Source organism: Cellvibrio sp. pealriver (assembly GCF_001183545.1).
Lineage (GTDB): Bacteria > Pseudomonadota > Gammaproteobacteria > Pseudomonadales > Cellvibrionaceae > Cellvibrio.
Window position 1 is genome coordinate 747,177 of record NZ_KQ236688.1, and the last position, 115,343, is coordinate 862,519.

Consider the following 115,343-nt stretch of genomic DNA (forward strand, 5'->3'; position numbering starts at 1 on the left):
CGTTGAAGCGGTGGCCTTTCCAGAAACAGCTTACCGCTGCCGACTGGATGGTGATGCCGCGCTCGGCTTCTTGCACCATGAAGTCAGTGGTCGATTCGCCTTCGTGCACTTCGCCGAGTTTGTGGATTTTACCGGTGAGTTTGAGGATACGCTCAGTGGTAGTGGTTTTACCGGCGTCCACGTGGGCGAAGATACCGATGTTTCTGTAAAGGGATAAGTCAGCCATAGGACTCTCTTTATGTGTTAATACTAAGGTTAGAAAAAAGCTGGGTTAGAAAATAGCGGCGTAATATACAGGAAGTTATCCGAAATTGCGCACAGAAAAAGAAAGCTAACTTGATTGTTTTACATTTTTTAGATCGATAAAGGTGATTGGGCGGTAGAAAGTCGGGGGTTTTACCTACTTGGCTTCCTTTTTATGACAACGCATTTTATTCGTGCCGATACTTCCACAAGCGCATTTGGATGCTTTTATATGAGTGAGGCCAAGCTTGCCAATGCTCGCTCAATCCGGTTGTTCCACACGCAAGCACAAGAAAGCCGGATAAATTGCCGGTATTTTTGGCTGGCTGAAAAAATGGGCCCGGGCGCGATGCTGATCCCCTGTTCCAGAGCTTTGTATGCCAATGCAAAGGTATCCACATCGCCCGGTAATTCCAGCCAGATAACAAAACCGCCTTCAGGGCGGGTGATTTTGGTGCCTTCCGGGAAGTAATGGACAATCGCTTCAGTCATGCGTGCCACGGCTTGTGCATAGTCACTGCGTACCCGCCGCAAGTGGCGTTCATATTGGCCCGTTTCTAACAATTCTGTAACCGCCAGTTGTGGGGCAGTCGTGGTGGCCAGATTCAAGACATATTTCATGTACTCTACTTTTTCCTGATAACGCCCCGGTGCGATCCAGCCCACCCGCAACCCGGGAGATAGGGTTTTTGAGACTGAACTGCACAGGATGACGTTTTCATCCAGCCCCTTCAGTAACGAAGGTCGGGCGTGGCTAAAGCCCAAATCGCCGTAGATATCATCTTCAATCAATGTGATCTCTTTTGCTTTGAGCATCGCTACCAGTTTTTGTTTGTGTTCGTCAGGCATTAGGCAGCCCAATGGATTACTGAAATTCGGAGTGACAACGCAGGCTTTAATCGGCCAGCGGCCGAGTGCCAAGTCGAGCGCTTCCAATGACATCCCTGAGTGCGGGGTAGTGGGGATTTCCAGCGCCTCTAGTCCAAGAGATTCGATTACCTGCAGCAATCCGTAAAAGGTTGGTGATTCTATGGCCACCACATCACCTGGCGATGTGACGGCGCGTAGCGCTAATGTCAGGGCTTCCTGGCAGCCATTGGTAATCACCAGATTATCCGGATGTACAGCGCAGCCCGCATCGGCCAATCGACGCGATAACTGGCGGCGCAGCTCGGGTGCGCCGGGTGAGAACTCATAGTTCGCGGTGCGCACCCGATAATGGCGCGCTGCTTTGGTGAGCGCTTGTTCAATCTGTCGTGTCGGCAGGAATTCCGCTGCGGGAACAGCCGCGCCTAACTGCACAACGGTCGGATCATTTGCAGCCTTAATCAGTTTCAGCACCATATCCTGACCGGTTACCAACGCCGGGCGCATGGTGGTGACAACAATGCGCGGCGGTGATACCGCCAGAGTCGGTTTGGTTTTGACATAAAACCCCGAACGGTTACGTACTTCCAGTAAACCCCAATCCTCCAGCTGGCGATAGGCCGATAAAACGGTGGCAATACTCAGCTGACGCGCCTGTGCTTGCTGGCGCACGCCGGGCAGGCGATCACCATCCTGAAATCCTCCTGCATTAATCAAGCTGGCCAGCTCATCGGCCAATTTCCGGTAGAGAATATCCATTGCAGCTCCGCTCAGTGAATTTGATTTACGTTGAATAGGTACAGTTGGTGCCAAAACATTAGGTACAGATAGCAATTATTTACATCTGTATCGTATCAATTGTTGTTTTTTGAAACTGTAATGGTTGTTGTTCGCGAAATACACTGCTTTTTCAAAAATGCCCCAACCAATCGATTTCAGGAGGTGTGTTATGAGTGTTTCTCTGTATCTGATGGATGCTTTTGTTTCCGGATCCTCAAGGGAGTGTCCGTTTAGCGGTAATCCCGCCGGTGTCTGTGTTCTTGATCAGGAACAATCTGCGGGCTGGATGCAAAATGTCGCGCTGGAGATGAATCAATCAGAAACTGCTTTCGTGCACAAACGCGCCGATGGCAGCTGGAATCTGCGCTGGTTTACGCCTCAAGTGGAGGTCAGTCTTTGCGGGCACGCGACTCTCGCTGCGGCTCACGCACTCTGGCAACACCTGGGTGAAACAGCGCCGTTGCTGGAATTCCACACGCTCAGTGGCCGGCTTACGGCCGTGCGTAATGGCGATGAAATCCAGCTCGACTTTCCAGCTGACTTTCCGCAGTCCATTGCACAGGTTCCATCGTCCTTGATTGAGTTGCTTGGCAAACAGCCACATTGGTTTGGAGCGGGGAAAGACGATCTTATTGCGGTATTGGATTCGGCCGATGCTGTGCGCAACTTTGTCCCCGACGCAGAAAAAATCGCGTCATTTACAACACGAGGCTTAATCATTACCGCGCCCGGCGATAGTGGTTCGGGGTTAGATATGGTCTCGCGCTTTTTTGCTCCCAAGGTTGGTATCAGTGAAGATCCTGTGACCGGTTCTGCACACTGCCTGCTCGCGTGTTATTGGGGTAATCGCCTCGACAAAACGCACTTGTATGCGCATCAGGCATCGGCGCGCGGTGGTTGGTTAACACTGGATTGGAAAGAGGATCGCGTTTTATTAAGTGGTAAAGCCCGCACTATGTTGACAGGAGAATTTTATGGCTGATTTAACAAATGCGGATCAGAAACCTACAGCAGCCACTCCAGTGTGTTGGCGCAACGGTCACATTATTCCACTCGAACAGGCAACAGTTTCTGTTTTTGATCACGGACTTTTATATGGCGATGGTGTGTTCGAAGGCATACGTTTTTACAACGGCCGCGCCTTTCGTTTGCAGGCCCATCTGGAGCGATTATTTTTATCGGCACGCGCAATTGCGCTCGCCATTCCTTACAGCATCGAACAATTAACTCACGCCGTTATTGAAACCATTTCTGCAGCGCCGGAAACAAACGGCTATTTACGTTTAGTCGTCACACGCGGCCCCGGCCCATTAGGGATTGATCCTTCGCGTTGCCACTCGCCCGTTGTTTTTATTGTTGCAGATCGTTTGCAATTGGTGAATGAAAGAGTGCGCAGCGAAGGTGCAAAAGTCATCATCGCCGCCACTCGCCGTTTGGGTTCCGATGGACTTGATCCGCGCATCAAAAGTTTGAATTACCTCAATCACATACTCGCGCGTATGGAAGCCACACATGCCGGTGCCGATGAAGCCATTTTGTTAAACAGCGCAGGCAGAATTGCTGAGGGCAGTGCGGATAATATTTTTATCGTACAGCGCGGCGAATTATTAACACCGCCGGTAATTGAAGGCGCACTCGATGGCATCACCCGCCAAGTGGTACTGGAACTTGCTGAAAAGCTCGGCATAAAGTCCCGCGAAATTCCACTCGCCCCTTATGATTTATTCACGGCCGATGAATGCTTTCTCACCGGAACCGGCGCGGAGTTAATTCCGGTTGGTTATGCCGATGGTAGAAAGATTCCGCAGTGCCCCGGCCCGATTTATTCGCGGTTGGCGGCGGCGTTTAAGGAGTTGGTCGCTTCAGGTTGATTGTCGCATCCCAACTCGGTCCAGTCTTTTACCTGTGGGTTGAAAAAACCGGTTTTTTCATAGATGTAACGCAGGGTTCCGTTGGTGCGAAGTTCTTTCAATCCTTTTTGTAAGGCTTCGTATACCACGAGCCCCCTGGGGTGTTTTTTGCTGACAATAAAATGAAGTGATTCATTGAATGCAACTTTCATCCCTTGTAGCGGAACCAAATTGATATCGTTGAGGGAACCGTTTAGATCGGACGAATTGAAAAAAGGAAATAACATAAAATCCGCACGTTTGGCAACGATCATTCGCGCCATTAAATGAGGATTGGATGCTGCTGTGATTATTTTCGGGGTTATGCAGGTAATTTCAGCATTATCGTGAATCCAATTTTGGTTGGTCGTTATTGCATAGTGTTTCAACTCGTCGGCATGTTTGATGGACAATAGTTTTTTATTATCTGGAACCGTGTAGATACCTTTCACAAATTCTTTTTCTTTTAATACCGGATCGGAGATGTAAAACAAGTTTGGATTAATATCCGTTTTCCAAATGACAAAACCCGGCATCAGTGTCACTGAATTGGCAGAGTCATGGATGATGCGCAAATAATCAGATGTATTGTTGAATTCAAATGCTGGCTTGAGTCCACCCAGCTCCAACGCTCTGCACAGTATTAATAACTCGGCCACGATTTGATTATGGCCTATGTGAGTGTGGCGGATGTCCGGGCAGCTTCCGTTATTGAATGTCAGGGGGCGCGGGACAAAACTGGCACTGTACATACCAATCGGCAAGGTGATTATTTCTGTTGTCTCTGCACCCCGGGCATTGCCGGGTTGCGCGAGGAGTATTCCCAGTATCAAGCACAGCATGTGTAGTTGTTTCATAACGGGCTTTTATTATCCAAATCGCGGGTAGTACCCGTATCAGGTAATACTGTAGCAAGTACACCTGTAGCAATTGGAAGTATAGACACATGGATGAAGGTTATTTACTGGTTATTTAAACATTGAAATGCCCGAATGCTTGAATTACCCCCGTGCATTCCTTAGTCTGGGTGCCTTTTCGAATTAAGGGCTCCCAGCCTCTGTTACGGGATTACACTTCATGTCTGCTGTCAAAGAAATCGTTTTAACCTTTAGCTGTCAGGATTCAAAAGGCTTGGTGGCCGCCGTTGCCACTTTATTCGCCACCCTCGGGTTTAACATCAAAGAGTCTTCGCAATTTGAAGATGTACACAGTAACCGCTTTTTTATGCGTACCGTGTTTGAGTGCCCGGCTGGTTACAATTTGGGGCAGATTCGCTCGCTGTTTAAACCTCTGGGTGAGCAGTTCCAGATGGATTGGAATATTTTTGATAGTGCCAGCAAACCGCGTGTACTGATTGCGGTTTCGCAATGGGGGCATTGTTTGAATGCGTTGCTGAACAGTTGGAAAAATGGTTCGCTGCCGATTGATATTGTGGGTGTGGTTTCCAACCACAATGTCATGCGCGATTTAACCGAATGGTATCAATTGCCATTTCATTATTTGCCCATCACGGCAGATACCAAGCCGCAACAGGAAGGCCAGTTGTGGCAATTAATGCAGGATTTGCAGGCCGATTTTTTGGTGCTCGCGCGTTATATGCAAATCCTGTCCGACGATTTGTGCCATAAACTCAATGGCCGTGCGATTAATATCCATCACTCATTTTTGCCGGGTTTCAAAGGCGCAAAACCCTATCATCAGGCGTTTGATCGCGGTGTGAAACTCATTGGTGCCACCGCACATTTTGTGACGGCTGATTTGGACGAAGGTCCGATTATTGAGCAATCCGTTGAGCGCGTTTCCCACGTGAATTCACCGGATGAAATGGCGGAAATCGGGCGCGATATTGAAGCGGTGGTGCTGAATAGGGCAGTACGCTGGCACGCGGAGCACCGCGTGTTGTTGAACGGTACCAAGACGGTAGTGTTTTCAAGGTAACAAATAGACAGCTATGCTTGAGCTGTTGGCCAACGGGCACAGCGCGTACAACGTAGATAATCGGGGGATGTATGCTGCTAGAAGATTTACATCAGCAAAAAGCGACAATTAATGCGTTGGCTCAGCAGTTTGGTGCGCGCAGAATCCGCGTTTTTGGGTCTGTAGCGCGTGGGGAGGAAGGGCCGCGAAGCGATGTAGATTTTTTAGTCGATTTTCCCAAGGGGTACGATCTTTTCAAGCAGCGGTTACCTTTAGCAGATCGTTTATCCAACCTTTTGGGGCGTAAGGTTGATTTAATTCCAGAGCACGAATTGAATTGCCACATCCGTGCGTCGGTATTAAGCGAAGCGGTAGATTTATGAGTAAACCTTGGCAACCTTATGCGCTTCATATTTTGGATTCTATCGCCAAAATACGTCGCATTCAGGCGCGCGGCGATATTCGGCAAGATGATATTTTATATGATGCTGCGGTGCGAAATTTACAGACCTTATCTGAAGCGACACAGCAATTACCCATCGAGCTAAAGCAACAATTTCCTGAGATTCCTTGGCGGGAAATTAGTGGATTCCGCAATATTCTTGTGCATAACTACTTGGGGGATATTGACCCCCAAACTGTGGCAGCAGTGATAGAGCAATATTTGGAAGTGTTGAAAAATGCTATCCAGAACATGCTCGCGCAATAAAGAGTTTTATTCATTCGCTTGTCGCTTTTTTGGCTGCTCCTGCGAGCGCCAATAAACCCAGAGCAACTAATCCGAATGACACACTCAAACTGCTCAGTTCTGCGATAAACCCGATCACTGCCGGCCCTGCCAATAACCCCGCATAGCCCATACTTACCACAGCTGCGATGGCCAAACCCATGGGCATGGAGGTTTGGTTGCCTGCGGCAGTAAATAGCACTGGTACAATGTTGGATGCGCCCACGCCAATCAGGGTAAAGCCGATGAACGCGGCGGCGTTGAAAGGGACGAATATGACGAGTAAAAATCCGCTCGCGGCACAGATCCCACCCCAAAAAACGACGCGTGTGCCGCCAAGGTGGTTGACGATTTTGTCGCCGGTGAAACGGCCGATAGTCATGGCGATGGAAAAACACGCGAAGCCCAAACCCGCATAAACCGGATCTACACCGCGCAGGGTGTTGAGGAATACTGCACTCCAATCCAGAACAGCACCTTCGGCGAGAAAGGCGACGAAACATAGCGCGCCGATGAGTAACACCTTGCCGCGTGGCAATACAAAGAACGGGTCGCGTTCGCTGTTGTTTGATTGGTTCACCTTCGGAAGTAAATCCTTGCTGCAATAAGCCAGCATCAGCAAAAGCACGAATGTCAGGCAGAGCAGCGCGTGAAAGGGCGATAAGCCCAACCACATGAGCGCGCTCATCACCACCGCGCCAAATATCCCGCCCAAGCTATAAAAACCATGGAAGCCCGACATCATCGCGCGGCCGCTGGCTTTTTCTACCACTACCGCCTGCATATTCATGGCGACGTCGGTAGCACCGAGCATCATGCCGAAAATCAGCAGGTTGACGGCCATTCCCGACACGCCAGGAGAAATAGACAGGCACACCAAGCTGACGCACATCAGTAGCAAGCTGCTGGTGATCACACGGCGGCAGCCATAGCGATTAACCAGCATGCCAGTTACCGGCATTGCCAGAAGCGAGCCGACACCAAAACACAAAATCAACAAGCCGAGTGTTGATTCACCAATCGCCAGACGCGCTTTGACAAAAGGAATCAGCGGTGCCCAAGCGGACATGGCGAGGCCGGTGATCAAAAAAGCGAAGCGGGTGGAAAGTTGCTGGGCAGCTTGGGTATGTGGCGTGGCTAGAGGTACATCGTTGGCAAGCATAGGAGTCTCAAACAATAGCAATTGCAAAAATGATGGTTTTCAAAAAGATGTGATAAAGATTGGTTTTACGGTGGAGACCTAAGAGTGGCAGGCACTATAACACTCGGATATTTAGCTTGGAGTGAGGATTTGTAAAGTCTGGTTTTGTGCTATGATAGCGCTGTCATTTTTGTGAGGCTGTCGATATAAAGGCAGTGCACCTAGGCGTAGAATTCAACATTCCACACATTCTCCAGGATTGAGTAATCTTATGTTCCATACCAATAAGTCTGTGACATTACCTGCTGTTACAACGGCAGTAACAAGGGAAAAAATGCTGCTACCGGTAGTGCGCCGGATGGTGGCCCGGCTCGATCAGTTGTTTACCGAATTCGTTGGCCCGGTGGCTCCCGAGTTGGTAGGCGAGGTGTTTGATCACTGGCTGGTGTCAGGTAAAACCGGACCCAGCGGCCTGTTGCGTTACATTGAAGGTCTTGCCCAGCTGCTGGATAACCCTGCCGATAAAGCGCGGTTTACCTCGCAAGCGCGAGTCATTCTCGCGCGCTTGTAGTTTCCGTTCTTTCTTATTGATAGAGCTTTATTGCTCATGCTTTCTTCTTATCCTTACCTTTAACTTTTGCATCATTCAGGACGTTTTATGCTAAGAACGGCTTCGATCTCCACCAAATTTTTCCTTCTTGTATTGTTAATGCTGATATTGAATGGCGTTGCTTATCTGTTGGTATTGCAGAATATTTATCATGCCGAGCTGCGCTCCCAAGCGACGACCGTTGTGGCAAATGTGGAGGCATTTGGTAGCTGGGTTGCCAAGCATGGGCGAGTGTGGGTGAAGGGCGATTCAGAGGCGAGTTTTCTGAGCAAGGTAGAATTACTGGATCCGTCGCAGGCCAATGCGGCGAGTACTTTCTACTCCAAAAACCCGGCCTTGGCACAGCGCGAATTTTCGGAAGTGGTAGCGCTGTCAAGTTCGCCTGCCAAGTTTCGCATGACATCGCACAATGTCATGAATCCGGTTAATAAACCCGATGCATTTGAAAAGGATGCGTTGGCGCAGATCGGCGCTACCAATCAGACCGAGTTTGCCCGTCTGCAGGATGGTGAGTATCGCTATGCCAAGGCTGTTTTCCATACGGAAGGTTGCATTGCATGTCACGGTGACCCTGCCAAAGCACCTGCCGATGTGATTAGCCGCTATGGCGACCAGAATGGTTTTTGGTTTAAAGAGGGGGATGTGGCCGGCATTATTAGCGTGACTATTCCCGCCGAATCATTGCTGACCAAGTTCAGCAATTTTGTGGGGCCTGTGGAGTTGTTACTGGTGATGTGTTCGCTGTTACTGGCGCTGTGGTTTATCCGTTCCGCACTGATTAGTCCTATTAAAAAATTGACCGGTATGGCGCATGAAGTGTCTATGGGGGGAACTGCGAGTATCCCGGTGCAGGAGATTGCGCAAGACACACGCAATGAAATGGATCGCCTGACGGTTGCGGTAGCGCGCATGCGGAACAGTACGTATCTTGCGATTAAAAAAATGCGTGAAGCTCAGGATAAACAAGGCTAAATCGTTCTTTAGGTTTAAATCAAAACGCATATTAGCTCTTGATTGATGTAGCCATGAATCAAGAGCTGATATGCTGCGGGTCTTTATCCATTGGGTTATGTCCACTGGACTATCCAAATCACCAAGGCTATCCAAACCAACAAGACCGTCCAATTATCATGGCCAGATTATTATTCAGACTTGCACAAGTTCCCGATGACGAAGCGGCGGATATCCGTGCGCTGCTGGATGAACACCAGATCCGCTATTACGAAACCGATGCTGGTTTTTTTCGTGTGGGGCTGGATGCGATCTGGTTGGCGGATGGAGCGCAAGAAGAGCGTGCGCGGGAATTAATTCGGGAATATCAAGCTGAGCGCGCGGTGCGTCAGCAACAAAATTATGCGCAACTGGTGGAGGCGGGGCAGGTGCCTAGTATGTGGCAGCATTTTTGTGCCCAGCCGATCCGTTTTATTGCATCGGCTGTTGCCATTATTTTTGTGGCAGGTTTGACGTTGGTTCCGTTTGTGATGTTGCTAAAAATCGAATAAGGCGCGATTAAGCCTCAACAATCGCGCCTTTATTGATACCTTCATAGGCTTTGACTCGAATGTTGGAATCCGGATGTTGTTGGCGGGTTTTGTGTGCAATGTGATGCGCAATAAATTCCACAGTGGTGTCGGTATCCATCAAATAACAGCAGCGCTGTGGCAAGGTGATCTCAAACTGCCCTTGCTGCGCCTCATAAGCAAAATGATAATAACTGACACCGTCGTGAACCGGTGAGCTCACCAAATCTTCACGTGTTCCCAAATAAATATCCTTCCATGCGTCAGCCCATTGCTGTTCCAGTGCGGGCGATTTTTGGCCGTTGGCCCAAATATCAATGCGCGATCTGTGCCCATGGGCGATACGCTGGCAGTTACCTAAATGTTTTTTCAATCCGTGGCTGTAGTGGTAGTAAGCGCCTTCAATGGCCTCCAGCGTAAAGTCCAATTCCATGCGCACTACAGTGGTAGGGAATTGCTGTTTGAGTTGGGTGATACACCAGGCAGCGACCGATTCTTGCGTGAGCACTTCAGCATCCACCAGGGCGATGGCATCGCGCGGTGAGCGTGTTTCCAAAAACTCGCCCGCCTCCCCAAATTGCCAGCGAATGTTGAGGAACTCACCTTCATCGTCAATGCGTATGTGAGGGGAGCGCACAGGCACGGCAAGGCGGTGATCCAATTCGGTATCCAGCCAGTGGCGCATGACTTTTTTAACGGTGCCAAAGTCGCACACCATGCCTTGTTCATCCAGCTCACCCAGAAGGCGCACATTCGCCAGCCAGGTTTCACCCAGTAAGCCGCGCTGCGGGTCGAGGAAACTGAAATCGACATTGGTGAGGTTATCGACAAACAACAACATAAAAACGCCATCTTGATGAAATTGGAGGGTGCGCATCATACCACTTAGCGCAAACGCTTTGTTTGCAGGGAATTTTAACCGGAGTTTTTCGCGAATATTGATTCTCTGGACTATTCTCAGGACTGTTCCCTGAACTAACCTCAATTCACTGATTTCCTTCAAAGTTTGCTCCTTTTGACGATGGGCAACCAGCCGGGTTGTGGGTAAATATCATTTTGTGTCTGCGCGTGCTGTTGGAGGTTCTTTTGGGTGTGGGGCAAGTGAAGGCGATAGGCCAAAGCCTGCTGCGCTGGGGGTTGCTATTAATCCTCGGCGGCGATTGCTTGGCTGCTTCTGCCCAGGCATCGGAAGCCGGGTTGCGAGTCGCATTCGTTTATAACTTCATCAAGTTCATTGAATGGCCGGCTTTGCCGGATAGTGAGCTGTCCCTGTGTGTTCTGGGAGCCGAGGACGAAACCCGCAGCGCACTGGCACCTATCGATAACAAAGTCCAACAAAAACGCAGTATCCAAGTGATCTATATCGATCACGTCAATGAAACCAACGAGCCGAACCTGACGCAGACTTTCAGTCACTGCGAGTTGCTGTATGTAACGGAAGCGGGCGCTGCCATGCCGCTCCCCCAATCGTTGCAACCTGGCATGTTATTGGTGATGGATGAGGCTAGCCCAACCGATGAGCGTGTCGGTATCGCCTTGATGCGCACCAGCGACAACCGTATTGAATTCCAAATCAACGAGCCTGCGATCAATCACGCCGGAGTCAAAATCAGTAGCCAATTGCTCAGACTGGCCAAAAAACGTCAGGGGGGGCGTGGTTAGATGTTTACTCATTGGAATATGGTGCGAAAGATCAGCTTGCTGGTGATGGCACTGACCAGTCTCACGGTGCTGGGAACGGTATTTGCCAGCGCGTGGCAGCAATACAACTACATGCGTATGCAGGCCAATAGCCAATTGCAGACACTGGCCGATGTCACCGCCCTCAACCTCGCCGCACCCAGTATGTTTATCGATGCCGAATCTGCGCGCCAGACGCTCGCTGCACTGCGCGTAGAGTCCAAGGTGCTGGGTGCCCGTTTGCGCCTGAAAGACGGCACGCTGCTGGCGGAATATGCTGCGCCCGGTAAATCCCTGGTACTGGACGACCATCTGCCAGCCAAGGTGTACTGGGAAGGAGAATATTTGGGTGAGCTGGAGCTGGATATCAGCCTGCAGCCCATACGCGTGCAATTTTATGACGTGCTCGCTTGGGTTGGTGTGATTGCGCTGGCCGCACTGGTGATTTGCGTATCCCTCACCTTGATTCTGGTGTCGTCGCTGTTGCGCCCTCTGGGCAAACTCAGCGAGGTCGCGGAGAAGGTAGGGCTTGAAGGGCGTTATCAGGAGCGCGCGCCCGAATTAAAAGTGCGCGATGAAGTGGGTCTGCTGACACGTCGCTTCAACGCCATGCTCGACCGTATTGAAGCGCAGGATTCAGAGTTGCGCCTCAATCAGGAACTGCTTGAACAACGGGTATTGACCCGCACGGTGGAGCTACAAACGGCGCGCGAACAAGCCGAAGCCGCCAGCAAAGCCAAGAGTGAATTCCTAGCGGTAATGAGCCATGAAATCCGCACCCCGCTTAACGGCATCATGGGAATGACCGGGCTGCTGATGGACACCGAGCTGGATGCCAAGCAAAAACGCTTTGCCCGCGTTGCCCGCCGTTCCAGCGAAGACCTGCTGTTGATCATTAACGATATTCTGGACTTTTCCAAAATCGAAGCTGGCCGTCTGGAGTTGGAGTATCGCCCCTTCCAGCTCAACTTGCTGGTGGAGGATATTGCCGAGCGCTACGCCCCGATTGCACAGGGCAAATCCCTCGAACTGCTCTGCAAAACACCACTGCCGCCTTTGTCTGCAGTGGGCGATTCTGCCCGTTTGGGGCAGGTCATTACCAACCTCCTGAGCAACGCGATTAAATTCACCGAGCAGGGTGAAGTCATCATCGAGGTGGATTTATTAGAGAGCAGGGACAAACAAGTGCTGTTGGAGTTTTCAGTGCGCGATACCGGTATCGGTATAACGCCCGAGCAGCAGGCGCGCTTGTTCCAATCCTTCACCCAGGCCGATTCTTCCATGGCGCGCAAATATGGCGGCACCGGATTGGGGTTGGCGATTTCGCAGCGCTTGATCGAAATGATGGGTGGAAAGATCCAGGTAGACAGCCAACCGGGCACCGGCAGCCGTTTTCATTTCCGTCTGCGTTTGCAGCAGGTGAATGACCCGCGCGATTACCAATTGGTTGAAGGTTTTGGCCAGTTGCATACCTTGGTGGTGGACGATAACCCGACCAACCTTGAAATTCTGGATTACTGGTTAAGGTCATGGGGCATGTCGCCAGTGTTGGCATCCTCGGCGCAACAGGCGCTGGCGCTGCTGCAGCAGGGGGTAGAAGAGGGCAAACCCTTCGGGTTGATGCTGACCGATTGGTGCATGCCGGAAATGGATGGCGGCCAGTTGCTGAAAGCGATCGCTGCCGATACCCGCCTTGCAGCCCTGCAAGTGATTATCTTGAGTTCGGCCGGCATGGCGGCGCGGCCGGAGATAGCCGCACGTATGCCGCTGTTGCTTAAACCGGTTCGCCAGTCTGAGTTACATAACCTGATTGCCCAAGTGATTGCGGGCGAGGTGAACAATCATTTTGTGATTGATCATCCCATCGCCAGCGATGCAACCCAATCCCGCCTGTCCGGACGGGTACTTCTGGCCGAAGACAATCCCGTCAATCAGGAAGTGGCGAGTGCCATGCTCCAGCGTATCGGGGTGACCATGAGCATCGCCAATAACGGGCAGGAAGCGGTGGAGTTACTGCAGCAGGAGCATTTTGATCTGGTACTGATGGACTGCCAAATGCCAGTGATGGATGGTTTTGAAGCCACTGCCCAGATCCGTCGGCGCGAGGTTGATCTGGGAATAAACCCTCTGCCGATTATCGCGCTGACCGCCAACGCAATCAGTGGCGACCGCGAAAACTGCCTCGCACGGGGCATGAGCGATTATCTGAGCAAACCTTTTGCCCAATCGCAGTTACATGATGTTCTGGCGCGCTGGCTGCCGGATCGCGCCGAGGCCATAGCGGCATCTACCGTACCGCTTGTTGCACCTGTTTCCACCGCAGTGAACGCATTCGCCAGTGCGGTCGCCGAAAGTGCAGTCGCCGAGAGCACGGCCGCCAAAAGTACAACCAAAAGCACAGCCGCTGAAGGCGTTGAAATTGACCAGCAGGTCATTCGCCAATTACGCGAATTACGCGAAGGGCTCCTGATCCGCATTATCGGTCTGTTCCGCAGCAGTAGCCCCGCATTACTGGAACAACTCTCGGTAGCCGTTGCTACGCAGGATGCAGACCTGCTGTACAAAACGGCGCACAACTTTAAAAACAGCGCCGCCAATCTTGGCTTGGTGGATTTAGCTGGAGCCTGCCGCGACTGCGAAGCGGCTGCGCGTCAGGGCAATCTGGAAAACGCGGTACAACAACTGGAAAGTATCCGGCACCTTTACGGTTTATCGCTGCAAAGCCTGGCCGAGTTGGAGCGGGAGGAGCAAGGCAAGTGAAAGAACAAACGACAGCGCCAGCATTGGTGTTAATCGTCGATGACGATGAAGCCGCGCGCCTGACCACCAGCATCACGCTTGAGCGGGCAGGGTATCGGGTGATGGAAGCCGCTGACTGCGCCAGCGCCCGTGCCCGTTTTGCAGAAATCCGCCCCGATATTATTTTGCTGGATGTGCTCTTGCCCGACGGCGATGGCTTTTCATTGTGCCGCGAACTCTTATCCCAACCTCGCGGCCGCGATTTGCCTATTGCGATGGTGACCGGGCTGGACGATATCAGTTCTATCCACCATGCCTTTGAATCGGGCGCGATGGATTTCATCACCAAGCCGGTTAGCTGGGGCACTTTGCCGTTCCGTATCCAATTTATCCTGCGCGCCAATAAGGCGATCAAAGAAGCCAGTATTGGCGAAGGGAAAACCCGCGCATTACTTGCCGGTATCCCCGACATTATTTTGCGTATCGACCGCGATGGCCATGTGATCGACATGCAGGTCGGTACCTATGTGAATGAAATGGAAGAGTGGGTGGTGTATGACCCGGTGACTGGCGAAGGCCATTTGCCCGGGCAGGTGTACGGTATTTTGGCACCGCAGATCCGCCGCGTGTTTGCCGGTAAGGGCGAGCAGCTGGTTGAGTTCGATTGGTCGCAAGCGGCGCGTAAACCCAGAACCTGGGAGGCGCGGGTCATTCTGCGTGAGCAGGACGAAGCGGTGATGGTGATCCGCGATATTACCCAGCGCAAACAGCAAGAATCTGAACTGCGGTTATGGGCAAAAGTATTTGAAGGCAGTAATGAGGCGATCCTGATTACCGATACCAACCTGAATATCGTCCTTGTGAACAAAACCTATGAGCGGATTATGGGTTACACCGAGGAAGAAGTATTGGGGGTGGACACAGCGAAAGTGGGTGCCCAGCTGCATTCACACAGTTTTTTCCGCAATCTGGTGCATATCCTGAAAGAAAAGGGTCACTGGCAAGGCGAGCTGATAAACCAACGCAAAAATGGCGAAAAATTCCCGACCTGGTACTCCATTAGCCAGGTGCTGAACAGCGACGGCAAACCAGAAAATTACATCGCTATTTTCAGCGATATTTCTGAACGGAAAAAATCCCGCGAGCGCATTGATTTTCTTGCCCATCACGACAGCCTGACGGAGCTGCCCAATCGCGCGCTGTTGAATGACCGTTTGGAAATGGCGATCAATACCGCCAAGCGGCGCGGCGAAAGGGTCGGGATTTTGTTTATCGATCTCGACCGGTTTAAAAATATCAATGATTCACTGGGCCATACCGCAGGCGACAATATTTTGTGCCAGACAGCCGCGCGTTTAAGCGAAGCGGTGCGCACCGACGATACTGTCGCGCGCTTGGGCGGTGATGAATTTGTCGTGCTTTTGCCGCGTGTGCGCGATGAACGCAGCTTGGTGGAAGTGGCGATAAAAGTTCGCGAGGAACTGTTAAAGCCCTACAACTTGGAAGACATGCCTTTGCACCTGAGCCCGAGTATCGGGATTGCGGTTTATCCGGAAGATGGTGAAGACCCTAATACGCTGATTAAAAATGCCGATGCGGCCATGTATCTCGCCAAAGAAAAAGGCCGCAACAATTACCAGTTTTACACCCCGGTGCTCAATGCACGCACGCTTGACCGCTTGAAGCTGGAGCATGACCTGCGACAGGCATTGGCGCTGGGGCAGTTTGAGCTGCACTATCAACCTCAGATACAACTATCAGGCGATCAACCTCAGATACAGCTCTCGGGCGATCAGCCGCAAATACCCTTGTCGAGCGATCAATTCGCTAACCTGCATTTATACGGCGCAGAAGCCTTGATCCGTTGGCGGCATCCGGAGCGCGGTTTGGTGCCGCCCAATCACTTTATTCCGCTGGCAGAAGAAATCGGCCTGATCATTCCGCTCGGTGCCTGGGTGATTGCAGAGGCAGCGCGGCAGGTCACTCATTGGAAAAATTCGGGTGTTGCTGATTTGGTGGTGAGCGTGAATATCTCGGCGCTGCAATTCCATCAAGCCGGTTTTCTATCGGAAGTACAAAGCTTGTTAGCGGCGGCTGGGGCAGCGCCCAGCTCATTGGAGTTGGAACTGACTGAATCCATGTTGATGAGCGATATGGAAGTGTCCATCCAGGTGCTCCAGGCATTTCGCGATCTGGGGTATCGCATTGCGATCGATGACTTCGGCACTGGCTTCTCCTGTTTGAATTACTTGCGCCGTTTGCCGGCGAATATCCTCAAGATCGACCAGTCTTTTGTGCGCGATATGCGCAGCGACAGCGCCTCGCTTGCGATTGTCAGTTCCATCATCCGCCTTGCCGATTCACTGGGCATGAAGACAATCGCCGAGGGCGTGGAGACAGCTGAGGAATTGGCATTGCTGGAGCAACAAGGCTGCCGCTTGATGCAGGGCTATCACTTCTCCAAACCCTTGCCTGCCGCCCAGTTTGAAGACTGGGTCGCCAAATGGAATGGTGTTTGACATGACCCGGCGGGTTCGGTCGCGCGCATTGAGCCTGTGCCTGCTATCCGGCATCGCGGGCGTTGCTGTGGCCGATGACTATTTGTCGATGGAGTTGGAGCAGTTGCTACAAGTCAATATCACCGGCGCGACCTTGCGCGATGAATCGCTCAAAACCGTGCCTTCCGTTGTAACGGTATTTACCCGCGAGCAGCTCGATACCCTGGGGCTGGATTATTTGTTTGAGTTGATGCGCTTGGTGCCGGGCTTTCAGGTCAGCCGTGTTGCGGACAATCCAATAAATTACACCTTCAGTGCAGCGGGGCGGCGCACTGGTAGTCGCGCACGCGAAGTGGCATTGGTAGTAGATGGCCGGTTGTTTGTTGACCCTCGCTCCAGCGGTGCCGACAGTGCTTTCGCATTATTTCCGCTGGCCAATATCGAACGAGTAGAAATCATTCAGGGGCCAGGTTCAGCCATTTACGGTTCAGGTGCATTTACCGGCGTGATCAACATTGTGAGCCGCCGCAGCGGTAACGCAGTCAGTGTGATGGCGGGCAGCGACCAACGGCGTAAAGCGGATCTGCATGTGAACCATGCGCAGGGCGATTGGCAGTTCAATCTGTTTGCCCATGCTTACGAAGATAAGGGGCAGGAATATCGCTTGGCCAGTGGCCTCGATACCCGTGACCTCTATACCCGTGACCCACGGCAGGAATTGGGGGTGGATGTAGGGCTTGCCTATCGCCAAACCCGCGCCCAAATTACCTGGTTCCGCCTGAGAGCCGACGATTTTTATGTGCTCGAAAAAGTGTTTAACGATTTCAATTATTTCCAGCCCCAGTATCGCCATTTCATGCTGGAACAGGGCTTTAACCCGCGCGCCAACTGGCAGACCAAGTTAAGTTATCACTACCAAAGTGATGATCAGGATTTGCATGCGCTGCTGTCACCTGCGGGTGCTTTCTGGCCGGTTTTTACAATCGCTATGAGGCACCGATCATCTCGGGGTTGGACGAGATAGGCGCGCGCTCTTACATCAACAGTAATGATCAGCAGAGTAGGGGGGCCTCTTTGGATATCAAGCAACAGCTGGGCGAAAACTGGTTAATGCGCTTGAGCCTCACCCGTTTTTCCGACCTGCCCGATTCCGCCTTTGCAGAGGCAGATCGGCTAGCAGCATATATACTTAACTACCATAAGGGCGCATGGAATTTGAACGTATCGTTTAATTATCAAGGGGAGCGGGAGTACCTTCGAACAGCCAATGAGCGCGAACAGATGGGTTCCTATTGGTTGGCCAATAGCCAGTTGAGTTATGAAATGACCAAAGACACACGGATCAAACTCACAATCAAAAACCTTATGGATGAGGCATACGCAAGTCCACCGCAGGGTGCGGGAATTATTGGGGGGATTCCCAATCGCGGCCGGGAGTGGGGAATGGGCATTGACTGGCGTTGGTGAGCAACATGCGCGACCCCGTTCAGGTACAGGAAGGAGGCATTATGCCGACTAAAAAGTCACGTTATCGATCATCTATAAACTACGTTGCTGCTACCAGTGCGTGGATTTTTACGTGCATTCTGGCCAACAGCAGCCGCGCCAGTGAAGATCTGACTTACCTCGACCTGAGCCTTGAACAGCTTCTTGAGGTGCCAGTTACTGGCTCAACCCTGACCGAAGAATCACTCAAAACTGTACCTGCCTCGGTGTCGGTATTTACCCATGAGCAAATTAGCCGTTTGGGGGTGGATTACCTTTACGAATTGCTCAACCTGGTGCCGGGTTTCCAATTTGATCGCAACTCCAGCTCTGGTGTGGCTTATACCTATAGCGCCCGTGGGCGGCGCAGCAGCCAGCAATCGCTGGAAGTGTTGTTGTTGATTGACGGTCATGTGGTTAATGATCCGCGCGCAGGCAGTCCGGATATCACACTGCCGCTCTATCCACTCGCACAGGTGGAGCGACTGGAAGTTATCCGCGGCCCCGGTTCAGCCATCTACGGCAGCTCTGCCTTCAATGGTGTCATCAACATCGTCACCCGCAAACAGCAAAAATCCATCGCACTGGCTTATGGCTCGCAGCAGCGCAGGCAGTTGGAAAGCCTCTGGTCGGGAGTGTTGGATAGCTGGGCGGTGGATGGTTTTATCCATGCCTTCAAAGACAATGGCGATGATTTTGTCTTGCAGGATAGTTTTAATCGCCAGCCCATCGCCACGCGTGATCCGCGCCAACAGTTCGCAGCAAACCTGGCGCTCGCGCGGGAGAAAACCCGCATTGCTTTGTCTTATTCGCGCACCGAAACTGGCGATTTTTATCAGTCGGATAACACCGGCAACGACTACAACGCCAATGACCGGACGCTCTGGCATCTGGCGTTGGATCAAGACTTTGAATGGCTGGCCAACACCCGTTCAACGCTTGCCCTGAGCTACCAACAGTTCACTTACGATTTCAATCTATTTCTGGCTGGACCCGGCCAGCTTGCTGCGGTGAGCCGCCCCAGTAGTGCCGAACCCTTCAAGGGCGATGCCCGCCTTGCCGGTGAGAGTTGGCATATCACCTTCAGCAATGATTGGGCGATCAACACCGATGCCAGTGCTCAATGGGGTTTGCAATTGGCGCGCAACGAGGAAACGGATGCAAGTGCGGTAGGTAATTTTGATTTGGAGCAGCTTATCCAGCGCCGCTTTCCAATTGCCTACTATGGCGACCAGGGTAAAACCTTCCCACTGGGCAACGAAGGTTCGCAAGACAATATCGGGATTTATGCCCAGTATCTTCGCAACCTGCGCGCCACCACGCGCCTTACTCTGGGCGGGCGCTACGATGAGTATCCCGACATCACCGGTCGTTTCAGCCCGCGCTTGGGTTTGGTTGAGCAACTCAACGATACCTACAGTCTCAAGCTGCTATATGGTGAGGCATTCCGGGCACCCACGCTGACCGAAACCGGCTTGATGAATAACCCCGTATTGCTCGGCAATCCAGACTTAACCCATGAAATTGTCAAAACCTGGGATCTGATTGTGATGGGTAATTGGAACACAACCAGCCTCAGTGCCGGCCTTTTCCAAAATCGTTATGAAAAGCCCATCGAAACTGTTTTTACCAGCACTGGCCGTACCTATGGCAATGGCAATAGAGAACAGAGCCAGGGTATTGAGCTGGAATGGCTTCAGGAAATTTCCTCGCACTGGTCAGTGCGCACGACTTACACGCGGATGGATTTGCCGGATTCCGCAGCGCGCGAAGCAGAGCAATTAGCGTCGTTGGAAGTCAATTATGCGACCGGGCGCTGGAACTGGAATCTGATGGGTTTCTATCAAGACCAGCGCAACAACCCTGTCACCGACAGCACCTGGACCAAGCTCGATGACTTTTGGGTACTGAATACCCGGTTGCGATACGAAATAAATCCGGGGTGCGACTTGGCACTTACCGTCAAAAACCTCACCAACAGCGACTATTCAACACCCTCTCAAAGCTTGGGCAAACCGCAAGGCATTCCTAATCGTGGGCGGGAATTGAATGCGGCGATTGAATGGAAGTTTTAATCTGCTGCGAACATGGTCACTCCCGCAAGAGCCCTTCACGAATCACTGGCCACCTGAATCCTGTGAGGGTGCGAGGCGGGATTGCAGAAAACATGAATAAAACTGGTGATTTTCAGTTTTGGCGTGAATAATACTCATAATAAAGGCGAATCCCTCACCATCTTTCTCTTTATTTTTCTCTCTTTCAAATGGAGCAAGTCTTAACCCCGTTTGCAAAAGGGGCGTGGTGCAGCAGGGGATTTGTTGTCGGCGATTCATTACCCCGGAAACAACCATGATCGAAATCCGTCACCTTAGAACCCTCATCGCCCTGCGCGAAACAGGTAGTTTGGTGGAGGCGGCCGAGCGTTTATTCCTGACGCAATCGGCACTCTCGCACCAGCTCAAAGAATTGGAATCACGCTTGGAGTGCGAGTTGTTTATTCGCAAAAGCCGCCCGTTGCGGTTTAGTGAAGCGGGTAAGCGAATCCTGCAGTTGGCGGACGAGGTAGTCGCCAGTGTCAGCGAAGCCGAGCGCGATGTAAAAAAACTCGTGCACGGCGAAGCGGGGCGTTTGTACATGGCAATTGAATGCCATAGCTGCTTCAACTGGTTAATGCCCACCATCGATATTTATCGCAACCAATGGCCGGGAATTGAGTTGGATTTTTCTGGTGGTTTTACCTTTGAGCCATTACCCGCATTGGCGCAGGGTGATATCGATTTGGTCATTACATCTGATCCGCAACCGATCAAAGGCGTGGAGTATGTCCCGTTGTTTGGGTACGAGATGCAAATTGCGCTCGCTAATAATCATGCATTAGTCGAGCGGACTTTTTTACAGCCACAAGATTTGGTTGACCAAACACTCATTACTTATCCGGTTGCGCGCAATCGCCTGGATATTTTCAAACAATTTTTAGAGCCTGCACAATGTGAACCCAAGGCGGTGCGTACATCAGAGCTGACATTAATGATGGTGCAATTGGTTGCCAGTGGGCGCGGTGTTTGCGCGTTACCCAACTGGGTATTGGCGGAATATGTGCAACAGGGAATTATCAGTGTGCGCTCTGCAGGCGCTAAAGGAATCTGGCCGACCCTTTACGCGGCAGTGCGTGAAGAACAATTATTATCGCCATTTGTGCAAGATTTTTTGCAGTTGGCCAAAGCGCATTGTTTAAAGCATTTACAGGGTGTTATCCAGATTACTTAGAGTGGAAACGTAATGGTATTGCGGTAGTTGTCGAGCAGCGAAGCCAATTTTGAAAACTGTGGCCCTACCGCGGACTTAACCATATAACCCGCAATATTCTCGTGATAAGCACGGGATTTATCAGAGTCGGCATCTGACGTCGTCAGCACAAAAATAATAGAGTCTTGCAATACGTTGTCCTGTCGCACTTCTTGTAAAAATTCAAAACCGTCCATGCGCGGCATATTAAGATCCAGCAAAACAATGTAGGGTTTTTCTATGGTGAGTTCACTATGATTCGCGCGCAATATCTCTAGCGCTTCAATACCATCGCGCGCCAAGGTGACAGGAAAATCCATCGCGTGCTTACGTAAACTGCGTACGACAGATTCTGCTGCGACATCATCGTCATCGACAATCAGAATATTAACTTTCACAGGGTTATTCATCGATATCTTTCCTCGCAAAACGTGGCCACCACACATGGAAGCTGCAGCCTTTACTATCGGTGTTGCTGATAAGTTCAATTTGTCCGCCGTGGCTTTCGGTTAACCGCTTGGCCAATGCAAGGCCGATTCCGCTGCCGTTGGAAGAGTGGTTACCCAGTGTTTGGAACAAACGAAATACACGCTCTTGGGCTGCAACAGGAATGCCGGGGCCGTTATCGCTCACTTTAAATAAACAATAACTGCCACTGGCTTCTGCGCTAATAGTAATACAGGGATCAACGCCGGTGTGGTGCTTAAGTGCGTTAGAAAATAAATTGCGCAGTACGGTTTCCAGGGGAATTTTGGCAGCATAAATTTCGTTGATGCGAATATCCTGTTGAATATTGAAGTGTGCGGGAACAGGGTGTAGTTCAATAATGCCTGCAATCAATGCATTAACATCGATGGCGGTGGATTCTTTCGCGCGTTTTCCGGCTCGTGCATAGAGCAGTAAGTCTTCAATTAGCCGCTCCATGCGGCCGATCCGAATACGGATACGCTCAATATTATTTTTAACTGCTTCAGGGATATTTTCACCAAGGTCTTCACTAATCCATTCAACCAGGTCACTGATCCCGCGCAGTGGCGATTTCAAATCATGAGAGGCAACGTAGGTAAACTCTTCCAGATGGGCATTTGCTTGTTTCAGATTGAGCTCCAGCCGTTTGCGCTCGGTGATATCAGTGACAACGGCAAGTGTCAGGTTGCCTGCATCACTTTCTACCGGGCTTAAACCAATCTCGATGGGAATTTCGGTTCCGCTTTTGTGGCGGCCAGTGAGGTCTCGCCCAAGCCCCATTGCGCGCAAGCTGGGTTTTTGCACGTAGCCTGCGCGCAGTTTTTCATGGCCAGCGCGGTAGCGTTCGGGCAGTAAAATATCCATGGATTTACCCAGCAGTTCCTCTTTGTTGTAACCAAAGAGCGCGAGCAAACTTGGGTTAATCAATTGGATAATCCCTTGTTCATCGACGAGTAATTGGCCATAAGGCGATGCTTCAATCACCTTGGCTAATCGCTCCTCCAATTGTTTGCGGCGAGTGATATTGACGATGGTGGCTACAATAAATTGTTCATTATCGGCAACCAGAGAGCGCAAGCCAATTTCCAATGGAAATTCACTGTTGTCTTTGCGTTTTCCGTACAGATCGCGCCCTGCGCCCATGTAGCGAGTCGATGGTTGGTCAATGTAACTCTGGCGTAATGTGGCGTGGTTGCCGCTGAATCGATTGGGTAGTAGCACGTCAACCGATTGGCCTAATAGTTCGTTGCGTGAATACCCGAATAAACGTTCCGCTTCCGCATTCAGGTAGCTGATGCGTCCATCCTGATGGGTGACAATAATGCCTGCAGGTACTGCATCCAGCAGCTCCAGAACATAGCTGGGCTGGTTATCTTGATGGTTATTTTGATGACTGCTCTGCTGATTATTCTGTGGTGGCATCCGTTACTCTCCCTCTGACAAACATCCTCACAAGGCCACAATAGCGTGGGATCGGTACTGACAAAACCTGATCCATTTGATTTTTAGTATAGGCAGCGCTTTTTTATGTGTTGGTAGCTGGAAGAAAAAAGAGGATTTTTTTCAGAGTGTTTGGCAATAAAAAAATATGACTAATAGCGCTTTTGTTTTGGCTGGTGATCAGTTGGCGGGAAGGGGCAAATAAAAACGCCAGCGAGAAGCTGGCGTTTTGGCGTAAAGCGGAACACCCGGTTTTATGCCAGTGCTTTTAAAGCTGCATCGTAATTGGGTTCGTGGGCAACTTCACTCACCAACTCTGTGTGCAGTACTTTACCTTCTGCATCCAATACAACAACGGCGCGCGCTGTTAATCCGGTTAGTGGACCATCAACCAGTTTTACGCCGTAATCGCTTGCAAAGTTGGCGCGGAATGCAGATGCAGGAATAACTTTGTCCAGACCTTCTGCACCACAGAAACGTGCAAGGGCGAACGGCAAGTCTTGTGATGCACATACAACAACGGTGTTGTCCAGAGCACTAGCTTGTGCGTTAAAGGTGCGGACAGATTGTGCACAGGTTGGAGTATCAACACTGGGGAAGATGTTGAGTACAACGCGTTTGCCAACTAAATCTGCAGAAGAGACTTCCGACAAATCTGTTTTAACCAGTTTGAATGCGGGAGCCTTGCTGCCAACCGCAGGCAAATTACCGTTAGTGTTGAATGGGTTTCCTTTGAGAGTCACCGTTGCCATAAAAATACTCCTGACCTTGTGTGTGATTTGTTGGTAAAAATACTCAGAGAAGCCTAGTTGATGGTGGCGAAAAAGGGAATTGCAATGAGCGCCATCAGGAAAAAATCTTTCTGTAATAGTGATTTGTTCAATTTTTATCGGATTTGTTTACATTTAGGCACAAGGTATTACGGACTTTTCCAGAGATATGCCTATGGCTAAATTCCGCCTTGCATTGGTAAGGTAAAGTGATGATAATGCGCGCCTCTTGCATGTCGCCGCGGAAAAACAGGTGACACCAGCAAGCTGCAATGGTGATCTAGCCGGTCCCCTCGCAATGATGATCTGTGAACCCCGCCAGGCCCGGAAGGGAGCAACGGTAGCAGTAAGTTATGTGCCGGGGTGTGGCTGGTTAGGTCGCCACCCAACCTCCTCGAAATTCCTCTGTTTTGTCCGTCACTCACTATTTTGTTTCTTCTGTCGATCTGGCTCCTTTGGTGTCTATTTCTGGCGCTGGTCGCTATAATCGCCGCCTGATTTTTTGCTTGTATTGATCGCCCTTTATCAAATACAGCTCAAATAAAGCCACTTTTGGAATCGAGAGCAGCAATCGGCATGAGTTATCAAGTCCTGGCGCGTAAATGGCGTCCTCGTATTTTCCGCGAAATGGTAGGGCAGGAGCATGTCCTGCAGGCGTTGATCAATGCGCTTGATCACAATCGTTTGCATCATGCTTATTTGTTTACCGGCACCCGTGGTGTGGGTAAAACGACTATTGCGCGGATCCTCGCCAAGTGCCTGAACTGTGAGACCGGTGTCAGTTCCGAGCCTTGTGGCCAATGCAGCAGTTGCCGTGAAATTGCCGAAGGCCGTTTTGTTGATCTGATTGAAGTGGACGCGGCTTCACGTACCAAAGTGGAAGACACCCGCGAGCTGTTGGAAAATGTCCAATACGCACCGACCCGCGGCCGTTATAAGGTTTATCTGATCGACGAAGTGCATATGCTCTCCAATAGCAGCTTCAATGCGCTGCTGAAAACTCTGGAAGAGCCACCGCCACACGTCAAGTTCTTGCTCGCGACAACCGATCCGCAAAAATTGCCGATGACCATTTTGTCGCGCTGTTTGCAATTCAATCTCAAAAACATGAACCCCGAACGTATTGTTCAGCACCTGAAATTCGTGTTGGGTGAAGAATTGGTTCCGTTTGAAGAGGCGGCTTTGTGGCATTTAGGGCGCGCCGCAGATGGCAGTATGCGTGATGCGATGAGTCTGACCGATCAGGCAATCGCATATGGTTCGGGCAAAATCACGGAAGTGGAAGTCAGTACCATGCTGGGTACTATCGACCAAACAGCGGTGTACGACATTGTTAATGCATTGGCATCGCTCGATGGCCGCGCGGTATTGGCGGCGGTCGAGCGAATGTCCGAGCAAGCGCCGGATTACGCGAATGCTCTCGCAGAAATGCTCGCTGTGTTACATCGCATCGCGATTGCACAAGCGTTGCCCGAGGCTGTAGATAACAGCCACGGCGATCGCGAGCGAATTATGCAGCTTGCCCAACAATTGCCATCGGAAGATGTACAGTTGTTTTATCAAACCGCCTTGTTAGGTCGTCGCGATTTACCCTTGGCACCCGATGCGCGCGCCGGTTTTGAAATGGTGCTATTGCGGATGTTGGCATTCAAGCCGCAGGGTGTCATTGATGTACCTACACAGGCTTTGCCGCAGGGGCAACAGCCTAAAGTTGTCCAAGCTGCTCCCGTTGTTAATCAGGTTCAAAGTGTTAGCCAGGTTCAAGAAGTTAATCAGGCACCTGTCATCAATCAGACTCCTGTCGTGAATACTCCAGCAGCGGCTCCGGTTGTTGCTCCTGTACCGGTTGCGGAAACTCCGGTTCAAGTCGCCGCCACTTCTGCATCCCATACGCCCCCCGCAGAGGAGCCACCGGTAATGGATGCGGCTAGTGTTCCCGATGATGAATACGCTGAATATGCACAGGCACCTGCGTACTATGATGTGCCTGCCACTGAACCCGCTGCTGCAACACAAGAGGTAAGCCAGCCAAAAAAGCCTGAGGCGGCGCTGCCGCCGGTTGTTGCTGCGCCTGAGCTACCGCCTGCTGCCAAAACCATACGCAAGGTGCCCTATGAACAAGCGACGCCTGCGGATTGGACCGATATTTATCTGGGCTTGGGCGTGACCGGCATTTTGCAAAGTACAGTCGCGAACTGCCAGATGACAGGTCGGCAGGGCAATGAGTTTTTCTTTGTACTGGATGAAACCAACAGCACGCTTTTCGATGTAAGTCATGAAAAACGTCTGCAAGATTTATTGGTCGATTATTTTGTCGAACAAGTCAAAGTACGTATTCAGGTTGGCAAAGTGACGGCGGAAACTCCCGCGCAAATGGCTATACGTTTGCGCGCAGAGCGCTTGGATGATGCCATCAAGTCAATTAAAAATGATCCTGTAGTACAGCAATTAATCGCACAATTTGGTGCGACGTTAAACGAAGAAAGTATCCAGCCAATTTAACGATGCACGTCAGTTATTGTGAAGTAGGAGAAACGCTATGAATGGTCTCGGCGATTTAATGAAGCAAGCGCAACAGATGCAAGCCAATATGCAAAAAATGCAGGAAGATTTGGCAAAAGCAGAAGTGAAGGGTGAGGCGGGCGCTGGTTTGGTCAGTGTGGTGATGAATGGCCGTCACGATGTGAAACGTGTTCATATCGACGCAAGTTTGATGAGCGAAGATAAAGAAATGTTGGAAGATTTATTGGCTGCAGCGGTGAATGATGCGGTGCGCAAAGTAGAAAACCAAAGCCGCGAACAAATGGCGAAAATGACTGCCGGCATGGGAATCCCGCCGGGTTTTAAAATGCCATTTTAAGGCGATGAACATTCGTGTTGAAAACAATTAGTCAATTCATATTCAGTAAAGTGCACATACATGTTTAGCCCGCTTATCGATGAACTCATGGCATCCCTGCGTTGTCTGCCCGGTGTTGGACCAAAATCAGCGCAGCGTATGGCACTGCATTTGTTGGAGCGTGACCGTACCGGAGCTGAGCGGCTTGCGCAGAGCTTGCATCGGGCTGTTGAAGGTGTCGGGCGCTGCCAACGCTGCCGCACATTAACAGAGCAAGTGTTGTGTGGTATCTGCGCTAACACTCGCCGCGACAACAGTTTGCTGTGCGTCGTGGAAACGCCGGGTGATGTATTGGCAATTGAACAAGCGGGTACGTATCAAGGTAAATATTTTGTGCTGCTTGGCCATTTGTCGCCCATCGATGGAATAGGTCCTGAAGATATTGGTGTGGATCAATTAATCGCACTCTTGCAACAAGAGTCCATCACAGAAGTGATTTTGGCTACCAACCCTACCGTGGAAGGTGAAGCCACTGCTTATTACATCAGCGAGCGTGCTAAAAATCTGAATGTCACTGTGTCACGTATTGCTCACGGTGTTCCACTCGGTGGTGAGTTGGAGTTCATTGATGGTGGCACGCTTGCTCACGCATTTTCCTCTCGCAGAAGTTTATAACCCTGATGTTAATTCCTAGTGAACCGATTTGGATTGATCAGGATGATCAATTACAAGAGCTTTGTAGTCGCTGGCGTGCGCAAGCAGCGATCGCTGTTGATACAGAATTTATGCGCAGTGAAACGTTTTACCCGATTGCCGGGTTGTTGCAAATTGGCGATGGAAAAGGCTGCTATCTGATCGACCCTTTGGCCATCCGGAATCTAGAGCCACTGCGTGAATTAATGTTGGATGAGTCTGTTACGAAGGTATTGCATTCTTGCTCGGAAGATATCGAAGTATTTCAGCGCTGGTTGGGTGTAGTTCCTGCACCACTATTTGATACCCAAATTGCAGCTGCATTTGCTGGCTTGGGTTTTAGTTTGGGTTATTCATCACTCGTCAAACAGTTGCTTGAAATTGAAATCCCAAAAGATGAAACACGTTCAGACTGGCTGCAGCGGCCGCTCAGTGTTTCACAATTAAAATATGCGGCGCTGGATGTTGCGCATATGTTGATTGTTTACGGAAAGTTGTTGCAATTATTAAAAGCCGGTGGGCGCTTGGAGTGGGTCAAAAGTGATTGTGCCGATGTAGTCGGGAATGCACGCAAGCTGGATGACTTCAGCGATGCTTATCAGAAAGTTGGTTTTGCGTGGAAGCTGCGGCCGCAAGAACTCGCGATATTGCGGCGCTTGTGTATCTGGCGGGAAACTGAGGCGCGCGCTCGCGATATTCCGCGCAATCGTTTGGTCAAGGAATCGGCGCTGTGGGAAATTGCACGCAAAAAAATTCAAGATGTTTCGCTGCTTTCCAAAGTGCCTGATATTCCCTCGCGCACATTGAAAAATGATGCGGAAACGATACTACAGATTGTGCATGACGCACTCTTGTTAGATGAGTCAGCTTGGCCTGCACGGCTCGATCCTCCGCTTGCACAGAGCGAAGGCCCTTTGATGAAATCGCTAAAAAACTGGGTGCGGGAGTTTGCTGAACAGGCAAATTTACCGGCTGAGATTTTGATCCGCAAAAAAGATTATGAATTTATTGTGCGATCGGGAATGAAAACGGGTGAATATCAATTACCTGCACGTTTATTGGGGTGGCGTTTTGCATTAATCGGTGAGCATTTGTTGCATATCGCGCAAACGCAACCCGATAAAAGTGAAGTTATTTAGCCATCCGGATTGGGTTGTTTGCTGTAGCCGTTTACATAGAAAGATATTCAATATGAAAATTATTTGTGAAATTTATCGCAGCCCAAAAGAAGAGGGTATGTACCTCTACGTTAAGAAAGAAGAGGGTTTGAGCAGAGTGCCTGACGAACTGTTAAAGATGTTCGGCAAACCCCAGCAAGCGATGGTGTTGTTGCTAACACCGGGCAAAAAACTCGCCCATGCCAGTGTCGAAAAAGTGGCTGAAAATTTGGAAGAAAAAGGGTTTTATTTACAAATGCCTCCGCGCGGGGATCGCGATCCGGATGCGGAGCGTGTGCGCGCGCTCAACTCAAAATTATCTGGCCGTTAATGACGGCAGCCCCATTATTCAACAGGTAAAGCAACGGCACTTTTTATGGCAGTACGGGTTTTTTGGTTAGAAAAAACGCTCGAACAGATGTCGGCAGAAGAGTTTGAATCTCTTTGCGATGGCTGCGGAAAGTGTTGCTTGCACAAATTGGAAGATGAAGATTCAGGCGATGTCTACTACACCAAAGTGGCTTGCCGGTATCTGGATCATGACACTTGCCGCTGCCAGGAATACACTGATCGCCAGCGCTTGGTAGAAGCCTGCGCCGTGTTGACGCCGCAAACTGTTGGCGACACTTATTGGCTGCCGGAAACCTGCGCCTATCGATTAGTGGCTGAGGGGATTCCCTTGTTTGACTGGCATCCATTGGTATCGGGTGATCCTGAATCTGTGCACACTGCAGGCATCTCAGTGCGCGGGCGTGTTGTGCATGAAAACACCGTCAATCAAGATGACTTGGAAGATTACGTCATTCGTTGGGTTAATTAAGGGCAGTGCTTAAGGGTATTACCCGTTTTAAGAGTATCCGCTGGAGGAGACTGATTAATGGAAAATATGACCGACTATCAATACGCGTGGATGATGTACCTCATTGGCGCGGTAGGTTGTAGCCTGGCAGCCTGGTTGTTGTTCCGTCGCGCTGGTCGTGCTTGGACGCATTTCTTTGTTATTACTGTAATGGTGCTTCTGTTTACGCCCTACGCGATTGATCCGGAAACCATGACGATGGCACCAGCAATCTATACGCTGGTCTTTGGCTATTTTGATGGTGGTTTTGTTGCGATCAAGCCTGTTATCAAGTTAATGCTGGGGTTATGGGTGGGGGCATTGGTCTTGTCCCTGCTATATCAATTGCTGACGCGCGGAAATACGCGCCCTGCGGTACGGCATGAATCTTCTGCCAGTCATCGTCAATCTGTTAAGGATGATGAATATGCTGAAAGCGCTTATTACGCCAATCGCAAATTAACGCGCGAAGAGCGAATTGCACGTGATGAGCTATTACATGAAGAGCCAATCAGAGCTATCCGCTGATTAAAATTCATTGGTATATCCTTTTCGCAAAAGCCAGCATCTCGCTGGCTTTTGCGTTTTCAGGTGCGCTGTTTGATTGGTTCGCTTGCACCATTTTGGAGTCCATTTTGGATTCAACAGTGCCCAAAATGGCGAATTGACTGTTTCCTGCTATAACTAAGAGCAATATTGGCCACTATAAATTGCTGATGCTTTTGTCCGGCAATGTTTTTATGGGAACCTCCATGCGACTGTTAATCCGTCTGGTTATTCAATTTTTTATTGTTGGTTGTCTGTCGCCCATCGCTCTGGTGAGCATGGCGGACGAACCGGCAAAACCGCTACCGGCAGATGTTCGGGTCATTATTGATATCTCCGGCAGTATGAAAAAAACCGATCCGGAAAATTTGCGCAAACCTGCTGTGGATTTGATTGCACGCTTGATGCCTGACAACAGCAAATCGGGATTATGGACATTCGGTCAGTCGGTCAATATGTTGGTTCCGCATCAGGTGGTTGACCAATCCTGGCGTAATCTGGGCGCGCAAAAATCAGCAAGTATCAACTCTGTCGCTATGTTTACCAATATTGGTGCTGCTTTGGAAAAGGCGACAGAAGACTATGAAACCCCTTCTGCAGATTATCGCCGCAATATTATTTTGCTGACTGATGGTGTAGTGGATATTAGTCAGGAAGCCGTGGTGAATCTCAATGAGCGCAAACGCATCCTCACTGAGCTGTTGCCGCGCTTGAAAAACGCTGATTACCGCATCCACACCATTGCGTTATCCAGTGATGCCGATCAGGAATTGATGAAAAAATTGTCGATTGCCACAGACGGTATTTTTGAAGTGGCCGATACTGCCGATGAGCTGATGAGTACTTTCCTGCGCATTTTTGATCAAGCAGTGCCCGCTGAGCGTGTGCCTCTTGATGAAAATGGTTTTCTGGTGGATGCCAGTATCAAAGAATTTACGGCATTGATTTTTCGACGCGCAGAAGTGCCAGCGACGGTCATTGTTGCGCCAGATGGCAAGGAGTACAGCACTACCGACCCTAAAAATAACGTCAATTGGTATCGCACCGACAAGTACGACTTGATTACAGTGCAGCAACCATTGACTGGCCAGTGGAAAGTCAAAACCGAGATGGCTCCCGGAAGCCGTATTACCGTGGTCAGTAACCTGCAATTGGTTATGCAGCCGCCCAAAAGCAATATCCGCTCAGGGCAAACATTGGGATTGGTTTACTCATTTCAGGAAAATGGCAGCACCATCACCAATAAAGATTTTCTTGGATTGTTAACAGCAAAAGCTTTGGTGAGTAGTCGTGGTTCGGTTGAGACCCGCGAGGTGGATTTAACCCTTCCTGCCCCCGACGATGGCGTTTTCAAGCACGAACTGGCTGGCTTTGAGGAGCAGGGCGAGTACGATGTTTCGGTTCTCATCGACGGCAAAACTTTCAAGCGCGAATACATCCACCATCTCAATATCACAGATTCAGCATTTGTTCTGGAAAAAAACCAGGAAGAAAAAGACGGTAAAAAAACCTGGGTTTACCGTTTGGGGGCAGATCTGGAAATTGTGGATGTAGCAAATACCAAAGTAACGGCGATCATCACCGATTCCAAAGGCAATAATCTGGAGCGGCAGCTTAATACTATTGGTAACTCTCGTTGGGAGTTTTCATTTGCCCCACTGCAACCCGCACGCTACGACATCACACTCAAGGTAGAAGGGCTGCAAATAGATGGCAGCCCTCTCACTGAAACCATTAAAGCTGACCAGTTTTATTATCCTGACGAAGCAACTGCTATGGGTATCCAAGCGCAAAGTTCGGCTGCTGCATCGTCCGCAGCCAGTGAGCCAGCTATTGAGGAAGAAGCTGCGCCAGAAGAAGATACATCAAGCAATCTTTGGATATACGCGGCACTCGGAGTTGGTAATTTATTGGTGTTGGTACTGGGATATTTCGCTTACCGCTTGATTGCGGGTAAAGGCAGTAAAGATGAGCTGGCAGAAATTGAACAAACCCTTGCTGCCAACCCAGCTAGCAAGGCTGCTGCTGGCGCTGCGGCTACGGCAATGCCGATAGATGTTGCCGATGACAGCCAGATGATTCCGATGGAATCATCGGAAATGAGTATGCCCGACGATCTTATGGCTGATAACCTGTTCCCGTTGGATAATATGGAAGAACCCAAAGACAAAACCTGATCCAGCGCAAGGTAATTTCCTCGTGTCACCCGTTAGTATTTCCCCGTGTATTGTTGAAATCCAACCACCGGAGCGCTTTGCTCTGGTGGATCGGTTTTATCGTTCCCAAGGTTACAAAGTGAAATGCGCCGCTGGTGAGCGTGTTTACACCCAATCCCACGAAAATGAGGGTTTTATTGCAGCGGCGCGTCTTGTTCCACAGCAGTCCGGGCATTATTGGCTGCGCAATTTGTTAGTAAGGGATGACTGGCGAGGCAAGGGGCTGGCAAAAGGGTTGATGCGCTCATTGTTGCAGAATATAGCGCCTCAGGGATGCTACTGTTTTGCGTTGCCGCACCTGAAAGTATTTTACGAGGACTTGGGGTTTACCCATGAGCCTGCTGATTGCCCCGATGATATTGCCCGTAAATTCCAGACATATCGCTCGCGAGGCCGCGATTGGTTGCTCATGGGCTATCTGTGAATGTCTTTATCTAATCGATAGGCAAAAGCTAATGGCACGCAGGTGAATGCCTGACTATAGTCTTTTTAAGTGATACATTTTGAACTAATACATTAAAAATCAATCTGTTAGTTCATAGGCTTCATTTTATTTATATCGTTTACCAAGGAGACACTATGAATATTGATATTGGAATTTCCCAAGCGCACCGCGAAGAAATAGCCCAAGGCTTATCCCGTCTGCTGGCGGATACTTACACTCTCTATCTGAAAACCCATAACTTTCACTGGAATGTCACCGGGCCTATGTTCCAGACCTTGCACTTAATGTTCGAAACCCAATACAACGAACTGGCACTGGCGGTGGATTTAATTGCCGAGCGTATCCGTTCTCTGGGATTTCCTGCGCCAGGTACCTACAAGCAATACGCCGCCTTGAGCAGTATTAAAGAGGAAGAGGGCATTCCTGCTGCAAAAGATATGATCCGTTTGTTAGTGGAAGGGCAGGAAGCGGTAGTGCGCACCGCGCGTTCGCTCTACCCATCAGTTGAAGCCGCCAGTGATGAAGCGACAGCAGACCTGCTGACCCAACGTATTCAATTGCACGAGAAAACTGCCTGGATGTTACGCAGCCTGCTGGAATAAGCATGGGCTGATCTTGCCGTGATAGTAAAAAGGGAGCACCTAAGTGCTCCCTTTTTTATTGGGATTTTTATGGGCAAAAATTGCGCGTACAAGTTGAAAATTTTTCCTAGAACGCGAATAAAAAAGATGAGACGAGTGCATCAGGTGGGGTTTTTAAGGTGAAAATAATCTAGGGTTTTAAATATAAGCCACTGAAATTAATGATCTTTTTTGATGATACGGATAAAAAGTGCTTATCTGAACTTCCCATGTTTGAAGGGGTTTGGTTATTCGGACGCGGATGGTCTTGCAAACTTGTAATTATGCGCCGGGATCTAGAGAAATAGCTGTTTGATCCCATTCAAAAACAGAGCAAGACCAGTGTAGTAACTGGCTAGGACGCTCCAGTCGGCGGCGACCACAATACAGCGAGTTACGATAACAATAAACGGTTCGAGGATTAAGTTCATGCAAACCCCAATCAACTTTAAAAAGAAGGTAATCGCTAGCGCTATTGCAACTTCTATGTTGGCAGGCTTTAGCGGTGCAGTACTGGCACAAGACGGTACTGTTGAAGAAGTAGTGGTTACAGGTATTAAAGGCTCCTTGCAGCGTGCGATGGACGTTAAGCGTGAAGCTGTGGGTGTGGTAGATGCAATCTCTGCAGAAGACATCGGTAAGATGCCTGACTCCAACCTCGCAGAATCTCTGCAACGTATTCCCGGTGTATCGATTGACCGTGTAAACGGTGAAGGTAGCAAGGTAACTGTGCGTGGCTTGGGTAGTGGCTACAATCTGGTGACTTTAAACGGTCGCCAAATGCCTGCATCCTCTTTTGGTACCAGCCGTTCATTCGAATTTTCCAACCTGGCCTCTGAAGGTATTTCAGGCGTTGAGGTTTTCAAAAGCGGTCGTGCCGATGTGCAGTCCGGTGGTATGGGTGCATTAATCAACATTTTGACTCCTCGCCCACTCAGCAGCCCAGGTTTAAAAGCTGTTGTATCAGGAAAGGCGGTTAGAGATGAGTCCTCTGTTATCGAAGGTGGTGTAACGCCGGAGATTTCTGGTTTGTTTAGCAATACCTTTGCTGATGACAAAATTGGTGTTTCCTTGACCGGTAGCTATCAAGAGCGTGACAGTGGCAACCGTCAGTCTCAAGTGAGTGGTTGGTTTGTTCATGATAAAGATAAGGGTACAGGTGGCTGGGACGACTTGCCCGGTAGTTATACCGATGTGCCGGAAGGTAGAAGCCGTGCGCTTCCATCCGAGATCATGTACCGCGTTAATGAAGTAAATCGCAAGCGCACAAATGCTCAGTTAACTATTCAGTACCAACCGGTCGAAAAACTGACAGTAACCGCTGATTACCTTTATGTTACGCAAGAGCGTGAAGAGAACAACTTCGGTACTGGCCTGTGGTTTACCCGCCCAGGTGATGGCTCTCTCGACATCGTGTGGAGTGATACCAATCCTGCCTATCCGCTTTCGTACACAGAAGTCGCAAGAACTAAAGAACTTAACTACGTTATCAACCATAACCAAGCTAAGTCTGATCTTAAGTCAGCCGGTTTGAATGTTAAGTGGGATGTGACCGATAACCTGGTAGTGGAGTTAGATGCACACAGCTCAGACTCTTACTCTGGTCCGAACGGTAAGTGGGGTGCTAATAACCAGTTCCACTTCGGTATTATCGATGACTACAAAGTGAGTGTTGATTTCACCAAGAAATACCCGCTGATGCAGTTCGAGTATGCGGACGGCCGTGATCAGGTGATCCCTGATACTTCCCGTATGCAGTTGACCAACAACATTTTCCGCGTACAAGATCAAGACTCTGCGGTTGATGAGTATCAATTAAAAGGTACCTATACCTTTAACGACAGCTTTATCGACAACATTAAAGCCGGTGCCGGTACTAACGAAATCACCAACAAATATTATTTCCTCGGCCTTCAACAGCAAAACCAGGGTACTTGGGGTGGTGTACAAGGGGCTGATGGTGTAGGTGATATTCCACAGTACTACTGGATTATTGACAGACTGACCAACTACTTTGATAACAGCGAGTTCAGTAGCCCTTACTTCCAAAACACGATTGTTCGCGCTAATTGGGATGAATTGTTGGATGTAAGTGCAAGGCTTTATGGAACCGATTCCGGTTTCTGTCCAAAAGCCTATTGCACTACCCGCGACAATACCAAGGCTAATGACGGCTTGAATGATGATCTGACAATCGAAACCACTGACTTTGCTTACGTACAGTTTGGTTTCAAGCCAGAGATCGCCGGTCTGGAGTCTAACTTGGCAGTCGGTGTGCGTTATGAAACTACCGATGTTGAATCATCCCAATATGTGTCTGCTTATCAGCCTTTGGTGAATTGGGAAGGTGGTAACGAATATAACCTGACATCTGCTGGTAGCGAGTACGGTTTCTCTACTGGTAGCTACTCCAAAACCCTGCCGAACCTCGATTTTGATATCTCGTTGACAGATGATATTAAAGCGCGTGCGTCATTCAGCAAAACTATCGCGCGTGCTGACTTTGCCGATTTAAGAGGTGGTTTCAACTGGAATGCTGCACCGCGTAGCAATGTGGTTACTGGTTCATCGGGTAACCCAAATCTGAAACCAATGGAGTCAACCAACTTTGATTTATCAGCAGAGTGGTATTACTCAGATGCCAGCTATGTGTCGCTAGGTTACTTCAAAAAAGATGTTGCTGACTTCATCGGTGGTTCTGCTCCTCAAAAAGGTTCTACAGCAGATTTACCGGGCGGTATATCCGAGCCTTTCCGTACACCTTTCCAAGGTGCGCGCTGGAATGAGGCTGTTGCGGCTCTTGGCGGTAATCCCACACCCCCGCAAATTTCCGCGTGGATTCGTGAAAACCGCCCTGAGTGGGTAAACGATAAAGGTCATATTCCCGCAGTGGCAGGTGATCCAATTCTGGACTACGAAATTAGCCAGCCCATTAACAACAAAGATGCATCTATCGATGGTATTGAACTGGCGTGGCAGCATACTTTTGGTGAGTCAGGTTATGGCTTCCAGGCGAACGCTACTGTAGTAGATTCCGATACCGAGTTTGACAATGCATCAACGGGCGAGCAGTTCGCCGTATATGGTTTGAGTGACTCTGCAAACTTTATCGGCTTCTACGATAAAGATGGTCTGCAAGCCCGTCTTGCGTATAACTGGCGTGATGACTTCTTGAATAGTTACGCAGGTTATACCGAAGCCTATGGTCAGTTGGATGCCAGTGTAAGCTATGACCTCACTGATAACTTGACTGTGTCTATGGAAGCGTTGAACTTGACTGACGAGAACACTCGTACTTATGTGCGTGATACTGGTATGACATCAAGTTACGTCGAAACTGGTGCTCGTTACAACGTAGGTGTTCGTTACAGCTTCTAATTTATTAGATGATGTGACGTAACTAAAAAAGCCGCTGGAAACAGCGGCTTTTTTAACGGTTTACGCTAGCCCTGTTTCTGTTCATACTGTTTGTCAATAACATGATTGCTCGCCAATAAAAATTATCAAAAGCTCAGTAGGTCGTTTATGGCTGATCAAATAACCCGTGTTGTAATAGTGGGGGGCGGTTCCGCAGGTTGGTTGGCGGCGGGCATAATTGCGGCAACAAGTCCGGCACATGTTCAAGTCACACTGATTGAATCTCCCGATGTAGCGCCTATTGGCGTAGGTGAAGGTACCTGGCCTACCATGCGCGCGACATTACAAACGATTGGCGTATCGGAAACCGATTTTTTTCGTGAGTGCGATGCCAGTTTTAAACAAGGCTCCAAATTTTCTCGCTGGACAAGTCTGTCAAAAGACGATGATTACTATCATCCGTTCACTCCACCAGCCAAGTACCATGAAATTAATCTGGCTCCTTTCTGGGTGCCATTTAAAGATAAAATCGATTTTGCGAATGCAGTTTGCCCTCAAGCGGCAATATGCGATTTAGGCTATGCGCCCAAACAAATCACCACTGCAGAGTTTGGTGCTGTATTAAATTACGGTTATCACCTGGATGCAGGAAAGTTTGCGCCGTTTTTGCATAAGCATTGTGTTGAAAAGTTAGGTGTTAACTACATTAGTGCAAATGTCACTGCCATTAATTCCCATGAAAATGGCGATATAAAATCTGTGACTACCAATACACAAGGTGAAATTGTTGGTGATCTATTTGTAGATTGCACTGGGTTGTCATCTATGTTGCTTGGAAAACATTATGATGTCCCATTTATATCACAACAAAATATTCTGTTTAATGATTCTGCCCTTGCAGTCCAAATTCCTTATGCTGAAGGCGCTGATGCAATTGCATCGCACACCTTGTCCACTGCGCAAACTAGTGGATGGATCTGGGATATAGGTTTGCAATCACGCCGTGGCATAGGCCATGTTTTTTCCAGTCGCTATACCACAGATGAACTCGCCGAGCGTGAGTTGCGCCATTACATTGCACCATCGGTCGGCGAAAAAATAGCGCAAGAGTTACCTGTTAGAAAAATTACATTTAACCCTGGTCATAGAGAAACCTTTTGGCACAAAAACTGTGTAGCCATTGGTTTGGCCGCCGGTTTTATTGAGCCATTAGAAGCGACTGCGCTAGTGTTGATCGAGCTCTCGGCCAAAATGATCGCAGAACAATTTCCGGCTAATCGCAGTGTTATGGATATAGTGGCCAAACGATTCAATGCCACATTGCGTCATCATTGGGAACAGATAATTGATTTTCTAAAACTGCATTATGTGCTGACAAAACGAACCGATACAGAGTACTGGCGCGATAACTGCCTCGCCAGCACTATTCCCGATAGCTTGCATGAGTTACTCGCGTTGTGGAAAGTGCAGTCTCCCTGGTTGTATGACGAAATGTTACGCGAAGAAATGTTCCCGTCAGCCAGTTACCAATATATCTATTACGGTATGAAAGCGATAACCGATGTAACTGGCGTAAGTAGAAGCATTGGCAGTGGGAAGCATCTGCACGATAAAAAATTAAGAAAAGCGGAAGCGCTGTTTATGGAAAACGCACAGCATATCCAGCAATTGAAAAAAGTATTACAGCCTAACCGCGAACTGATTGAGAAAATAAAACAATATGGTTTGCAAACCATTTAAATTCGATAATAACAAGAGTGGAGATAAGCTCTTCTGGAGACACTATGCCTAATTTTGCTCTATTAAATAATGTTGATCATAAAAACTTGCGCATTATTCGTGATTATTCACCGCAATACGGTGATGGTGAAATGTCCGTTGTGACTTTTCCCCAAGAATTCCGTGCGATCCAAAATGAATATCCCATCTTTTTTAAGAAAAATACTGAAACAGGAAAGTTTATACCTGTTGCACTGACAGGGTTGCGCCAAAATGAAAATTTATTTTTGTCTGAAAATGGGTGGGATGCGCAGTATATTCCCGCATCTGTTAAAAGACGTCCATTTTTAATTGGTGTTCAACCACCCAAGCAAGGTGAGGGAAGTCAACCGAGCAGTTTGGTTTACGTTGATATGGATAGCCCTCGTGTCAATGATGCTGTGGGTGAGCCAGTGTTTTTACCGCATGGCGGCTATTCACCCTATTTGGAATCAATGGTGGATTTACTGGAATACATCCAATATGGCACGGAGCTGAACGATCATTTTGTTGATGTTTTGTTGGCAAATGAATTGTTGGAGGTGGTTACCTTAGAGATCACATTGAAAAATGGGGAGCGCAACAATCTTGCAGGGCTCTATACCATCAATGAAGAGAAATTAAATGGTTTGGCGGGTAGTGTAGCTGCAGAACTGCATACAAAAGGCTTTTTGGAATGCATTTATATGGTGTTGGCTTCTCACTCTAATGTCCTCAAATTAATTGCCCGTGTTGAGGCAAAATTATCCACTCAGTAATTTGAGTGGTCGCGCGGTTTTATGATTAGTATCGATAAAAAAGTAAAGGTTATTGAAGGCTGTTCCCCGGATAACATTCCCGATGAAGTGTTGTCTTCATCGGAGCCTTTAATTTTAAAGGGTTTGGCATCTTCATGGCCAATTGTTAAAGCTGGCCTTTCTTCTCGCGCTGATGTTGAAAAATACTTGCTGCAATTTTACCAAGGGCAGCAGGTGGCTGCTTTTTTGGGAAAGCAAGAAAATGCTGGGCGTATTTTTTACAATGAAGATTTGACGGGATTTAATTACGATACTGTTAGTACAAAACTGGATTTTGCATTGCAACAGATGTCTCTTCATGCGGACAATCCCGCATCGCCAACAATTTATATTGGTTCTACCTCAGTTGATCAATATCTACCAGGTTTTCGTGCAGAGAATGATATAGCTCTGGGCGAGCATAATCCGTTGGTGAGTATTTGGGTGTCCAATAAATGCCGTATTGCGGCGCATTGGGACAGCCCATTAAATATAGCTTGCTCGGTTGTTGGGCATCGTCGTTTTACGTTGTTTCCATTTGATCAAATGGAAAATTTGTATGTAGGGCCTTTGGATAAAACACCAGCTGGGCAGGCCATCAGTTTGGTGGATTTTTATAATCCCGATTTCGAAAAATTCCCCAAATTTAAACATGCATTGCCCCATGCACAGGTTGCGGATTTGGAGCCTGGTGATGGGCTATTCATTCCTAGTATGTGGTGGCACCATGTTGAAAGCTTGGATTCATTGAATGTGTTAGTTAACTATTGGTTTAAGGGGACTCCCGCTTTTTTCGGAAAGCCCATAAACGCGCTTTTTAATGCAGTGCTATCAATTCGCGATCTGCCACCAGAGCTGCGCGCTGCATGGAAAATGATATTTGATTACTACATATTTGATTACCAAAAAGAAAACTTTGCTCATATACCTGAGTATGCCCAAGGTGCGATTGGTGATTTGACCGATGACAATGCACGGAAAATTCGTGCGCGTCTTTTGAACCAATTAAATAAATGAATCTATTGAACCGATAAGTCAATCAAACTGCTACAACAATTACATCAATAATATTAAAAATGTTTGGTAATTCTATGGTCGGCGATCGCGCTGTAAGAAACGTGGTAATCGTTGGTGGTGGTACTGCCGGTTGGATGGCGGCGGCTTCTTTCTCCAAAATATTAGGTAAAAGCATTTCAGTTACCCTAATAGAATCAGATGAAATTGTCACTGTGGGCGTGGGTGAGGCCACGGTTCCCCCATTGATACAATTACACTGCTACCTTGAAATTAATGAACAGGAGTTTCTTGCCTTTGTTAAAGGCAGCATCAAACTTGGAATTTCGTTTGAAAATTGGAAAAATATCAACGAAAACTATGGGCATATGTTTGGCAAGCCAGGAAAAAGCACATGGGCAGCCGATTTCCAGCATTTTTGGTTACGGGGCAAGGAGCTGGGTGTTCATAATCCTTTGAGCGACTACTCTCTTGAAAGCAAAGCCGCACAGCATAATAAATTCATGCATATGCCAAATGCATCGCTCAACTACGCCTATCATCTTGATGCAGGGTTATATGCAAAATTTTTGCGCAACATAGCAGAGAAAGCCGGAGCGAGTCGTATTGAGGGAACCGTTGTCAACGTTGCTCTGGATGAAGATGACTATATTAAATCCGTTGAATTGGCTTCAGGCAAAATTATAGAAGGCGATTTATTTATCGATTGCTCTGGTTTTCGCGGGTTGCTCATCGAACAGGCGCTGCATACAGGTTATGAAGATTGGTCGCACTGGTTGCCATGCGACAGTGCTGTAGCAGTGCAAACGGAATCAGTCCGTGATCCTGTTCCCTACACTCGTGCAATTGCGCACCCAGCTGGTTGGCAATGGCAAATTCCTTTGCAACACAGAGTGGGGAATGGCCTAGTCTATTGCAGCCGTTATATTTCTGATGATGATGCTAAAAAATTATTGTTGGAAAATATAGAAGGGCGTTTGATCACTGAGCCTAAAGTTATCAAATATCGCACTGGGCAACGGCTTAAGCATTGGAATAAAAATTGTGTCGCCTTGGGATTGGCAAGTGGATTTATCGAGCCTTTGGAATCTACCAGTATTCACTTAATTTTTCGGGGTATTATTCGGCTAATACAAATGTTTCCATCGGCAGGTATTCGCGCTTGCGATGTAGATGAGTATAACGAGCAGATGAAAGTAGAGATCCTGAATGTACGGGATTTTATTATTCTGCATTATCATTTAACCGATCGAGCGGATAGCCCGTTCTGGCAATACTGCAAAAACATGGAAATCCCTGAATCGCTTGAACAGCGTATGAGAATGTTCCGTGAAACAGGCAAAGTGTTTATAAAATCGTATGAATTGTTTTTCGAATCGTCCTGGATGCAGGTGATGCTGGGGCAGGGGTTGATCCCTGAGAATTACCACCCTGTTGTGAATGAAATGCCAGCAGATGACTTGGTAAAACTCCTCGCCGATATTCGCGCGCAGGTGAATCAAACCCTCCAGAAAATGCCTACACACAAAGATTATTTGGATTTTTACTGTAAAGCGAGTGATTGGAGCTAGCCACGTCGATCATTTTAGAAAAATAAAACTATTTAATGTCAGTCGTCCGACAATTGGGTTGGGTCGGAACTGGAAGTTCTCTGGAATGGAAGCTGAGTGCAGTATGTCACTGGGGTACATAATTAAACGGTTGAAGTTGGCTTCATAGCGGGCGATTTCTTCGTAATATTGGTTGGAACCATTAATATATTTTTTATGCCAGCTCGTATCCTTGGCTTCTATTGCAAGGTGCTCACCATAAACATCCATTCGCTCTTGTGAAAGCTGCTCAAAACCTGTTGCCCTATGCCGGTACATAGACGTGCCTCCCTTATCCGGTGTGCAAAGATAATGTACACAGGCCAACTTTTCCTTATGGATTGTGTCAACGTGCGGACGTGATTGTGGAAGCGCCAAGCGAGACGGTGGTGTCAGAATTAGAGAATAAGTAGATAGCGAATAATTGATATTTTCACGTGTTAAATTGAATGCTTCACAAATAATATCCGGTAAATGAGTTTGAAGCGCATGACTATAGAATTCCGGCGCATTGGACTGTATTCCAGGGTAAAACTCTATTCCGTCGTGAAAATCCCCATATTTCACTGCAAAACCCAGCAACGCCTCCGCTTCATATAAAAAATTGTCGATCACCAATATCGGCGTTTTTTCATTGCCGACAGTGTCGATGCGGTAACTGAATTGTGGATGAAGCGGAGGAATGAAGTTGTTGCCAAGCATAATTTTTTGCTCGTTAATTTTACAGTATTTATTATTGCTGATTCCGTGATTAACTTCCACATTTAAAGTGGGAATTCATCTTTATTTCCTGAGTGGATATTTACTTAACAATAATGATAAAACTTAAACATAAAAATAATCCCATGTTTGTATAAATTGTTTAGTGGGAATGTTTTTTAGTTAGAATAAAGATAAATTATTGATGAAGTTAATATTTAACGGAGGGAGTCAGAGTGTCTTTGACTAAATGGTTTTTGTGCTGCTTTTTATGCGGATGTGGGGGTTATTTTTTAAATAGTGCAACCTCATCTTCTTATGATATCTCCAAAATAAATTCCCCTGTATTAAATGCTCCTGTACAGACTGGCGCTGACCTAAAAAGTGTCTCGACCCCAAATGGCTCTCCTATAGATTGTGAAAAACACTCAATTGTCAGGCAGCAAGTCGCGTTAGATCCCAATAGTAGTATTGATGCTGAAATTAAGCGGCTAAATCGCGATCTTCAAGAAACCAAAAGCCAATTGCAAGCGGCCAAACGTGAATTGGCTCTTGCTGAAATTAAGCAAAAATTTACTGCCGAGAAAGACTCATCATCACTCTTCAGACAAATAGAGGATAAGTTCGAAGTGGAGCCTGTTGACCTCGAATGGGCTCCAAGGCGTGAAAATGAATTGTCTAATTTGTTTATTGAAAATGACAAATTGGCGGAAATTGCTGTGAAAAATATGGAGTGCAGGTCTGATCAATGCAAAATTGTACTGGCAGCAACACATCTAGAAGATGCTAACAAGCATTTCGAGTCGTTATTCCAAGCGTTGGGAGATAGTGGTGGGTATGTTTCGTTGGTCGCATCACCCGATGTCCAACAGAACATGACTACGCTCTATGTTTCCAGAGAAGGTCGAGATTTTGAATTTAAGTAATCTAAATTCAAAACGTCAATTGTAAATTGATGATTAAAACTGAGAGTTCAATTATTTTAAAATAAGGAGTTTATATGCAGTTCTTTAAGATGTTGTCTTTGGCGGGAGCAGCAATGCTGGCCGTTGGTTCAATGAGTGTTAATGCAACTCCAGTATCCTGCTCATGGGTTACCACGAGTGGTGGTGGTTCAGGTGGTTACGGACAATTCAATCAAAGCTGTAAAGATGCAAGCAACTCAACGATTGCTTCTCGCCAAATTAATTCAACACCGACGGGATCAACCTGTACGATGACCTTTGTTGCTGCAGGGTACGATTATTCAGGCTCAGCCTGTAGTCCTTCATTTTTCACTGTAGGTTCCTCTTCAGTATCCAGTGTAAGCACCAGCTCCGCTCCTGCAACCAAAGTGGTGAATGGCGTTACAGTACCCTTCACTGCAACTGTTTGGACCCAAGGAACTTGCTACTCTTACGGTTGCTCTACGCCATCACAAACCTGCTATAACACTTATAGAGGTACATTTGCTATGGCACCATACCCTTCACAAAACTACGTTTGCTATACCAACTAACCTTATTGGTACATTCGTTTTTATTTTGTGAATCTGATTAATAAAAGCCGGACTACCTTCCAGTGGTTCGGCTTTTTTTACGCGCATACGCTTTCATTGCCCACATCTTGATCCCCACGTATCATCCCGATCCTATTTCCAGCGCCATTTTCCTGATGGTGTTTACAGGGTTATTAAGCAGTTATTGGGTCGCTATGTTGAATATTTGGTCAAGTTATAAACAGTCTATCGTCAATGTCATGGGACGTGACCGATATAAGCTTGGGCGGCGCTTGGGTGAGTTGGAAAAGCTGGCGCGGGCGGGTAAGCCTTATGAGGAGGCGCTGGAGAAGTGGCAGGGGCAATTGGCGAAGTCACAGGCAGAAGTTGAGCGTCGCCAGTTGTTGGTACCTGAGCAGATTGAATTCCCTAATTTACCCGTATGTGAAAAGCGCGATGAAATTGCGCAGATTATTGCGGCGAATCAGGTAGTGGTGTTGGCGGGCGAGACGGGTTCCGGTAAGACCACGCAAATTCCCAAAATATGCTTGAGTATTGGCCGTGGTGTAAATGGTCTTATTGGCCATACCCAGCCGCGCCGGATTGCGGCGAATACGGTGGCTAACCGTATCGCAGAAGAATTGAAAACCACGCTTGGTGAAAAGGTGGGTTATCAGGTTCGGTTTAGTGATCAATCCAATGACAATACTCTAATCAAAGTAATGACCGACGGGATTTTACTCGCGGAAATCCAGAATGATCCTTTCCTGAATAAATACGACACGCTAATTATTGATGAGGCGCATGAGCGCAGTTTGAATATCGATTTTTTGCTTGGCTATTTAAAACAGCTTTTACCAAAACGCCCCGATTTAAAATTAATTATTACCTCCGCGACCATCGACCTTGAGCGATTCTCGCAGCATTTTAATAACGCCCCGATCATTGAAGTCTCTGGCCGTACTTATCCTGTTGAGGTCTGGTATCGCCCGCTCTATGAATTTGAAGCGAGTGATGATAGCGATGCAGAGCCAGATCAATATGCCGCGATTGTCGATGCAGTACATGAAATTGAACTTAACGAAAAAACCGGTTCCGGTGTTCGCGGTGGCGATATTCTGGTGTTCTTGAGTGGTGAGCGCGAAATTCGTGAGACTGCCGAAGCGTTGCGCAAAGCACAATTTGCACATATGGAAGTGGTGCCATTTTATGCACGCCTGAGCTTGGCCGAACAGCAAAAAGTATTTGCACCGCACACCGGTCGCCGCATTGTGCTCGCGACAAACGTGGCAGAAACCTCGATTACTGTACCGGGTATTCGCTATGTAATTGATCCGGGTTTTGCGCGTATTAGTCGTTACTCTTATCGCACCAAAGTGCAGCGTTTGCCGATTGAGCCAGTATCCCAAGCCAGTGCCAACCAGCGCAAAGGTCGCTGTGGTCGCGTTGCTGAAGGCATTTGTATTCGCTTATACAGCGAAGAGGATTTTAATTCGCGCCCCGCGTTTACCGATGCGGAAATCCTGCGCACTAATCTTGCCGCGGTTATTTTGCAAATGCTGCAATTGCGCATGGGGGATATCCATAAATTCCCCTTTATCGATGCGCCTGATCATCGCTTGATTAGCGATGGTTTTAAACTGCTGGAAGAATTGCATGCGGTTAATTCCAAAAATCAATTGACCCCAATTGGCCAGCAGCTGAGTAAATTGCCGCTTGATCCGCGTCTTGCGCGCATGCTGATCTCTGCACAAGAGCAATCCTGCGTGCGTGAATTGCTGATTATTGCCAGTGCGCTGTCAGTGCAAGATCCGCGCGAGCGGCCGGTTGAAAAACAGCAAGCTGCCGACCAAATGCATCGCCGTTTTTGGGCTGAGCATACCGACTTTGCCGGTTTTATTAATCTGTGGGATTACTTTGAAACCCAGCGGCAGGCACTCACGCAAAATCAATTGCGCAAACTATGCAAAAAAGAATTTCTGTCGTATTTGCGGTTGCGTGAATGGCGCGATGTGCATCACCAGTTGTGTGTTGCAGTCAAAGACTTGGGCATTCGCGTTAATACTGAGCCAGCAAATTATGAGTCTGTGCATAAAGCGCTGTTGACCGGTTTGTTGGGAAATTTAGGCTTTAATCACGAAGAGCGCGAGTACTTAGGTGCGCGTAATCGAAAATTTTCTATCTTCCCAGGATCATCACTTGCGAAAAAAACGCCCAAGTGGATCATGGCGGCAGAGTTGATTGAAACCTCAAAATTGTTTGCGCACACGGTTGCCAAAATTGAACCTGAGTGGGTCATTGCGGCTGCGGAGCATTTGATCAAGCGCCAGCATTTTGAACCCCATTATGATTCGCGCGCAGGGCAGGTGATGGCTTATGAAAAAATCACCTTGTATGGATTGACGATTGTCGAGAAAAAATCGGTTAACTACAGTCATATCGATCAGGCTCAATCGCGTGAGGTTTTTATCCGTGCAGCGTTGGTAGAAGGGCAATACGTGCAACATTCCAAACGCAAACACTTACAACAACAAGCAGGATTTAAAGATTTTTATACGCATCAGCAAAACTTGTTGCAAGAGTTGGAAGATTTAGAAGCGAAATCTCGCCGGCGCGATATTGTGGTAGATGAACAAGTTATTTTTGATTTTTATAACGAGCGTATTCCATCGCATATTACCAACCTTGCAGGGTTTGAATCTTGGCGTAAAAAAGCGGAGCAAAGTAATCCGCAACTGCTGTATATCACCCGCGAAACGTTGATGCGCCACGGTGCCGGTGATGTAACGGCTGCACAGTTTCCGAATGAGTTGGAATGGCGTGGTATGGTGTTCCCACTCAGTTACCATTTTGAACCCAATCACCCATTCGATGGTGTGAGTATTCATGTGCCGATGAGTGTGTTGCATCAGGTGCCTGAACATCGTTTGGAGTGGTTGGTGCCGGGAATGTTGCGCGATAAATGCATTGGGTTGATCAAATCCCTACCCAAAAATCTGCGCAAACATTTTGTGCCTGTGCCAGACGTTGTGGATAAAGTATTGGCTGTTGTTACGCCCGATAACAAACCATTAACTGAAATGATTGGCTTGCAATTAAAACGTTTAACCGGCGTAGACATTCCCAAAGACGCTTGGTTAGAAACCCAAGTAGATGACTATTACCGCTTTAATATCCATGTGGTGGACGATAAAGGAAAAATTATCGCCAGCAGCCGCGATTTGGATTCACTGCGAAATAAATACCGTGAGCGGGTGCAACAAAATATTCAATCGGCAGCAACCGATATTGAGCGCGATGCGATTACCAGTTGGGATTTTGATGAGTTGCATAAGTCGATTCAATTACCACGGGGTGGTATTAGTATTCGTGCGTATCCGGCACTGGTAGATAAAAATACCAGTGTCGCGTTGCAAGTACTCGATAGCCCGTTGCAGGCGTTGGATTTAACCCAGCGCGGTCTTGCTCGCTTGGTATATTTGTCGCTTGCACAAACGGTTAAATATTTGCAAAAAGAATTACTAAAAGGGCAAGAGGTTGCATTGACACTGGCTGGAATTGGAAACCGCGAGCAAGTAGCTGATGATTTGATTATGGCCGCGATCAAACAACTTGCGGTTCCGGATCAACAGCAGTTGCCACGCTCAAAGCCGGAATTTGATGCTTGTGTGGCAAATATAAAAGATAAGCTAACTGCATATGCGCAAGAATTGGCTAATCATCTTGTCAGTAGTTTGAAATTATTGGTCGATGTTAAAAAACAACTTAAACAGCAAAAAAATATGCTGATATTGGCGTATACGATCAGCGATATTAATCAGCAATTAAGCCAGCTTTTTTATCCGGGGTTGGTCTATAAAACGCCGGCGCAATGGTTGTCGCAATATCCAAAATATATGCGCGGTATACAGCAACGTTTGGAAAAGGCGGCGCTCAATCCACAGAAAGATAAGCTGCAATTGGCAGAGGTTGCGCCACACTGGCAGCGTTTGGTGGATTATCTTGCGAAAGAGGGCGAGTATCGCCTCACGCAAAACGCAGCACTGCAAGATTACCGCTGGTGGATTGAGGAGCTGCGTATTTCTCTATTTGCCCAAACCCTGAAAACCCAAGTGCCGGTATCGGATAAGCGTTTGGATAAACAGTGGGAGCAAGCCATGTTGGATGCGCAGGGATGACGGGTAGGGTTAGGTTGAGTTAACGGGTAGCGTTAAAAAGTGTTTAGCTGCTGTAACAAAGCCGGTGAATGTAAGTCTATCGGCTAAGCATTTGGTATTGGGCAGATTATTGATGCCATTATCTAACCGGACGCTGGATACACCGCTAGCCCTGTCGCCTTGGCTGTGCTAGTTTTTCTGTCGGCCTTACCGCCGTCAATAACACATAACCTGCTGGAGTGTATTATGAATAACAAAATTTCTTCCATGTCTGCTTTGTTCGGCGCTGCCGTTGTTGCATCGGCTGCCTTGGCTCCTATCGCATCTGCTGCTGATGCAAATTTTACCGCGACTTCGCTGAATGCCGGTTACACCCTGGCAGATAATAGTTCTGCCAAATCTGAAGGTGAGCACAAATGTGGCGAAGGTAAATGCGCCGCAGAACACAAAAAGTCTGATAAAGAAGGCAAATGTGGTGAGGGCAAGTGCGGCGAAGGAAAATGCGGAGCCGATAAAAAAGCCGAAGGTGAAGGCAAATGTGGCGAAGGAAAATGCGGTGAAGGCAAGTGCGGTGGCGATAAAAAAGAAGAGAAAAAAGCCGAGTAATGCGAGTTGATCCTGCCGCAGTGGATTACACCGCTGCTATTAGCGGCGCAGGCCTTGGCTTGCGCCGCAGCCTCTTGAATACGCTGGAGCAATCAGCGCCGGACGATATTCATTTTATGGAAGTCGCGCCGGAAAATTGGATTAATGTTGGTGGACGTTTAGGTAAAAAATTCCGTTCATACACCGAACGTTTTCCCTTTGTTTGTCACGGCCTTTCGTTGTCCATTGGTTCACCTGCACCGCTTAATACAGAATTATTATTGGCGATAAAAAAATTCATGCATGAACACAGTATTCGCTACTACAGCGAACATTTGAGTTATTGCAGTGATCACGGCCAGCTTTATGATTTACTCCCTATTCCGTTTACGGAAGAAGCAATCGATTACGTCGCTGAACGTATCCAGCGTGCACAAGATATTCTCGGGCAGCGTATCGCCATTGAAAACTCATCGTATTATTGTGCGCCCCAGCAAGAAATGAGCGAGAGCGATTTTATTAATGCCGTGATAAAAAAAGCGGACTGTGCGCTCTTGTTGGATGTTAATAATATTTACGTGAACAGCATTAATCACCGGTACGATCCTTACGAATTTTTGGCTAGCTTACCGGGTGAACGCACAGCCTATATTCATATTGCTGGCCATTTTGAAGAAGCAGAGGATTTGCGCGTGGATACGCACGGCACGCCCGTGATTAACCCCGTGTGGAAACTACTGGAAAAAACCTATGAATTATTTGGCGTAAAACCCACTTTGTTGGAGCGGGATTTTAATATTCCACCGCTGCCGGAATTGATGAGTGAATTGGAAGAAATAAAAAAACGCCAGAAGCTATTTGCAACGGGAGCGCCGTTGCGATGAAAACATTCCAGCAAACTCAATTGGCATTTGCACAGCATATGCGCGCACCACATGAATATCCTGCACCGGCAGGAATAGAAGATCGTCGTGTGGGTATTTACCGCGAGTTGGTGTACAACAATATCGAAAGTTTGATTGCGACGGTTTTTCCTGTGCTGCGTTCGTTGTTGTCAGATTCCCATTGGCACAGCATGGTGCAGGATTTTATCCAGCACCATGAATGCAAAACGCCCTATTTTTTGGAAATCAGTGAAGAGTTTTTGCATTATCTTGTGCAGGAGCGTGGTGTGCGTGAGGGTGATCCGCCATTTTTGTTGGAGCTGGCACACTATGAATGGATTGAGTTGGCACTGGATGTGAGTGAAGATTCTATTCCCCCGGCAGGGGATTTGCCTGCCGATCTTATGGCTGCAAAACCGCGAGTCTCTCCTTTGGTCGCTGTTCTCGCGTATCAATATCCCGTCCATAAAATTTCCCCACAGTATCAACCGCAGCTTCCTGAGCCAGCGTATTTGGTTGTGTACCGCAACCGTGCGGATAAGGTATGTTTTATGGAAACCAACCCACTAACCCAGCGATTGTTGTCGTTATTGCAATCCCGGTCAGATACTTTGGCTGATGTTGTGGCGACTATCGCTAAAGAGCTTGGGCATCAAGATAACAGTGATTTGGCTGCTAGTGCGCTGGAGCGGATAACCCATTTATGCAATGCAGGTGTGATTAGTCACTTTGAGTGATATTTGTACGGTGCTGCACTCTTTTTAGTCAGTGGTTGACATTTTGATTATCAAAATCGAAAAAAATACGCAAAAAAATAGATTTTTGATCTAAAACCACGCCCAATCACAAGACTTCGTCATTTTTCTTTCTATACTTGATGCGCGTATTCGGTGCGTTTGTCATATTTCTGTAACTTTATGGTCACACAATGGCAATGCGACTGAAACACAAGTGTCATTATTTCAATAAGCCTGATCCCCGATGGCCAGGAATTGGACATCAAAAAACACACATCAAAGGAGTCAACTCCATGAAAAAATCATTATTAGCGTTGCTGATCGCTTCCGTTATTCCCGCAGCTGCATTTGCCGATGTTGTTGTCTACGGTAAAGCAAACCTATCTGTGCAAAATGCAGATGAAGCTGAAGAATCAAAATTGGAACTCGTGAGCAACGCCTCACGCATTGGCGTTAAAGGCAGTGAAGAAATCAATTCGGGCCTCAAGGCAATCTATCAGTTTGAATATCAAACCGAGGTTGATGATGGTGCTGGTGGCTCCTCTAACCAAACGTTTACCCAGCGCAATATTTATGTAGGCCTGCAGGGCAGTGGCGGCACCATTATTGGTGGTCATTTTGATACCCCGGTGAAAACGGCTCAGGAAAAAGTGGATCTTTTCAATGACCTCGAAGGTGATATTAATTATCTGGTCGATGGCGAAACCCGTTCCAAGAATATTGTTCAATACACCACTCCTGCCTCATGGGGCGCTTTTGCAATCAATATTGCGGGTGTTGCTGCTGAAAATAATGCTGCAGATGATGGCGTGTCTGCTTCTGTTACTTACACCACACCGGCGTTTTATGTAGCGCTTGCTGCAGAGCAGGACGTCAGTGCGCAAACCATGGATATTTTGCGTTTGGTTGGCCGTTATACCGTGGGCCCAGTTCAATTGGGCGCTTTGTTTGAACAATCATCCGTCAGTGCGTCTGTTGCGGGTACTGCCGTGGATTTGGATTCTGATGCGTGGTTAGTGTCGGCAAAATATAATGCAACCGATAAGTTTGCCTTGAAAGCACAGTACGGTGATGCGGGTATGGATGTCACCGCCGGTGGCTTGGTGGTTGATGCAGGTGGCGACTCTTTGAGTTTGGGTGCCGATTATTTGTTATCTAAAAATACCACTTTGTTTGGTTATTACACTCAAGAGACAGCTGAAGTTGATTCTGATGAAGTAGTGGACGATAACTGGATTGGTGTAGGTATTGATCTTAAGTTTTAATGGTAAGGTTGATCCAACAAAGGGTGCTTAGGCACCCTTTGTTTTTTCTTACACTTGTTTTTTTATATTTGTTTTTTGCTTAATACAGCGCTGGGGATACTAATGAAACCTATCATTTTTACAATGCAGTTATTGTTTATATCATCGCTGCTTACCTCTGCGGCATTTGCGGATGATGAGTGTGGCGCTGCAGTTGATGCCGCTGACTCCATGAATGTTAATCAAAAGGAATGTGACTATAGCGATAAAGGATTAAACGGATTTCTTCATAAGGCATTTAAAAAAGGGAATGATGGTGCTGTGTTGGAGACTACTGATAGCAATCCATCATCATTAGCCAGTGCACAGGAAGAAAACATCCAGCGTAATTTCTCCGCATCTGTTAAGTCATACGCATTAACCGAAAGTAAACAACCAGTAAAAAAAGCGCAGGGCTTTTCACTGGAAGTGGAAGTTGATCAGTGGGCGAACTTGCCCGTAGCGAGAGCGCAGTTGTTGCCCAAGGCATTGGAGAAATGTGGAAAAGGCTTTTCTATCACAGGTGAGCATTATCGCAGTTTGGCCATGGGGCGAATTGAACTGCAGTTGCAGTTTGAATGTGATAAATAATGTAAGGTTTGAAAATAAAAAAGGTCACAGCAATGTGACCTTTTTTACAGCTATCGGCTTTTACTATTTCGCGTAATTCACTACCGCGATGTAATGCATAGCGGTGGGTTTGTTTTCCACAAAGCCTGGAATAAATTTGGATTTTTTCAGTGAGCTTTCGATGCTATCGGCATCGGCTTGTTTGCGCAGCGCCGCTTCAATAGTGCTGACGGTTTCTACTTTTCCGTCGGCTTCAATATTGGCCATCACACGGGTCATTTTGCCTTCGGCAAAAAATAATTTACCATCGCCGCGCTCTTTGGTGGTGTAGTGCGCATACCAGTCACTGGTGTCCAAACGTTCTTGCGGTGCGAAATAGTGAGTGCCGTATTGTGCTTGCAATGTGCCCAGGTTCGGCAGCAATACAATCGGAGCCTGGGTTCCGCCCAATGAATAGACAACGCGCATTTGCATTCTTACCGGTACGGTTTTTCCGTCGATAGTTGCGGGTTCAAAGGTGGCGGATTTCAATGCAGACTCAGTGACTTTTTGCATGGAAACCAACGGGCTGTTTTCGTAGCAATTAACAGCGTTGATATTACCGGTGCTCATCACATCGGCCTGGCAATAAACCGCAACGGTTTTTACACCTTCGCCAAAAGAAGCGGGCAGGGTAATCTGTTTAGTTAATGTTTCAGCAGCATTGCCGAAGTTAGCAGGGGTATAAGCAGTGGCGTAGCTCGCAAATGGGGCTGCAGCCGCTACAATTGCCAGTGAGCGGATCAATTTTTTAAGAATATTGTTAGTCATTTTAGTGCTCCTCGTGAATCAATAAACGGCAACCTGCACCCTTTCGGGTCAACGATCTCCGAACTCATTGTCAGATTAGCACCGGCCTTAGCACACTATTGTGAATAGTTTGTGACAATTTCAGGCTTAAACAGAAAAAAGTTAAAAATTTTTTGTTATTTACACCATTTTTATAAAAATCCTTACGGGAAAATAATGGCAAGCAAAAAAAGCCACCCGAAGGTGGCTTGTGTAATCCTTTTAAATAAATCTCCGTTAAATCCATTTCCTTATAGGCGGGACATCCTGTCTCTCCCTGTCCTTTTTTAAAAGTTGTAGCTGATGTCAAGGCTGATGCTGGTGCCCACTTCTTGACGAAGGATGGTGACATCTTGCCCTTGCACATTGGTTTGGGTGATTTCACGATCTTCATCCAGCAAGTTGCGCAGTTTTGCTTTGAGGATGAGCTGCTCAATTGGATAGTAGGAATAGGTAAAATCCAGCGAACTAAACGGTTGCTCAAAGGCGTCGTCGTGACCAGTATCAACAGCAGCGAGTGTCAGTTTTTCACCGGCGATATTGTAGGAAAGCGCTGCGCCGTGTTTACCATCATCCGAGTCATAACCCAATTGCGCATTGAGCACGTAAGGCGATTGACCGCTCATAGTGCGAACGCTATTGGTGTAACCGCCGTTGGTGGGTGAAACCACTTCTGAATCACTTAAGGTCAGGTTGCCTGAGACGAAGAAGCCGCGCTCAAGATTCCATAAGCCTTCAAATTCCACACCGTAGAGCTCGCCAGACAATGCGTTTTCAAAACTCATGATGATGTCGCTGTCTGAACCGGGTTCCAGTTTTTGTTCGATAGGATCAGTGATGTCTTTGTAGAACAAAGAAACGGTCAGGTTGTTGCCGCCATCGAAATACCATTCACCACGTAAATCGATATTATCCAACATGGAATCGCGCAGGTTTGGATTGCCGCGCACGCGGATATTCAATTCAGGATCGATATAAACCACATCGGCCATTTCACGCAGGTCAGGGCGCACCACCGTTTGCGCATAACTCAAACGCAACTGGAAGGTTTCTGAATTCATGAAGCCATCGTTGATGTAGGTTAATGCCGCCGATGGATACACATCATCACTGCGACGAGTGTAAGTCTGGTTTTCGTTTTGCAATTCCTTGATCAGGTTTTCCAGCGTAATGCCGGTGTAATCGAGCAGATCGAGTGGCAACAGCGCGGTGCGGAAATCTTCGTAGCGCGCACCAGCGGTGATGCGCCAGGTATCGCTCAGGGTTGCATCGATCATCCCGTAAAACGCATCGGTCATTTGCCCGGCAATATAACTTTCAGTACCGAAACCGCGGCTCATGGTCAATTCAAAATCGTTGTTGAGATTACTGATGTTGCTATCGGTAAACACATCGCCCGGCATGCCTTCCAGGAAGTTGCCGCCACCCACATCAATCAGCGCGGTGTAACCAAAATATTGGCGCGATTTGTCGTTGTAGCTATAACCACCGCTGAGCGTAACTTCGGCGTTGTCAAACAACAGGGGTAATTTTGCATTCCAGCCGTGGCTTATTACATCGTCTTGCAAATTCAAAAATGCAAATTGTGCCGATGAATTGGAGGTAATGCGTGTGCTGAGAATTTCACCGGTTTGTGGATCTACCGTGTTATCACCGCCAATGGTGGTTGCGCCGGGAATATTGGTTTCCACTGTGGAATCCGAATAAAACCAATCGACACTGATATCACCCAAGGTATTGCCGGAAAGTTGGTCGAATTTGTGCGTACCCAAGGCTTGGGTAATTTCAACTTCGCGATCCTGATAGCGAGTTTCGTAGGTAACTTTTTGGTTGCCGTCCGCCAAATTGTTGTTGCTGTTTTGCGCAAAGGTAATGGCTGCTTCATCGGTTTCGTTACCGATCAACATGTAACTGGCTTCGATGTTGTGCATGTCTTGATAGTTGATACCGACACCAATCGAACCCAGTTCTTTTGTGTCTTCCTGGGTGCGTTTAGTGGAAGAGTAGGTGACATCGGGTGAGCCTACGCCTTGGCGGATTTGGTTTTTGTTGCGCCATTCGGTTTTTTCTGACCAGTTGAGAATGCTGCCGACAGTCCAATCGTCACCAATATCCCAGGAGTTGCCGAGTGCAACCGAGCCGTTTTGATCCAAGGGTGAATCATCTTCGCGGATAGCGACATCGCGGTTTAATGACAGCATCAAACTGCGGTTGATCGCAATCGATTCTTGCGCTTGTTCGGGCGTCACACTGTTATCGACTTCGGTGCTCAGAATACGGCGGATGCCGTTGATATCCAGATAGCCTTGGTAAGTGTCCAATGCTTGGTCAATCGCTTTTGGTAAGCCACTGGTTTTACCGCCACCTGAATAGGTGATATCGCCATCGCCGCTATTGGTATTGGTGCCGGTGCCGAGGGTGATGTTAAAAATAAATTCGTCCGGAACACTCTTGGTGCGGATGTTCACGTTGCCGCCGCCAAAGTGCGCGGGCAGGTCAGGTGAATAGGATTTTTGGATTTTTAAACTATCCACGATGGATGCGGGAATAATATCCAGCGGTAATACATTGCGCGTTAATTCTGGCGATGGCACTTGAGCACCGTTCAATTGCACGCTGGAGTAACGTTCACCAAGGCCGCGCACATAAACGTATTTGCCCTGATTTAAGGTCACGCCGGTCACACGGGTGAGCGCGACGGCAACATTGGAGTCACCGGTACGGGAAATTTGGTCTGAACCCATCAGGTCAGCAGCGAACGCATCTTCCATACGCTCCTGCACAATCGTTTGTGCACCGCTTTGTTGGCGGCCGGTGACTAACATTTCTTCCAGCACGGGCGCTTCTATCGCAGGCATTGGAATGGCTTGTTGTTCATCTGCTTCCTGGGCGAAGCCGGGTTGTGCCAACACGGAAAGAGAGGCCGCAGAAATGGCGAGAAATAATTTGTGACGGTTGAGTAAACAGTTTTGCATGGTCATAACCTTTTCTGATTCGTTGGTCTGCAGGGCTTGGCATCCGGTGTTATCAAAAAGAGAGGCGCCCTAGGGCGCCTCTTTTCCGTTGCCAGCAACAAGGCGTATGTATGCCCTGAATTAGTTGGCGGTCATGCCTACAGTCCAGCCTGAAACCCAGTCGTTGCTTTCGCTAACCGCACCGATGAAGTTCACGCTGTCAAAGAAGTCGTTGCTTCCTGCAACCGGTGCAGTGGTAGTAGAAGGTTTTTCAGACAGTTTGGTCACGTCGGTTACCGGTACAGTGATCGCCGCCGCGTTGCCATCGGTCATGCTTGCCAGAGTCAGGTAAGCGCGTGGGTTGGTGGCCAAATCTTTGAGGATGTTGGCTGGCAAACCACCGGTGAAAGCAGAGTCGATTACCACGTTGTTGTTACCTGCGGCGGTGAACCAGGTTTTCAGGTTGAAACCAGCATTGCTTGGGTCAACCTTGCCGGTTTTGATCGCTTCGGTACAGGCAACTAGGGTGCTCTTAACAACAGAGATACCTGCTTCCATCGCATCACCAGTTTGTGGGCCTTCGGTATCGTCGTGTTCAAAACATTCGTTAGATGACATGCCGGTGGCGTTAGAGGTAATGATTGAGTTGTAGATTTCGAACTGGGTGCCTTCACGCAGCAATGGGCCTTCTGAGTCGCCTTTAGAGGTTGGGAAGGTGCCTTGGTTGGTATCAACCGCGCTGGTTACACAGGTGTGGTTGGAGATACGTGGGTGAGTCATTGGCAGAATGCCATCGCCACGGCCTTCGCCAGTGTTGTCGCCTTCGATACAACGGTTTGCACCAGAGGTGTGGATGGCCAGTGCGAATTGGATGTTACCTACGTAACCGTCAGCGAAGTCGAAAGAGTCATCGGCAACGTTCACAGCAACTACGTGCTTGAGGTTTACTGCACCGCCGAACATTTCAAAGCCATCGTCACGGGTAGAGTAGGTTTGTACGTAATCGACAACAGTGCCTGAGCCAACAGCATAGAAAGTAATACCGTTCAATTCATTGCCATCAACTACTTCATAACCGGCGTGCTTAACAACAACGTAACGCAATACGCCTGATGATTCGCTGTTGTTGTTACCACCGTAAGTGCCTGGGCGGCCTTCAGAGGTCACGTGACAGTTGCTTGGGTCGGTACACTTGTTGGTCAAGCCTTGGCCGAGGATTTGGATACCACCCCACAGGCCGCGATCACCTTCGGTCGCTGATTTTTCAATCAAATCTTTGGTCGCACTGAATACGATTGGTGCTTCTTTAGTGCCTTCTGCAAAAATTTGTGAGCCGCGCGCTACACGTACGTAATCAACCGGGTTGCTGAATGCTAATTTCGCACCTGCTTTAATGGTCAGGATGGGGCCAGCACCTGCTGCTGGTACTTTAACGCCAGCGGCAACATCGTTGGCATCTACATCTTCACCAATAAACAAGCTGTCCTGGAAGATATGTACGCCGTTGTTTGCAAGGGCAGGGATTTCAAGGTCAGTAGTCAGTGGGCGGGTATCGCTTACAAAGGTTACGCCGTAAGTACAGTTATTACCGCTGAAGGTCCCCTGGAATTTTTGACCGCCCAACTCATAAGAGGCGCAAGGGTTAGTGGCAACTGAAGAGCTGCTGGCACCGTTGTTGTTAGTGGTGTTGTTGTTTGAATCAGTCACAGTGTTGCTTGGGTTCAAATTGATATCGCCACCACCACAGGCAGCCAGGGTTGCAGCGAGTACATTCAATGCAAAAAGATTTTTCAGTTTCATGGGCCACTCTCTTCTAGTAAGGGAACTCTGATAAGGGAAATGTGAACGCTGCGGCTTTTGTGATAGCTGTCCGCTTCTGCGTTTGTGGCGCTATCTTTGATGACAAATATGAAATCTGGACGACAGTTTGATGAAAGTTTTATTTCGGTTAGATGTCAGAAATATGTCAAAAAGGCTTTGTTGCAATTTGTAACTGGCGCAATTTTTCGCGGTAAAGGCGGTTGTTGGCGGGGGGATGATTGGTTAAAGTGACCGGCATAGCGCCCATCCTATCGGGCAGATGTACTTTCTCTTTTTCCGCAATTCAGGTTCGTCATTCAGCCAAGAATCGCTTGCCTTATCTTCCAGGGAACTTATGAAACTTAATCTCTCGCCTTCATCGTCTTTCTCCTTACGTCCATTGGTTGCCGGGTTAGCGGTTGCATTGGGCTTGGTCATTCCACTTGGCGTGTTTGCGCAGGATGACCAAGAGGCCGCAGACCAGGATCCCTGGCAGGGATATAACCGTGCCATGTTTAAATTCAATGATGCGGTTGATCGCTGGACACTCAAACCTTTGGCGAAAAGTTACAAATTTGTCATGCCCGATCCATTAGAAACCGGTGTTGGGAATATTTTTGACAACATCCAGGAAGTACCCAATGTGATCAACGGCGTATTGCAGTGGGATCTCAAAGGTGCCGCGCATGACACCGGGCGTTTGCTGGTAAATAGCACCTTGGGGATTGGCGGTTTGCTGGACGTTGCCAAATACATGCATTTGCCAGCCGACGAAGATGAAGACTTTGGCCAGACGCTGGCGGTGTGGGGCGTAGGGCAGGGGCCTTATCTGGTGCTGCCATTTTTAGGGCCAAGCACTGTGCGCGACGGTTTTGGTAAACCCATCGATTGGTATACCGACCCAACTACTTATATCGATCACGTGCGTACCGAAAACACGGTGCGCGCATTTGAGTTGATGGATACCCGCGCAAGTTTGCTGGATCTTGAAAAGAATATTACCGGCGACCGCTATACCTTTGTGCGCGATGTGTATTTGCAGCGCCGCGACTATCTGATCAATAACGGTGAGGTTGAGGACGATTTTGGTTCAGAAGACTTCGACGAAGAGGATTTTGACGGGGAGTTTTAATTGCAAACGGCCACTTTTCAGTGGCCGTTTTGTTATGCGCGTTTGTTAAGCGCTGCAGCGCATTTATCGAGGCGGTTCTAGTTGGGCAGTATCTGGATAATTTCCAGCCCTAAAATGTAATCGCCATTATCATTGGTTGATACACGCGCAACCTTCGCTTTGGCTTTCAATGTTGGGCTGTGGCCGTGATCGGAAGACACTTCCACCTCAACTTCAGTGCCCGCCGGAAGGCTTTGCTTGGCTTCCACTTGCAGGCCGCCTCCGCTTAAATCCAGGCATAAACCCTCAATGACATCGGCCGAAGAGGCCAGTTTTGCACTCAAGGGTGCACCGATTTTCATCCGGATAAAATCGCGCTTTTCGCTGTAAGGCTTATCGTTAATCCCCATAGCTTGTTCCTCGTTATTAGTGTGATTGACGAGAGTTTATGGTCTTGGCAAGACTTCAAAGAGTGTAGCACAGGGCTTTTTGATTACAGGCGAAAAAAAACCGCGCAGTGCGCGGTTTTTGTTAGCAGGCTGATTGCTTGTGGCAATTAGCGCTCCAGATATTGCAGTTTGCCAGGAACGCCATCCCACTCGGCGTGGTCGGCGGGGGCATCTTTCATCTCGGTGATGTTTGGCCACACCTGCGCCAGTTCGGCGTTCAATTCCAGAAATACCGCTTGGTCTTCCGGCAACTCATCTTCCGAGAAGATGGCACCTACCGGGCATTCTGGTTCGCACAGTGCGCAATCGATACATTCATCCGGGTGAATCACCAGAAAATTGGGGCCTTCGTAGAAACAATCTACCGGACAAACTTCCACACAGTCAGTGTGTTTACATTTGATGCAATTTTCCCCAACTACAAACGTCATAGGAGACTCCCACAAGTAACAGAATTCAGTAATGAGTGTGCGCTGCACAAAGGCGATACGCAAGAAGCGCGCATTCTAAACAGCCAAACCCGGTTTGGGTAGGCTTTTTCCGCTGAAATACCCCCGAAAAGTGTTGATTTCAGTGGGAAAAAGCGCAGTTGAGAATGGTTCTTTTTGAATACCGATTTTGGTGATAACCCATATCAAATTTACTAATGCTCTTTTGTCATTTTCCGCGCGCTATTTACCTCTAGAGTAAAGTTCTTTTAGTTTGTATAACTGCTCAAGCGCTTCACGCGGCGATAAATTGTCCGGATTGATTTTATGCAATGCCGCCAACGCCGGGTTCGGCAAACTATCAAACAAACCTGATTGCGCTGGTGATTCAATAGCGGGCGCATGTGCCGGTGATTCGGCGATAGGAGGATTCGCCGCATTGCTTAGCGAAGCAGTTACCGCTTCTACTGCGCTAGCGGGGCTTGCGTTTGATTTGATCGAGTGCGGATGCTCGCCGTTTTCCAGCAAATGCAATTGCTGCTGTGCCTCCGCCAAGACTTGCGCCGGAATTCCCGCGAGTTTTGCTACCTGCAAACCATAACTTTTGCTCGCTGGCCCTTCCTGCACTTTATGCAAAAACACAATATTGTCTTTGTGTTCGGTTGCATTCAAATGCACGTTAGCGATTCCGGAAACCGTTTCAGGCAGCGATGTAATTTCAAAATAGTGTGTGGCGAATAAAGTAAACGCGCGCACTTTTTCCGCGAGATGTTTAGCGCAAGCCCACGCAAGCGAGAGGCCATCAAAGGTGCTGGTGCCGCGCCCGATTTCATCCATCAACACCAAGCTGCGTTCGGTAGCGTTGTGCAAAATGTTCGCGGTTTCTGTCATCTCCACCATAAAGGTAGAGCGGCCACCGGCTAAATCATCGGCTGAACCAATGCGGGTAAAAATACGGTCAACAATGCCAATTGTTGCGCGTTGCGCTGGAACAAAGCTGCCAATATGCGCAAGCAGTGTGATTAATGCTGCTTGCCGCATATACGTGGATTTACCACCCATATTCGGGCCGGTGATGATGAGCATGTGGCGCTGCGGATTAAATTCCAGATCATTCGGCACAAAGGGCGCGCTGGTAACCTGTTCCACCACCGGGTGACGGCCACCAACAATATGAATGCCTGCACGCAACGATAATTCCGGTTTGCAAAAACCCAGTGCATCCGCACGTTCTGCCAATGTGGCAAGCACATCCAATTCTGCAACGGCTGCAGCGGAATCTTGCAGTGGAACTAATTGCACATTCAAAATATCAATCAGTTCTTCGTAAAGTGCTTTTTCACGCGCAAGCGCGCGGCTTTGTGCAGAGAGCGCTTTATCTTCAAATTCTTTTAATTCCGGTGTGATGTAACGCTCGGCATTTTTTAACGTCTGGCGACGAATATAGTCTGCAGGCGCTTTTTCTGATTGCGCCGAGGTCAATTCAATAAAATAACCGTGCACGCGGTTGTAACCGACTTTTAAGGTTGGAATGCCGGTGCGTTCGCGTTCGCGCGTTTCCAAATCCAACAAATATTGCCCGGCGTTAGTGCTGATGTTGCGCAGTTCATCCAATTCAGCATCGTAACCTTCTGCAATCACACCGCCATCACGGATTACTACCGGCGGGTTTTCAATAATCGCGCGCGACAACAATTCCACTAAATCGGGAAAAGTAGAAATTTGCTGTGCAAGATTTTTTAATTGCGGCGATTTTTTTTGCGCAAGTTCGTTTTGCAATTCCGGATAAGTACCAATCGACATCAACAAGCGCGATAAATCGCGCGGGCGCGCGGAGCGCAATGCCAGGCGGCCGAGAATGCGCTCCATATCGCCCACGCGTTTTAAAATGCCGTTGAAAATTTCAAACGCATAATTGTGTTGCAGCTCCGCAATTGCCTCTTGCCTGCCAGTTAATAAATCCAAATCGCGCAGCGGGCGGTTCAACCAGCGGCGCAACAAGCGGCTGCCCATGCTAGTGGCGGCGCGATTCAACACTGAAAATAACGTGTGTTCATCGCCACCGGTCAGGTTGATATCCAATTCCAAATTGCGCCGTGTCGCTGCATCCATAATCACCGCTTCATCACGGTTTTCATGCGCAAGGCTGCGCACATGGGGCAGGGCAGTGCGCTGGGTTTCGCGCGCGTAACTTAATAAACAACCGGCGGCACATATGGCTGCTTTTAAATGGTCGCAACCAAAACCAGCGAGATCTTTCGTCGCGAATTGTTGGATCAACAAACGCTCGGCGGTTTCCAAATCAAATTCCCAAGGGCCGCGGCGGCGCAACCCTTTGCGATTCTCGACTAATGCCGGTGTGGTGATGTGATCGCTAATTAATAATTCCGCCGGGTTCAGCCGCTGCAATTCACCCAGCGCCGATTCCAACCCTTCCACTTCCAACACCAGAAAACGGCCACTGGCCATATCCAGCGATGCAATACCAAACGTCTCACCCGCCTGATGCAATGCCACCAACAAATTATCGCGGCGCGAATCCAGCAGCGCCTCATCGCTCACCGTACCCGGCGTGACAATACGCACCACCTTGCGCTCAACCGGCCCTTTGCTCGTCGCAGGGTCACCAATCTGCTCACACACCGCGACCGAAACACCCTCTTTCACCAGCTTGGCGAGGTAACCATCGGCCGAGTGAAACGGAATCCCCGCCATCGGAATCGGCTCACCGTTAGATTTTCCGCGCGCGGTAAGGGTAATGTCCAAAATCTCCGCCGCACGTTTCGCATCATCAAAAAACAGCTCGTAAAAATCCCCCATGCGATAAAACACCAGCTCGTCTTTATGCTGGGCTTTAATGCGTAAGTATTGCTGCATCATAGGTGTATGCTGATCTGTTGGTTCTATTGCATTCATTGCGTAAATATCTTTTAAGTTATTGATTTAAATGTTAATTAATTGATGTTGGAAGTTCGTGTGATACATCATGAAACACCCTGATATAACCTGTAATCGCACAAATTAGTATAGGTTGAAGTATAGGTTGTTTGATGTATGATCACTCTTACAAAACAACCTATACTAATTTGAAAATCCTTCACTAATTCAGAGGCTTGGATTGACGATGCAGATTATCCCCCAAGATGATAAACCCGCCAAAGCTCTTACCAGTAGAGCCATCGAAACCATGAAGCCTACTTCAAAGGAGCTGGCTGATTCGGGTGAGAATCGCGGTTTGAGGGTAACCTGCGGCGCAAAAGGGATTAAGACCTTTATCTACCGCTATCGCAGCCCACTAACCAATAAATTGGTGCAAATAAGTATCGGGCATTATCCCACAGTCTCACTGGCAGAGGCGCGCCTCAAATGCTCAGAGTTAAAGTTGATCCGCGCCAATGGGCGTTGTCCTGCTACTGAGCGGCGTGAGCGTATCCTAGAAGAAGCCAAAATCAATCAAGAGAAAAACCTTTCCGCTACTTTTACTGTAAGAGATATGGTTGAGCTCTACCTGACGCAGCACATTGAAGATCGCAAAGTAGACGGGCGGGTTATTCCCGGTGCCCGCAAACTAAAAGGGCAGTCTGAAACTAGGCGCACTCTCTATGGGGACGCAGTGAGAGTGTTGGGTGATCATCTTGCTGCGAATATCACTCGTAAAGACATCACCTCGATGGTAATGGCGATTATCGAGCGTGGCGCGAATGTCCAAGCCGGTAGCGTATTGCGGGAATTGTCTGCTGCCTATGAGTACGCAATTGGTTTGGAAAAATTACCCGATACATTTGCCAATCCAGCATTGCTCGCAAAGGCGGGATTACGGCAGGCAAAAATTAAATTAACCAGTGAGCGCGGCAAACGCGTTCTCTCCGAAGTGGAATTGAAAAAGCTGTTGCAATGGTTACCAGGCTCGGCTTACTCGACCACACAAAAAAATGTACTCAGGTTCACCCTGTGGACTGGTTGTCGCACTGGCGAGGTCTGTGCAGCAGCATGGAGAGATATCGACCTTGATAAAAAGACATGGCACTTGCGCGATACAAAAACCGGTGTGGAGCGCCATGTACAGTTGTCTACTCAAGCAGTTGAATTTTTAAAAATGTTGAAATTAACCACCGGCGAGTATTTGTTCCCTTCGCTAAAAGGTAAAAAGCCGCTGCAACAAAAGCAACTCACCGAACAGGCATGGCGCTTGAGAACTGATGGTCGCATGTTGGATATAGAGCCTTGGACTCCGCACGATTTGCGCCGCACGGTGCGAACTGGCTTATCAAGATTAGGTTGTCCAAACGAAGTTGCTGAAGCGATCTTGGGACACTCCCGTCGTGGCATTGAGGGGACATATGACCTGCATAAGTATGAGAAGGAGTGCGCACATTGGTTGCAGGTTTGGAGCGACTGTTTACACACTTTGTCTGTAAAGTAATTTACGTAGGTAAATGTGGGTGTATCCAATTTAAAAATTAGTCGGTAAATCCTGTAGATAAGCGCTGGGAACTGTTATTGCTGCTAATCCATTTCTGAGTTGTGTTTTCAAGGTTGCGCTGCCCAATGCCGGGCAATGAGTCAAAGGGCGCTCCTCTGCTCGCGCTCAAAACAAGTCTGTTGTCGGGCATCTTGGGACTTTTTTTGCGACACTCATCCTATCTTTGTGTAAAATGTTAACAATGCCAGCGTGTGGTCCAGTCCGGCACGCACATGCTTGGCCCCCGATGTTAGTCCTAAGATAGGTTCGGTATCTATGTCAAGGTCACCGCGTCGTCCTTTAATTGAAGCTCTGGAGCCAAGATTATTGTTCTCTGCCACCGCAGATATTGCTGTCTTCGATGATGGCAATTCTGATTGGCTGTCTTTAGCGCAGGCGGCAGAGCAGGTCGATCTGGTTAGTATCTATATGCCAGATACCCCGCCGATGATGGAAGGCCAGGATTCTGGGCTTCAATCCGTTCCTGATACAGATCCTCAGGCCGATATTGCACCCAACACTCAATCTTCCGCTACTACGCTGGTATTTGTTGATACAGGGGTCGATGGTTACCAAATTTTGGTTGAAGATATCCGCAACCGTACAGATGCCGACTCCACCGCCATCGTCTATCTCGATACCACCCAAGACGGCATTGCTCAAATCAGCAATTATCTTGCTAGTGCTAGCAGCATTTCAGTCATTCATGTGATTTCTCATGGTGTGACCGGTAATCTAATGCTCGGAAATCAAGTACTTAATGAAAATTATATTGACCAGTACGCCCAGCAATTTGTGGCTTGGAACATGGCGTTGAGCGATGAGGCCGATATTCTCTTGTATGGCTGTGATTTGGCGGCAAACCAAAGTGGTATCAACTTATTGCGCCAATTAAGTGATTTGACCGGCGCTGATGTAGCGGCAAGTAATGACCATACCGGTAATAGTCGTGAAGGTGGGGATTGGGTATTGGAGATTAAGTATGGGCAGATAGATGCCCCCGAACTTTTTTCTGCCAAGTCATATCTTGAGTGGCAGGGGTTGTTGGCTGGTTCCAACCCTCCTAGTGGCACTGACATATCTATTCCTATCGCTGCCGGAAGTGCCTACACCATCTATGCGGCTTCCTTTGGTTTTCATGAGACCGTCGATAGCCCTTGGGATGTTATGGCGGGAGTAAAAGTTACTACATTACCTACCAATGGCACCTTAACCCTTAGCGGCATTGCGATTACAGCTGGTCAAACGGTTACAAAAAGCGATATCGATTTTGGTTTTTTGAAATATACGCCGGATGCAGCCGCTGTAGCGGCTGGCGCTTCGAGCTATACCTTTCAAGTGCAAGATAATGGTGCGAGCAATACTCTCGACATGACCCCCAATACCATGAGTTTTACAATTTCAGGGGCCGTTAATCAGGCTCCAGTTGGGACAAATAACGTAATCGATACACAGGAGGATACGCCTAAAGTTTTAACAGCGGCTAATTTTGGTTTTAGTGATCCTGACGGCAATAGTTTTGCTGGTGTAAAAATTACTGCTATAGGTGGTGGTGGCACATTCTCGGTTACGGGAAGTGGCCCTGTAAGCGTAAATCAATTTGTTACTATTGCTGATATCAATGCGGGAAAGTTAATTTTTACCCCTGCAGCCAATGAAAATGCTACGAATTATGCGGTATTGACGTTTCAGGTTAGAGATGACGGCGGTACTGCGGGCGGTGGTGTGGATACCGACCAAAGTGCTAATAACCTTCAAATTGACGTGAGCTACGTGAATGACAATCCCGTTAATACAGTTCCGGCGGGGCCGATTACTACAGTAGAAGACACGACTGTTGCTATTTCGGGTGTTAGTATTAGCGATATCGACGACTACAATCTTTGGGATGTGGAAGTAACTTTAAGTGTTAGTCACGGTGTTTTATCTGTTAGTGGTGGCTCAGCCGCTATTTCAGGTAGTGGTACCGCCACCGTGGTATTAACCGGCACTATGGCGCAAATTAATGCAACACTTGCCGCTACGCTTAACTACACCCCAGCCAGTAATTTTTTTGGTGCCGATGTTTTCACCATAGTGACCAATGATAAAGGTGCAGGTCGTACCGGAGACTTTGATAAAACAGATACAGACACAGTAGCCATCAACGTTACTTCAGTTAATGATGCACCTATCGTTGCCAATGCAATTCCCGATCAATCAACCAATGAAGAGTCACTTTACAGTTATACATTTCCAGCCAATACCTTTAACGATGTTGATGGCAATACGCTGACCTATACCGCTACTTTATCGGATGGAAATCCACTTCCTGCGTGGCTCAATTTCAATGCGGGTACGCGTACGTTTAGTGGCGTCCCTGATGACGGCGATATTGGCACCATCAGTATTAGAGTTACGGCTAACGATGGCTTTGGTGGAACCGTAAATGAAACCTTTGATCTGACTATCGTCAATATTAATGACTTGCCCTTTGTCAATATTCCGATTCCCAATCAGAACGCCACTGAAGACGCGGCGTTCAGTTACACTTTTCCCTCGAATGCATTTGGCGATGGCGATCTGGGTACAAGTTTTACCTATACCGCAACGTTAGTTGATGGCAGCCCATTGCCAGGGTGGTTGAGTTTTGATTCAGCAACGCGCACTTTTTCTGGCACTCCAGTCAATGCGGATGTAGGCACGCTGTCAATTAAGGTGATCGCGACTGACAGCGCGGGAGCGACGGTATCCGACAATTTTGATATTGTTATTGCCAACTCCAATGACGCACCGACTGTTGCAAATCAAATTCCGAATCAGACGGCGACGGAAAATGCACTGTATAACTACACCTTTCCAATCAATACATTTCATGATCAAGATGTCGGTGACACACTAACCTACACAGCGCAGAGGCCCGGTGGAGCACCATTACCTGCATGGCTCACCTTTGATGCGGCAACTCGCACGTTCAGTGGTACCCCATCCAATGGTGATGTAGGCAATATCACGATTGAAGTGATTGCCAATGACGGCACAACCTCCTTGTCGGATTTTTTTGATTTGCAAGTCGATAACGTTGGCGCCACTAACGTTAATTATGAATCTTCTGGTCCAGCTACAAATACTCAATCACTCTCATCGGGCGTGCCTTTGTATCAGTCGTTTGCACATGACAGTGTGGGCGCAACTTACACAATTGATTCGATTATTTTACAAATCAGAAAAGATCCCTCTGCCAGCGCACAGACTATTACTGTCTCATTAATATCATCTACTTATAACGGTACTGTTGTTGCGAGCGATACCAAAACCTCGGCGGGATTAAATACAGTATTGAGTTGGGAGGCATTTGATTTTTCTGGCGTCGCGCTAAATGACAATCAAATTTATTTTATTAAAGTAGAAACCACCAGCTTTGATGGATTGGTGAGTGTCGGTATTCATAATACCAATGTGTATCCCAATGGATCTTACCACTCCAGTACGGGCACGCCTGACCCTGATCGCGACTTGGCTTTTCAAGTTTCCAGCGGCATCAATAATAACCCTCAAATTGCCAATCCAATTCCGAATCAAAGTGCCACAGAAGATGCAGCCTTTAATTTTCAATTTGCCGCCAATACCTTTAGCGATGCTGATGGCGATACGTTGACCTACAGCGCAACTATGGCGGATGGCAGTGCATTGCCTGGGTGGCTAAATTTCGACGCGGCAACCCGCACATTTTCGGGTACTCCCGTCAATGCAGATGTGGGCACTATCTCGATTAAAGTAACTGCAGATGATGCAAAAGGCGGAACACCGGCAACAGATACCTTTGATTTGGTGATTGCAAACACTAACGATGCACCTACCATTGCCAATTCAATTCCCAATCAAAACGCGACTGAAGATGCCGCATTTAATTTTACTTTCGCTGCCAATACGTTTAGTGATGTGGATGTTGGCGATACGCTCACCTACAGCGCACAACTAGCCGGTGGTGGAGCACTGCCTGCATGGTTAAGTTTTAATGGCGGGACACGCACGTTTAGTGGCACACCTACGAATGATTTTGTTGGCACAGTTTCAATTGATGTGATTGCCAGCGATGGCAACGGCGGAACAGTAACTGACACCTTTGATATTGTTGTCGCCAACACCAATGACGCCCCCACGGTTGCCAATGCCATCCCCAATCAAAATGCGACTGAAGATGCCGCGTTTAATTTTCAATTTGCCGCTAATACATTTGCCGATCCGGATGTTGGCGATACGCTCATCTACAGCGCACAACTAGCCGGTGGTGGAGCACTGCCTGCATGGTTAAGTTTTAATGGCGGGACACGCACGTTTAGTGGCACACCTACGAATGATTTTGTTGGCACAGTTTCAATTGATGTGATTGCCAGCGATGGCAACGGCGGCACAGTAACTGACACTTTTGATATTGTTGTCGCCAACACCAATGACGCCCCCACGGTTGCCAATGCGATTCCTAATCAAAATGCGACTGAAAATGTTGCGTTTAATTTTCAGTTTGCCGCTAATACATTTGCAGATTCTGATGTTGGCGATACGCTCAGCTACAGCGCGCAACTTGCCGGTGGCGGTGCCTTACCCACTTGGTTAAGTTTTGATGCAGCAACTCGCACGTTTAGCGGTACACCAACGAATGCGTTTGTTGGAACTGTATCAATCGATATAATCGCCAATGATGGCAATGGCGGAACGGTGACTGACACATTCGATATTGTCGTCGCCAACACTAACGATGCCCCCACAGTTGCCAACGCCATTCCCAATCAAAATGCGACTGAAAATGTTGCGTTTAATTTTCAGTTTGCCGCTAATACATTTGCAGATTCTGACGTTGGCGATACGCTCAGCTACAGCGCACAACTTGCCGGTGGCGGTGCCTTACCCACTTGGTTAAGTTTTGATGCAGCAACGCGCACCTTTAGCGGTACACCAACGAATGCTTTTGTTGGCACTGTATCAATTGATGTAATCGCCAATGATGGTAATGGCGGTACGGTCACTGACACATTCGATATAGTCGTCGCCAACACTAACGATGCGCCTACGGTTGCCAATCCAATCCCCAATCAAAATGCGACGGAAGATGCTGCGTTTAATTTTCAGTTTGCCGCTAATACATTTGCAGATTCGGACGTTGGCGATACGCTCAGCTACAGCGCGCAACTTGCCGGTGGCGGTGCCTTACCCGCGTGGTTAAGTTTTGATGCAGCAACGCGCACCTTTAGCGGTACACCAACGAATGCTTTTGTCGGCACTGTATCAATCGATGTAATCGCCAATGATGGTAATGGCGGAACGGTCACTGACACATTCGATATAGTCGTCGCCAACACCAACGATGCGCCTACGGTTGCTTTCCCAATTGCTGACCAGAGTGCAACTGAAAATACCGCTTTCAACTTCACCTTTGGCGCCAATGTATTTGCTGATCAGGATGTTGGCGACACACTGACTTACAGCGCGCAACTTGCTGGCGGCGCACCCTTGCCCACTTGGTTGAGTTTTAATTCTGCCACCCGTACTTTTAGCGGTACACCTGCGCTTGGTGATGTGGGCAGTATCAATATTGAAGTCACTGCGAATGATGGACAGGGCGGTTCAGTGAGCGATAGTTTTGTTCTCACTGTCACTAGTTTGCCGGTCAATGCACCGCCGTTTGTACAGTCACCCATTGCCGATCAAGTGGCTGCCGAGAACCAACGCTTTGATTTCAGTTTTCCCGTGTCGACCTTTGTTGACCCAGAGGGTGATCCGCTACGTTATTCCGCTCAATTGGTAGGCGGTGGGCCTTTGCCAGCCTGGTTAAGTTTTGATGCCGCGACGCGCAGTTTTAGCGGTACTCCGACGGCGGGCGATATCGGCAGCATCAATGTATTGGTGACGGCGAGTGATGCAAATGGCGGCTCTATTAGCGATAGCTTTGTTATTGTCGTGAACAACGTTAATGACGCACCGGTGCTGGTAAATCCTCCGGCCAACCAAACCGCACTGGAAGATCTACCGTTCAGTGTAACTTTCCTCGCTAGCATGTTTACTGATGCCGATGTGGGCACCACCTTAGTCTATAGCGCGCAATTAGCTGGCGGCGCGCCCTTGCCAAGCTGGTTGGTATTTGATGCCGCGACGCTGAGTTTTAGTGGCACACCTAGCCAGGCGGACGTTGGAAACCTAAGTATCCAAATTATCGCCAGTGATGGCATGGCCGCTGCGACAGCTCAATTTGAGTTGACCGTGGAAGAGGTCAATGATGTGCCTGAAACCACCGGCAGTATCGTCATCAATAATGTTGAAGACGCGGCTGGTGATCAGGTTGATTTATGGGCCTTGTTTAGCGATGAGGAAACTGCCACCCGCAATCTGGTGTTTTCTGTCGTTAGCAATAGCAACCCGGCCTTGGCGAGCAATGCGAGTATTGATCTTGCCACCGGTAAATTGCAGTTGAACTATGGTGCCAATCAATTTGGCAGCAGCGATGTCGTGGTGCGTGCACAAGATGAGCAGGGCGCTTGGGTTGATGCATTGGTACGCATCCATATCGCCTCGGTAAACGATGTGCCTGTGTCGAGCGGCATGGCGGATATTAGCGTCAAGGCTGGCACCGCACCTCAGCAGATGAATTTGCGCACCGTATTTAGCGATGTGGAAAATGGCACCACGCTCAGTTGGACGCTGATGCAAAACAGCAATAATAGCGCGGTTCCCAGTATTCAAATCGACCCGGCTACTGGCCTTATGACGCTCTCGTTTGCCTCTCAAACCGGTGGCGAGTCAACCATTACTCTGCGCGCGAAAGACAGCGATGGCGCTTGGGTAGAAACCTCGTTTAAAGTCACTGTAGCTGCGTTGGAAAAGCCACCCGTTACTGTGCCGCCGGTAGAGCCGCCAACCCCTCCAACAACGCCGCCTACCACACCTCCAACAACACCGCCTACCACAGATGGGCCAAAAACCCCTGATGGTGCAGATACAGATCTGCCCGAGATTCCCGGTGAATTGCCAAATCAGGGTGGCAATAACAGCCTTGAGCCACTGCTTCCCGATGGCTTGGACGCCCAACAAATTATCGTGGAAACCGGCGATAGCAACCACACTGACGCGGTGATTAACGATAAGTCCAGCCGCGATTATGAACGTGCTGAGGAGATCAATAGCGATGGCAATGTTCCGCTTACCACCTTAACCGCCTCACCTAATTTGGCAGGCTTGATTGCGCCAGACGCCGGTTTTGCCCCTTGGGAAGAGGCGGATTTTGATAATGAAGTGCGCCGTTTGCGCGCCCAAATGGATGAGGCCATGGTAGAAGAGCAGGATCGCAGGGCCGTGGTGGCTGGTCTGACTTTTTCTGTCACTACCGGTTTGCTGGTGTGGTCTTTGCGCGCGAGCAGTCTATTGTTAACCATGATGTCTATGCTGCCGCTCTGGCGCGGGCTTGATCCGCTGCCTATCCTGGAAGAAGTAAACAAAAAGAAAAAAGAATTGGAGCAGCAGCGTAAAGATAAAATTAAGGAAGACAGGGAGGCTCACGAAGTGGGTTATCTTTTTGATCAGGTTAACAAAAAAGAGTGAGATATTTCATTGATGAAAATAATGTTTATTATTGGTTCATTAATATTGAAAAATTGAATTGAGAGAGTGTCTTTATAAATTCGATGAACTGTCAAAAGACCAAATAGTTTTCAAACGTTTAATTTGAATCTTTTGTGAGTAAATCCGTCCTTGGACATAAATAAAAATTGAAAGTGTTTAGTGGACAGAGGGAACAATCTTTATATCATCAATAGTGGCGTCATACATTTTGCCATTACTGGATACAAATGAAGCACGCAGTTGGTAAAACTGGCCTGTGGGTAGCTCGGCACTAGGGATTAGATCTTCAAACGAAAAGGTCATGGTGGATTTTCCTGATTCAGTTTTTAAGGCGCTTGCATCTATTAGGACTCTGTCTTTCACTGGGACCCATTTGGATTGAAAATGGCGCAGCCAAAAGCGAATTCCCCCTTCATCTGACGCAATAACTCTATTACCTGATCCGGCGTGGTATTCGACGGTTAAAGTAATTTTATCGTTTTGAGTCCATACCTTATCGCGCAATTTTTTCTCATTCGTAAATTTTATAAAGGGTGCGATGGTCGGCGCCACGTGCAGTTTTATGGTGTCTTTGACAGTAGGTTGTTTTGCGGAAGCTACTTTGATAATTGCAGTGCCGGGTTGTAGTGCGGTGATTGTTCCCGCTGCATCTACCCGCACGACTTTTATATTGCTACTGCTCCAGATGAGTTCCGAGTTGTCGGCATGAGCTGGAAATAAAGTAGCAGTGAGTGTAAGGCTTTCACCCACCAATAATTTTGTCGGTGATGGTTCGAGTGTTAGCGATTTTGCGGGCACGGCAAACCAAGGCTCAATGGTAATGTTGCTCTGCGCATTTACTCCATTAGTGGGGCTGGTGGCCGTTATAGTCGCGCTTTGACCAATGTTACCCAGCGCGGTGATTTGGCCTTGCTGATCTACAGCGATAATATTTTCATCGCTTGATGACCATTGCAGCCGGGTGTCACCATTGGCTGGTGTTAAGTGGGCGGAGAGATTTAATTTTGTACCTTGGCGTAGATTTGTTTGTGCCGGTTCAAGGCGAAGACTTTCTAAATCTGCTTTGTTGGTATCAAATAATTGATTGGCAGGTTTGTTGGTGAAATTTTGAATTTCACCATTGCGCCATCTAATACTGATGCGCTCAATTGTTTGTGCATTCCCTAAACCAAAATGCACAATGTTTAGCAGGCTTTGGGAAAAAATTCCTCCCGCTGAACCTACCCGTTTGCGATAAACACCTTGCGCGGTGGTGATTTTAACTTCAGCGCCTATGGCATCCACATGGGCTTTAGGTGAATAGCCCACTCGTACTAATGCGTAATGTCCGGTTTCATTTTTTTTGTTGCGATAAAGATACCATTCACCACCTTCACTGCCATTTAATAGGTCTAGGCCGCCATCCAAATCAAAATCAAAGGCATGGCCCATATCACCATTGCCGGGGCCGCCAACATCATTGGCGCCGTGTTGTGTCAGCGTGTAGAAATGACCTTTGCCATCGTTTAATAGTATGTAATCAGAAATGCGCGCGCCAATATTCCCCCAGCGATAAAGAAATAAATCCGGATGGCTGTCGTTATTAAAATCACCCGTGGTGACACCCAATGTATTACCGCCGGGTTGAATCTGCCATGCGTGTGATACGTCAGTGAATTTTCCACCGTCATTGCGCAATAGAATGTCATCCATGTTGCGATTCTCGGGAATAAATTCGGTAGTGGCGCTAGTGACACCAGAGAGGCTAAATTTAAAATTCCAAAAAATATCCCCGTTGCGAACTAATGCGGCTTTCCAGCGGCCTTTGCCCAAGTAACCAAAATAAACACCATTTTTCGCAATATTATCCGGCCAGCCTTGCGCTTCGCTTGGATCTATTTCCAGCTCCTGTCTAGCAGAAAGCATTTTTGATGTTTTTTTGCTACCCAGAAAAAAAGGATAATCTTTTCCTCTGAATTCACCTTGTGCGAGAAAATAATAATTGTGCAATTTGATTTTTCCTGCAGCGGTGAATTCGAATTTATCCACACCTTTAAAACCGCGTGGTTTGATCGAAAACTCCTGCGTGATGGGGTCGTGATCGACTGCGGGTGCTTCGCCTTTGCCGTGTTCAACTTCTTTGCCGCGTGCGAGGTAAAGATCCTGATCCCCATCATTGTCGATATCCAAATCGGCAACTGCCATTATGTTATGTAGGGCGATGACCTCGGCAGGAAATTGCGCGGTAATATCGGTGAAGGTAAAATCGCCATTGCCCAGCCAAACCGAAAGCGGGCCAAATAAAATCACATCATCAATATTGTCGTGATTTAAATCGGTCACCAAAGAGCGCGAAGGTTCCTGATCTTGCAAGTCTGCGATTGTGCGTTGCGTAAAAGTTCCATCACCTTTATTTTCGTAAAAAAAATGTTGCGGCTTTTCATGGGTAAGGCTGGATTCGTTAATGAGCATTAAATCCAAATCGCCATCCAAATCCATATCTGACCATTGTGCGGCGCGGCCACGGCCTCCTTTGTTGATACCTACATCACCTGTAGTGAGTATCATTGTGCCATTGTCATTGGTATAGAAATTGGCTTTGGAGGGATCTGTGCCATTGCCGCCACCTTGGGTGACAACCAAATCCAGATCGCCATCATTATCGTAATCACCAGCAGCGGTGCCGTGCAGATCGTGCATAAACCAGCGCGCCAGATTTTGACTGTGTTTGGTTACAGTACCATCGCCATTATTCCAATAAAGTTTGCTGCTCTCTTCATTGTGATTATTCACAATGAAATCGTAATCGCCGTCGTTATCTATATCGGCGATTGTGGGGCCCCCGTATTTAATTGAACTGACTTTATCTATACCAGCGCTAACGGAGATGTCTTCGAATTGAGGTACATGCTGATCGGGGATATCTATAAATTCAAGACGCTGAATGTTGAGTATTGCGTTGTTGGCTCTAAGGCTGAGCTTAAGTTTTCCCGGCGCAGGAAGTTTGATGAGCGCGGTTAATTGCTGCTGACCAGAGTGCGGAATATCAATATTGTCGAGCAGTAATTCATCGTTGGCGTAAAGACTAAAGTTGGCATAGTTTTTTGGGTTGTCGACGACTAACACCATTTTTTTTATTAAACTGCCTTGAACCTGATATTGAATTGTTTTCGGTGTTACAGGGTCGAGATCAATATCGCTGACAAGGGCGGCGGCCTGACTGTTGATTGCGCTTAGGAGCAAAACTGTGCAGAGAAACGATAGATATTGAAGGCAGGAATAGGGTACTTTTTTTATCATCATCTAACTCACCATAAAGTTATAACGGTAGGTATGGCGGCATCACGCAGCGCATTAATGTGCTACTTGATGCGGCCGAGCCTAAACTTTAACTCAGTGTTCGGACTGGCGATAGTTAAATGTTGACAAAATTTGATGAAGGGAGGGCGCGAGTTACAAATCCCCTAGCTGCTGCGCAATTTTATTTGCAGTGGTCACTACCCGTGTGTGCAGTTCTTCCTGTGCTATAGCGGTGCTCCAGTGCGACTTGAGCGGCGAAATAGCCAATGCCGCAATCACTTTACCCTCTGGTCTACCAATGAGCGCGGCAAAATCGGTGGCGCCTTCGATAAAAGGGCTTGGTGCCGCGAGGTAGCCATTTTGTTTTATCGGTTCCAATTCGTTGATCAGGGCAGTGCGTTTATTTTTACTGAGTTTGGCGTAGTCGGCGTCGCGCTCCAAAATCATATCGCGCACGGCTGGGTTGCTATTGGCAAGTAACACCTTGCCTGCCGTGGTTGTCATGGTGGGGAATAGGGAGCCTTCACTCATATTGAGCGAGATAGGACTGTGGCCGCGCGCGTGCACAATAATCATGGTCTGGCTTTGGTAGAGCATCGCCAAATAGCAGGATTGGCCAATGTTGACCGCCAGATCTTCCATATAGGGCAGCGCGCATTGGCGCATTTGATCGATAGGCGAAATACTGCGCGATAGGTTGTACAGCTTGAGCGACAGCCGATAGCGCCCCGATAGTTCATCTCTCACCAAATAACCCCGCGCCTCCAGGCCGACCAGCACCCGATAAATATCATTGGGGTTGCGCCCCAAACCTTGGGCGATCTCAGTTTGAGATTTGGGCATCTCCTGAGTCACCAGGTATTCCAATATATCCAGCCCTTTATCCAGAGCGGGAACCGCGTATTTATTGCTGGCAGTAGTCAAAGTCGTTTGATCCTATTGTCTGGTGTCTAGCTCGATTTTTCAGGGTGAGGCAAGCCATGCATTCTTGTCCATCAACTGGCTCACCCGCAAATTAGTTCATTCACAAAAATACCCTATCCGCCGTCAAATAAACAGAAATTACCGGTTTTGAGTATAGGTTTTTTTATTTTTATAGAAATAAAGTATTTATATATAAATAAAATGCTTGCCTTTTAATATCTGTTAAATGATGATTGTTAGCAATGCAAGCATGCAGACATAACCCCTTGGAGACCAGATAATGAATGCAAGAAAACTGACTCAAGAACAGATTGATGCCTACCATCGCGATGGCTATGTGATTGTGCGTGGCTACTACACGCCAGAAGAAATCAAACGCTTACAGGATGCCGCCTTTAATGACGACTCTTTAAATGAGCGAGCCTGGCAGAAAAAAGATGGCACCGGAAAGGTGAGCAAGGTGTGCTTGTGGCAACAAACAGGCGATGATTTTTACAGTATGTTTTCCCGTGGTCGTCGTTTGGTGGATACCGCAGAAACCTTAATTGGTGAGCCGATTTATCACACCAGTACCAAAATTATGATGAAAGAACCCTTTGTGGGTGGTGCCTGGGAATGGCATCAGGATTTTGGTTACTGGCATCGCGATAACCTTATGCTGTATCCAAAATCCTTGAGTTGTATGGTGGCAATTAACCGTGCAACGGTAGAGAACGGCTGTCTACAAGTGTTGAGAGGATCGCATCATTTAGGGCGTTTGGATCACAGTAAAACCGGTGATCAAAAAGGTGCTGATATGTTGTTTGTGAACGAAGCAATGAAATATCACGAGCTGATCAATGTTGAATTGGAGCCGGGTGATACTTTGTTTTTCCATTGCAATTTGCTGCACAAATCCAATGAGAATCGGTCATCCGAACCGCGCTGGTCCATGATTTGTGCCTACAACGCCATCACCAATCAGGCGTTCCAGGAAAACGAAGCGATTTATTATCCTTTGTATCCCGTTGATGATGACGCCATTCTGAATTGGAAGGCTGCATAACTTTTTCAGTCGTGTTGTTGATTATTGCTCTGCCGGAGTAGTGCTCGGCAGAGCTTTTTTATTGTTTTATTCGGAGCTTGCCCGCCAATGATTAAGCAAAATATTCCCTTGCCCAAATCCAATATTGATCCACATGGTCTGATTGTAGGGCAGGGCGATTTTCAATATCGGGTTAATAGTCACTGGGGTTTGCTTGATGCGCAAAAAACGCCGGTAGAAAATTGTCATGGCTTGGCGATGGATTCGCAGGGGCGCATAGTGATGGTGACCGATCATCCGCGCAATAACGTGATTGTGTATAACAAGGATGGCAAATTGCTCGATGCCTGGGGCACGCAATTTCCGGGAGCACATGCGCTGCGCATTGTTAATGAAAACGGTGAAGATGTTATTTATTTGGTGGATAGTGGTTGGGTGCTGAATCGCAATTGGGATGGCAAATCTACCGATGATTGGGCATCACCCTACAATAAAGTGATTGCGCAAAGTGGCTTCATCGCTAAGCTCACCTTGGATGGCCGTTTGATTTATACCATTGGTCATCCACAAACAATTGGGGTCTATCGCCCGGATCAACCTTTTCGCCCGACCGACATAGCCGTGGCGCCCAATGGCGATCTCTACATTACCGATGGCTACGGCTCGGATTATCTACTGCAGTACGACGCCAATGGGTGTTACATTCGTCACTGGGGTGGTGGCGATAACGCCAACCCTGCACACAATTTAAAAAACACCCACGGCATAGAAGTGGATTTACGCAATCCGCAAGATCCGCATTTGATGGTGAGCTCACGCGCAGAGCGAGCATTAAAATTATTTGAACTCAATGGCGATTATCGCGGAGCAATCGATGCGGCCGGAGCTTACATAGGTGGGCCGGTGTTTAGCGGCGATCATTTTTTTGCCCCGGTATGTTGGTCGCACATCGATGGAAAAAATGCCGACGATTCAGGTTTTATTAGTGTGTTCGATCGCGACAATCGTGTTGTCGCTAATTTAGGTGGTACTCAGCCTGAATATATCAATGGTGTTTTGCAGCCTATGCGCAGCACCTGGGATGTATTTAACCACTGCCACGCACTTTGCGTGGATGAAGATGAAAACTTGTATGTAGGTCAGTGGCGAGCAAATCAAACTTATCCGTTCAAATTGGAGCGGGTGTCAGGCTAACTGCTCATTCTAAAGCGTTATTCCATTTTGAATCTATTGCGAGCGTTTAATGAAAAATTTAGACGTTCGACAATTATATTTTCAGGTATATTCTATAAGGATAAAGAGTCAATGGGTGTAATCAGTTGTTATAGGTGATTTCACTATCACAAAGGTCAATTGTTGCCGATGCGTAAAAATATAATAATAAACTATGCTTTTATTTGTTTCATATTATTGAATAGTTATATTTGTCATGGTTGTTCTCTAACAGCAACGATTCCACTTATTGAGTCGGAAAAAGATAAGCTTATCTATGATCTCTTAGTGTTGTCTTTGTCAAAAACAGACGTCAATGTTTGCTTGACTCAGTTGGAGCAAGTTATTACTGATGCGAGAAAAACCCGCCGGGTCGAAGAGGGAAGCTTAAGTCTAAAGTGGTCGTCGGCCTCTAATCCATTGGAGAAAAATCTGAAGCCAATAAAAATCCCTATTTTTAAAGGATTGCTGGGGTATCGAATTTTTGTAATTCGCAAAGGTGATCAGAATCGATTTAATTCCATAAAAACACTTGAAGATTTACGTAAGTTAACGGCGGGGCAGGGCTATTTTTGGGGCGATACAAAAATACTGCAAACGGCTGGAATTCCGGTTGTCACGGCAGCGCAAGGGCGGAACCTATGGTCGATGTTGGCCAGTCATCGTTTTGATTATATGTCCTTGGCGGTGCATGAACCTTGGCTGGATCTTGAACATCGCGCCGAGCTTCAGCTTGAGGTGGAAAAAAATCTGCTATTAGTTTATCCATCTGCAATGTTTTTTTATGTTTCAACAGGAAATAAAGTGCTTTACGATTTGATTTCATCCGGTATGGAACGTGCGATCAATGACGGCAGCTATGATCGTTTATTTTATCAATCTCGCATGATTCAGGCTGTAGTTGAGCGCGTTAATTTTTCTACGCGCAAGGTTATCTATATTAACAATCCTTTAATTGATACGAGTCTCTTGCCGACTAATCCCAAATATTGGTTCTCTTTACCATTACTGAATTTTATTCCTGTACAATAATATCGTCCTACGCCAGTGGGGTAATGAGGTTGCTTTTCCAGGAAATCAATTTTTCTAAATGTGTGGCTGAGCTAAGTAATAAATAGCAAAGATTTAAATAGCCTCTTTTATGACACTCTTCAAGTGCTGCACCACTGAGTTGTTGCAGAGCATTTTCGTCTATACCATAAAAACCTTCCAAGGCTGTTTGTGCGCCGTTGTTGAGTGTTATATCCAAAGTAATAGGCATTAATAGCTCATGTTGATGCAGTTCTTGTAAGGCGATGCGCGATAATTGTGCGCCGCTCATAAGCTGTGTAATCATTTTTTGGATTCGCAGGAGGTAGGGGGATGGATTTCCATTATGGTCGAATATCGCTTCTGCTTTCTCATGGGCAATATTTTCCAGTAGTTCACTGGATTCATTGATGGCTATTTGGCCTATGGCTTTTGGGTTGTTTTCAGGAAATATTACCTGAAATGGATGCCTTAATAGATCCATAGGTATAAAGCGTGCGTTCCATTGCTCATGTTGGAGATACAAATTTTCGCCAGTTTCAAAACCCAAAATGGCATTTAGTTGAAATTGTCCCGTAGTACTATTTTTATTAATGAATATGGGATATTCGTGTACCAAATTTGAGAGTTCATTAATATTAATGTAAACACGATTAACTTGATGATGGGTGCTATTTAATTTGGCGGTGTTTACACCTAGCTTATTGTGCTTAACGGGGTCTAGTAAAACAATGTTTCCAGTTTTCATGAAATTTTCCTCATAAAGCCTTAGATGCTGCTAAGGCCGTATAGATTAATTTTTTGTAGTAGTTTGCGCTGTGTCGGCAAAATATCTAGTAATTGTCTGGTAATCATTTTATTTTTCATCACCAATTCGGCCGCCATTTTTTGTATTTCCGCGGGGGTACTGAAAACGAGGTTGGTTTTAAATCCCATACCATATAAAACATATTGATAACTTAGTGCATGGAATATTTCACCGGTGCGGTCAAAGTCATAGTGTTGAGGCGAAGTGTTTTGCCAGAGTAAAAGGCGCTCACTTAAATCTAGTGGAGTGGTGCTTGGTTGGCGATTGTCTTGCCAAAAGGGCGAGTCATTTCGTTGGTTTAAAAGATAGTGCAGTTTGAGAAAATCTACTGCTCGCTCCCATCGATAACTAAATCGCTCATTAAACCGTTTGGCAATAATGGGTATAGCGGAAGTGGTCCTAGGTAGCTGTTCGGCAATCATTAATGCCGAGAGTTCAACCATTACCAATGCTGAGGCTTCCAAGGGTTCCAAAAAACCGGCAGAAAGGCCTACTGCCACACAATTATGTTTCCAGAATTCTTTGCGATAACCAGAGTTAAAATGAATTTCTCGTATGCTGATGTGCGAGCTATCACCGCCAGTTTCATCAATGTAGTTAATTAATTGTTGCGTGGCATGATCGATGGATTGATATTCCTTGGCAAATACATGTCCCACACCGCGACGAGTGGGTAGGCCTATATCCCAAATCCAGCCAGCTGTCTGCGCACTAGAAAGAGTGGCAGATGCTATAGGGCTATCCTCATAGGGGTAAGCAATTTGTGTGGCGAGTGCGCAGTTGGTAAATAAAATGTCGCTTATTGAAATTTTTTCAACGCCTAATGTTTCTCCCAATAGCATTGCTGTAAAACCTGTGCAGTCAACAAATAAATCACCGGTAATTATGCCTGCACGGTCTGTTATTAATGATTGAATGTGTCCATTTTCTTGCTGCGTAATTTCTGTTACCTCGGCAAGAATATGGTGTACGTGAAGGTTGGTTAGACAGTGCTTTCGTAAAAATTCTGCGAAGCGACCAGCATTCAAATGATAGCCATAATTAACGATGGCATCATATTCAGCCGTGGTAATCGTCTTGGGTGCCAAACTTGCTTCGCATATGGCTTCTTGCGGATGAAATGCGGTTGAGAATGACATAGGGTCATTGGTATTCAACCAATGTTCTGCCAGATTAATGCTGGATTGACCTTGCGGGACGGAAAAAGGGTGATAGTAAAAATCTTTTTCTGAACCATCTTTCCAGCGTAAAAATTTTGATCCTTGCTTAAACGCAACATCGCACTCACGAATAAAGGCGGTTTCGGATACACCTATTTTTTTTAAGGTTGCGCGCATGGTAGGCCAAGTGCCTTCACCTACACCAATAATAGGTATTGATGGTGATTCACAGAGCGTAATCTGGAGTTCACCTTGTTTGATTTTGTGTTGATGCTCAGCAGCAATTATTCCTGCCGTTAGCCAGCCAGCAGTACCGCCACCGACAATCACGACTGATTGAATGAGGTTGTTTGTCATTAATCATCCTTTTGGCAGGTTGCGCAGACAAGCATGATGGTCTTCATAGAGCAGCCTTGGTAGCGTGCGAAAAACAGGTTGGTAAAAATATGTGATTTATCGGTTTATTGTAGGTGCATATTCTATCTCAATGGTGTAAATTGTTAACAATAGGCAATTTCAGTAAATTGTAGCACGTCTACATGATGGCGCCAGTTAACACGATAATCAGCATTAGTTGGATGGGTATATGAAACCAGTGTTTGTATTGAGTGATCATCCACACCGTCGGTTTAATCCGCTGACGGGCGATTGGGTGTTGGTCTCACCTCATAGAGCCAAGCGCCCCTGGCAGGGTCAAATTGAAGAGCTGGCGGCGGATGATAAACCTGCCTATGACTCGTCTTGCTATTTATGCCCAGGCAATACCCGCATCAATGGTGCGGTGAATGACAATTATATCGGCGCTTATGTGTTTACCAATGACTTTGCGGCGTTGGAGCCGGAAGATAGGGATTATCAAAGCAGTAGCGATTTGTTTTGTGCCGAGAGTGAGCGCGGTACCAGCCGTGTGATTTGTTATTCCGAAAGCCACAATAAAACCCTGCCAGAAATGTCTCAGGCAGCGGTGACAGAGCTTATCGATACCTGGTGCGATTTATATCGCGAATTGGGTGAAAGTCATTCCTGGGTACAGATTTTTGAAAATAAAGGTGCGATCAACGGCTGCTCTAACCCTCATCCCCATGGACAAGTTTGGGCAACAGGTTCGGTGCCGACATTGCCGCAGCGGGAAGATGAAAAGCAGTTGGCTTATCAACATAAGCATCAACGCCCAATGCTGCTGGATTATGTGCAGCAAGAGCTGGCCTTTAAAGAACGTATTGTGGTGCAAAATCAGGATTGGTTGGTGGTAGTTCCTTATTGGGCTAGCTGGCCATTTGAAACGCTGCTGTTACCGCTGCGTCATGTGCCTGATATGTTGAGTCTTTCTTTATTGGAACGCGAATCACTGGCCGATATTCTGATTCAATTAACAACGCGTTACGACAATCTATTTAAAACCTCCTTTCCTTACAGCATGGGGTGGCATTGCGCACCTTTTACTGCAGAAGATCATAGCCATTGGCAGTTGCATGCCCATTTTTATCCGCCGTTGTTGCGCTCGGCATCCATCAAAAAATTCATGGTGGGTTACGAAATGCTGGGTGAAGTTCAACGCGATATTACTCCTGAACAAGCGGCGCAGTATCTGCGCGATCAATCCGGTATTCACTATAAAAATGCGGCATCTACAGATTAAAAGGTAATTGGTTATGAGTATGTTGGAAAATGTTACCCAGTGTTTTACCGAGCATTTTGATCAATTGCCGGATTTTGTTTCCAAAGCGCCGGGGCGGGTTAATTTGATTGGCGAGCACACAGACTATAACGATGGTTTTGTATTGCCAGCAGCGATTGATTTTTTCACGCTGGTTGCCACCTCTGCGCGACAAGATAACTTAATTAAAGTGATCGCGCTGGATTACGCCGGGCAGAGCGATGAGTTTGCACTGAACTCTCTCTATGAAGCTCATCCCATCCAGATGTGGAGTAATTATGTCCGTGCCGTTGTGCGCACATTGGTAGATCGTGGTTATCAGCTCAAGGGCTGTAATTTGGTAGTGTCAGGTAATGTCCCTCAAGGCGCTGGTTTAAGTTCTTCGGCATCTTTGGAGGTTGCCTTAGCGCAGGCGCTTTTAACCGTTGCTGGCATTCAAATTCCGGCCACCGAATTGGCTTTAATTGGCCAGGCAGCGGAAAACAATTATGTCGGCTGTGCCTGCGGCATTATGGATCAACTGGTATCGGCTGGCGGTCAACAAGGTCATGCACTATTGATCGATTGTCGCAGCTTGGAGACTACACCAATCCTTATGCCGTCTGAGTTGTCGATTGTTATTATCAATTCGGGTGTAAAAAGAGGCTTGGTCGACAGCGAATATAATTTGCGTCGCGAGCAGTGTGCAGAAGCTGCGAAATTTTTTAAACAATCGGTTTTGCGCGATGTAACCAAAGAACAATTTTTTGCTGCTGCCGATCAATTACCAGAGCTGGTGCGCAAGCGCGCGCAACATGTGATTGAAGAGAATGAGCGAACCTTGAAAGCAGCTGAGGCATTGGCAACCAATAATGCCGCACTGTTAAGTCAGTTGATGGCGGAGAGCCATGGGTCCATGCGCGATTTGTTTGAGATCACCACCCCTGAAATTGATTATCTGGTGGCAGCGCTGGATAAAGAATTGGGCAGTGATGGCGGTGTGCGTATGACCGGCGGCGGTTTTGGCGGTTGCATCGTCGCTTTAGTGCCACAACAAAAACTGTCCATAGTTGAGCCCATTCTGGCTGATTACCAATTAAAAACGGGTTTGATCGCCACGCCTTTTATCTGTACACCAGAGCAGGGCGCTAGTTTAGTAGCCTTGGAAAGTTAATATTCTCCTCGTGACTCTTTGTACCTGTTGAGGGCTATATCTTGGGTGAGATGATTGCCATTGATTGGGGCGGTACCAATTTTCGGCTACAGGTAGTGAATGCTGTAGGCGATATTGTTTATAACATTACCCGGCCAATTGGCATTAACCAATCATCGCGCGCCGAGCTTGAGCAATGTTTAATTGATGCGACTACACAATTGCCTGCGCAGTATGCGAGTGCACCGATTGTGATGAGCGGTGCAGTGGGTTCGAATATTGGATTGTATGAAACGCCTTATATTGAATGTCCGGTGAATCCTTATCAATTGGTCGAGCATTTAATTAATATTCAAGTGAGCGACATTAATGCTTTTATCGTGCCAGGAATTAAAACTCATGTGCGCGAAGGTTTGCCTGACGTCATGCGCGGTGAAGAAACCCAAATTCTGGGTTGGATGCAGCAGGCAAGTAGAGCGGAATTAAAAGAGGCACTCCTGTGTTTGCCCGGAACCCACTCTAAATGGGTGCTAGTTAAACGAGGAGAGATTGTTGATTTTTACACCGCATTCTCCGGTGAGCTTTTTGGCAGTTTATGTGCACAGAGTTTGTTGGTGAGCGGCACACAAATTCATGATGAAACCGCGTTTCTTCAAGGCGTTAAGGTCAATACGAGAGATACTTTTTTATTGAATTTAATGTTCAGCGCCCGCTCCAGAGTGTTAGCAGGGCTACATGAAAAAAATGTGAGTGCTGCGTACCTATCGGGTGTATTGATAGGTGCCGAAGTAAAAGCAGCAATGAAACTGTACGGAAAGAAAAAAAATATACATCTGATTGGTGCAGATCTTTTAGTGAATAGTTACGCCACAGCGATACAAATTTACCAAGGGAAATCGATTAAACATCAAGGAGCATTGATGGCAGCAAAAGGGGCAAGGTTATTGGCTAATCGATTTTTAGTGAATCACTCGCTGGAGCGCCGCGCCTGACAAAAATCGTATCTACTAAACCGTATACCGAATAAACGCTGTTTCTGATAAAAATAGTTCAAGTCATCATGTTAAAAAGTGAGTGAGATATGGGTGATCTTCCAGAAAAAAAATTAAGCAAAGCCAGTCTTCGTGCAATTGAGCGCGGTTACGACCAAAAAAATGCAGACTGGGTATTTGAATTTGATGTGAAGCCTTTGGGCGGTGATTTTGCCTATCAAGAAGGCGTGATTCGCCGCGATCCTTCAGCGGTTATCAGTGTCGATGGTGTTTATCATGTTTGGTACACCAAAGGTGAAGGTGAAACTATTGGTTTTGGTAGCGATAATCCTGAGGACAAAGTGTTTCCCTGGGATAAAACTGAAGTGTGGCATGCAACCTCCAGTGATGGTTGGGATTGGAAAGAGCAGGGGCCTGCAATCGTAGCCGGTACACCTGGTTCCTATGATGATCGCGCGGTATTTACGCCTGAGGTTCTTGCCCATGAAGGTCGCTATTATTTGGTTTATCAAACTGTCCAAGCGCCTTATTTAAATCGCACCAAAGAATGCATTGCACTCGCCAGTGCAGAATCGCCTTATGGCCCTTGGGTTAAAAGTCCAGCTCCCATTTTAACGCCAGCCGATAATGGTGTCTGGGATGGTGATGAAGACAACCGCTTTCATTGCAAAATTCGCGGCGATTTTGATAGCCATAAAGTGCATGACCCATGTTTGATGTTTTATCAAAATAAATTTTATCTTTATTACAAAGGTGAAATTATGGGGGAGCGTATGAACTTTGGTGGACGTGAAATAAAACACGGGGTTGCCATTGCCGATAAAATTGAAGGGCCTTATGTGAAATCGGAATTTAATCCGATCACCAACAGTGGGCATGAGGTTGTTGTGTGGCATGTGAATGGTGGAATTGCCAGTTTGTTGACTACCGATGGGCCAGAAAAAAATACCTGCCAATGGTCACCGGATGGTATTAATTTTGACATCATGGCGCATATTAAAGGTGCACCAGAGGCGTTGGGTTTATATCGCGACCCCGCTGCGGACACTCAAGACCCTATGGCTGGATTGGCGTGGGGGCTGTGCCACAAGTATGATTCTTCGTGGAACTGGAATTATATTTGCCGTTTTAAAACCCGTCGGCAGATATTGGATCCTGGCACCTTTCAGAATGTAGCATCCTGATAATCTCCCCCTGATATTTTCGTAAGCGCTGCGATAGCTTGTTTCGCAGCGCTTTTTGTTTCTGCGCTTATTCCTGCCGTCCCTTTATCTTCCTGTAAATTCCCGTAAACGTTCTTAATTTGCCGCAAAAACTTCTTGCTTATGGCATTGCAATCTCCCTCTATTGGCGCTAGCATTGTGTTAAATGTTAACAATTAACGGGTGGTGTATGCTGCGTATAATAATTTTAAGTATTGCCATATTTGCGCTAAATGTGTTTGCAGCGGCTCCTACCGTTATCACCTTTGGTTCGGGGGAGATAGCGCCAAAAGAGGAAATCTACGAGTACCACTTGTTGCGCCTTGCCTTGGATGCCACCAAGGCGGAATATGGCGACTACGAAATTAGAGATTTACCTAAAGGTGATGTGCCTACTTATTCGCGCCTCCGGGTTTATGCTGAAGATAATCAATTTGAAAATTTTGTTTATAAAGACTCTGCCTCCAATGAAATTGTTGAAAAATTACATGGGGTAGAGTTTCCTGTGGATCTGGGTGTTACAGGCTACCGTATTGGTTTTGTGTCGCCAGACTCTAAGCGTAAGTTGGAAAAAATTGAAACTTTGGAAGAGTTGAAGCGGCTGACCATTATACAGGGGCGTGGTTGGTTGGATAGCGAAATACTCAAAAAAATTGGGTTTAAAGTTGTTGAGGGTGGCAATATAAAAGGTTTGTTTTATATGGCCGCTAATGATCGCGGCGACATATTCTTGATCGGTGCTAATGAATTGGAGCGGGAGTGGAAAAAGAATCAGGATGTTAATTATTTAAATTATGACCAGCATGTATGTATTTATTATCCGCTGCCTAAATTCTTTTTCTTGAATAAAAAAAATAAAACCTTGGCTGATCGAATTGAAAAGGGGCTTCACATTGCCTATGAGTCTGGTGCTGTTAGAAAGCTGTGGGATGAATACTACGGTGATGCGGTAAAATTTTCTGCGTTGAATAAACGAAAAATATTCCGCTTTGATAACCCGTTGATTGATGCGTTAGGTAAAGATTATGAGCGATTTGTTATAAATCCTGAATTGCTATAATTTTGGAGGCTATTCATGCGCTGGCAATCACTAAGTGTGAAAGATCCTATTGAGTCAGCTAAACGTTACCAGCGTTTGTTTTCTGCTCATGTTATGGAGTTAAAAAATACGCTTGGCGAAAGTAGTTTTTATATGAATTTAGGGGGAGCCAGTTTAAAGCTGGCCGTTGCTCCTTGTGTCAATGCAGATTCACAGCAGCGAATTGAGCTGCGCATGAAGGAGAAGGATATATTTTCCATAGTTGATAGCTTGATTCAGGCGCGGGAGCTTTTTCAAATTGAATCTACAACTGGAAATTTGTTTTATACGGATGTTGATGGCAATATTTTCGAAATTGTTTGCATTAAATAAGGTTTATATGAACTCCGTATTTGGGAAATGGTAATGAAATCGTATCTTAGGAAGGTTTTGGTAACCGGAGGTGCAGGTTACATAGGTAGTCATGTTTGCATCGAATTAATCAACAATGGTTACTTTCCGGTAGTGGTAGATAATCTATCAAATGGAAAATTAGAGTCGCTGGCCAGAGTTGAAAAAATTACCGGTGTTAAACCGGATTTTTTTCAGTTGGATATCAATGATAAAGCCGCGTTACATCAAGTTTTTTCTGATTATGCGATAGGTTGTGTAATGCATTTTGCGGGCTTGAAAGCGGTGGGAGAGTCTACCCAAATACCTATCAAGTATTACCGGAATAATGTGGCGGGTACTTTGTCTTTGCTAGAGGTCATGGAAGAGCATTCCGTTTTTAATTTTGTCTTTAGTTCTTCGGCGACTGTTTATGGTGATCCGGTGTCGGTACCCATTGATGAATCATTTCCTCTTTCAGCCACTAACCCTTATGGTCGCAGCAAGCTTATCGTAGAAGATATTCTGCGCGATATGGCCAAGGCACCTGACAATCAGTGGAACTTTTCAATTCTGCGTTATTTTAATCCTGCGGGCGCTCATGAGTCAGGTTTACTCGGTGAGGATCCCAGGGGGACACCTAATAACTTGATTCCCTATATCGCCCAGGTCGCAGTGGGCAAGCGGGAGGCGCTTACCGTTTATGGCAATGATTATGCGACCCCTGATGGCACTGGCGTGCGCGATTACATACATGTCGTGGATTTGGCCCGAGGTCATGTGGCAGCACTCAATGGTTTGACGCAGCAGTCGCGAGGTTGTTCAACCTATAATCTGGGTACTGGCGCTGGCTATTCCGTATTGGAGATGTTGAAAGCATTTGAGCTGGCGTGCGGCAAATCTATACCCTATGTGATCAGCGCGCGCCGCCCCGGTGATATCGCCAGTTGTTATGCCGACGTCTCTCTGGCTAAGGAGCGTTTAGGTTGGGCAGCTGAATACAATGTTGAACGCATGATGGCGGATACTTGGCGCTGGCAATCGCGCAACCCGAATGGTTTTGCTGAATAAGTTTTCTCTGTGTTCGCTGTTGTGTTATTTGGGAGGCCTGCGCCTCCTTTTTTTTGTCTGTTACTTTGTCATTATCGCTTTAATGGTGCGTTCTCCATGGTTACCTTTTTTCACATTCTTTTAGCTATAAATGTAAATTGCTAACAATCTACAATTGATTATTGACAATGCGGAATTGCTGAGTAGTATTGGAAATGGCGTTAAATACTTTGCTTTTTTGTGCCGATTCATGTTGCTTGGAATGGATGGCATGAAACAAAACAATAAATACCTTCATGGGGGCTTCACGATGTCAAACATCACTCACCGCCTAAAAATTACGGCGTTGTCAGCAGCAATATGTGCAGTTAATAGCGGTGCTATTTATGCACAACCAGTTAACAGTGCGTCTACGGAAGAACAGGAAGTGGAAGAGGTTACCGTAACTGGTATCCGTGGTGCACTTCAGCGCTCGATAGATGATAAGCGCAATGCAAAAAACATTACCGATACGGTTAATGCTGAGGATATGGGTAAAACCACGGACCAGAATATTGCAGACTCTTTGGGGCGTGTGACAGGGGTGACGGTCGTAAGCCGGGATGGTGAGGGGGCCAGTGTAACAGTTCGCGGTGCAACTGCTGCGCAGAATACTATCACCTTGAATGGTCAACAGCTTACCAGTACGGACTTTAGTCAATCCGTTGATCTAAGTTCATTTTCAGCAGATATTCTTTCTAAGCTGGAAGTTGTCAAAACGCCAAGTGCTGATCACGATGAAGGTTCATTGGGAGCAAACATTAATTTAGAAACTGTTCGCCCGCTGGACCAGCGTGAAGATTCTCGCTCGATTACTGTGCAGGGTCGCTATAACGGTTTTTCTGACGAGGCCGATCATAAGTTGCAATTTTCTGCAACACAAAAGTTTTTGGATGACACCTTGGGCGTCGCCTTGAGCGCATATGATGAAACGAACACCTACCGTAAAGACCAATACCGAGTAGAAAACTTTATTGCTTCTCCTGAGATCGCTGCAGCGACTGACCAAAACGGTGAAATAGTTTCAGGTATTAAGGCTATCTACCATCAAAATACCGGTTATGAGTTACATCAAAACACGTCTGATCGACAAGGTATGACTCTTGGTGTGCAGTGGGCACCTTCCGAAGATACCGAATTGATGTTGGATACGACTTATAGCAAGCAAGACCAAACCCGTAGTTTGGATGCACTGAAAACACGCTACCCAGGCAACGCCAATTTTGTTGAAGGCAAAAAGCCATTGGGTGATTTGCGCCCTGCAGCATCATTTACTGATCCACAAGCAGATTGGTATGGCGTGGATACTCGCACTAATACCATGACAAAAATGGTCAATCGATTTGGTGCTGGTGACATGACTCGCGCTGAGGGTGGGGACGAACAAGAAAACGCCAGTGCAAGTTTGAAGTTAAAACAAACGTTGACTGATCGTTTCCGTATGGAAGCGCAAGTTGGCTATTCGGAAAGTACTTCAGAAAGCTTACCTAATGCATATGCGGCCTTGCAAAACTACAAGAATATTCCTGCTAGTAAGTTATTTGATGCGGGCGCTGATGTAGAGCCGGTGGGCTATGACTGTACGAGCGGACGTTGTGTTCAAGTGTTTGGTACATCATTCGTCGATTTTGGTGATCAGTTATTAGACGAGACGGTTGATGGCGTATTGATTCCTGGATATGAAGATAACATTGTCAAAACGGGTTTTAATCCATTGGATACAGACACATTCCATTTGGCATATCTCTCTGAAACCGATGTGACTGTTGAGGATACATTACAGAATGCACAGGTTGACTTTGACTTTGACTTAGATGTACTTGGCCTGACTACGGTCGAGTTTGGTGCAAAAGTTACCCAGCGTGAAAAAATGGTAGATAACCAACGCTATCAATTTAACTCCGTAACCAAAACAGATGTTGTTACCGATAAAAATGGTAATCCAGTTGCCGTTCCGGGTGGTGCTCTACTTGATGTGACTGCATCTTTAGTTGCACGTGATGGTTTGGACTATAACGATTTTATGAGTTCATTGGGTTACGGTCGTGACAATGCCACTAAAGGCTGGCTGCCTATTGATGCGCGCGCAGCTGTAGGTTTGGTATTGGATGATGAAAACACTGTTCGCACACCTAATGATACTGAATCGCGCACCACAGATATTGACACTCAAGCGTTTTATTTAAAAACCAACTTCTCATTTCTGGATGAGCGCCTCACAGGTGATATAGGCGTTCGATATGTAAAAACAGAAGTGGAATCCAAAGGTTATGCGGGTGCAGATTTTTGGCAGTTCAGTGAATCACTTGAGCGTGAGTTTGATTTATTGAAATTAAAAGAATTGCGCGATACCTCTTTGCCCGAGTGTCGCCCTTATAGTACTGCTGACGCTGCTAATCGTCCTGGTTACGAAAGCAAATTTGAGCGTGTTGATGGACTTGGTTGGGACACCTCCAGTGGTAGTGATCCTGCTGGTTGGACACCTATTCCTGATCAAGGGCCATGTCACGACCCTGACTATGCTGCGTGGGTTGCCTATCAGCAAGATCCAACTTTGCCTGATCCTGGGGTAACTATTAACTGGTTGACCATGTGGCGGTATGCCGATATATCAACAACTCGTGAAAACGGTTGGGGCACTGCTGTTTCTTATGATGGCACAACGCCTATTGCATCAAATAATGCGAATCAGTTTGATTTTGAAACCTTAACTAATAAAGAGCTTCAATCATTTGAAGCGCAAGGCTCTCACACGTATAGCAACGTATTGCCGAGTTTAAATCTTAATTACGCATTCCGAGAAGATTTGGTTGGCCGATTTGCCATTTCAAAGACTATGACGCGTCCGGAAATTGATCAACTGCGTCCTGGCTTTCAGGTGGTTGAAAATGGCTATTGGGCAGCGGGTGATACTGGTAGCAAAGTGAGTATGTACAACACTAAATTGGATCCATTGGAATCCAAAAACATTGATATTTCACTTGAGTGGTATTTCACTGATTCGGGCATGTTGAGTGTCGCAGTATTTAATAAAGACATGACCAATTTTACCGATGTAGAAAGTGCAAAAACCTATATCTCTGACTTGCGCAATGTTGATGGGCCTGTCGATGCGTCGACATTGATTAAGTTGCCAACAGATGATGCTGCTAATGATTATGGCTTACAGGGTTGTATGCCATTGCGCGCAACAGCGGATTATGGATGGTGGGCAACAGACCCCAATCGTTTTAGTAATGATTTGCGCGATCTATGTGCCGAATACAGTGTAAATAAAATTATTAATGGTAAAGGTGCAACTATCACTGGCGTGGAATTGGGCTATAGCCAATCCTACGATTTCCTCCCCGGCTATTTCTTGAGTGGTTTGGGTATGTCGGCTAACTACACCTACCAAGACAGTGAATATGAGCCTGACAAATCCACTATTGATCCAAGCAAAGATTTACCCGCATTCCCTGTTGCTGATACTCCAGAGCATAGTTACAACTTGACAGCCTATTGGGAGCAAGATGGTCATCAAGTGCGCTTGAGTTATCGTGGATCCAGTGATTCTTTGGTGGGAACAGATTACAACACGGGTTTACAAGGGCGTACTTGGAATCAGGGTTCAATCTGGAATGAGGGGCGCGATACTTTGGACTTTTCTGCTACCTATGCATTTAGCGAAAACATGGATTTTACCTTTCAGGCAACCAATCTGACTGATGCCGTATATCGCACGTATTTTACGAGCCGTGAATTGCAAGTGCAGCGGGTTTACAGTGCAGATAATGCGTCGGGTTATGAGTTTGTTGCCTACGAAGAAGGCAATCCATTAGATGGTGAGGCGACGAAATCCCGCACTTACACTGAATATAAGGTAGGGGCTACCCTCCGTTTGGGTGTGCGCGTGAACTTCTAATTCATCTATTGAGACCGGTGCGGAATTTTCCGCACCTTTCGCTAATAAAATAAATAAGTGGTGTTTAATATGAAACTCTATGAAAGATCCAGATTGTTTGTTGGTTTAATGATCGTATCGGCGTTAACTGCATGTGGTGGCGATGATAATAAAAAATCAACGGCTTCAGGTGGCGGTGCTGCACCAACACACAGTGGCAATATATCCAAGATTTATAGTGAAAAAGATGCATTTGAATTTGTTGAGTTATTGAGTGGATCTGTCGACACAGATGGTGACATTCTGTTGGTGCGCAATCTGACTGCTGATATTGCTGATACCACAGGTTTTGAGAGTGCCGGTGTTCGCATTGGTGTTCGTCCTTCTGCTTTGGCACCTCATTTGGATACGGGTGATGTGCGCACAGTTACTTACACATTTAACATTAGTGATGGTGTTAATAATGTGCAGCGAACCGCAACTTTTTCAGTAATGGGTGAAGATGCTGCGCCGGAGTTTGAAGATATAGTGCTCACCTATGCAGAAGATGCAGCGGATGTGGTTTCGGTTGATTTGTTGCAAAATGTAATTGATGCTGATGAAGAACCATTGTCAATTACTGATGTCAAGGTTATTTCCAATCCTGACTCCGCAGCGACCTTGGTCGATTCAGTTGTCACTATAAATGTTGGATCGTTTAAGGATTCCATTAAGGGCGGTGATGTTCGTGTATTCAGTTATGAATACAAAGTTAATGATCACAATCACAGTTTGCCGCGCACAGCTGTTATCACTATTAATGGTGTTTCTACAGAGCCTGAACCGCCGACTGTATATGGGCCACAAAAAGTCACTTTTACAACTGCTGGTGCAAAAGTAAATTTGGATTTAATTGCCGCCCCCAATGTGGTGGATTGGAATGGTGATGCAATCAGTGTTGATTACGATACCTTAAAACCAGTTGGTGATGCTCCTGCATTTAAGTTTTCTGGCTCTGCTAATGGCAAACTGTTGATTGAGCCTGCTGCTTTTTACCAACATGTGGCAGAAACCAAGACGTTTACTTATTCTTATGATGTGATTGATTCTACTGGCCGTAAGGCAACTGCCTCTGCAGAGTTAACGGTTACCAAAGCTCCTGCTGTGTCGCGCATAGCTAACGGTGGATTTGAAAATGGTTTGGTCGGCTGGGTGGCAGAAATGGGTGGTATTGCCTCTGTAAAAACTACCTCGGCACTGGGGCTTGACTTTAAAGGTACACAATTAGTTAGTTTTTCTGGTGCAGATACAATTACCGCAAATCTCACTGGTTTAGAGGTTGGCTCAACTTACATAGTTGAAAATCGTGTAAAACATGCCGATGGATGGGGAAGTGCAGCAACCAGCGCTGTCTTCGGCACAGTTGCAGGTGTTCCTGGTTCGCGAATTACTGGTAATTCTATGTATGAACATGGCGGAGGTGCACGCACTAATGCTGTAGCATTTGTTGGCGGGCAGGGAATGACCTATGCATTTACCGCTAACCAGATTACTGAGTTAGATGATGTCAGTGTTTATAAGTATGGCTTTGAACAAGCGAACAATCTTATCTCTGAAAATGACTCTACTTTTGAATCTGGTGTGAGCAATTGGAAGCTTGGTGCTGGTGCAACGGTAAGTGCTAATAGCCCGATTTCAGGAGCAATGAGTCTAGAGTCAGGGAAAGCAGGTGACATTAGAAATATTTTGCCGTTAGCAACTGGCGCTATTAAAAATGGTAAACGTTATTTGATTACTATGGATGTGGAGATTGTTGGATTTGCACCAGCCAGTCACACTTTCCGTGTGTCTGTTGTGGATCCAGCTAATTTCGATGCAACGGTGATTGGCGGTGCATTTAAAGGTGTTTACTGGCTTTCGGAAGCGAAACAAACCTTTGCTGCCGTGCTTGATGTTGCTCGCGATTCGACGGTTACCGATTGGGCAACCAGAGCACAAGAGTTACATGTAGGTACCAATGTATGGGGACAAGGCTTTAATTATCGGATTGATAATGTACGGTTATTTGAAATTCAATAAATCTGATGTTGCTCCAAGTAATTTTTAAGTTAGCACTCCCTACTTTTGCGCCCTTAACCTTACGGTTAAGGGCGATTTTTCTATGTGGTACATAAATTGTCGGTAAGAATAGTTTTTCTAAACGGGTGCTGTGGTTTAGTTTGCAAACTTGGTGGGGATATTCCTTTTCTTGTGAGGAAATGGAGTTGAGAAGGTAGATAAGGGCGTTTGAATGAGGTGTTTTTAATATAATTACTGATAATTTAATTCTTGAATTTGACTAAAAAAATCGAATGTTTTACGAATATTACGATTCCAATAATCCCAACTGTGTTCACCGGATAATGATTCCAGTTCAGCAGTAATGCCAAGTTGTTTTAACCTCTGGTTGAACCTCTGATTGCCTGAATAAAGCGTGTCTTCAGTTCCGCAATCGAATCGAATTGGTGGAAGGTGGTTTTTATTAACCTGTAACCAATGCACTATATCGCTTTCATAAGTTAAATGAGTGTTATAAAGCGATAGATCTTCAGCGACAAATTGTGCCATTTCTCGAATGTCTGTTATTGAAGAGTGCGCTGATATGCCTTTAAAAATGTTGGAGTATTTAGCCCCCAGACGCAGTGCGCCATAACCGCCCATAGATAGGCCAGCAATATAAACGTTGGAGGCGATTGAGGCGGACGGATTGCACTTTATAACCGCAGCAATCACGTCTTCCACTATCCATTTTTCATAATTCTCACCGTTTGCCAGCGGCAAATAAGCTGAGCCGCCATAAAAGCCGCCGTCGGAAGGCATAACCAATATCATTTGGCTGAGGCCACCTTTGGCGTATTCATCGATATAGGCCTTGTGTACGCCGCCCAAGCCCGACCATACCCAGTGATTGCCGTAAACACCGTGCAACAAAATTACAATTGGTAAATCTTTGCTGTCGGGATGAGCGTTAAAGACGCTGATATCGCAGCGTCGGTTTAGGTGTGAGCTCTGAACGGTGAGTAATTGAAAGTGTTCGGCAAGATATTCCGGGTTGGATTGTTCAATTCTAATAACAGCCATTTGAATTATTCCTCGTCATCAAAGACAACAACACCTTTGGCGATACGGCCATTAATTAAATCATCAAAACCCTGCGCTACATCTTCTATGCGATAGGTTTTAGTGACCAATTCATCCAATTTTAATTGGCCCGCGCTATACAAATCCAAAATGCGAGGAAAGTCCCGGTCGGGATTGCACATGCCGTAAAGTGGATTAATATAAATTTTGTCCCACTCAAATAATTCGCAATCAAAATCAATACGTTGCTCAATGCCACTGACTTGCACTGCCGTTCCGGCACTGCGAATGAGTTTGAGTGGTGCTGAGCCAAGTGCAGGAACCGCGGTGCATTCAAAGGCATAATCTGTTCCGCGGCCGCCGTTAATCGCACGTACTTGCGCGGCTACTTCGTTAAAATCCTTATCATCTCGTGTCGCTATGACACCGTGGGTCGCCCCAAATTTTTTAGCTTGGTCCAAGCGCTCGCTATTGATATCAATGGCGATAATTTTATTGGCGCCTGACAATTTTGCCGCTTGAATAACATTTAAGCCGACACCACCACAACCAATTACACTGACGGATGAGCCCAGCTTGACGTTGGCGGCATTGACGACAGAGCCCCAGCCCGTCATAACACCGCAACCAATAATTGATGCAGTAGCGTAGGGGATATCGCAGTGAATTTTGACCACCGCCGATTCTTTAACAATGCTGTGTTCAGACATAGTACCTAGGTGAAATGAACGTTCAATTGGCGCGCCCTGATGGTTTGCAGCGTCTGGGTGCGCGTGCCCGCAAAGACCTTGCCCGCAAACCGGTGAGTTTATCTCGCAGATATGAGTATTGCCTTCGCGACATTGAAAGCAGTGACCGCAGGGAATGGCCCAGTTTAAGATAACTTTATCGCCAACTTTTACTTTAGTTACTGCTGAACCAACGGCCATAACAATGCCAGCACCTTCATGGCCAACAATAAAGGGTTTGTTCCAGGTATTGATGGAGTCCCAGTCGGTGTGGCAAATGCCTGATGCTTTTAATTTAATCAGCACCTCATCCTGTGCCGGAGTGCCAATGGCAATTGTGGTTAAATGGAAATTTCCTTTGCCATCAGACAATATGGCTTTTGAATGAATCATGAGAGTTAGCTCCAGTAGTGTTCGTGAATTAGGTGCTCAATGGGTTAAAAACGAAATATATAGGCTAGAATTAGTTTGATTTTCATTGTTGATGATCGGCCACAGCTAAAAAAAATTGCTATCGAATTAAAAATATAATCAACTTTGATCCAAGAATATTGACTACTGGAAAATGAGAATGGGCAAAAACAACGTATATTGTGAGCCATTTTGCATACAGCATGGTTATGATTTTGAAATTCATCATGTGGTGTATTCGGAGGACTCTCCGTATTCCTGTTTTATGCATTTTCATGAAGTTCACGAACTTATCGTCTTTGATTCTATAGAGGGAACTTTTTTTTACAGTCAAGGCAAATCAGCTTTGTGCGATCAGGATCTTGTCTTCACTCCCGCATTAGAAACCCATGATTTTGAGCTGTCATCGCGTAACAAATCCTGGTATATCATCCAGTTTTTACCTGCCATTTTACTGGCCCCTGGGCTAGAGCAGGCAGAGGATTTCTTTAAATATGGAATGCACTTACGCCTGAAACCTGAGGATGCAAGTGCTATTCAAACTCTGTCAAAATGGCTGCTGGACTCTTATAGTGAATCGCCCTCTAGCAATCGCAGCCAGGCATTATTGCGCACGTTATTGACCTGGGTGGCAGCGCGCGCAACTCCATTAAAACCACCTCACTATGACACGCTATTAAAATCCTCTGGCTATGCAAAACTGGAACCGGTAATTAATTTATTTCGCCACAATAAAAGTGTTGAGCTTTCCTTGGAGCAGGCGGCGGAGTTGTGTTGTGTCTCGCCCGCATATTTTTCACGCTTATTTAAATCCGTATTTCGCTGTAATTACTCTGATTACAATGTTAAACATCGGCTTTACAGCGCTGCGCGAATGTTAAGCCAAAGCCAGTTTTCAATTACTGAGATCAGTTATGAGCTCAACTTTTCAAGCCCCTCGCACTTTATTTCGCAATTTAAAAAGCTATTTGGTGTGACGCCAAAAAAATTCAAAACCACCATGCTGCAGCGGGTTGCAGAACTCTAGGTCTGGTACGTCATTATTGATGCGCTGCAATAAATCGACACACTAAGTCGAATTAATGTAGCAAATTGGATTGGCTATAAATGGCACGAATAAAACCAGGAATGTCATTTATTTGACATGCAACATATTCCTATATCTGGATTTGTTAAGGGGAGCGCTTAGCGAGGTTGATAAAATGCCAGCATGGTGTATATTGTTTAATGTTGACAAAAAAGCTGCGACACTAAGGGAATTGGTTGTTTCATAAGGTTTTTTTAAGAAATCGCGATTATCAATAACACTTCAATATATAAACTAAAAACAGGTGATTCATGATGAGCTCGAGTTATAAGCTTGATCGATCCATTACATTCTTTCTGAAAACCAGTGTGCTTAGTGTGGCTGCGCTGTTCTTAATCGCCTGTCAGGAAGAGGCGGCAGACAAGGGCACTGCTGTATCCCAGGTTAAATCAACGCCGGCAGATAAAGTGTTGTTTGATTTTGAGGGCGAGCAGTTACCAGCGGAAATCAGTTTTTTTAACGCTGAAGGTAGCTTGGTAACAACATCACCGAACAATAGCTCTGCCTCACAAGCATTAAAAGTAAAGTTTCACTCTCTCGAACATGAATACGCGTCCTTGGCTATCCAGCCAAAATCAAATACGTGGAATTGGAGTGATATTGGCGATGCTAGTCTTGCCTTTGATATTGCCAATGACGGTGAGCATTCCGTACAGCTATTTCTGGATGTGTCTGACGCAAAAGGCAACAACTTTACTCGCAGTGTCAGTGTGCCGGTAGGTAAGTCTCGTGTTTATTACTCCAAGTTAAGTGGCCACGATATGGTCAGTGCAAATCCGGATTCCAAAGTGGAGTTGAATGCAGCCTCAGGATTGCGTGGCAACCCGCCAACTTGGTCTGGAGATGATGTGCAGTTCATCTGGATGTGGGGTGTTATGAATTTGGATTTGTCCGCTATTCAGCGCATATCTTTAAGTGTTCAATATGCTTTGCACGATAAAGAAATCACCCTTGATAATATTCGGATTATAAAAAGCCCAGCAATGAATAAAGATTTCTTGGTCAATCTGGTCGATAAATTTGGTCAGCCGGCCAAAGTGGATTTTGCCGGTAAGATTCATTCTGAGGCAGAGTTGCAAGCAGCAACTCAGAGCGAGTTGAAAGAACTAAATAATGGTGCGCCATTAGCCGATAGATCTACATTTGGCGGTTGGAAAAATGGCCCGAAACAACCTGCAACAGGCTATTTTTATCCTAAAAAAGTTGATGGAAAATGGTGGTTGGTTGATCCAGAAGGGTATCTTTATTTTGCGACAGGATTGGATATCATACGTTTGGCCAATGCATACACTATGACTGGCTATGATTACGATGCTTCAACTATTGAGCAGCGCAGTGCCGATGATTTGACTCCCGAAGACTCGAAAGGAAAAATCCTTATTTCAGAAGAGGCGCAAAAAACCCGCCATTTGGTTTCTAAAACTCGCGCCGACATGTTTGAGTGGTTGCCCAAGCACACTGACCCTTTGGGTAATCACTATGATTACAATCGCGATGCCCACTCAGGTCCACTGCTAAAAGGCGAAGCCTTTAGTTTCTATAGTGCCAATCTTGAGCGTAAATACGGTGAAACAGAACCTAATTCTTATTTGCGTCAATGGGAAAAAGTTACTGTGGATCGCATGTTGAATTGGGGGTTTACCTCGCTAGGAAACTGGACTGATCCAAAATTTTACAATAATCAACGCATTCCTTATTTTGCCAATGGTTGGATTATCGGTAACTTCAAAAAAGTTTCCAGTGGCAATGATTTTTGGGGCGGTTTGCCCGATCCATTTGATCCAGTATTTAAAGAGCGTGCACTTGCCACGGCCAAGGCTATTGCTGAAGAAACTAAAAATAGCCCTTGGTGTGTCGGTGTATTTATTGATAACGAAAAAAGTTGGGGACGCTCAGAAAGCAAAGAGTCTGAATATGGCATAGTGTTAAATACACTGACCCGCGATGGAGCAGACTCGCCAACGAAAAATAAATTTACCCAGTTGATGAAAGAAAAGTATGTGGATATAGCAGCATTAAATACCGCATGGGGAACCTCAGTTGAATCTTGGGATGCATTCCAAAAAGGTGTAAAAACTGGCATTAACAACGATGTTCAAATGCAGGATTTCAGTCTGTTATTTACCCAGTATGCTGAAGAGTATTTCAAAATTGTTGAGGGCGCCTTAACACAATATATGCCTAATCACCTGTACCTGGGTGTGCGTTTTGCAGATTGGGGAATGCCAAAAGATGTAGTTAAAGCAGCGGCAAAATACGCCGATGTTGTTAGCTATAACTTCTATAAAGAAGGTTTAACTAAAAATAAATGGACGTTTTTAGCGGAGCTGGATAAACCCAGTATTATCGGTGAATTCCACATAGGCACAACGGAATCAGGTCTGTTTCACCCCGGTTTGGTACATGCGGCCAATCAGGAAGATCGTGCAAAAATGTATAAAGAGTACATGGAAACGGTTGTCGATAATCCCTATTTTATTGGCGCACATTGGTTCCAATATATGGATTCCCCAGTAACTGGCCGCTCCTATGATGGTGAAAACTACAATGTAGGTTTTGTGTCGGTTACTGACACACCCTATGCACCTATGGTGAAAGCCGCCAAAGAGTTGCATGGTGAAATGTATACTCGCCGCGCGAAAAAATAATAGCTTTATGATTGTTTCAAAACGAAGGAGCTAGCCAGTAATGGCTGGCTCTTTTTTTAATGAAGAAACACCTGATTACTAAATCCAATGCGGATTTGCGATTTCTCTAATTGATAAATAATAGTGGATTTGTATGACTGATTTCTTTTCACGTCGCGATGCATTAAAGCTGGCAGTTGCAGGTCTGGCAACTAGTGCTATTGGCTGTTCTGTAAACACGGGCAATGATAAGCCAGTAACACAACAGCTGCGTGATTCATCGGTAGCTGATGCCTGGAGTAATAGCCATGATCGCGTATGGATTGGCGGTGATTATTGGGCTAACCCCATGGAAGATTGGCGTATTGTTAATGGCGGTGCGGAGTGTTTGAGTACTGGTGGTAATCGCAGTATTCACTCTCTGACTCATCAGCTGACAAACGCTTCGGGAATTTTTTCTCTTTCAGTTCGCCTTAAGCGAGTTAGTCACGGTGAGCAAGATGGCGGGGCTGGTATTCGCATTGGTGTGAATAGTGATATTAAAGAATATCGCAGTAACTGTTTTGTGCAGAAAGGCTTTGACGCTGGAATTATTCATAATCAACTTGCATTGGGCGATAAGCGCGTCGAATTACTGCAAGCTTTGGGCGATGCAGAAGTTGAATTGAAACTCTTTGGCGAGCCGCGTATTGGTGTCTACGCTTTAAAGTTTGAAGCAAGGTTAGTCGGCAGTGGAAAATTAATTGGCCAAATAGATGATTTGGTAGCAACCGATAACATCATGGGTAATGTCGCTGTGGTCAGCAACTTTGCAATTTCTTCGGAAATTGCCGCGAACCCGAAAGGCACTAGCTATCGTTTTTCAAAGTGGACATTGCAAGGTGATGCATTTAACTATGTTCCAGAACAGAAGTTTGGTCCTATTTTATGGACTATGTATACACTTAACGATACCCGTACAGATGAAGGCTTTGTATTAAAGTTAAGTGTATTAACTGGACCTATGGGTGTGAATGATAGCAACGAGGTTGAGTTACAAATTGAAAAGTCCGGTCATTGGAAATCTTTGGCAAACGCTACGCTTGATTCAGATGCCTGGTTGGCAACATTTCGTATTGCCCATTGGAATGAAAAGGATGATGTAAATTATCGTGTGGTTTATCGCGAGCAGCGTCGTGATGGCAGTCATGTGCCAGATTATTTTTCTGGCATTATTAAAGCCAATTCTGAGGGAAGGGATTTGCGTATGGCAGCGCTGACTTGCCAAAATGATTATGCATTTCCTTATGCGCCGGTAGCAAATAATGTTGCCAAGTTGAATCCGGATTTAGTATTTTTTTCCGGTGACCAACTCTATGAAAATCATGGCGGTTTTGGCTTTATTCGCACGCCAGCGGAGCCTGCCATTTTAAATTATCTGCGTAAATTTTATCAGTTTGGTTGGGCGTTTAGAGATGTGATGCGCAATGCGCCAACTATTTGTTTGCCTGATGATCACGATATATTGCAAGGTAATTTGTGGGGTGAGGGCGGTGCTGCTGCGCCAACAGATGCACCTATTGCTGGCAATGTAGATGCTTGGGGTGGTTATGTAACGCCAGTCCGTGTTGTTAATGTGGTACACAAAACCAATACGGCGCATCACCCGGAACCCTATGATGCAACCCCTACGCCGCGTGGCATAAGTGTTTATTACACCGATTTAGTATACGGCAATGTAGGCTTTGCGATTCTTGCTGATCGTCAGTGGAAGAGCGGCCCGGAACGGTTAAATATTCAAGTGGGTGTGACCGGCGAGGGTGAAGCTCCAACCTATATCAACCCCCAATTTGATCGCGCCGATTTACACCTGTTAGGAACCAAACAAGAAGAGTTCTTAGCGCAATGGGCGAATGATTGGCGTGGACATTCATTAAAAGCTGTGTTGAGTCAAACCGTTTTTGCTGGCATCTCAACGCATCAGCCGTTGCCCACCAAATATTTAAAATATGATTTTGACTCCAGTGGTTGGCCTGCCAGTGCACGCAATCGCGCAATTGAAATCATGCGCACCTCAAAAGCGTTACACATTTGTGGCGATACACATCTGGGTTCGTTGTGTCAATACGGCGTAAATACTCAGCGCGATAGTAACTGGGCATTTTGCACACCGGCTATTGCTGCGGGCTGGCCAAGATGGTGGCGCCCTGACGATATCAAAATCCCTTTTGCTCATCGTCCTGTCCATGGTCACGCGCAAACCGGTGAATATTTGGATAGTTTCGGTAATAAAATTTATGTATATGCGGTTGGTAATCCAGAAGTGGGTAAATCGCCTAATCGTTACATTCAAGCGCATGAAAAGGGCAGTGGTTTTGGTTTTATTGTGTTTGATACTGTCGCAAAAACCTATACCACTCAAGCGTTTAAATTCTTAGTGGACGTTGCAAGCAACAGACCGGAAAATCAATTTTTGGGTTGGCCGGTGACTATTCATCAAGACGAAAATATCGGGGTGAATAGTTTGAGCTAATTGTTTAATTGCTATAGCTGATCTTCCACATGTTTTTCCCTTCTCAAAGCTGCGGCTTTATACCGCAGCTTTTTTTGTTTAGACGAAAAGGTTATTTTCCTGTGCTTGAATAATGTTAACAATTAACATATATTGGGGCTGTATTGATTAGACATAGATGTCGTCTGACTTATAAAAATAAAAATTAACCTAGTTCAATTAACGTCATATCAAAAGCGTTTTCCGTCCCGTATAAAAATAATTTCGTGGAGTTCTGTTATGAAAAAGCATATTTCATGCTGTATAGCATTAATGTTGACTTCAGTAGCTTCGTTGGCTGCAGATTGGGATGCATATCCTGTGCCCGCTAGTGCAGGTGCTGGAAAAGTTTGGCAGCTACAACCTCAATCCGATGAATTCAATTACAACTTCTCTGCAACCCCATCTGCAGCCACCTTCGGCGGTAAATGGACTAACTTTTATCACAATAGTTGGGAAGGGCCTGGGCCAACTCGTTGGATGCGCGAAAATACCTCAGTATCCGGCGGACAATTACAAATCAAAGCAACACGTGTTGCGGGTGAAACCAAAACCTACGACGTGGATTTAAATCTCGATGGGGTTAATGAGCAATTCACTTCTCCTGCTACGCGTGCTGGCTGCATCACCTCAACGACTAGAGTGAAATATCCGGTATTTGTTGAAGCGCGGGTAAAAATTGCCAATGCGGTAATGGCCTCTGATGTCTGGCTGCTCAGCCCTGACGACACAGAAGAAATTGATATTCTTGAGGCTTATGGTGGCAAAGCGGCGCGCAATGATTGGTTCGCGCAACGCTTGCATTTAAGCCATCACTTATTTATTCGCAATCCATTTACCGATTACCAACCGCGCGATGCCAGCACTTGGTACGCAGGGGCAGGGGTAACTTATTGGGCTGATAATTGGGTTCGTATAGGTGTGAATTGGGTTAGTCCAACCCGCCTTGAATATTATGTAAATGGCCAGTTAGTTAAAGTGATGGACAAACTGAATACCGTCAACGGCATTGATGGTATAGATCCGTGGAATATCACGGGTGGTAAAGGCATTACTAAAGAGATGGATATCATTATCAATATGGAAGATCAAAATTGGAATGCAGCGCAAGGGCGCCAACCTACGGATGCTGAAATTACTAATGCAAGTAATCACACCTTTAAAGTGGATTGGATTCGTGTTTATAAGCCTGTAACCGCAACAACCAGTTCATCGTCTAGTAATAGTAGCGCTGCTAGCAGTGCTTCGAGCAACACAGTTCAGCTGATCGATTTTGCTAATTATTTTGATACAGGTAAAACTACGGCGAGTGTTTCTGGCGATAACTATATTGGTTTTAATAAGTCCGGTGGCGGCAATATTAATTACAACACGGTCGGTGATTGGGGTGATTATTTGGTGACGCTGCCTAGCGACGGTAAATATAAATTTGAAATTATTACCGCATCGCCTATGACCAGCGGTCTTGGTGCAAAACTCATTATTGATGGAATTTATGTGGGAACCATCAGTGTGGGTTCTACCGGTGGGTGGGAGGTGTATAGCGCATTTGCGCTGGCTAATAGTATCTCCATTGGTGCTGGCACCCACACTGTGCGCATTGAAAGCACTGGTAGCAGCAGCTGGCAATGGAATGGCGATCAAATTCGAATTACTCGAGTTGGCTCACTCTAACCTTTAGCTAGCTTGTTAAATAATGATTGTATTTTTTACAGTTTCGTTAATATAAAAATAACGTTTGGAGTTTTTGTAATGAAAAAAATCACTTCATGTATTGCTGCAGCTTTGTTGCTGTCGGCTCCTTTGGCATCATTCGGTGCCGATTGGGATTCTGTTCCTATTCCTGCAGCAGCTGGAACAGGTAAAACGTGGCAGTTGCAGCCAATATCTGACGAGTTTAATTATACTGCTAGCCCCACCGTTAAACCGGCTGAGTTTAACTCGCGCTGGGTTCCTTCTTTTATCAATAGTTGGACTGGCCCGGGCGATAGTGAATTTAACGCTGGTCATTCCTATACTTCGGGAGGTTCTTTAGCCTTGCAATCAAGTGCAAAGGCGGGCACCAACAAAATCTACACCGGCATTATTTCGTCCAAGGAAACGTTTACTTATCCGTTGTATTTAGAGGCGCGGGTAAAACATACCGGCAACACTCTGGCTAATGCGGTGTGGATGTTAAGTGCGGATTCCACTCAAGAAATTGATGCCATGGAATCCTATGGTAGCGATCGTGCAGGGCAAGAGTGGTTTGATCAGCGTATGCATGTGAGCCACCATGTATTTATTCGCAGTCCGTTTCAAGACTATCAGCCAAAAGATGAGGGATCATGGGTTGTAAATCCGGCGGGTGGCACTTGGCGTGGCGCTATGCATGTTTACGGAGTGCACTGGAAAGACCCTTGGAATTTGGACTACTACATTGATGGCGTAAAAGTTCGTACAGTTTCCGGTCCTGCGATGATTGATCCATATAACTTTACCAATGGCACAGGCATCAATAAACCGTTGCACATTATTATTGATGTGGAGCATCAAGATTGGCGCGATGTACGACCAACAGCAGCAGAGTTGGCTGATACTAGTAAGAGCATAATGTTTGTGGATTGGATTCGCGTATACAAGCCGGTTACCAGCAGCGCGACTAGCTCCAGTAATAGTGTAAGTTCTTCAAGTAGTAGCCTGAGCAACTCAAGTAGCAGTAGTGCTACTACGGTTATTGATTTTGCAAATTATTTTGATACAGGTAAATCAACAGCAAGTGTAGCGGGTGATACCTATGTTGGTTTTAACAAGTCCGGTAGCGGCAATATTAATTACAATACTGCCGGTGATTGGGCTGACTATTTGGTTACTTTGCCGAGTGATGGGCAATACAAAATTGAAGTTACCACTGCATCGCCAATGACTAGCGGTATAGGTGCAAAGCTCAGCGTTGATGGTATTTATGTCAGCACCACTAGCTTGGCTGCAACCGGTGGTTGGGAGTTATATAGTGCCTCCACGCTGGCAAATAATTTGTCGATTGGTGCAGGCACCCATACGGTTCGCATTGAAAGTACCGGTACTAGTGCATGGCAATGGAATGGTGATGAAATTCGCGTGACCAAAGTAGGCAGCGCACCTGTCGGTTCGCCGACTACGCCAGCACCGGTGGCCATGATCATACAAGCGGAAAGTTTTTCAGCAACGGGCGGTGTTTACGATGGCTTTAAGACCTATAGCGTAAATGGAGTAAGTGCGATTAATTACAATCAGCGTGGCGACTGGGCGGATTACGCCATTAATGTAGCGGCCGACGGCAGCTACACCTTCAACGCTTATGTCAGTTCACCCATGTCGGGTGCTGCGCTGGAAGTCAGTGTTGATGGAGTAAAAGTATTAACTCAAGCCGTGCCCAATAATGGCAGTTGGGATAGTTTCCAAAAAGTCAGCTCTGCCAGCAAAATTGCCTTAACCAAAGGTGCGCATACCATTCGCGTCACTAGTGCTGGCGCCACCTCATCCACTTGGGAGTGGAATGCGGATAAGTTTGAATTGGTTCCTTAATTAATTATTTTCTAGTTTAAGAAAGCCTATTGTCTCTAAGTATTTTTCCTAGAGACATTAGGTTTTTTTATTGGAGGTGGCTTGCCAGATTATTTTTTATTCCTGTATTAAGTGCAATTTTTTGGTATACAGCTGCGCTTCTTCTAACCGATTTTCTTTTTTCAAATAAGTAACGAGTAAACTCAAATTATCACGTCGTTGTTCAGGTGCATTGATCAATAAATTGATGGCATCGGGTCTGCGTCCTAGTTGCTCCAGCGTTAGGGCATGAGCTTGTAAGTAAGTAAGATTGGTGCTGTCTAATTCAGTAGCGCGGTGCAACGCTTTTTCAGCCGCAATGTAATTTTTTTGACGAATTAAACTTAATCCAAGGGCATAGTGCAAGGCAGCGTTAGTGGGATTTATGGCGATGCCTGTTTGCAAGCTTTTTTGGGCTGCCGCTTCTAGCCCTTGCATGCGGTAAAGATCGGCCAGGTTTAAATAGGCATTGGCAAACTGGGGCGATAATTTAATCGCAAGCTCATAGGCGGTTTTCGCTGCGGTGAGGTTTTGTTGCCGGGTGTAAAAAATACCCAAGTTCATCTGTGCTTCTGGTGTATCTGCATTCACCTCTTGGGCTTGAATATATTCCGAAAATAGAGTGTCCAGTTGCGCTTGCGTATCTTTGTTTAAGTTTTGACTATTTATTTCTGCTAACAGGCGTGCCACCTCTAATCGCACGACTTTGGCTTTATCCTTGGCCAGTGGCAATAAATAATCTACACGTTGAGCGGCGGGCAGCGCTGCAAAAAAACTTACCGCCGCTTTGCGCATCAATGGTTCTTTAGCTGTTAATTGCTGCTGGGCACTGGCTAAACTTGCTGCTGTGGGTGGCAGTAAACTCAGTGCAGTGGCTTGCACCAGTGCGGGTGTTGCAGCACTAGTGGGCGATTTAATCAGTTTTATGAGTGCTGGTTCGGCGCTGGCTTGTCTCTGTTGCGCAGCGTGAATGGTTTGGCCGTAGTGTGAGGGTAAGGTTTTATCTTGCTGTGCTAGCCACCCTTGTAGTGCTGTTGCGGCCCAGAGATTTGTTTTGTTTTGATGGCAATTAACGCAGGCATTAGGCGTACCTAATACATCACTCAAATCGGGGCGTGGAATACGAATGCTGTGGTCGCGGCGCGCATCGACCACCATGTAATGTGTGCTGGGCATATGGCAGTTAACACATTGCGCACCTTCACTCTTGGTTGTGTGATGGTGATGTTTTGGGGTATCAAAATGGTCGGGCGCGTGACACTGGGAGCAAACCTGATTTCCCGGGGCACGCAATTTGAGTGAATGAGGCTCATGGCAATTGCTGCAGGTCACCCCCTTATGGAACATTTTGCTCTGCACAAATGAGCCCATCTCAAATACTTCATCGCGAATTTGACCGTCGGGGTAATGGAGTGGTTCATCCAAAAGCGATAAATCAAATGTATTATGAAATTCAGCAGCTGGCGCGCCATGAGGTAGCGCTTCGCTAATTTGTGCGCGTCGCCCATGGCAAGAGCCACACACATTTATTTGAGTATCATCTCGCTCGCCACTGTGAACCAAGGTTGGATGTTCTTTGGTTTTTAGCCAAGCGCCAACAGGGCTAAGGGATACATCAAAACCACTGTGTGGATATTTTTTTGTCGCCCCTTCTTTTACTAGTTGTAAATGTTTTTTACCTGGCCCATGGCAAGCTTCGCAACTTACATTAATCTCCGACCAGAGAGTACTGTAAGTATTATTGGTTGAATTGTAATTGCGCTCAAGGTTGGTGGAGTGGCAGGCAGCACAGCGACTGTTCCAATTAAAATAAGCGCCGGTCCAATGCAATACATCATTGTGCGGAATAGCTTCGTTAGGGTAAAGGTGATACCAGCGTTGTCCGCCATCCGCCTTAGGGCGCGAGTCCCAGGCGATATTCAGTGCTTGATAGCGACCATCGGGAAAACCGATCAAATATTGCTGTAACGGAAAAAAACCAAAGGTGTAGTTAATCTTAAAATTTTGCTGAACTCCCTCAGCATTCTCAGTCTCTACCCAGAATTCGTTGTCTTTGCGATAAAAACGCGACTTGCTGCCAAAGTGCTCAAACATTTGATTATTAAAATTTCCTAGCACCGATTGTTCAGATGCTTCGCGCATAGCCCAATCGTGATCGGAATTTTGCCACTGTTGGTATTCTTTAAGGTGGCAACCTTTGCAGGCCTCTGCGCCGATAAAATTTTCGGCAGGGCGGGCAGGGCTTGCTGCACTGACATTCAGTGCACAGGCTGTTAACGAAAAAATTTTCAGGGTGGTTGTAATAAAACGAATCATAAAAATCACAGGGTTTGTAAATTTTGGATCATCTTGGCGGCAACAATGTCACGAATGGCGGAAGATTGACCGGCATTATGACCTATGCAAATATCGCTCTCAGCAAAAATTCCTAGTTTAGGGAATTTATTATTGCGCTTCCGCTGAGCCTTGTAATTTTTATTATTTTCCAAAACGCTTAATGTACAGGCTTTTATTGACTTCTTGCGCCGCCTTTACTAAGGGTGTGTAGGGGATGTCGGCAACACTTACAAAACCCACATTATAATTCTCACCGTCATAAGCCCGCCCAGTTAATGGCGAGTCAATATACTGAAACCAGTGTGCCCCCACAAAATAGGGGTTTTCAATCACACTATTGAGATAGCTTTTATATTTTTCACCGCGATCAAATTGAGATTCTGCATGTATTAACCCAGGGTTTAAGAGGCCAGAGTCAATGGCGCCATTATGGAATTCACCAATAATGCTGGGTTTGTCTAACTCAGCTAAAAAATCCCAATAAGGTTGATCAATACCTTCCCTATAGTAGTTGTAGCTCATCACATCTACATATTTTGCGGCGGCTTTTAGTACTTCAGGTGTCATAGCCCAATGCGCAAAGCGTGGGCCCATATACAGATGATTCGGCATATATTTTGTTAGTGCTTTATCTACGCGACTGAAGTAGGCATCAGCATAAAGATAAAGCAATTCAGAGAAGTCGCCCAGCATTTGTGCATTATAAGATGTCAGCTCTACCGGCTGAGACAGCTGTGCCCAAGAAGTATGTTTTAAATCCCATGCGGTATTTAAGTTTTCTATATTCTGATACTTATTTTTCAGGTGATTGATAAATTCCTGTTTTAAGGGACTGTCATCAGCATTCCTTTTTAATCCATTGATAACAATTCCATACTGGAGCGAAGGGCTACCCATACTCCCCCAGCTTTTTTCATTATCAATAAATACGCCTACACACCATGGGTTGTTTTTTACTTCATCGGCTATTTTTTTAATGGCCTTGTTGGTGCGCTGTGTAAATACTGGGTCAAATGGATCGGGCATGGCACCCCAATAGTCGTTGCCTGAATTAACTGTTTTGAAGTCACCAATAATCCAACCATTAGCAAAATAAGGAAGTCTATTCATTTGATAGAAGCTAGCGTCCACCCAATTACCAAAGGATGTAAAGCCCCAATTATGCATACGTTTGATGGTGGTGTCGCGCCAGTCTTGCATTAGTGCTTCTTCATTTTGCGTGGCGTATTTACGGGCTAAATTAGCTCTATAGAAACTAAAGGTTTCGCCTTTTTTTAAGCTGCCAGAATGTACGCTGCGGCGATATCCATAATTGGCGCCTGCAGCTTCACTGTAGCTGGGCAGCCAAGTAAACATATCAGCCCTCAATTGGGAGCTTATATGACGCGATGGCCAAGCTTGTTTCGGGGCAGTGTTTAAACCTATCGAATCTTCGGGGGTGTAATCGCCAGCATCTCGTTGTTTGATTAGGGCAGCATCAAAATCATAACCGGTAATGGTTGAGGTGTTCGCCATGCGAATATTGGCAATACCATTCGAGAAAAATAGATAGCCTTCTGGATCAACGAGAGACCATTTACCCTGATATTTCTCCGCCCGAAAGTAACCGGTACTTTTTAACTTGGGGCCATTTATCCAGCCATTAAATGTTGAACGGGATGGGAATTGTTGGTCAGTTAAATTTTCTTGCTCTTGTTGTGAAAAACTACGTAATTGATCGGCGCTGTAAACCTTCCCAGCGAAGTCTTGTTTTGCATTTTGGCCATACTCATCAACTAAACCAGTGAGGTATTCTGGGTCAAAATTATTAGGTTTAACTACGCGGAGGTTATCAATGATTAATTGTTTATTTTCCAATACGCCTGAAATAAGCAGACGAATAGATGTGATTGCACTAGTGTCGAGTGTTTTTGTGCCGCCTCGCCAAATAGTTGAAATATAGTTATGGGGCCAACTGGGTGGGTCGTTGCGAATTCCGGTATTAAGAAGAAAAGATGGTACTTTAAGTTCAATTAAGTAACTGTTATTTGATTCAGCTGGTACGGCGACATTACTTAGTTGAAATGCTCCGCTTTTATCGTAAGTATATATGTAGATGTGGGTTGAACTTTTTGTTGAATTTTCAATATCTAACACGAGAGCTGCTGATTCATAATCATTAAAATTCCATGTGTTTGACGGGTTGATGTAAACCGATGAATCATGATTGTTGAGTGAGTCAAAATTGATTTCTAACCCGTGATTTCCCTCATTAACAATGAGTTTCGATCTGGCGTTTTGTAGCTCAATTGCTTTTATGTCGCTCTCGTTTTCAAAATCAAGCAGAATTCGTTCTTTAACTTCAAGCAGGTTAATTTTATCATTCTTGCCTTTTTTGTGTTTTGGTTCAGCGCAGGATGCTATTAAAAATAGACTAATTATGCACAATATAATTTGATTAAGATGTTGTGAGTTTTTCATTGGTAGGTTCCTGGTGCTAATGGACAACAGTATTTTTTTTCATTAGGTTTTTAATCTGTGGTTCATCAAGAGCCGAGTCAAAGATGTATAGTTCATCTAATTGCCCGCGGAAAAAACGATTATTTTGATTGGTGTTTTGATCATCAAACGCAATATTACGACCCATAGTTAATGGTTTTGAATTTGGGTGATTAAGGTCGGTAAAGACTTTAGCTATAGATTTGTGATCGCTGTATTCTAAGTTGCCATCTACATAAATAAGGACATGTGTACTAAGATTTGCGTCTTTGCCACCAAATAAAACAATTGCTAAGTGATGCCAATTGTCATCGCGTAAGTCGGTAGTTCCCACTATTTCACCTTGATTCGTTCCTATACGGATGCGACCAAGGGGGCCACTAACAGCTAATGGATTCAATGAAATTTGCCATGCGGATTGCACATCGCTCAAGCCCCAATTCAATATTCCAAACCCTTGTGATAAAGAAAAATCTTTAGGTGCTTTCAACCAAAAAGCCACAGTTCGAGGTTTGTGCCCGCCGATCCCTTTATATGCAGTGGCCAGCCAGCTGTTTTCACCATCAAAATTAACGGCATTTCCAAATTTACCTGGTACGGTTGATATGCCTGCAAGTTTCTTGTTTAGTGAATTTACTTTTGCGTTGTAGCATTTGCCGTCTATTCCCGTGCCGATACAGGAAAATTCTTGTTGTGATAAATCATCAAAAGACCAGTGCAGGTAATTGGGTTGTGCTATTGATCGGCCAGGGAGACTGCGCATAAAACGATTGGGGTTATTTTGAATGTTAATAACTTGTTGTTGTAAATCAAACGCGCGAGCTTGATCTTTAACTAATAATTGGTAGGGTTGATCGGTACTGGCTCTTACTTTTACTTCACCGGTAAGTACGTGCACCTGACTTTTTCCATCATCTTCAACACTAACGCCAAACTCTGTACCTAAATCAATAATGCTCGAACTGGGCGTGTCAACTTTGAAACCGGTGGCGGCTGGCGGTACATTGGCGACTAGTTTTCCGCGCCTTAACAATAAGTGCTCATCCGATAGTATATCTACACTCATTGGTGCTTCTAATAAAAGACGAACACCATTTTTCAGCGTGATTTCGGCATAACCTTGGCTTAAGGAAAAAGGGCCTGATGATATTTTCTGCCCTTCAGTCAATGGTTTGCCTGAAGAAATGGCGGAAACAACTCGATATACCGCACCTACCTCGGTAATTTCCGGGGAAAAAATCTTTAGTAAAAACAGAAAAGAAAGAAAGCTAATGGCTGCAGCTAGTGCATACCAGTGTCGCTTGATATTGAATATCTTTACAGTTTGGTCGCGTATGGCAGATTGGCTATTATCGCAATAACGACTATTAAGTTTCTGTTCTAGTTTTTGCACAAAGTCATCTGTTGAGTTTTCATTTAATAAGTGACTCAATTGCCTGTGCATGACGCGTTGACTAGCCAGCTTATTTAATAGATCTGGATTTTTAGCAATGGCCTCTGCTAATTGCGACTCAACTTTTTCGCCTGCGATATAGTCCGCTATTAATTGTTCATCATGATTTCTCATTCGCTTTCTCCTTGCTGCTGTTTAATAATGCAATCGCGCAGCCATTCACGGCAGCGATATAGCCGCATGGTCATTGTTGAATGTTTTACGGTAAATTTTTCACAGAGTTGTTTCACACTAAAACCCTCAACGTAATGATCGCGTAATATCGCCTGTTGATCAGGCTCAAGCTTCAAAAAACATCCTGAAAGCCCGGTAAAATCAATTGCATCCTCCGTGCTTATGCTCCCGCTTAATTGTTGTGTGTCTAGTAACTCTTGAATAATGTCGGGTTCATGAGGTGTGGAACGCAGATGCTTTCGGCGATGATTGCGGATAAGATTTAAAGCAATACCAGAAATCCATGAACGAAAAGCGGCAGGGTCATTTATTTTTTTTAAATTCTCATAGGCCAATATAAATGCCTCTTGTGCGAGGTCATCTACATCTTGAGTGTATTCAGTGCGGCTGGCTATAAAAGCGCGCAAATAACGTTGATTTAGCTGCACTAGTTTACTGAAAGCAGACCGATCACCCGCTTGAGCCGCCTTTACATGGGTGCATACATCTTTGTCGGCTACTTTATTTTCCATAAAGCTACTCTTGGCTGACTCATGAAATTTTCGAAAAAAGAATGAGTTTTAAAAAACCTATTACAGATTTAATTAGGGGCATTCTCTTGTAAACGCTAAATCTTTACAGAATTTCAATTGCAAATAGACTGGCGGGAGCGCCAGCTTCAGTATGAGACAATTCGATATTTAAACAATTGGACAGCAGTGGAGGGTTAAAATGAATGATCTTTATGCTTTGATAATTTCCCGCGCAGGCATATAGCTCTTCGCCATATGCATTTAATACGCGGATGGTCTGTACACAACAAGGCATTTGAGTTTCTGGATGCTCCATCAGTACAGTTTCTAAGGCGTGATCAGCATCAGTATCGAAAAATAGTTTTAGCCCAGTTATTTTAACGTTATCTGACCAAGATAATTCGATATTAGGGTTTTTATCTTCAAGTTTAGCAACCCAAGCATTTGTGCCGAGATAAGGACGAATAAAACCACCGCGTAAATGCTCTGCCGAATAAGGTTTGAGTGCGGGCGATAGGTGTAAGGCAAGATTATGTCCATTGGGGCGACGCTCAGGCGTCCAAAATTCAAATGAGTCTAAACCACTATTTTTGGGCGGGTCTTGGCGTCCAGTGTTTGAAACTGCCTTGTGAATTTTATTAAGCAGTGTGCATAGTCCAGTTATACGTTGATCGGTTAACGCCAGACTTGCGGTGTCATTGCGCATAAAACATAAAAACCCATATTGTTGCTGACTTAATTCAGCCATAAATTGTATGTTGATATTTTGTTCGCCTGGTGCAAGTGAAAGCTCAATTCGTTCCACTAAAATATCGGGTGTGTAGTTTCCGATTTTGCTGCTTATACGTAACTCGCATATCAAAATGCTTTCCATTTGTGCGCGGACATCGATATTTATCTTTGGCACCGGGCCTGCGTTCAATGGGAGTAATTGCGCCAAACTTTGGTCTAATGTTTTGAAGTCACCATTAGCAGGTAAATTATTTAATTCGAAAGTGGAGCTGGCTTTAATCTTGGCATTTTGCATTAAAAGGGAGGGTGTTATGGGGATCAGGGGGATTGACTGCCCATTAAGATTCAAGCGTTGCTGAAGTTCTTGCATGTGTTTAGGCGCAAGTAGTGCAGCAGGTTTGCAATTTAATTCACGGCAAAATGCAGCAGCCTCGCCAACCGCCTGACCACCATGGGCACAGGTAATCATTACGCGAGTTGATCCAAAAGCCATATGGCTTGCACTGATAATGCGTCCCGCTAAAAATAGATTATCAATATCACGACTCACAAAACAACGATAGGGAATTTGATAAACCCCTTTAGAGTGAAATTGCGAGCATGCAGGCTTATCGCTATAGATGCCTTCGGCTGGATGTAAATCAATCGCCCAGCCGCCGTAAGAAACTGCATCGTCGAAAATGTGTTGCGTAACAATATCCTGTTGCTTCAGCATGTAATGCCCTTCGAAACGCCTACTTTCGCGCTTGCCCGGAATAGTGCCCACCCATTCTAAGGTTAAGTTTTCTACGTCTTCAAATTTTCCGCTATTTTTTATGTAATCCCAAATGCCATAAACAATTTTCCAAAGCTCCCACTTTATATCTTCACTTTGGTAGATAGTATCAA

Annotated in this window: 86 protein-coding genes and 1 other RNA gene (2 of these 87 cut by a window edge); 59 read left to right on the forward strand and 28 right to left on the reverse strand. The window is 46.5% G+C overall.

Annotated features, from left to right (window positions below):
- Together fusA and VC28_RS03080 are read right to left on the reverse strand one after the other, a co-directional pair.
- On the reverse strand, positions 1–226 hold the 5' portion of the coding sequence (gene fusA / locus VC28_RS03075; protein WP_049629354.1) for an elongation factor G. The gene continues 1,868 nt to the left of window position 1, outside the view; the window shows 226 of its 2,094 coding nt (coding positions 1–226); it begins with the start codon at positions 224–226; the stop codon falls past the left edge of the window.
- Between the two features lie 245 nt (positions 227–471).
- Complete coding sequence (locus tag VC28_RS03080) at positions 472–1,869, reverse strand: aminotransferase-like domain-containing protein (RefSeq protein ID WP_049629355.1); 1,398 nt, start codon at positions 1,867–1,869, stop codon at positions 472–474.
- Positions 1,870–2,059: 190 nt separating this feature from the next.
- Between VC28_RS03080 and VC28_RS03085 the strand changes: the two genes are divergently transcribed.
- Entirely contained in the window at positions 2,060–2,872 is an 813-nt protein-coding gene (locus VC28_RS03085; RefSeq protein WP_049629356.1) for a PhzF family phenazine biosynthesis protein, read from the forward strand.
- The gene (gene ilvE / locus VC28_RS03090) at positions 2,865–3,761 is read left to right on the forward strand and encodes a branched-chain-amino-acid transaminase (protein WP_049629357.1); all 897 of its coding nucleotides are present in this window, start codon (positions 2,865–2,867) and stop codon (positions 3,759–3,761) included. The genes VC28_RS03085 and ilvE overlap by 8 nt, the downstream gene beginning before the upstream one ends.
- Here ilvE and VC28_RS03095 read toward each other — a convergent pair.
- Positions 3,713–4,636: a substrate-binding periplasmic protein gene (locus VC28_RS03095; protein WP_156184270.1), complete on the reverse strand. Its 924-nt coding sequence runs from the start codon at positions 4,634–4,636 to the stop codon at positions 3,713–3,715. The two genes, ilvE and VC28_RS03095, sit on opposite strands and share 49 nt — an antisense overlap.
- A 220-nt stretch (positions 4,637–4,856) precedes the next feature.
- Here VC28_RS03095 and purU point away from each other — a divergent pair, with 220 nt between their 5' ends.
- From purU to VC28_RS03110, 3 genes are all read left to right on the forward strand, one after another.
- A complete protein-coding gene (purU, locus tag VC28_RS03100; protein ID WP_049629359.1) occupies positions 4,857–5,717 on the forward strand; it encodes a formyltetrahydrofolate deformylase in 861 nt (286 codons plus the stop codon).
- Positions 5,718–5,788: 71 nt separating this feature from the next.
- Positions 5,789–6,079 carry a nucleotidyltransferase family protein gene (locus tag VC28_RS03105; RefSeq protein WP_049629360.1) on the forward strand — a complete coding sequence of 97 codons (291 nt, stop codon included), beginning with the start codon at positions 5,789–5,791 and terminating at the stop codon, positions 6,077–6,079.
- Complete coding sequence (locus VC28_RS03110; protein ID WP_049629361.1) at positions 6,076–6,405, forward strand: HepT-like ribonuclease domain-containing protein; 330 nt, start codon at positions 6,076–6,078, stop codon at positions 6,403–6,405. The genes VC28_RS03105 and VC28_RS03110 overlap by 4 nt, the downstream gene beginning before the upstream one ends.
- Before the next feature lie 10 nt (positions 6,406–6,415).
- On the opposite strand, the gene VC28_RS03115 is transcribed toward VC28_RS03110, so the two are convergent.
- Positions 6,416–7,585 (reverse strand): MFS transporter, encoded by a 1,170-nt coding sequence (locus tag VC28_RS03115; protein WP_049629362.1) that lies wholly within the window; start codon positions 7,583–7,585, stop codon positions 6,416–6,418.
- 250 nt (positions 7,586–7,835) lie between these two features.
- Between VC28_RS03115 and VC28_RS03120 the strand changes: the two genes are divergently transcribed.
- The 3 genes from VC28_RS03120 to VC28_RS03130 all read left to right on the forward strand — a co-directional run bounded on the left by VC28_RS03120 (position 7,836) and on the right by VC28_RS03130 (position 9,676).
- Positions 7,836–8,135 carry a hypothetical protein gene (locus VC28_RS03120; RefSeq protein ID WP_049629363.1) on the forward strand — a complete coding sequence of 100 codons (300 nt, stop codon included), beginning with the start codon at positions 7,836–7,838 and terminating at the stop codon, positions 8,133–8,135.
- A gap of 87 nt (positions 8,136–8,222) precedes the next feature.
- A complete protein-coding gene (locus VC28_RS03125; protein ID WP_049629364.1) occupies positions 8,223–9,146 on the forward strand; it encodes a Tll0287-like domain-containing protein in 924 nt (307 codons plus the stop codon).
- 158 nt (positions 9,147–9,304) lie between these two features.
- Positions 9,305–9,676, forward strand: a complete 372-nt coding sequence (locus VC28_RS03130; RefSeq protein ID WP_049632127.1) for a DUF6164 family protein — start codon at positions 9,305–9,307, stop codon at positions 9,674–9,676.
- A gap of 7 nt (positions 9,677–9,683) precedes the next feature.
- Here the strand turns inward: VC28_RS03130 and VC28_RS03135 are convergent, their stop codons facing one another.
- Entirely contained in the window at positions 9,684–10,535 is an 852-nt protein-coding gene (locus tag VC28_RS03135) for a 6-carboxytetrahydropterin synthase (protein WP_049632128.1), read from the reverse strand.
- A gap of 251 nt (positions 10,536–10,786) precedes the next feature.
- Between VC28_RS03135 and VC28_RS03140 the strand changes: the two genes are divergently transcribed.
- From VC28_RS03140 to VC28_RS03165, 6 genes are read left to right on the forward strand one after another with little or no spacing between them, the layout of a single operon-like run.
- The gene (locus tag VC28_RS03140) at positions 10,787–11,356 is read left to right on the forward strand and encodes a YfiR family protein (protein ID WP_197085476.1); all 570 of its coding nucleotides are present in this window, start codon (positions 10,787–10,789) and stop codon (positions 11,354–11,356) included.
- A complete protein-coding gene (locus VC28_RS03145) occupies positions 11,357–14,134 on the forward strand; it encodes a hybrid sensor histidine kinase/response regulator (RefSeq protein WP_049629366.1) in 2,778 nt (925 codons plus the stop codon). It begins immediately after the preceding gene.
- Positions 14,131–16,632, forward strand: a complete 2,502-nt coding sequence (locus VC28_RS03150; RefSeq protein ID WP_049629367.1) for an EAL domain-containing protein — start codon at positions 14,131–14,133, stop codon at positions 16,630–16,632. The genes VC28_RS03145 and VC28_RS03150 overlap by 4 nt, the downstream gene beginning before the upstream one ends.
- A gap of 1 nt (position 16,633) precedes the next feature.
- Complete coding sequence (locus tag VC28_RS03155; RefSeq protein ID WP_049629368.1) at positions 16,634–17,635, forward strand: TonB-dependent receptor plug domain-containing protein; 1,002 nt, start codon at positions 16,634–16,636, stop codon at positions 17,633–17,635.
- The gene (locus tag VC28_RS03160; protein ID WP_231591628.1) at positions 17,623–18,078 is read left to right on the forward strand and encodes a TonB-dependent receptor domain-containing protein; all 456 of its coding nucleotides are present in this window, start codon (positions 17,623–17,625) and stop codon (positions 18,076–18,078) included. Before VC28_RS03155 ends, VC28_RS03160 begins: the two co-directional genes overlap by 13 nt.
- A 5-nt stretch (positions 18,079–18,083) precedes the next feature.
- On the forward strand, positions 18,084–20,171 hold the full coding sequence (locus VC28_RS03165) for a TonB-dependent receptor plug domain-containing protein (protein ID WP_082191386.1): 2,088 nt from the start codon (positions 18,084–18,086) through the stop codon (positions 20,169–20,171).
- Positions 20,172–20,213: 42 nt separating this feature from the next.
- Here VC28_RS03165 and VC28_RS03170 read toward each other — a convergent pair whose 3' ends face one another.
- Positions 20,214–20,447, reverse strand: a complete 234-nt coding sequence (locus VC28_RS03170; protein WP_049629371.1) for a hypothetical protein — start codon at positions 20,445–20,447, stop codon at positions 20,214–20,216.
- Between VC28_RS03170 and VC28_RS03175 the strand changes: the two genes are divergently transcribed.
- Positions 20,446–21,363 (forward strand): LysR family transcriptional regulator, encoded by a 918-nt coding sequence (locus VC28_RS03175; RefSeq protein WP_049629372.1) that lies wholly within the window; start codon positions 20,446–20,448, stop codon positions 21,361–21,363. The two genes, VC28_RS03170 and VC28_RS03175, sit on opposite strands and share 2 nt — an antisense overlap.
- On the opposite strand, the gene VC28_RS03180 is transcribed toward VC28_RS03175, so the two are convergent.
- From VC28_RS03180 to tpx, 3 genes are all read right to left on the reverse strand, one after another.
- Positions 21,360–21,791, reverse strand: a complete 432-nt coding sequence (locus VC28_RS03180) for a response regulator (protein WP_049629373.1) — start codon at positions 21,789–21,791, stop codon at positions 21,360–21,362. The two genes, VC28_RS03175 and VC28_RS03180, sit on opposite strands and share 4 nt — an antisense overlap.
- A complete protein-coding gene (locus VC28_RS03185) occupies positions 21,784–23,271 on the reverse strand; it encodes a sensor histidine kinase (RefSeq protein WP_082191387.1) in 1,488 nt (495 codons plus the stop codon). The genes VC28_RS03180 and VC28_RS03185 overlap by 8 nt, the downstream gene beginning before the upstream one ends.
- A gap of 272 nt (positions 23,272–23,543) precedes the next feature.
- Positions 23,544–24,041, reverse strand: coding sequence for a thiol peroxidase (gene tpx / locus VC28_RS03190; RefSeq protein WP_049629374.1), 498 nt, complete (start codon positions 24,039–24,041; stop codon positions 23,544–23,546).
- Between the two features lie 300 nt (positions 24,042–24,341).
- Here tpx and ffs point away from each other — a divergent pair.
- From ffs to VC28_RS03265, 16 genes are all read left to right on the forward strand, one after another.
- An RNA gene (gene ffs, locus VC28_RS19470) (signal recognition particle sRNA small type) lies at positions 24,342–24,437 on the forward strand.
- Between the two features lie 198 nt (positions 24,438–24,635).
- Complete coding sequence (dnaX, locus tag VC28_RS03195; RefSeq protein WP_049629375.1) at positions 24,636–26,561, forward strand: DNA polymerase III subunit gamma/tau; 1,926 nt, start codon at positions 24,636–24,638, stop codon at positions 26,559–26,561.
- 37 nt (positions 26,562–26,598) lie between these two features.
- On the forward strand, positions 26,599–26,919 hold the full coding sequence (locus tag VC28_RS03200; RefSeq protein ID WP_049629376.1) for a YbaB/EbfC family nucleoid-associated protein: 321 nt from the start codon (positions 26,599–26,601) through the stop codon (positions 26,917–26,919).
- Between the two features lie 60 nt (positions 26,920–26,979).
- Positions 26,980–27,573 carry a recombination mediator RecR gene (recR, locus tag VC28_RS03205; RefSeq protein ID WP_049629377.1) on the forward strand — a complete coding sequence of 198 codons (594 nt, stop codon included), beginning with the start codon at positions 26,980–26,982 and terminating at the stop codon, positions 27,571–27,573.
- A 5-nt stretch (positions 27,574–27,578) separates the two neighbouring features.
- On the forward strand, positions 27,579–28,730 hold the full coding sequence (gene rnd, locus VC28_RS03210; RefSeq protein ID WP_049629378.1) for a ribonuclease D: 1,152 nt from the start codon (positions 27,579–27,581) through the stop codon (positions 28,728–28,730).
- A 52-nt stretch (positions 28,731–28,782) separates the two neighbouring features.
- Positions 28,783–29,079, forward strand: coding sequence for a YcgL domain-containing protein (locus VC28_RS03215; protein ID WP_049629379.1), 297 nt, complete (start codon positions 28,783–28,785; stop codon positions 29,077–29,079).
- Between the two features lie 45 nt (positions 29,080–29,124).
- Positions 29,125–29,568 (forward strand): YcgN family cysteine cluster protein, encoded by a 444-nt coding sequence (locus VC28_RS03220; RefSeq protein WP_049629380.1) that lies wholly within the window; start codon positions 29,125–29,127, stop codon positions 29,566–29,568.
- Positions 29,569–29,625: 57 nt separating this feature from the next.
- Entirely contained in the window at positions 29,626–30,114 is a 489-nt protein-coding gene (locus VC28_RS03225) for a hypothetical protein (protein ID WP_049629381.1), read from the forward strand.
- Positions 30,115–30,338: 224 nt separating this feature from the next.
- Complete coding sequence (locus VC28_RS03230) at positions 30,339–32,309, forward strand: vWA domain-containing protein (RefSeq protein ID WP_049632130.1); 1,971 nt, start codon at positions 30,339–30,341, stop codon at positions 32,307–32,309.
- Between the two features lie 22 nt (positions 32,310–32,331).
- Positions 32,332–32,772: a GNAT family N-acetyltransferase gene (locus VC28_RS03235; RefSeq protein WP_049629382.1), complete on the forward strand. Its 441-nt coding sequence runs from the start codon at positions 32,332–32,334 to the stop codon at positions 32,770–32,772.
- A gap of 155 nt (positions 32,773–32,927) precedes the next feature.
- Positions 32,928–33,395, forward strand: coding sequence for a Dps family protein (locus VC28_RS03240; RefSeq protein ID WP_049629383.1), 468 nt, complete (start codon positions 32,928–32,930; stop codon positions 33,393–33,395).
- A gap of 447 nt (positions 33,396–33,842) precedes the next feature.
- On the forward strand, positions 33,843–36,791 hold the full coding sequence (locus VC28_RS03245; protein ID WP_049629384.1) for a TonB-dependent receptor: 2,949 nt from the start codon (positions 33,843–33,845) through the stop codon (positions 36,789–36,791).
- 147 nt (positions 36,792–36,938) lie between these two features.
- A complete protein-coding gene (locus VC28_RS03250; protein ID WP_049629385.1) occupies positions 36,939–38,510 on the forward strand; it encodes a tryptophan halogenase family protein in 1,572 nt (523 codons plus the stop codon).
- 44 nt (positions 38,511–38,554) lie between these two features.
- On the forward strand, positions 38,555–39,286 hold the full coding sequence (locus tag VC28_RS03255; protein WP_049629386.1) for a SapC family protein: 732 nt from the start codon (positions 38,555–38,557) through the stop codon (positions 39,284–39,286).
- 21 nt (positions 39,287–39,307) lie between these two features.
- On the forward strand, positions 39,308–40,321 hold the full coding sequence (locus tag VC28_RS03260) for a cupin-like domain-containing protein (RefSeq protein ID WP_049629387.1): 1,014 nt from the start codon (positions 39,308–39,310) through the stop codon (positions 40,319–40,321).
- A gap of 74 nt (positions 40,322–40,395) precedes the next feature.
- Positions 40,396–41,889, forward strand: coding sequence for a tryptophan halogenase family protein (locus VC28_RS03265; RefSeq protein ID WP_049629388.1), 1,494 nt, complete (start codon positions 40,396–40,398; stop codon positions 41,887–41,889).
- Between the two features lie 9 nt (positions 41,890–41,898).
- Here VC28_RS03265 and VC28_RS03270 read toward each other — a convergent pair whose 3' ends face one another.
- Positions 41,899–42,609, reverse strand: coding sequence for a DUF6445 family protein (locus tag VC28_RS03270; protein ID WP_156184271.1), 711 nt, complete (start codon positions 42,607–42,609; stop codon positions 41,899–41,901).
- 233 nt (positions 42,610–42,842) lie between these two features.
- Here VC28_RS03270 and VC28_RS03275 point away from each other — a divergent pair, with 233 nt between their 5' ends.
- From VC28_RS03275 to VC28_RS03305, 8 genes are all read left to right on the forward strand, one after another.
- On the forward strand, positions 42,843–43,532 hold the full coding sequence (locus VC28_RS03275) for a hypothetical protein (RefSeq protein WP_049629390.1): 690 nt from the start codon (positions 42,843–42,845) through the stop codon (positions 43,530–43,532).
- Positions 43,533–43,606: 74 nt separating this feature from the next.
- Complete coding sequence (locus VC28_RS19685) at positions 43,607–44,104, forward strand: hypothetical protein (protein ID WP_156184272.1); 498 nt, start codon at positions 43,607–43,609, stop codon at positions 44,102–44,104.
- A gap of 194 nt (positions 44,105–44,298) precedes the next feature.
- Complete coding sequence (gene hrpA, locus VC28_RS03280) at positions 44,299–48,261, forward strand: ATP-dependent RNA helicase HrpA (protein ID WP_049632131.1); 3,963 nt, start codon at positions 44,299–44,301, stop codon at positions 48,259–48,261.
- A 225-nt stretch (positions 48,262–48,486) separates the two neighbouring features.
- A complete protein-coding gene (locus VC28_RS03285; protein WP_049629391.1) occupies positions 48,487–48,846 on the forward strand; it encodes an HvfA family oxazolone/thioamide-modified RiPP metallophore in 360 nt (119 codons plus the stop codon).
- Entirely contained in the window at positions 48,846–49,709 is an 864-nt protein-coding gene (locus VC28_RS03290) for an HvfB family MNIO-type RiPP peptide maturase (RefSeq protein WP_049629392.1), read from the forward strand. Before VC28_RS03285 ends, VC28_RS03290 begins: the two co-directional genes overlap by 1 nt.
- The gene (locus VC28_RS03295; protein ID WP_049629393.1) at positions 49,706–50,446 is read left to right on the forward strand and encodes an HvfC family RiPP maturation protein; all 741 of its coding nucleotides are present in this window, start codon (positions 49,706–49,708) and stop codon (positions 50,444–50,446) included. The genes VC28_RS03290 and VC28_RS03295 overlap by 4 nt, the downstream gene beginning before the upstream one ends.
- A 293-nt stretch (positions 50,447–50,739) precedes the next feature.
- Positions 50,740–51,711 (forward strand): porin, encoded by a 972-nt coding sequence (locus VC28_RS03300; RefSeq protein ID WP_049629394.1) that lies wholly within the window; start codon positions 50,740–50,742, stop codon positions 51,709–51,711.
- A 102-nt stretch (positions 51,712–51,813) separates the two neighbouring features.
- Positions 51,814–52,320: a hypothetical protein gene (locus tag VC28_RS03305; RefSeq protein WP_049629395.1), complete on the forward strand. Its 507-nt coding sequence runs from the start codon at positions 51,814–51,816 to the stop codon at positions 52,318–52,320.
- 63 nt (positions 52,321–52,383) lie between these two features.
- On the opposite strand, the gene VC28_RS03310 is transcribed toward VC28_RS03305, so the two are convergent.
- From VC28_RS03310 to VC28_RS03325, 3 genes are all read right to left on the reverse strand, one after another.
- The gene (locus VC28_RS03310; protein ID WP_049629396.1) at positions 52,384–53,109 is read right to left on the reverse strand and encodes a hypothetical protein; all 726 of its coding nucleotides are present in this window, start codon (positions 53,107–53,109) and stop codon (positions 52,384–52,386) included.
- Between the two features lie 305 nt (positions 53,110–53,414).
- On the reverse strand, positions 53,415–56,102 hold the full coding sequence (locus VC28_RS03320; RefSeq protein ID WP_049629398.1) for a TonB-dependent receptor domain-containing protein: 2,688 nt from the start codon (positions 56,100–56,102) through the stop codon (positions 53,415–53,417).
- A gap of 120 nt (positions 56,103–56,222) precedes the next feature.
- Positions 56,223–57,881 carry a hypothetical protein gene (locus tag VC28_RS03325; protein ID WP_049629399.1) on the reverse strand — a complete coding sequence of 553 codons (1,659 nt, stop codon included), beginning with the start codon at positions 57,879–57,881 and terminating at the stop codon, positions 56,223–56,225.
- A 355-nt stretch (positions 57,882–58,236) separates the two neighbouring features.
- On the opposite strand from VC28_RS03325, the gene VC28_RS03330 reads away from it, so the two are divergent.
- Positions 58,237–59,013 carry an MlaA family lipoprotein gene (locus VC28_RS03330; protein ID WP_082191389.1) on the forward strand — a complete coding sequence of 259 codons (777 nt, stop codon included), beginning with the start codon at positions 58,237–58,239 and terminating at the stop codon, positions 59,011–59,013.
- Between the two features lie 77 nt (positions 59,014–59,090).
- Here VC28_RS03330 and VC28_RS03335 read toward each other — a convergent pair whose 3' ends face one another.
- The 3 genes from VC28_RS03335 to mutS form a co-directional block, all read right to left on the reverse strand.
- Positions 59,091–59,402 (reverse strand): PilZ domain-containing protein, encoded by a 312-nt coding sequence (locus VC28_RS03335; RefSeq protein ID WP_049629400.1) that lies wholly within the window; start codon positions 59,400–59,402, stop codon positions 59,091–59,093.
- 146 nt (positions 59,403–59,548) lie between these two features.
- Positions 59,549–59,872 carry a ferredoxin FdxA gene (gene fdxA, locus VC28_RS03340; protein WP_049629401.1) on the reverse strand — a complete coding sequence of 108 codons (324 nt, stop codon included), beginning with the start codon at positions 59,870–59,872 and terminating at the stop codon, positions 59,549–59,551.
- Positions 59,873–60,112: 240 nt separating this feature from the next.
- A complete protein-coding gene (gene mutS, locus VC28_RS03345) occupies positions 60,113–62,785 on the reverse strand; it encodes a DNA mismatch repair protein MutS (RefSeq protein WP_049629402.1) in 2,673 nt (890 codons plus the stop codon).
- A 208-nt stretch (positions 62,786–62,993) separates the two neighbouring features.
- Between mutS and VC28_RS03350 the strand changes: the two genes are divergently transcribed.
- Together VC28_RS03350 and VC28_RS03355 are read left to right on the forward strand one after the other, a co-directional pair.
- On the forward strand, positions 62,994–64,292 hold the full coding sequence (locus VC28_RS03350; protein ID WP_049629403.1) for a tyrosine-type recombinase/integrase: 1,299 nt from the start codon (positions 62,994–62,996) through the stop codon (positions 64,290–64,292).
- Between the two features lie 315 nt (positions 64,293–64,607).
- Positions 64,608–71,903, forward strand: coding sequence for a putative Ig domain-containing protein (locus VC28_RS03355; protein WP_082191390.1), 7,296 nt, complete (start codon positions 64,608–64,610; stop codon positions 71,901–71,903).
- A 177-nt stretch (positions 71,904–72,080) separates the two neighbouring features.
- Here VC28_RS03355 and VC28_RS03360 read toward each other — a convergent pair whose 3' ends face one another.
- Both VC28_RS03360 and VC28_RS03365 read right to left on the reverse strand, forming a co-directional pair.
- Entirely contained in the window at positions 72,081–75,206 is a 3,126-nt protein-coding gene (locus tag VC28_RS03360) for an FG-GAP-like repeat-containing protein (protein ID WP_231591629.1), read from the reverse strand.
- 150 nt (positions 75,207–75,356) lie between these two features.
- Positions 75,357–76,127, reverse strand: coding sequence for an IclR family transcriptional regulator (locus VC28_RS03365; protein WP_049629405.1), 771 nt, complete (start codon positions 76,125–76,127; stop codon positions 75,357–75,359).
- A 280-nt stretch (positions 76,128–76,407) separates the two neighbouring features.
- On the opposite strand from VC28_RS03365, the gene VC28_RS03370 reads away from it, so the two are divergent.
- The 3 genes from VC28_RS03370 (at position 76,408) to VC28_RS03380 (ending at position 79,395) form a co-directional block, all read left to right on the forward strand.
- Positions 76,408–77,172: a phytanoyl-CoA dioxygenase family protein gene (locus VC28_RS03370; protein WP_007640721.1), complete on the forward strand. Its 765-nt coding sequence runs from the start codon at positions 76,408–76,410 to the stop codon at positions 77,170–77,172.
- Between the two features lie 87 nt (positions 77,173–77,259).
- Entirely contained in the window at positions 77,260–78,345 is a 1,086-nt protein-coding gene (locus tag VC28_RS03375) for an NHL repeat-containing protein (RefSeq protein WP_049629406.1), read from the forward strand.
- A gap of 168 nt (positions 78,346–78,513) precedes the next feature.
- On the forward strand, positions 78,514–79,395 hold the full coding sequence (locus tag VC28_RS03380) for a type 2 periplasmic-binding domain-containing protein (protein ID WP_156184273.1): 882 nt from the start codon (positions 78,514–78,516) through the stop codon (positions 79,393–79,395).
- A gap of 7 nt (positions 79,396–79,402) precedes the next feature.
- Here the strand turns inward: VC28_RS03380 and VC28_RS03385 are convergent, their stop codons facing one another.
- On the reverse strand, positions 79,403–80,140 hold the full coding sequence (locus VC28_RS03385; protein ID WP_049629407.1) for a SapC family protein: 738 nt from the start codon (positions 80,138–80,140) through the stop codon (positions 79,403–79,405).
- A 20-nt stretch (positions 80,141–80,160) separates the two neighbouring features.
- Positions 80,161–81,717: a tryptophan halogenase family protein gene (locus VC28_RS03390; RefSeq protein ID WP_049629408.1), complete on the reverse strand. Its 1,557-nt coding sequence runs from the start codon at positions 81,715–81,717 to the stop codon at positions 80,161–80,163.
- 229 nt (positions 81,718–81,946) lie between these two features.
- On the opposite strand from VC28_RS03390, the gene VC28_RS03395 reads away from it, so the two are divergent.
- The 7 genes from VC28_RS03395 (at position 81,947) to galE (ending at position 88,822) form a co-directional block, all read left to right on the forward strand.
- Complete coding sequence (locus VC28_RS03395; protein WP_049629409.1) at positions 81,947–82,999, forward strand: UDP-glucose--hexose-1-phosphate uridylyltransferase; 1,053 nt, start codon at positions 81,947–81,949, stop codon at positions 82,997–82,999.
- Positions 83,000–83,012: 13 nt separating this feature from the next.
- Positions 83,013–84,170: a galactokinase gene (gene galK / locus VC28_RS03400; protein ID WP_049629410.1), complete on the forward strand. Its 1,158-nt coding sequence runs from the start codon at positions 83,013–83,015 to the stop codon at positions 84,168–84,170.
- Positions 84,171–84,220: 50 nt separating this feature from the next.
- Complete coding sequence (locus tag VC28_RS03405; protein ID WP_049629411.1) at positions 84,221–85,141, forward strand: 2-dehydro-3-deoxygalactonokinase; 921 nt, start codon at positions 84,221–84,223, stop codon at positions 85,139–85,141.
- A gap of 89 nt (positions 85,142–85,230) precedes the next feature.
- Positions 85,231–86,325 carry a glycoside hydrolase family 117 protein gene (locus tag VC28_RS03410; RefSeq protein WP_049629412.1) on the forward strand — a complete coding sequence of 365 codons (1,095 nt, stop codon included), beginning with the start codon at positions 85,231–85,233 and terminating at the stop codon, positions 86,323–86,325.
- 184 nt (positions 86,326–86,509) lie between these two features.
- Entirely contained in the window at positions 86,510–87,403 is an 894-nt protein-coding gene (locus VC28_RS03420) for a type 2 periplasmic-binding domain-containing protein (RefSeq protein WP_231591630.1), read from the forward strand.
- A 15-nt stretch (positions 87,404–87,418) separates the two neighbouring features.
- The gene (locus VC28_RS03425; protein WP_049629415.1) at positions 87,419–87,754 is read left to right on the forward strand and encodes a hypothetical protein; all 336 of its coding nucleotides are present in this window, start codon (positions 87,419–87,421) and stop codon (positions 87,752–87,754) included.
- 33 nt (positions 87,755–87,787) lie between these two features.
- Positions 87,788–88,822, forward strand: coding sequence for a UDP-glucose 4-epimerase GalE (gene galE / locus VC28_RS03430; RefSeq protein ID WP_049629416.1), 1,035 nt, complete (start codon positions 87,788–87,790; stop codon positions 88,820–88,822).
- Between the two features lie 148 nt (positions 88,823–88,970).
- Here the strand turns inward: galE and VC28_RS20025 are convergent, their stop codons facing one another.
- Complete coding sequence (locus tag VC28_RS20025; RefSeq protein WP_255355998.1) at positions 88,971–89,099, reverse strand: hypothetical protein; 129 nt, start codon at positions 89,097–89,099, stop codon at positions 88,971–88,973.
- A gap of 12 nt (positions 89,100–89,111) precedes the next feature.
- Between VC28_RS20025 and VC28_RS03435 the strand changes: the two genes are divergently transcribed.
- Both VC28_RS03435 and VC28_RS03440 read left to right on the forward strand, forming a co-directional pair.
- Positions 89,112–92,744: a TonB-dependent receptor gene (locus VC28_RS03435; protein WP_049629417.1), complete on the forward strand. Its 3,633-nt coding sequence runs from the start codon at positions 89,112–89,114 to the stop codon at positions 92,742–92,744.
- A 69-nt stretch (positions 92,745–92,813) separates the two neighbouring features.
- Positions 92,814–94,781: a hypothetical protein gene (locus VC28_RS03440; RefSeq protein ID WP_049629418.1), complete on the forward strand. Its 1,968-nt coding sequence runs from the start codon at positions 92,814–92,816 to the stop codon at positions 94,779–94,781.
- 231 nt (positions 94,782–95,012) lie between these two features.
- Here the strand turns inward: VC28_RS03440 and VC28_RS03445 are convergent, their stop codons facing one another.
- A complete protein-coding gene (locus VC28_RS03445; protein ID WP_049629419.1) occupies positions 95,013–95,822 on the reverse strand; it encodes an alpha/beta hydrolase in 810 nt (269 codons plus the stop codon).
- Positions 95,823–95,827: 5 nt separating this feature from the next.
- On the reverse strand, positions 95,828–96,943 hold the full coding sequence (locus tag VC28_RS03450) for a Zn-dependent alcohol dehydrogenase (RefSeq protein WP_049629420.1): 1,116 nt from the start codon (positions 96,941–96,943) through the stop codon (positions 95,828–95,830).
- Positions 96,944–97,121: 178 nt separating this feature from the next.
- On the opposite strand from VC28_RS03450, the gene VC28_RS03455 reads away from it, so the two are divergent.
- The 5 genes from VC28_RS03455 to VC28_RS03475 all read left to right on the forward strand — a co-directional run bounded on the left by VC28_RS03455 (position 97,122) and on the right by VC28_RS03475 (position 106,751).
- Complete coding sequence (locus VC28_RS03455; protein ID WP_049629421.1) at positions 97,122–97,988, forward strand: AraC family transcriptional regulator; 867 nt, start codon at positions 97,122–97,124, stop codon at positions 97,986–97,988.
- Positions 97,989–98,299: 311 nt separating this feature from the next.
- On the forward strand, positions 98,300–100,696 hold the full coding sequence (locus VC28_RS03460; RefSeq protein ID WP_231591631.1) for a beta-galactosidase: 2,397 nt from the start codon (positions 98,300–98,302) through the stop codon (positions 100,694–100,696).
- A 133-nt stretch (positions 100,697–100,829) separates the two neighbouring features.
- The gene (locus VC28_RS03465) at positions 100,830–103,187 is read left to right on the forward strand and encodes an alkaline phosphatase D family protein (protein ID WP_049629423.1); all 2,358 of its coding nucleotides are present in this window, start codon (positions 100,830–100,832) and stop codon (positions 103,185–103,187) included.
- Between the two features lie 258 nt (positions 103,188–103,445).
- Positions 103,446–104,879: a carbohydrate-binding protein gene (locus tag VC28_RS03470; RefSeq protein ID WP_049629424.1), complete on the forward strand. Its 1,434-nt coding sequence runs from the start codon at positions 103,446–103,448 to the stop codon at positions 104,877–104,879.
- 78 nt (positions 104,880–104,957) lie between these two features.
- The gene (locus tag VC28_RS03475) at positions 104,958–106,751 is read left to right on the forward strand and encodes a carbohydrate-binding protein (RefSeq protein ID WP_049629425.1); all 1,794 of its coding nucleotides are present in this window, start codon (positions 104,958–104,960) and stop codon (positions 106,749–106,751) included.
- A gap of 96 nt (positions 106,752–106,847) precedes the next feature.
- Here VC28_RS03475 and VC28_RS03480 read toward each other — a convergent pair whose 3' ends face one another.
- The 5 genes from VC28_RS03480 to VC28_RS03500 all read right to left on the reverse strand — a co-directional run.
- The gene (locus VC28_RS03480; RefSeq protein ID WP_049629426.1) at positions 106,848–109,085 is read right to left on the reverse strand and encodes a tetratricopeptide repeat protein; all 2,238 of its coding nucleotides are present in this window, start codon (positions 109,083–109,085) and stop codon (positions 106,848–106,850) included.
- 162 nt (positions 109,086–109,247) lie between these two features.
- The gene (locus VC28_RS03485) at positions 109,248–111,566 is read right to left on the reverse strand and encodes a beta-galactosidase (RefSeq protein ID WP_156184275.1); all 2,319 of its coding nucleotides are present in this window, start codon (positions 111,564–111,566) and stop codon (positions 109,248–109,250) included.
- Between the two features lie 16 nt (positions 111,567–111,582).
- Positions 111,583–113,151: a LamG-like jellyroll fold domain-containing protein gene (locus tag VC28_RS03490; protein WP_049629427.1), complete on the reverse strand. Its 1,569-nt coding sequence runs from the start codon at positions 113,149–113,151 to the stop codon at positions 111,583–111,585.
- A complete protein-coding gene (locus VC28_RS03495) occupies positions 113,148–113,723 on the reverse strand; it encodes an RNA polymerase sigma factor (RefSeq protein WP_049629428.1) in 576 nt (191 codons plus the stop codon). Before VC28_RS03495 ends, VC28_RS03490 begins: the two co-directional genes overlap by 4 nt.
- A gap of 103 nt (positions 113,724–113,826) precedes the next feature.
- Positions 113,827–115,343: the 3' portion of an FAD-dependent oxidoreductase gene (locus VC28_RS03500; RefSeq protein ID WP_049629429.1), read on the reverse strand. It continues 766 nt past the right edge of the window; only the last 1,517 of its 2,283 coding nucleotides appear in the window; its start codon lies off the right edge, out of view — the gene reads right to left on this strand; it ends in the stop codon at positions 113,827–113,829.

Bases quoted from the DNA above. Each gene is read 5' to 3' on its own strand.
- VC28_RS03120 (WP_049629363.1), top strand. From the start codon at position 7,836: ATGTTCCATACCAATAAGTCTGTGACATTACCTGCTGTTACAACGGCA.
- VC28_RS03375 (WP_049629406.1), top strand. From the start codon at position 77,260: ATGATTAAGCAAAATATTCCCTTGCCCAAATCCAATATTGATCCACAT.
- VC28_RS03325 (WP_049629399.1), bottom strand. From the start codon at position 57,881: ATGAAACTGAAAAATCTTTTTGCATTGAATGTACTCGCTGCAACCCTG.
- VC28_RS03290 (WP_049629392.1), top strand. From the start codon at position 48,846: ATGCGAGTTGATCCTGCCGCAGTGGATTACACCGCTGCTATTAGCGGC.
- VC28_RS19685 (WP_156184272.1), top strand. From the start codon at position 43,607: ATGCAGTTCTTTAAGATGTTGTCTTTGGCGGGAGCAGCAATGCTGGCC.
- VC28_RS03370 (WP_007640721.1), top strand. From the start codon at position 76,408: ATGAATGCAAGAAAACTGACTCAAGAACAGATTGATGCCTACCATCGC.
- tpx (WP_049629374.1), bottom strand. From the start codon at position 24,041: ATGGCAACGGTGACTCTCAAAGGAAACCCATTCAACACTAACGGTAAT.
- VC28_RS03265 (WP_049629388.1), top strand. From the start codon at position 40,396: ATGGTCGGCGATCGCGCTGTAAGAAACGTGGTAATCGTTGGTGGTGGT.
- VC28_RS03330 (WP_082191389.1), top strand. From the start codon at position 58,237: ATGAAACTTAATCTCTCGCCTTCATCGTCTTTCTCCTTACGTCCATTG.
- VC28_RS20025 (WP_255355998.1), bottom strand. From the start codon at position 89,099: ATGAAGGTATTTATTGTTTTGTTTCATGCCATCCATTCCAAGCAACAT.
- VC28_RS03240 (WP_049629383.1), top strand. From the start codon at position 32,928: ATGAATATTGATATTGGAATTTCCCAAGCGCACCGCGAAGAAATAGCC.
- VC28_RS03420 (WP_231591630.1), top strand. From the start codon at position 86,510: ATGTTAACAATTAACGGGTGGTGTATGCTGCGTATAATAATTTTAAGT.
- mutS (WP_049629402.1), bottom strand. From the start codon at position 62,785: ATGAATGCAATAGAACCAACAGATCAGCATACACCTATGATGCAGCAA.
- VC28_RS03465 (WP_049629423.1), top strand. From the start codon at position 100,830: ATGACTGATTTCTTTTCACGTCGCGATGCATTAAAGCTGGCAGTTGCA.
- VC28_RS03300 (WP_049629394.1), top strand. From the start codon at position 50,740: ATGAAAAAATCATTATTAGCGTTGCTGATCGCTTCCGTTATTCCCGCA.
- hrpA (WP_049632131.1), top strand. From the start codon at position 44,299: ATGTTGAATATTTGGTCAAGTTATAAACAGTCTATCGTCAATGTCATG.
- VC28_RS03450 (WP_049629420.1), bottom strand. From the start codon at position 96,943: ATGATTCATTCAAAAGCCATATTGTCTGATGGCAAAGGAAATTTCCAT.
- VC28_RS03460 (WP_231591631.1), top strand. From the start codon at position 98,300: ATGATGAGCTCGAGTTATAAGCTTGATCGATCCATTACATTCTTTCTG.
- VC28_RS03440 (WP_049629418.1), top strand. From the start codon at position 92,814: ATGAAACTCTATGAAAGATCCAGATTGTTTGTTGGTTTAATGATCGTA.
- VC28_RS03390 (WP_049629408.1), bottom strand. From the start codon at position 81,717: ATGACAAACAACCTCATTCAATCAGTCGTGATTGTCGGTGGCGGTACT.
- purU (WP_049629359.1), top strand. From the start codon at position 4,857: ATGTCTGCTGTCAAAGAAATCGTTTTAACCTTTAGCTGTCAGGATTCA.
- VC28_RS03130 (WP_049632127.1), top strand. From the start codon at position 9,305: ATGGCCAGATTATTATTCAGACTTGCACAAGTTCCCGATGACGAAGCG.
- VC28_RS03435 (WP_049629417.1), top strand. From the start codon at position 89,112: ATGTCAAACATCACTCACCGCCTAAAAATTACGGCGTTGTCAGCAGCA.
- VC28_RS03200 (WP_049629376.1), top strand. From the start codon at position 26,599: ATGAATGGTCTCGGCGATTTAATGAAGCAAGCGCAACAGATGCAAGCC.
- VC28_RS03245 (WP_049629384.1), top strand. From the start codon at position 33,843: ATGCAAACCCCAATCAACTTTAAAAAGAAGGTAATCGCTAGCGCTATT.
- ilvE (WP_049629357.1), top strand. From the start codon at position 2,865: ATGGCTGATTTAACAAATGCGGATCAGAAACCTACAGCAGCCACTCCA.
- VC28_RS03125 (WP_049629364.1), top strand. From the start codon at position 8,223: ATGCTAAGAACGGCTTCGATCTCCACCAAATTTTTCCTTCTTGTATTG.
- VC28_RS03305 (WP_049629395.1), top strand. From the start codon at position 51,814: ATGAAACCTATCATTTTTACAATGCAGTTATTGTTTATATCATCGCTG.
- VC28_RS03220 (WP_049629380.1), top strand. From the start codon at position 29,125: ATGGCAGTACGGGTTTTTTGGTTAGAAAAAACGCTCGAACAGATGTCG.
- VC28_RS03350 (WP_049629403.1), top strand. From the start codon at position 62,994: ATGCAGATTATCCCCCAAGATGATAAACCCGCCAAAGCTCTTACCAGT.
- VC28_RS03170 (WP_049629371.1), bottom strand. From the start codon at position 20,447: ATGGTTGTTTCCGGGGTAATGAATCGCCGACAACAAATCCCCTGCTGC.
- recR (WP_049629377.1), top strand. From the start codon at position 26,980: ATGTTTAGCCCGCTTATCGATGAACTCATGGCATCCCTGCGTTGTCTG.
- VC28_RS03145 (WP_049629366.1), top strand. From the start codon at position 11,357: ATGTTTACTCATTGGAATATGGTGCGAAAGATCAGCTTGCTGGTGATG.
- VC28_RS03475 (WP_049629425.1), top strand. From the start codon at position 104,958: ATGAAAAAAATCACTTCATGTATTGCTGCAGCTTTGTTGCTGTCGGCT.
- VC28_RS03165 (WP_082191386.1), top strand. From the start codon at position 18,084: ATGCGCGACCCCGTTCAGGTACAGGAAGGAGGCATTATGCCGACTAAA.
- VC28_RS03380 (WP_156184273.1), top strand. From the start codon at position 78,514: ATGCGTAAAAATATAATAATAAACTATGCTTTTATTTGTTTCATATTA.
- fdxA (WP_049629401.1), bottom strand. From the start codon at position 59,872: ATGACGTTTGTAGTTGGGGAAAATTGCATCAAATGTAAACACACTGAC.
- VC28_RS03295 (WP_049629393.1), top strand. From the start codon at position 49,706: ATGAAAACATTCCAGCAAACTCAATTGGCATTTGCACAGCATATGCGC.
- galE (WP_049629416.1), top strand. From the start codon at position 87,788: ATGAAATCGTATCTTAGGAAGGTTTTGGTAACCGGAGGTGCAGGTTAC.
- VC28_RS03260 (WP_049629387.1), top strand. From the start codon at position 39,308: ATGATTAGTATCGATAAAAAAGTAAAGGTTATTGAAGGCTGTTCCCCG.
- rnd (WP_049629378.1), top strand. From the start codon at position 27,579: ATGTTAATTCCTAGTGAACCGATTTGGATTGATCAGGATGATCAATTA.
- VC28_RS03085 (WP_049629356.1), top strand. From the start codon at position 2,060: ATGAGTGTTTCTCTGTATCTGATGGATGCTTTTGTTTCCGGATCCTCA.
- VC28_RS03110 (WP_049629361.1), top strand. From the start codon at position 6,076: ATGAGTAAACCTTGGCAACCTTATGCGCTTCATATTTTGGATTCTATC.
- VC28_RS03395 (WP_049629409.1), top strand. From the start codon at position 81,947: ATGAAACCAGTGTTTGTATTGAGTGATCATCCACACCGTCGGTTTAAT.
- VC28_RS03230 (WP_049632130.1), top strand. From the start codon at position 30,339: ATGCGACTGTTAATCCGTCTGGTTATTCAATTTTTTATTGTTGGTTGT.
- VC28_RS03355 (WP_082191390.1), top strand. From the start codon at position 64,608: ATGTCAAGGTCACCGCGTCGTCCTTTAATTGAAGCTCTGGAGCCAAGA.
- VC28_RS03135 (WP_049632128.1), bottom strand. From the start codon at position 10,535: ATGTTGTTGTTTGTCGATAACCTCACCAATGTCGATTTCAGTTTCCTC.
- VC28_RS03320 (WP_049629398.1), bottom strand. From the start codon at position 56,102: ATGCAAAACTGTTTACTCAACCGTCACAAATTATTTCTCGCCATTTCT.
- dnaX (WP_049629375.1), top strand. From the start codon at position 24,636: ATGAGTTATCAAGTCCTGGCGCGTAAATGGCGTCCTCGTATTTTCCGC.
- VC28_RS03490 (WP_049629427.1), bottom strand. From the start codon at position 113,151: ATGAGAAATCATGATGAACAATTAATAGCGGACTATATCGCAGGCGAA.
- VC28_RS03360 (WP_231591629.1), bottom strand. From the start codon at position 75,206: ATGATGATAAAAAAAGTACCCTATTCCTGCCTTCAATATCTATCGTTT.
- VC28_RS03225 (WP_049629381.1), top strand. From the start codon at position 29,626: ATGGAAAATATGACCGACTATCAATACGCGTGGATGATGTACCTCATT.
- VC28_RS03175 (WP_049629372.1), top strand. From the start codon at position 20,446: ATGATCGAAATCCGTCACCTTAGAACCCTCATCGCCCTGCGCGAAACA.
- VC28_RS03155 (WP_049629368.1), top strand. From the start codon at position 16,634: ATGACCCGGCGGGTTCGGTCGCGCGCATTGAGCCTGTGCCTGCTATCC.
- VC28_RS03410 (WP_049629412.1), top strand. From the start codon at position 85,231: ATGGGTGATCTTCCAGAAAAAAAATTAAGCAAAGCCAGTCTTCGTGCA.
- VC28_RS03425 (WP_049629415.1), top strand. From the start codon at position 87,419: ATGCGCTGGCAATCACTAAGTGTGAAAGATCCTATTGAGTCAGCTAAA.
- VC28_RS03250 (WP_049629385.1), top strand. From the start codon at position 36,939: ATGGCTGATCAAATAACCCGTGTTGTAATAGTGGGGGGCGGTTCCGCA.
- galK (WP_049629410.1), top strand. From the start codon at position 83,013: ATGAGTATGTTGGAAAATGTTACCCAGTGTTTTACCGAGCATTTTGAT.
- VC28_RS03485 (WP_156184275.1), bottom strand. From the start codon at position 111,566: ATGAAAAACTCACAACATCTTAATCAAATTATATTGTGCATAATTAGT.
- VC28_RS03445 (WP_049629419.1), bottom strand. From the start codon at position 95,822: ATGGCTGTTATTAGAATTGAACAATCCAACCCGGAATATCTTGCCGAA.
- VC28_RS03310 (WP_049629396.1), bottom strand. From the start codon at position 53,109: ATGACTAACAATATTCTTAAAAAATTGATCCGCTCACTGGCAATTGTA.
- VC28_RS03335 (WP_049629400.1), bottom strand. From the start codon at position 59,402: ATGGGGATTAACGATAAGCCTTACAGCGAAAAGCGCGATTTTATCCGG.
- VC28_RS03215 (WP_049629379.1), top strand. From the start codon at position 28,783: ATGAAAATTATTTGTGAAATTTATCGCAGCCCAAAAGAAGAGGGTATG.
- VC28_RS03495 (WP_049629428.1), bottom strand. From the start codon at position 113,723: ATGGAAAATAAAGTAGCCGACAAAGATGTATGCACCCATGTAAAGGCG.
- VC28_RS03385 (WP_049629407.1), bottom strand. From the start codon at position 80,140: ATGAAAACTGGAAACATTGTTTTACTAGACCCCGTTAAGCACAATAAG.
- VC28_RS03270 (WP_156184271.1), bottom strand. From the start codon at position 42,609: ATGCTTGGCAACAACTTCATTCCTCCGCTTCATCCACAATTCAGTTAC.
- VC28_RS03255 (WP_049629386.1), top strand. From the start codon at position 38,555: ATGCCTAATTTTGCTCTATTAAATAATGTTGATCATAAAAACTTGCGC.
- VC28_RS03455 (WP_049629421.1), top strand. From the start codon at position 97,122: ATGGGCAAAAACAACGTATATTGTGAGCCATTTTGCATACAGCATGGT.
- VC28_RS03095 (WP_156184270.1), bottom strand. From the start codon at position 4,636: ATGAAACAACTACACATGCTGTGCTTGATACTGGGAATACTCCTCGCG.
- VC28_RS03185 (WP_082191387.1), bottom strand. From the start codon at position 23,271: ATGCCACCACAGAATAATCAGCAGAGCAGTCATCAAAATAACCATCAA.
- VC28_RS03180 (WP_049629373.1), bottom strand. From the start codon at position 21,791: ATGAATAACCCTGTGAAAGTTAATATTCTGATTGTCGATGACGATGAT.
- VC28_RS03285 (WP_049629391.1), top strand. From the start codon at position 48,487: ATGAATAACAAAATTTCTTCCATGTCTGCTTTGTTCGGCGCTGCCGTT.
- VC28_RS03080 (WP_049629355.1), bottom strand. From the start codon at position 1,869: ATGGATATTCTCTACCGGAAATTGGCCGATGAGCTGGCCAGCTTGATT.
- VC28_RS03105 (WP_049629360.1), top strand. From the start codon at position 5,789: ATGCTGCTAGAAGATTTACATCAGCAAAAAGCGACAATTAATGCGTTG.
- VC28_RS03480 (WP_049629426.1), bottom strand. From the start codon at position 109,085: ATGATTCGTTTTATTACAACCACCCTGAAAATTTTTTCGTTAACAGCC.
- VC28_RS03115 (WP_049629362.1), bottom strand. From the start codon at position 7,585: ATGCTTGCCAACGATGTACCTCTAGCCACGCCACATACCCAAGCTGCC.
- VC28_RS03405 (WP_049629411.1), top strand. From the start codon at position 84,221: ATGATTGCCATTGATTGGGGCGGTACCAATTTTCGGCTACAGGTAGTG.
- VC28_RS03470 (WP_049629424.1), top strand. From the start codon at position 103,446: ATGAAAAAGCATATTTCATGCTGTATAGCATTAATGTTGACTTCAGTA.